This window comes from Sporofaciens sp. St.21A7, assembly GCF_059728535.1.
The window spans coordinates 2815191-2930533 of the sequence record NZ_BAAGFN010000001.1 but is presented as its reverse complement, the minus strand read 5'-3'; the positions used below and the strand labels follow the sequence as shown (position 1 = coordinate 2930533).

Sequence of the window (115343 nt, the reverse complement as noted above, 5' to 3'; positions counted from 1 at the left end):
AATCAATGTGGTCAATGCCCTTGGGGTGACGGATGAAGTTATTGTTCCTGTGAAGATTGATGAAAATGCGTTAGAAGGGCTGGATATTGTGGCCGGACAGATTGAGGACGCAAAGGCTCTGAATCCGTCTTTGACATTAAAAGGAGTGCTGGTTACGATTTACCAGAACACGGACGGGGAATCGGCAGGGTTAGAATGGCTCAGGCGGGAATGGGACAATGCAGAAAGCAAGCATTACAGGCAGTATAAGGTTCTTGGCAGGATTCGGTATTCTGCAAAGGTGGCAGAAAATTCTTTTGTGAAGAAACCAATCTACGAGTACAGCCCATGCTGCGGTGCGGCGCAGGATTATAAGCATTTCGTAACCAGTTATACGGGGATAGGGAGATGATGGGGCATGGCGAAATTTGGAATTAACGATTTGATAGACATTAAGAAAAAGGAGTCCGGGTCAGAGATAGTGAATGCGTACAAGGAGATATGGCTGAACCCCAGGGACGTGAAGCCTTCGGAGAGTAATTTCTACTCTCAAGAGAACATAGAATGTCAGCCAGCAAATTAAATTTATCTATTACCGCAGGTTTGCTGCAAATTAAAATCTTCATTCTAAAAAACATTACTATGTAAATGTGCCGTTTTTTCCGGCACATTGTTTTCGGTATTGAATCCCCACATCCATTGGTATATATTGGTGTATGGAACAAAAAAAGAAAGAACCAAACTCCCCAGCCGGTTCTTTCTTCCTGTAATGGCATCCAGTACTAAGGTGGATGCACTAAAAACACTACAATACTATGATAAGAAAAAACTCACTGATTTGCAAGATAATTCGTATAAAAAAAACATCCATACAGCTTTTCAATGAATATATGCTGTCTTATTCATGGGAGGATGAGACATGTCCATGGTGCGGCTCCAAAGGGAACTGCGTCTCCCATGGCTCTTACATGCGCTCCATGGCTGATTTCACGTATGGAAAGACAGTCTATGGGGAAATCTGTGTCCTGCGGCTGTGCTGTACAAGCTGCGGGCATACCCATGCCATCCTCCCTGATGTCATCATCCCTTACTCTGAATATGGCCTTTTCTTCATCCTTCGGGTGCTGGCAGAATACTTCCTTCCTCTGCATACGGTAGGAAAACTCTGCTCCCGCTTCGGCATCTCCGTGTCCATGCTTTACCGCTGGAGGGACCTCTTCCTGTCCCACAAGCAGGAGTGGCTCGGCATGCTTGTTTCCGCAGAGACCGCCCCGTCCGCATTCATAAAGGGCCTCTGTTTTCTGGAGCAGTATTCCATTTCTTTTGCCTGCCAGTTCGTCCTCCTGTCCGCGCGCTCATTCCTGCAGTCACACAGGAACCCCGCAGATTACCGTCAGGAGTTTTTCTGACACATCCAGTTCTGTGGGGCTTCACACGCCATGGGAATTCCCCTCCCGGCATCCAGGGGATATGATGGAAAAAAACAAAGGAGGATCCATGTCTATGGAACATCACGCAAAAAAACTTTCGGGAGCCGCTGCCATAGCGCAGTTCAAGCTCGCAGTCATAGCCCCTGCCATCCACGGGCTTTATCCGGATGCCTCAAGGAACGCTTATTATAAGCGCGTCACACAGCAGCCGCTCACACTCCCGGACGGCAGTACGGCGCACTATAAGCCAGGGACACTCTCCAAGTGGGAATCCCTTTACCGGAAAGGGGGGATTGACGCGCTCATGCCGAAAGAACGCTCTGACAGCGGCGGGACACGCGTGCTCCCGGATGCCGCCGTGGATGAGATCTACCGCCTGAAAGCGGAATTCCCAAGGCTGAACGCAACACAGATCCACCGCCAGCTTGTGGCAGGCTCGTTCATCCCGGCAACCGTCAGCGTGTGCGCTGTCCAGCGGTTTGTCAAGCACCATGACCTGAAATCAGCTTTGACGCTTAAATTTATGTTTACTTTCTTAGAGCACATTGGATTCCATTTTCTCACATCCATTTATCGTAACATCCGATTTGAGCCATAAAATCCCTACGCCCTGTTTCCGTACGTTTTTTCTTTATCGTCTATCCTTCCATCACCACCTCTCCCTAATGCTTTCTATATAAACCGTATCTGTATCTTCTGATTTATCTCTTCCTTATATTTCTCTAGCAGCAGTTCCTTCATGGATTCCATCATCCGCTTATGCTTTTGCTCCAAACTTTGCTTTACTTTCTTCCATATCCGCTCCCATGCCTCCAGGAACTGTCCGATCATATGTCCAATCTGAATCAGGTAATAATGGTTTTTCAACGCCTGGTAATTCCTGCTGTACAGATGCTCCAGATAGTATCCATGCTTCTTCTGTGCATTGAATCCCTCATTTTCAATCCTCCAGCGCATCCTTCCCCTCTCCGTCAGATCAGCCACATTTTTTCGGGTGACAGGCAGATCCGTCAGAAACCAGAATTCTTTTTGAATGATTTCTGCTCTTCCTTTTTTCTTCCCCTTTTTACTGAGTTGTTCTTGATATTCCCCGTATTCTGCCAGATTCACCTTATACCCTTTATAATCTATCTCTGTTACGTAATCATGCCATTCCTTCCCCGTCTCTCTTTTGCGTTCCTGATAATTCTTTTCTATTCCCTTCAATTTCCGGTATTCCGTTCCGATTGTTGGGATACTCCCTTCCTTATAACGCAGAATATATTTCCAATTTTTTCTCTTGCATCTCTTAAAAAAACCTTCACAGGCATACAGGCTGTCACCGCACAGGCAGATTGGCAACCTTGGAAATGCCTTTTTCAGCTTCTCCATCAAACGCCAGCACGCTTTCCTTTCACAATCCTGCTTCTCTATCTCCTTCCCATCTTCATTGTCTACGAATTCTGTTTGGATACTGATGAGGATTTTCGGGTGTAATACCAGTTTCGCCTCCAACACATAATAATAATTCTCCTGGTACTCCTTTCCCGTCCCTTTGTTATGAATCCGGTGCAGACTCTTCCCGTCCAATTCCCCACGGCTACTGCAAAGCTGCGTCCCGTCTATGATTACCTGCCAGTATTTTCCCCTGATACGCATATCTTCAAATACCCGGCTGCGCAACCATCTGCGGCATAGACAATTGATCACATCCTGCAGATTTTTCGGCTCCAGTTTTTCCAGATACCGGTTGATGGTTTCCCAATAAGGCAATTCATCCACTACAGCTTCTTCTTTGCACAAGCTCCAGACATTTTTTATCATGATCTCCGAATTGAATTCTTCACTTGTTTTCCGCATACTACTGATGTAAAATAGAGAAGAAAGAATACGGGTCATAAGAAGTATCACACCCGGATAGGTAATATAACTCTGATTCCGGGGATCTGGTAATTGTTTTAACAATGACAAAAGATCTGGAAAATGGTGTCGGATCAGCTTGGCTAATTCGCAGGCAAGATGAAACTGTTCCAGGTGTTCCCTAGCTTCTTTTCTTGTGATTTTTATTCTCGCTTCATGGTAAAACCTCCTCTCTTTTATGGGTACTGCGAAAAAATAGTTTGTCGTTAATTCTATTATCTCGTATTTCCCCGTAAAATGGGAGGTTTTTTTACGAAAATTTTTTAAGCGTCAAAGCTGACCTGAAATCCGCAAAAAACCCGTCCATACGTGACCGCAGGGCATTTGAGGAAGACGCGTTCGGGAAGCTGTGGCAGGCAGATACCTGCTACCTCCCTTACATTACAGAAAACGGGGTACGCAGGCGTGTCTACTGTATCATGATCATTGATGACCATTCCAGGCTCCTGGTTGGCGGAGAGCTTTTTTACAGTGATAATGCCTATCACTTCCAGAAAGTACTCAAGGCCGCTGTTTCCGCCTATGGGATCCCGACGAAACTATACGTTGACAATGGGTGCAGCTATGCAAATGAGCAGCTTTCCCTGATCTGCGGCTCCATCGGGACGGTGCTCCTCCATACAAAAGTAAGGGATGGGGCAAGCAAGGGGAAAGTCGAACGGCATTTCCGTACGCTCAAGGAACGATGGCTGTACGCACTTGACATCGAATCCATCCATTCCCTCGCGCAGTTCAACGGCCTGCTTGCGGATTATATCCGGGAATACAATACCACATACCATACCGGTATTGATGGCGTCCCTTTTGAACGCTACCGCGGCACATGCGGCTGTACGCGCCTTCCAAAATCCAGGGAATGGCTGGATGAGTGCTTCCTGAACCGTGTCTGGCGCAGGGTAAACAGGGATTCCACGGTTTCCATTGACAAGGTATCCTATGATGTGCCCATGCAGTTCATCTCCTCAAAAGTGGAGATCCGTTATCTTCCGGAGGACATGGGTTCCGCGTTCATCCTTTCTGACGGCGGGCATTACCCGATCCGCAGGACGGACCGCAACGAAAACTGCCGCGCGAAGCGGGAAAACCAGCCAGCCATTGACTATTCGAGGATCGGGGGTGCAGGGTCATGACACCTCTGGCTTATTACGGCCTGTCATTCAACCCGTTTGACAAGCAGGCTGTCCGGGAGAAAGACCGTTTCCTTTCCGCGGACCTTAAGGAAATGACGTCCAGGCTTGATTACTTAAAGGATTCCCGTGGCATTGGCGTGTTCACCGCCAGCCCCGGCATGGGCAAGTCCTTCGCCCTGCGCTGCTTTGCCGCCGGGCTGAACCCGGGCCTTTACCATATGGAATACATCTGCCTTTCCACCGTCAGCGTGATGGAGTTTTACCGCCAGTTCTGCTCTGTGCTCGGCCTGGAGGACCGGGGCGGCAAGCCCGGCATGTTCAAAGCGATACAGGAGCAGGTATACAGCCTTTACAAGGAAAAGCGCAAGCCGCTGCTTCTTGCGGTCGATGAAGCGCAGTACCTGTCCACAGGCATCCTCAATGACATAAAAATGCTGATGAACCACGGGTATGACTCGCTGAACTGCTTCACGCTCGTACTCTGCGGGGAACCGCACCTCAACAGCATCCTGCGCCGCCCGGTGCATGAGGCCCTCCGCCAGCGCATCACGGTGCATTATAATTTCATGGGGCTTGGCGATTCCGAGGTCGCAGAGTATATCGCGCATAAGATCACATGTGCCGGTGGATCCCGGGCCATTCTGGACAATGCCGCGCTCTCTGCCGTGCACAGCCATTCAAACGGGAACCCGCGCCTGATCGACAACCTGATGACGGATGCGTTCACACTTGGCTCACAGATGGATAAGAAGACCATCGACGCAGAGGTCATCCTGGCGGCTGTTGCCGGCCAGAACCTGATGTAAGGGAGGTGCGGGCATGGGTTACTATTATAAATGCGCCATGGAGGAAGAGGGACGTATGGTATCATGGACAGCCAGCATCGACACGCTCAGGATGACAGCATCCGGCCAGTATGAAGCTGAAATAAATGGACGGGGCACCTATTTCCATGTCATTGCGGGACGGCATAAATACGGCAGCTTCCTGTGCATACCAAACCACGATATCGGCTGCGAGCTTGCGGATTTTTCTGATATACGCTGGACGGTCGGACGGCTTTCTATGCATCCGATAGGGAAAGTAGATGCCGTAACAGTAGCTGCCGGTATTAGCCATCTTGAAAAGGCTGGCGCAGTATCCGGGTAAAAAACGTGAAAGGCCATGGATTCTTAAAGACCATGGCCTTCTGTATGTTTGAAACTGCCGATAGAAGTGTGTTGTTTGTTTACTGGCAGCGTGCGGTTAAATACGGGACTGCGCAGTCAAATATTCAGAACATGTTAAAATAATTCGCTGTTAGTTCCGATTACAATTCGCCGTTCAACAATAGAAGAACTTGCAGACAGCTTTCTTGCGGTGGGACAGCAGCAGCCGACGGTCTTGGCGAGAGTGAATGGGGAGTTCCGTATCGTGAGCGGGCACAGGAGGAACCTTGCGAATATCAGAAACCTTGAAAGGGGGTATCAGGAGTATGGGAAGGTGAGATATCTGTATAGGGATATGACTCCTGCAATGCTGGAACTGTCCCTTCTAATGGGAAATGCTTTGAATCGGGAACTGACACCATGGGAAAAGACCCAACAGGCGCAGAGATTGAAAGAGGCGTTGATAAAGGCGAGGGATGAGGACGGATTGGAGATACGGGGAAAGCTGCGGGATATCGTGGCAGACCTTATGAATGAAAGCAGTTCCGGCATTGCAAGGATGGACAGTATCCACAATCATGCGGTGCCAGAGGTTCAGGAAGAATTCCGGAAAGGAACCCTGAATATCAGTGCGGCGTATGAGGCGTCGAAATTATCAGAAGAAGAACAGAAAGCCATTGCAGAGAAAGCAGCGGAAGAAGGCGGCATGAAAGCCTGACAGTCATTACAGAAGCGGTTATGGAGGCAATGCAGAAAGTGTCCAATTTGGACACCCCGGAAGAATGGTCAGACGTTGAGTGGGCGGTATTCCTCACAAGGGCGATTATGAATCGGGCGGATTGTGTAAGCGAGGAAGATTTATATATGCTTCATGACATTATGATTCGGTGTCAAGAAAAATTGTGAAATGTCGATGGAGACATAAGGTGTCCAAATTGGACACCACATATAATTAGGAAGAAACAGATAATGAGTTTAAGAAATGGTAGAGCCGGGGCAGAAATGTCCCGGTTTTTTGCTGCTTGGGAAGGGAGAAGAAATACAGATGAAAAATATGCGTATATTGACAGGGGAACAGAAGAGATTTGCAGAACAGCACCATGTACTGGTGGAACGTTTTCTCTGGAAGAACCATTTGGAACGGGCTGAGTTTTACGATGTGGTAATCTTTGGCTATCTGGAGGCGGTTCAGGAGTATTTGGAAAAGCCGGAGTTATCAAAGTATCCGTTTTCTTCTATTGCGTGGAGAAAAATGCGGTTCTGCATGATAAACGAATATATTTATCAAAATTGCCCGAAACGAAATGCCCCTATGGGAACCTGTCATGAAGATTATGACCATGTGATTTCAAGAGAGCAGGTTTCAGAGCAGATGAATTGCGTTGCGAGGGAATTGGAACATCGGGCGCTGTTACAGCAGTTGATGTCCCATATGACGGCAAAGGAGAAGGAGGTTGTCTGCATGAGGGCGGCAGGATATACTTATCGGGAGATTGCAGAGCGTTGCAACATTACCATGCGGGGAGTTTCTGCAAGGCTGATAAGGATGAGGAAAAGGTTTCGGGCGTTGGAGTTGATTTAGATGGAATTGTGTGAGATAGGAGGAAACAAAAATGAGATATCGAGCAGATGAACTTCGTTATGAACAGGTCACAGTATTGGGGAGGGAGGCTATTTTCACAGACCTGAGAGTTTCAAGGGATTCCGTACCGAAAGAGTTTTCCTGTTATGAGGTCAGGCATGACGACGAGTGCCAGGGAAATCCGGTAGAGATTGCTAAGGGAATCTTGGTTAATTTTTATGGAACCTTACTGGTTCAGGGGAGCCTGGAACGGGTGGAGAAGGAGGGGTACTGTTTTCTTGAAGAAGATGACTGGAACGATAGCGGGGAAAGGAGTTTTACGTTAGAAGAATATAGGAAGGACAGGGGGATTGGAGAGTGGGAAAAGCAGGCGTGAAAAATTATGTGCCGTTTGTTCGGGTAAGGATGGTTCGGGAAAGAGAGATTCCGTATGCGATGGAGGAAATTGAAGGGCCGGAGAAAGTTGCGGTATTTACACGAAAGTTTCTGGCAGGGGCAGACAGGGAGCATTTGCTGGTGCTGTCTATGGATAATATAGGAAAGCTGGCGGCAATCGAGGTGGTGTCCATTGGGACGGTGAATGCGGCACTGGCAGAGCCGAGGGAAATCTTCAAACATGCGATTTTGGCAAATGCGGCGGGGATTGTGATGGTGCATAACCATACGTCGGGAAGATGTGTGCCAAGTAGTGAAGATATGGAGATAACGAAAAGGATAGAAAAGGCGGGAAAAATCCTTGGGATACCGTTGATGGACCATATCATTGTTGGGGACGGGTATTTCAGTTTTCGGACAGAGGGCTTGCTGGCGGATGGAAAAGAGGTATGAGTCATATTGATGCCGGATTATGTCACATTATGTCAAAGTATGTCGAATAATTATCATTTTTGTCGTTTTACGTCGGATGTGCAGTAAATACATTATAATGTGTTTAGCAGAACATAAAAGAGCTTTTGGTACGAGGAGGAGATAGGCGTGAAGGAACAGGAAGAATGGATAGGAAATTTAGAACATGATATGTATCAAGAAATCGTGAGAGTGACGCAATCCTTTCCGGTAAAAGAACAGCGGGCAATTCAAAAGGCATTGGCGGATATGATAGCCAAGGCGCAGGATAAGGCGTTTATGAGGGGATATGAGTATGCCATAGAAGTGTTGGAAAATGGGCGCATGAAAAAATAACCGCTTATATCCCCTTGATATCATCAATAATCTGGCGGACATGGGCCAACTGCACATCGGTAAGGCCGGTCACTTCAATGTAACTCCGGCCGTCCAGTTCCAGCAGGTAGTCGGTGCTTACGGAAAAGAACTGGGAAATCTTGACCAGCATTTCTATGGAAGGAAGAATGTTATTATTCTCCCAGTTGGAAACCGTCTGTTTCGAGACGTTGAGCGAATCCGCAAGCTGTACTTGGTTGAGGCTTCGGGACTGCCGTAAATTTTTAATCATATCACCAAACATAAGAAAACTCCTTTTTCATAGGCTACTCTAAAGAAAGTATATTTACAAAATACTAAAGTATTGATATAATGGACAATGTAAGATGTCAAAATATGTAAAAATTGGCAGCCAAGTGGAAGGGGAGGCGTAATTCATTTATTATAAAAGATGAGAGAGATGTATTCAGAAATAAGGAAAGAGAGGAAAAATGATATGTTTTGTACAACGTGTGGAAAGGAATTGAAGGAGGAATGGTCGATTTGTCCATATTGTGGGAATGAAACAAATGATGAAAATGAAAAAAAGGAAAAGAAAGAGATTATAAAAACTGAAAACACATATAATGCGGAAGATGAAGATGTTGATTTAAAGTCTGAAATAAAATTAATTAAAGGATTGATGTATCAACATCCTGTAAGAATAGTATTATGTATTCCAATTATCATTTATATGATTTATTTGTTGTATTTGCTTTTTACATATAATTTTAATAATTTGCTTCATGGGCAAAATTTTTGGGCAACCTTACCTATGGTCATAAGGGATTTAATACCTATATTTACTGGTTTGATTTTGAGTGATATTGGATTATGGTTGTTTTACGGGCCAAAAAATTATAAGCAAGTTAAAGAAAATGTTACAAAGAAATCTCAAAAGGGATATGGGATTGCTTCACATATCCTAGCTTTAATAGTAGCGCTTGTACTAATGTCGTGTGCTAGTGATGGAAATGAAGATGTTAATTATGTGGAAAGAGAATTATCAAGTGAAATAGCAAATGATGAACCATCCAATAATATGACGATGGAAGATTATATCAACTTGTGTCAAGAAGTAACGGGAGAGGACATAGCGAGAAACCCAGAAGCTTTTGTAGGTAAAGATATTATATTGGAGGGAGAATTTGATATTCTTGCAGGTGAAATAGTAATGAATTGGTTTACGGATAGCGGCATTATTGGGATAAAATATAATGGAAAAGCTGTAGATATGCAGGGAAATGTTATAGGAAATGTAATGACTGGGGATTATGGATATGTAGCTGGGAGATATGAAGGGGAGGATGATTGGGGACATAAATATATTAATGCACAAATTATTATCTTGGATAGGGCAGAATAGAATGTGTAAAAAGAATATTTAGACAAAAACAGAAGAAGGAGAACTAAAAGATGTTTGATTCGTGTCGTATGCCAGAACACTTTAAATCTTGCGTTGGCAAATGCAAAGCGTTCTTGGTCTATGATTCACACCGGGGATATCAAGGAGAAAATGCAGGAGGCAAAGGATACCCTGTTCCTGGCAGAAAATTACATGGACGAGCTTGGCAAAGAGTTTGAAGCACTCCGCATGAAGAAGCTGACGGATAAACAGGTCATGGAATATATCGAGATTTTACTTCCGATTGAGGACGGTTCCACGCCTCAGCAGGAGAAGAACATGAAGCGGTTACGGGAAGATATGAAAATCCGTTACTTTGACGCACCGGATTTACAGGGCGTGGGGAAAAATGCCTACCGTTTTGTCAATGCGGTATCTGATTTTGCGACCCATGCAGAACCTCTCCGTAAGACGGCGAACTATAAAGAGAATTTGTTCTCCCGCACCGTGGATGGGAATCCGATGATTGACAAGGCATATCAGATGGTAAGTGCAGCATAACAGGGTTGGGAAAAGCAGAAAAATTCAGTTTTCAAAAGAGACTATCTGATATATAATAGAAGTAACGAAAGAAGGTGGCATTTTGAGTACAGCGGCGCAGATACATCAACAGGATTTAGAGCGTCTGAAATCACTTCGGTATATGGATGATGATTTTATGACCGTCTGTTTGGCAGATAATTTTGAGGGCGTGGAACTGATACTTCGGATTGTCTTAGGACGGGCAGATATCACGGTCAAATCGGTTCGGACACAGGAACTAATGAAGAACCTGCAAGGACGTTCTGCTGTTTTAGACGTCCATGCGGTTGACAGTGCCAATCAAGAATTTGATGTAGAAATACAAAGGTCAGACGCAGGGGCAGGCGCAAAAAGGGCAAGGCATAACAGCAGCCTGTTAGATACGCATATATTAAAGCCTGGAGATGATACAGAGGATATTCCCGACAGTTATGTGATTTTTATTACAGAAAATGATGTCATGAAAGGAAACCAGCCCCTATATCCGGTAGAGAGATATGTTGTGATTGGGGAAGAAAAAGTATTATTTGGAGACGGTTCGCATATTTTATACGTGAATGGGAAATACAGGGGCAATGATGAAATCGGAAAGTTAATGCATGATTTTAGAAGTACCAATCCCGAAAACATGAATTATGAGGCGCTTGCCAAAAGAGCCAGGTATTTCAAACAGGACGAGAAAGGAGTTGCTGTCATGTGCAAAATTTTGGAAGATATGAGAAATGAAGCGGCATTAAACAATGCAAGAGAAACCGCCGAACGACTGATAAGAAAAGGGAAAATGACGCTTGAGGAGATTGCAGAGTGCATTCCAATGTTATCACTGGATGAACTAAAAGAGATTGAAACGAGAGTCATGCAGTTTGTATAATCAATCCTGTCAATGAAAATAAAATATAGTAACAGCGTCAGGGCATATAGAAACCGGAAATCTATATGCTCTGTTTTTTGCTATAAAGAGAGATGCATGAGCGATAACATTTAGGCTTATACCGCAGGGCAGATACCATTTTGTTCACATCACATGCTCAATGCGGCGTCACAGGATTGGGAAAGGCAGAGAAAGCAGGTATATGTATAGGAAACAGTTGGAACAAGCCTTCTGCCGGAAGATTAGCGGGGAATTGACAATCTTCCGGTATGAGGTTCTGCAGGGGGAAAAGGAAGCTATCTATGAGGCGGCTTACCAGATAGACAGTATCATCAGCATTTATGAACTTCTAGTAGAAATGAGCAGCAGGTTATCAACCGAAACTTTGGCGGCGGCGGTGATGTTTCCGAATATTCTGACCTTCCTTTATCGGGAATGGCTGGGATATGAGGATTCCTATACCGCAGATATTCAGTATTGTTTAGATAAGGAACTGGCAAAACTCAGGAGGGATTACAGGGGTATGAAGGAGGAGAACATCATATGAAGAAATTAGTATCCACATTGAATATGGAGAAAGCAGAATGGTTACAGTACCGGAAACAGGGCATTGGAGGCTCTGACGCAGGGGCGGTATGCGGGTTCAACTGTCGGACGGCAAATTGATGGAAACGCAAACAGCGAATTATTTTTCCGACATTTATCCTATTGACTGCGCAGTGCTGTCTGCAAATGCACAATCCTGTCAAAAATGCTGCACGTTGTTGTCGGTATTGTTTTGCGCCTGAAATGCAAAAGGCCATGGATCCCTCATGAGACACATGGCCCATATGAAAAATTTAGTTTTTCCCCTGCCTGTCGGCCAGAACAGGAAGATGAACCAGGCCGGTGGCGACAGTCACCGCATCCACCTTCCGCATCAGGGAGCCGATCCTTTCTTCATTCCAAAAGATATCGGAGAAATCGGAGAGCTCGCACCCTACATCATGGTTAGGGATGCACAGGTAGTTCCCATATTTATGCCGTCCGGCGAGGATGTGGAAGTAAGTCCCCCGCCCATTGATCTCAGCTTCATACCATCCGTTCCCCGTGCTCAGCAGGATGATCTGCCCCGTCCAGGTCTCCTTGCGGGAACCGCTTTTCAGGATACAGGTATAATTCATGTTCCATTCCTCCTATCCGAGATTCTGGCTGCTGACAGAAGCCAGGATGACATCCGTATCGATCACTTTCTTGTCCATCTGTGCCCCCAGAGTCAGCGCGTCGGTCATCAGGTTGTCCACCAGGCGGGGGCTCCCCTGGGAGTGACTGTGGACGGCAGAAAGCGCTGCCTGGTCGATGATGGAGGCTGCGCCTCCGGCACAGGCGATCTTGTGGAGGATATACTGCGCCACTTCCGAGTCTGAGAGACCGGAAAAGTTGTAGTGTACGGTGATGCGCTGGCGCAGGGCCTCATGGACGGGCTTTTTCAGGGTGCTGTTCAGGTGGGGCTCCCCACAGAGGATGAGCGTGAAGCAGTTCAGGGAGTCATACCCGTAGTTCATGAGCATCTTGATATCCTCCAGGATGCCGGTGGAGAGGTATTGTGCCTCATCGACTGCCAGGAGGAGGGGCTGCTTCTTGTCCTTGTAGAGGTAGAGTATCTGCTCCTGTACGGCGCGGAACATCCCAGGCTTGCCGCCCCTTGGCTCTAGCCCCAGAACAGAGCAGAGCTGGCGGTAGAACTCCATGACGCTGACCGTGGAGAGGCAGATGTACTCCATATGGTAGAGGTTGGGGTTGAGGCACTTTGCGAAGCAGCGCAGGGCGAAGGATTTGCCCATGCCGGGGCGTGCGGTGAACAGCCCGATTCCCCTTGTGTCCTTGAGGTAGTCCAGCCGGGACGTCATTTCCGAGATGTCCTTTGAGAGGAACCGGTCCTTTTCTCTTGCGTTCTGTTTGTCAAAGGGATTGAAGGAAAGCCCATAGTAGGAACGGAACATCAGCTCTCACCCCCAATCCTTGAATAATCGATGGACGGCGTGTTATTGCGTTTCGTCCTGCAGTTCTCGTTTTTATCCGTAGGCCGTATGGGATAATGTTCCCCCTCATAAAGGATGAAGGCACTGGACATGTCGTCTGGCAGGAAGCGGATCTCCACTTTTGAAGAAATGAACTGCATGGGAACGTCATAGGACACCTTGTCGATGGAGACGGTAGAGTCCTTGTTCACCTTCCTGGTGATGCGGTTCAGGAAACATTCCTCCAGCCACTCCCTGGACTTAGGGCTCCGGATGGAGGAGCGTGACTGCTGGTAGCGGTCCATGGGCGTTGTGCCGATGCCGGAATGGACAGATGTATTGTAGGTGCGCATATAGTCTTTAAGCAGCCGGTTGAACTGTGCCAGCGTGGTGATGGAATCCAGATCCAGCGTATAGAGCCAAGTCTCCTTGAGCGTTCTGAACTGGCGTTCTATTTTGGCTTTGGAAGCACCATCACGAATTTTTGTGTGTAAAAGTACGGTGCCGATGGAGCCGCAGATGAGGGAAAGCTGCTCATTCGAGTAACTGCAGCCATTATCGACATAGAGCTTCGCCGGGATTCCATGGGCTGCCACAGCGTCCTTGAACACCTTCTGGAAGTTATAGGCATTATCGTTATAGAAGAGGCCGCCGCCCACCAGAAACCGGGAATGGTCATCAATAATCATGATGCAGTAGACTCTCCTGCGCTGGCCGTGCTCCGTGATATAAGGCAGGTAACAGGTATCTGCCTGCCACATCTTCCCAAAGGCGTCTTCTTCAAACGCCTTCCTGTCCCGCATGCCTGGGTTGCGTGCTGATTTCAGGTCATGTTTCTTCACGAAGCGCTGGACGGCGCAGACGCTGACTGTGGCAGGGATGAAGGCTTCTTCAACGAGGTGCCGGTGGATCTGGGTGGAGTTCAGCCGTGGGAAGGCTTCCTTGAGGCGGTAGATCTCCTCGATGGCCGTGTCCGGGAGCACCCGGGTGGAGCCCTTATCGGAACGCTCCTGCGGCATGAGGGCGTCGATGCCACCGTTCTGGTAGAGGGACACCCATTTGCTGAGGGTCTTTGGGCTGTACTGGAATACCGAGCCGTCAGGCAGGGTGAGCGGTTTTTCGGTGATACGCAGGTAGTAAGCGTTCCTGGACGCATCCGGATAAAGGCCATGGATGACCGGCGCTATGAGAGCGAGGCGGAACTGTGCCATGGCGGCTGCGTCCGAAAGTTTTTTTGGATTGTTGTCCATAAAAATGTCCTCCTTAGGTGGTTTTCCACCATTATGCAGGAGAGAAGGGAGGGAAGCCATACCCGTGGCGTGTGGCCGACGGAAAAAGGGTCAGGGGCCGAACACCTGCTGGCAGTAAAGTGTCGGGTTTTTATGGGACTGGAGGAAAGACTTTGTAAAACGGCGGACAAAGGCGGAGGCGAAATCCGAATAAGCCGGCTGCGTGAGCAGGGACTTCAGGAAGGAAAGGCCGGAAACCTCCATGGAGGAAAGCACGCCGAGCCAAACTTCCTTCTGCACCCGAAAGAGCTGCAGCCACCGGCGCAGCTGGGAAAGGGTGATGCCGAAGCGTTCGCATAGCCTTTCCACAGTGGAAAGGCGCAGGAAATACTCTGCCAGGACACGTAGAAGGAAGAACAGGCCGTAGCCGGAGTAGGGAATGATGAAGTCCGGGAGGATGGCATGGGTATGGCCACAGGTACAGATAAGGCGCATGATGCAGAGGCTGTGGCGGACCTGGGTGCCGCCTATAAAGTCCACCAGGGAGCGGTCATAGTAGGCATGGATGCGGCAGGATCCCTTTACCCCACAGCAGGGACAGGTCTGCAGTTCCGAACGGAATCCGGCCATAAAGGAATCGAACAGGATCTTTGATGAACTTTTTATACGAACCAGCTTGCAAAACAGGGAATTTTCTCTTATCATAATATATGTCGGTGGTGCTGGAGCCTCATGAGCGGGACATGATCCCGTATATGGCAGGCACACTGGTATGTGAGAGAAAGAACGAACTGTGGAAGGTGCTGTTCTTTCTCTTTTTTTTGTTCCATAAAAACTATATCGGAATGACATGGGATGGTCAAGAGGAAAACGTGCCGCCTCCTGTAGCACACTTTTATAGACAGTGTTTAAAAACTGAGATTATAATTTGACGTTTTTGTGCGGGAGATAGGAACTTTAATTTGCTGGGCTACATTCAACCCCTACCGCACAGCCCTGCAGGTGTACCAGGACAAGACCACGGACGAAACCGAAGAAATCGACAATGAGGCAATGCGCCAGGGGCGGGAGTTTGAAGATTATGTGGCAAGGAGATTCACGGAGGCGACAGGGAAAAAGGTACGCAGAGCCAACGCCATGTTTTATGATGAAGCCAATCCCTTTATGCTGGCAGATGTAGACCGGATGGTAGTGGGGGAGAATGCAGGGTTGGAATGTAAGACTGCAAGCCCTTACATGGCGGATAAATGGAAGGATGGCAGGATTCCCTTATCTTACCAGATTCAGTGCTACCACTATATGTCTGTCTGCAATGTAGAGGCTTGGTACATCGCTGTCTTGATATATGGGAGAGACTTCAAGTTTTACCGCTTGGAGAGGGATGAAAAAATGCTTGCCGATTTGGTAAGGATTGAGAAGGATTTCTGGGAGAACCATGTGTTGAAGCGTGTGTTGCCCAATCCCGACGGTTCCAAGCTGGCAGACAGCGTGATTGCGGAGGATTTCAAGAAATCCTCGGCCAAGACCATCCCCTTAAACGGTTTCAATGAGAAATTAGAACGCCGGCAGGAATTAGCGGACATCATGGCAGAGATGGAGACGGAGAAGAAGCAGATAGAGCAGGAGTTAAAGATGTATCTTGGGGAAGCGGAGTTAGCGGAAAATGAGAAGTACCGTGTATCATGGAAAGCGGTAGACAGCCAGAGGATAGACGAGAAACGCCTGAAAGCAGAGAAGCCGGAGGTATATGCAGAGTACCAGAAAATTGTCCGCAGCCGGAGGCTTACGGTAAAAGCCGCTTAATAGGCCAGACAAAAAGTTTCGCTTGTGCCATGAATGGGAAAAGCTGTCAATATATGGGGGATGAATATAAAGAAAGGCAATATACAAGGAATAAAAAATAGGTTATAATCGAATAAAGAACAGCGATAAACGGAATCTAAAAAGCAGAGGTGAAAATCATGTTGGCAGTAAAAGGAACGATACAAGGCAATACGGTAGTTATCAAAGATGAAGATATAAAAAAATATGACGGAAAAGATGTGATTGTAACGATTCTTGATTTCCAGTATGAACGGCAGAAAAAACAGGTGGACTTAAAGAAATACATGGACAGGGGAGAAAAACTTTTCCAGTCAGACGCACAGGAAGCTATAAGGGAGTTACGGGATTATGACAGGTTATAGAAAAGTATTTTTGGATATTGCACCAAGGATGGATTTCCTTGATAATGATGTAAATTTTGGAGAAGTTGAATTTCCAGACCAGAAAAAAGCGGTTGGGCAAATAGGTTTATCTGCAGAACGGAAATTGTTTGAAGAATTTTCCGGAAGTGTTGACAGAATCATAGATGGAAAGACAGAGAAGATGGAGGCACTGGATGAAAAATATTTATAATACCGGAAAGAATGAGTTTTTGTAAATATTACAAAGCGATAATAGATTCATGAAGTGTTAAGGAGAGGATGAAAGATGCCTCTCCTTTTTGAATGCCAGAATATGATACCCAAGGGTACACCGTAATACATGCCCTGCGGGCGGGTGGACTCTGTCCAACAAGGCATAGGGAAGGAATTGCAGATAGAAGTTTCTGCAGTAGTGGAGGTAAGAAATGTCAGATATTAAGGAAGAATTAGCAAAGAGAGCGTCAAGTCTCAGAAAGAAGGAGTCTGGAAACGAGCCGCAACGGGAAGAAGCAGTTGACGGGGCAGGCGGTGAGAAAGCGTTTGTCCGGTTATTGAGGGCGGACGAGATTGAATGCCGGGTATCGACCATCAATGAAAGGGGATTGAGCCTTCTCTTATTCAAGGACGCCCGTGTAGACCAGAAGATTCTGGATGAGACGTTTACGCCCTTTGGCTGGAAGCGGACACATCAAATCATAGACGGGAATCTGTATTGCACTGTGGAAATCTGGGACGGTGAGAAATGCCAGTGGATTGCCAAGCAGGACGTAGGGACGACCAGCTATTCGGAGAAGGAGAAAGGGCAGGCTTCGGATTCCTTTAAACGGGCTTGCTTTAACTGGGGCGTGGGAAGGGAACTATATACGGCGCCGTTTATTTGGATTGGGGCGGGAAATGCCACGATTCAGAAGAAGGACAACAAGTTTACAACCAGCGACCGGTTTTCGGTGAAGTCCATTTCTTACAATGAACAGCGGGAGATAAATGCCCTTGTGATTGTGAATGGAAAAGGCGTCAAGGTGTTTGAATTAAAGCCGAAACAGAAGGTAAGGCAGGATACGGGAAATCAGCAGAATGCCGGAGGTAAGCCAGATGAAGGACAAAAAGCAGAATGTAAGGAGAATCCCAGCCAGGAGAAGGGAAGCAGGGAGAAAGCCGGACAGGAATTGGGGAAGCGGCAGAATCCCAGCCAGAAGCCAGAGGGAAGCCGGATTACGGACATGCAGAAAACCGTTTTAGAGCAGGAATTAAGGCGCACGGGGGTTCCCATCGAAAATGTGCTGTCCAGATATAGAATCCATAAGCTGGAACAGATGACGCCGGAGATTTATACGAAGGCATTAAGCGGGTTAAAAATTGGAAGAGGCTATGCTGGTGAGGGACATTTGCTGGGAGGATATTATGCTGATTAGGGATATCTACAATCGGATTTTTGCAGAAACAAAAGAGATGGAAAAGAACGACCATGCGATAAGCGACGATTTGTCTGCTTTGCTCAAGGACGTGGATTTACAAAAGATTACAGATGAAGAATTTACGAACCTAATGTGCCAGGCATGTGCCATCGGGGAACGGCAGGGATTCGTGTCAGGATTCCGTGTCTTTGCGAAAATGATGTGTGGGGCGTTATCTTAGGGATTACAGAAAGGATTATGAATGGCAAGGTGAAGAAGAATGGAGAATGGAATGATGATGGATTATACGCAGTTCAAAGAGGCGTTGAAGGATGTCCTGCAGGAGCATTTCTTTGGAAGGGGGCAGGTGTTTTATGACAATGTAGTAAAGACGAATGACACGAGCAAAGAGGCGGTCGTTGTGTGTCAGTTCGGGACAGCCGTGCGTGCAACGCTTTATCCGGAGGATATCTATGAGGGATATCAGCATACGGGAGATTTTGGGAAATGTGCAGAAGAGGTAATCCGGGCGTGTGATATGCCCCTGTGTATCAATGAGGGCCATATCCCCAAGACTTGGGAAACTGCAAAACGCAGGCTGTGTATGCGGGTAATTAGTAGGAACTGGAACCGGGAAGCCTTGAAACGGCTGCCCCATAGGGACTATCTGGATTTGGCGGTTGTGTTTTATGTTTTTATTAAGGAAGAAGGGGGAATGGCGGCAACGCTGCCGGTCAGCAGGGAATGTATGGAGTTCTGGGGCGTGGACGTAAAGGACCTGTGGGAAGCGGCCCGGAATAATCTAAGGGAAGAAGAGTTTCGGATAGAGATGATGGAAACGGTCTTGGAAGATGTGCTGATGGAAAATGGAGACGCCGAGACTGCCCGTCAATTTAGGGAAGAGATGGAAGAGGCAGAAGAGAAAGTGGGGATGTATGTCATCTTTAACCGGAACCGGAGTTATGGGGCCCGGGCAATCCTGCGCAAAGACTTGCTGCGGGAATTTGCAAGAGAACGGGGAGGCAGTTTTTATATCCTGCCCTGTTCGGTGCATGAAATCATTTTATTGAAGGAAAGCAAGATGTTCACAGTAGAAAATCTAAAGGATATGGTTTACCAAATCAACCACTGTACGGGTGCGGTAGGGCCGGAAGAATGCCTGTCGGATTCCATCTATTACTATAATGAAGACACGGATAGGGTCGTTCTTGTAGCGTAGCAGGATGAGGGCAAGGGATGGCAGGATATTGGTGGGCCGGGAATAAGGCGTGCTGGGAACCAAAAGGATTTTTGGAGAGGCTGGCCTGGGATAAGGCGAGCCTTCCTGTACGGGAAATCGTTTTGGAGGGATGATACGTGGAAAAAATTATATTAAAGAAAACAAAGACCAAACGGCCTAAAAGGTGCATAATGCACCGCAGGTTTCAGATTTTTGCAAAGAAAAGATTTTAGCAAAGGTGAGGGCGTCCAACTTCATAGAACAAGAGAAAATAGCCGCCACTGCCAATAGTGACGGCTTCTAAAATACCCCGGTAGTTTACAAAAATAATTGGAGGATTGAGGTAAAAATGTGATATACTGAACAATAAAATGATTTGTTACCTTTCTTTTTTCAGAAGGAGACGGACTATGAAAATATTCATATATAGCAGGAAATCAAAATGGACAGGCAGAGGCGAGAGCGTAGAGAACCAGCTTACCATGTGCAGGGAATACATACAATATAACATTGAAGGGGCAGATAAAGCGGAGATTGTGGAATATGAAGATGAAGGGTACTCCGGAAAAAATACAAACCGCCCCCAGTTCCAGAAGATGATGAGCGACATCAAACAAGGCCAGTGCAGTTATCTGGTCTGCTACAAATTAGACCGGTTAGGGAGAAATATTGCGGATTTGGCGAATCTGATTGAGACGCTGAATAAGCTGAACGTCTCTTTTGTAAGCATTAAGGAAAGATTCGACACGTCAACGCCCATCGGAAAAGCCATGATTTATTTTGCAGGGGTATTGGCTCAGATGGAACGGGAACAGATTGCAGAGCGTGTCAGGGACAACATGATAATGCTTGCGAGAAAAGGAAGATGGCTTGGCGGCAATACGCCCTTAGGATTTCGGGCTGAGGCAGAAGAAAAGATTTCAATCAACGGTAAAAATAAAAAATCCTTCCGTCTGGTGATGGATGATGAAGAAATAAAGGTAGTGCAGTTTATCTTTCAGGAGTATTTAAAAAAGCAGTCTTTGGTAGGGCTTGTCAAATATTTCCTGAGCCATGATATCATGACCAAGAGGGGCAATGAATATACCACAACGGCGGTCAAGGATATTCTGACCAATCCGGTATACTGTACCGCCGATAAAGAAGCCTACGATTATTTCTGGAATCTGGGCTGTCAGGTCTGTCTGGACGAGGAGGAGGCAGACGGAAAATACGGCTTGATTAGTTACGCAAAAACATCTTCTTCTCAATATAAAAACAAAGAGAATGCGCCGGAAAAATGGGTGATTGCACTGGGCAGGCATAAGGGAATTGTATCTGGAAAGGATTTTGTGAAAATCCAGAATGTGCTAAAGCAGAACAGCTCTAAGGGAGATAGCTGGCATAAGCCTCAGAATCAGGTTGCTTTATTATCAGGACTGTTATATTGTTCCTGCGGCCACTATATGCGCCCGAAGAATTATTCTTCCAAACAACTGACAGAAGATGGCGAACGGAAGTTTTCCTATCTGTGTACCTATAAGGACAAGACCAATGGGAAAAAGTGTTCGACAGCAAACGTACAGGGCAATACCCTGGACAGATTAGTCTGTGAGGAGATTCTGCGGTATGCAGACGTTAGCTCCAGCGTTTACCGGATGTTGGAGGAGATGAAAGAGAAGATTGTAAATACAAAGGAAGATAAGGTAAATGCAGCGGATATTCTGGAACAGGAGATACAGAAACGAAAAAAAGAGGTAAAGAACTTAATTACCGCCCTTGCGAAATCGGACGGCAACGAGGCGTTTATCAGCCAGATTGAACAAGAGATTACGAAGCTTAACGATGAATGTGCGGCGTTAGAAAAAGAAAAGGGCGAGGCCGGCGAGGAGGGTTGTCTGATACAGGGGAACAGACAGCAGCTCGAAGTTCTGAAAGAGCAGCTTCAATCATTCCAAAAGCTGTTTGACTCTTTAACGGTAGTCGAAAAGAGGGAATACCTGCGTATGATATTAGACAAGGTTGTCTGGGACGGGGAACAAGCCCATATTTTTATCTGTGGCAGCCATTGACGGGAAACGGGCGGAAAAATATCGGTGGCTGCCGGCTGGTTTGTTTCCGCTTCTGAACCATCGCATTGCCGCAGCCCGAAGGTCCTACGATAGAAACGAATTCGCCCTTGTTCAGCGCAAAGGATATGTCCGTAAGGGCAGGCGTTTCCCCTTCCAGGGTGTGATAGGCATAGTGGATATGTTTGAGTTCTAATACTTGTTCCATAGGAACCTCCAGTATTTATTATGATACAGTTATCGTTACACTATTTTATGTAAATATCATAAATTAGTGACGGATTGACCTTGCCAGAAGCGCTGAAAGCGGTTATAATTCAAAAGTATACCCAAGGGCACACCGTAAAACATACCCTTAGGGTATACCTATTTGGATGTACCCTAAGGAGGAGAAGCGTTCAGATGAATTATCAGAAAGAACTGGAAAAAATAATTGAAGGATTGGAAAAGGAAGAGAAGACGCCAAGCCTTCTGCTGCATAGTTGCTGCGCGCCTTGCAGCAGTTATGTAATGGAATATCTGAGCAACTATTTCAGGATTACAATATTTTACTATAATCCGAATATTTATCCCGAAAGCGAATATACGAAACGGATTCTGGAGCAGCAGACCTTGATTGCGAAGATGAAAACCCGGCATCCCATATCATTTATGGCAGGAAATTATGATAAAGACCGTTTTTACGAGATGGCGAGGGGGATGGAGCATCTCAAGGAGGGAGGAGAACGTTGTTTCCGATGTTATGAACTTAGGCTTCGGGAATCGGGAGAGGTGGCAAAAAAGTGTGGATTTGATTATTTTGCAACGACCCTTAGCATCAGCCCCCTGAAAAATGCCGCCCGGTTAAATGAAATTGGGATGCGGCTATCCAAGGAGTTAGGTGTTTCGTACCTGCCGTCTGATTTTAAGAAGAAGAACGGTTATAAACGCTCGATTGAATTATCGAAGAAGTACGGTCTGTACCGGCAGGATTACTGCGGATGTGAGTTTTCCGTAGCCGTGCCGCGCAGGGCGTAGAATATGGTGGGGCTGTCGGAAAATGATATTTTCAGACAATATATAGTTTAAAGCTCAACGATTCATATCTATATATTGTAGAATTTTTCCATTTCCCGACAATCCCTTGGGATTGCGTAAATAGCTTCTCAAGATAATGGAATACAAGGGAGATGAAAAGATATGGCACAATTATGGGGCGGACGTTTTACAAAGGAAACGGATCAGCTGGTATATCAATTCAACGCATCCATCTCATTTGACAAGAGATTTTATGCCCAGGATATCCGGGGCAGCATTGCCCATGTGATGATGCTGGCAAGGCAGGGAATCTTGACGGATGCGGAGAAGGAGAAGATTGTAGAAGGACTTGAGGGAATCTTGGGCGATGTGGAGAACGGAAGGCTTGAGATTACAGATCAGTATGAGGATATCCACAGTTTTGTGGAGGCAACATTAATAGACAGGATCGGGGAGCCGGGAAAGAAGCTTCATACGGGGCGCAGTCGTAATGACCAGGTGGCGCTAGATATGAAACTTTATGCAAGAGACGAAGTACACATGCTGAACCAGCTGGTGAAGGAGCTTTTGCAGGCGGTATTGGCAGTCATGGAGGAGCATGTGGATACATATATGCCGGGATTTACCCATTTGCAGAAGGCGCAGCCGGTAACACTTGCCCATCACATGGGGGCATACTTTGAAATGTTCCGCAGAGATCATGAGCGGTTTCAGGATATTTACCGGCGGATGGATACCTGCCCGCTGGGGTCCGGCGCTTTGGCGGGAACCACTTATCCGCTGGATCGGGATTATACGGCGAGTTTGCTTGGGTTTGGCGGACCCACAAGAAACAGCATGGATGGAGTGTCCGACAGGGATTATCTTCTGGAACTTCTGTCGGCCCTGTCGATTATGATGATGCATCTGAGCCGGTTTTCCGAGGAGGTCATTATCTGGAATTCCAATGAGTACCGGTTTGTGGAGATAGACGACGCTTACAGTACGGGCAGCAGTATCATGCCGCAGAAGAAGAACCCGGACATCGCAGAGCTGGTCCGCGGCAAGACCGGGCGGGTCTACGGGGCGCTTCAGGCGCTTTTGGTGGCGATGAAGGGAATCCCTCTTGCATATAATAAGGATATGCAGGAAGATAAGGAGTGGGCGTTCGATGCCATTGATACAGCAAAGGGATGCCTCTCGCTGTTTACCGGGATGCTGCGCACCATGCATTTTCAGAAGGAGCGGATGGAGGACAGCGCAAAGCATGGGTTCACCAATGCGACGGATGCAGCAGATTATCTGGTGAACCATGGAGTGGCATTCCGGGATGCCCACGGAATCGTCGGCAGATTGGTGCTCCTGTGCATTGAGAAGGGGATTGCGTTGGATGAACTGCCCCTAGAGGAGTATCAGAAGATTTCCCCTGTATTTGAGGAGGATATCTATGAGGCAATCAGTATGGAGACTTGTGTCAACAAGCGTGTCACGGCTGGGGCGCCGGGAAGAGCCGCAATGGAGGCTGAGATTGCCGCTTGCAGGAAGTATCTTGGAGAATATTAAGTATTGCAAGGGATTGCAGGATGTATCGTTTCATACAGGCATCGGGAAAGTGTGATAGAATTAAGGATTAAGAGGAGTGGAGAATCATGGAACAGAAATTAAGGGTAGGTATCTTGGGCGCAACAGGTATGGTGGGGCAGCGGTTTATCTCACTGCTTGAAGGCCATCCGTGGTTTGAAGTCGTGACAGTGGCGGCAAGCCAGAGGTCTGCCGGGAAGAGCTACGAGGAAGCGGTAGGAGATCGATGGAAGATGGCAGGGCCAATGCCGGAGTCTGTCAAAGGACTTACCGTATTGAATGTCAATGAGGTAGAAAAGGTCGCGGCGACCGTTGATTTTGTGTTCAGCGCCGTGGACATGACGAAGGAGGAAATCCGGGCAATCGAAGAAGAATATGCCAAGACGGAGACGCCGGTAGTGTCCAACAACAGCGCCCACCGCTGGACGCCGGATGTACCGATGGTGGTGCCGGAGATCAATTCCGGGCATTTTGAGGTCATCGAAGCCCAGAGAAAGCGGCTTAAAACGGCGCAGGGATTCATTGCGGTAAAACCAAACTGTTCCATCCAAAGTTATGCGCCCTGCCTTGCGGCTTGGAAGGAATTTGGCCCTAAGGAAGTGGTGGCGACGACCTATCAGGCAATCTCAGGGGCTGGTAAGACATTCAAGGATTGGCCGGAAATGGAAGGTAACGTGATTCCCTATATCGGCGGTGAGGAAGAAAAGAGCGAGCAGGAGCCTCTCCGTGTGCTGGGGCATGTGGAGAACGGGCAGATTGTGAAAGCGGCTCTTCCTAAGATTACCTGTCAGTGTGTCCGTGTTCCTGTTCTTAATGGGCATACGGCGGCAGTATTCATTAATTTTGACAAAAAGCCGACGAAAGAGCAGTTGATTGAGAAACTGGTGAACTATAAGGGGTATCCGCAGGAGGCGCATCTTCCTAGTGCGCCGAAGCAGTTTATCCAATATCTGGAAGAGGAGAACCGCCCGCAGGTAAAGCTGGATGTGGATTTCGAGAATGGAATGGGCGTTTCCATAGGAAGGCTTAGGGAAGATTCTATTTTTGACTACAAATTTATCGGGCTGTCCCACAATACGGTCCGAGGCGCGGCAGGAGGCGCAGTACTCTGTGCGGAAGCGCTGGCTGCGAAGGGGTATATTAAGGCGAAGTAAATCAGGTTAGGAGAGACGCTGCCAAGGGATTTAGAATGCTTCCTGACAGCTCTTTCGTTTGAAAGTAAAGAACGTGAGGTGGCAGATATGGATAAAGAGATACTGAACTATACTCAGAACCGGGAGTTATCATGGCTGAAATTCAACAAAAGGGTGCTTGAGGAAGCCCAAGATCCCAGCGTCCCCCTTTTAGAGCGCATGAAGTTCGTTGCAATCTTCAGCAGTAATCTGGATGAATTCTTTATGATTCGTGTCGGAAGCCTGTTTGATATGGCCCACACGGATGCCAATAGACGGGACAGCCGTTCAGGCTTTACCCCTAAGGAGCAGTTAGATAAGATTTTTGAGGCTGTAGCGCCCCTTTATAAAGAGCGGGATAAGGCGTATGCGGAGATTAAGAAGCAGCTTAATCCATACGGTATCTGCGGGCTGAATTTCAAGGAATTGGAGCAGAACGAGAAGAAGTATGTGAAGAAATACTTCAAAGACCAGATTCTTCCCGTGCTTTCTCCCCAGATTGTGGACGCCAACCATCCCTTCCCTCATTTGCTCAATAAAGAGGTCTATGTGACAGCGAACTTAAAGTTCAAGGAAAAAGCAAATTCCAAATCAATGATGGGCCTGGTGCCGATTCCTCAGTTCGTGTCGGATGTTTTATACCTTCCCGGGCATGATATCCGCTACATCCGCATGGAGAAGGTCATTTTAGAGCATTTAGACCTTGTGTTTTCCAAATACGAGGTTTCGGACGCCAATTATATTTGCGTGACAAGGAATGCGGATATTGCGCCGGACGACGAGGCGCTGGACGTCAGCGATGATTTCCGTTACCTGATGAAAGAGACGTTACACAAGAGGCGCCGGATGGCTGTAGTCCGTCTGGAAGTCGCGGAGAAGATGAAGCCAGATATGGAAAGCTACTTCTGTGAGAAGTTTAACATCGAGCCGCACCAGATTTTCCGTACGAAGATTCCGATGAAGCTTGCGTTTATCTTTGCAATCAGCGATAAGCTGCCGGAATCTATGAAGCGTTCTCTGATTTATCAGCCGTTCACGCCCCAGAATTCAGCCCATGTGTTGGAAGGCAATGTGATGCGGCAGGTCAAGAAGCGGGATGTCCTGCTGTACTATCCTTATGAGAGCATGAACCCGTTTCTCAAGATGATTAAGGAGGCTTCGGTGGACCCGAATGTGATGACCATCAAGATTACCATCTATCGTCTTGCAAAAAAAGCGCGGCTGGTAGAGTATCTGTGCGCGGCGGCGGAGAACGGGAAGGATGTGACGGTGCTGATTGAGCTTCGGGCAAGGTTCGACGAGCAGAATAATATCGACTGGTCCGAGCGTATGGAAGAAGCAGGATGCCGTGTAATCTATGGGTTTGAGTCTTACAAGGTTCATTCTAAGATTTGTCTGATTACATACCGTAACCGGAACGAAATCCAGTATATTACCCAGATAGGGACCGGCAATTACAATGAGAAGACAGCGGCGATGTATACAGATTTGTCGCTTATGACTGCAAATCCGGTGATTGGGAAGGATGCGGCGGAGTTCTTTAAGAATATGTCCATTGGGAATCTGGACGGAACCTATGAGCATCTGATTGTGGCGCCTACCAGCCTGAAACAGAAGGTGCTGTACCTGATGGACGAAGAGATTAAGAAGGGAAGCAGTGGCCGTGTGATCATGAAAATGAATTCGCTGACGGATGTGGACTATATCAGTAAGGTCTGCGAGGCATCCAAGGCAGGCGTGCGTGTGGATTTGATTGTGCGGGGAATCTGCTGTATCCTTCCAGGAGTGCCGGGGTATACAGAGAATGTCCGGGTGATGAGTATCGTGGGAAGATATCTGGAGCATGCCCGTATTTTCAGCTTTGGCGCGGGTGCAGAGCAGAAAGTCTATATTGGTTCGGCGGATATGATGACCAGGAATACAGAGAAGCGCGTGGAGGTCGCATGCCCGATTTTGGACGACGGCATCCGCCGCCAAGTCAACCATTATCTGAAAGTCATGCTCAGCGACAACGTGAAGGCGCGGGTACTGCTTAGTGACGGTTCCTATGTAAAGAAGAAGGCTTCCGAGCCGCCAGTTGACTCTCAGGCGGCATTTATGGAAGAGGCAATCCATGCGAAGCGGGAGGCTCCTAAGGAGGAGAGGAGTATCCGCGAGTGGATTAAGGAATTGGTTGGAAATATAAGAAAGTAAGGGTATATCATTCATATGGGGAAATCACTTTATATTGCAGAGAAGCCAAGCGTGGCGCAGGAATTTGCCAAGGCGCTGAAGATGAATGCAAGGAGAGGGGACGGATATCTGGAGTCTGAGGAGGCGGTCGTGACCTGGTGTGTGGGGCATCTGGTGACGATGAGTTATCCGGAGGTGTATGACCCTAGCCTTAAAAGGTGGAGCTTGGAGACGCTGCCTTTTATACCGCAGGAGTTCAAGTATGAAGTGATTCCGGCTGTCGCCAAGCAGTTCGGGATTGTTTCGGGGCTTCTGAACCGGAAGGACGTGGAGCGGATTTATGTTTGTACGGACTCTGGGCGGGAGGGAGAATATATCTATCGGCTGGTTGAGCAGCAGGCGAATGTGAAGGGAAAGGAACGCCGCAGGGTGTGGATTGATTCCCAGACGGAGGATGAGATTCTGCGGGGAATCCGGGAGGCGAAGGATTTGAAGGAATACGATAATCTCTCGGCATCGGCGTATCTTCGGGCAAAGGAAGATTATCTGATGGGAATCAATTTCTCCCGGCTTTTGACGTTAAAATATGGGAACAGTATTGCAAATTATCTGAAAACAGACCGTTCTGTGGTTTCGGTGGGCAGGGTGATGACCTGTGTACTCGGCATGGTGGTCCGGCGGGAGCGGGAAATCCGGGAATTCGTGGAGACGCCCTTTTACCGGGTGGTCAGTGTAAACGGGGAACCGGGGGAGACGTTCGAGGGAGAGTGGCGTGCAGTCAAAGGCTCCCGGTGGTTTGAATCCTTTGATCTCTATAAGGAAAATGGGTTCAAGGAGCGCAAGAAGGCGGAGGAATTGGTCGCATATCTGAGCGAGGATGAGCCGCTTAGCTGCCAGATCGTCTCGATTGAGAAGAAGAAGGAGAAGAAGAACCCGCCCTTGCTGTTCAATCTTGCAGAATTGCAGAATGAATGCTCGAAGCGGTTTAAGATTAGTCCGGACGAGACGCTGCGCATCGTGCAGGAGATGTATGAGAAGAAGCTGGTGACGTATCCGAGGACGGATGCCAGGGTGTTGTCTACGGCTGTGGCGAAGGAGATCAATAAGAACCTGAACGGGCTGATGAAATATGAACCGGCTGTGCCGTTCCTCAAGGATATCGTTGGTTTTGGGAGCCATAAGGGGCTTGAGAAGACCCGATACGTCAATGATAAGCAGATTACGGATCACTATGCGATTATTCCTACAGGGCAGGGATTGAATGTGTTAAATTCCTTGCCATATCTGTCTGGGAAGGTGTATGATGTGATTGTCAGGCGGTTTTTGAGCATTTTTTATCCTCCGGCAGTGTACCAGAAGATTCAGATTGTCACGAAGATGAAAGAGGAGTCTTTCTTTGCAAGTTTTAAGGTGCTTGCAGAAGAGGGATATCTCAAGGTGGCAGGTATTCCCGGACAGAAGAAGGAGACGGCAGGGGATACAGGAAACAAGGAAAATCAGGAAGGAAGTTCAAAGAAGGAGGAAAAAGGCCAGGAAAACGGGACGGAGGAGAGTACCGACGCCGCGTTTTTCAAAAAGATACAGGCGCTTAAAAAGGGTATGGTTCTTCCGGTGCAGTCTCTTGAAATCAAAGAGGGCAAGACTTCCCCGCCTAAGCGGTATAATTCTGGTTCTATGATTCTTGCAATGGAGAATGCAGGGCAGTTGATTGAGGATGAGGAGCTGCGGGCACAGATTAAGGGCAGCGGAATCGGAACCAGCGCTACCAGAGGTGAGATTTTGAAGAAGCTGTTTCATATCGAGTATCTGGCGCTGAATAAGAAGACCCAGATTGTCACGCCGACCCTGCTTGGTGAAATGATTTTTGACGTGGTGGAACATTCCATTAAGTCGCTTTTAAACCCAGAGCTGACGGCAAGCTGGGAGAAGGGACTTACCTATGTTGCGGATGGAGAGATTACGCCGGACGAATATATGCAGAAGCTCAGCCATTTTATCATAAGCAGGACGGAAGGAGTGAAGGGACTTAGAAACCAGAACCAGCTTCGGGCGTGTTATGACAAGGCGGCAGAGTCGTACCGGTAACCGGGGAAGGAGAAGAAATAGTAGAAAAAGAAAGGGAGACAGGCAGAATGAAGGAATTAACAGTTAAGGAATTGTACACATTGGATGAGACGATTGCGAAGGATATCTTCGAGGGTGTGACTTATCCTTGGGAAGTTCTTCCTAAAATCAGCGAATTCATCCTCCGGCTTGGGGAGACGCTTCCTGAGGAGGAGTATGAAAAGGTCGGTGAGGATGTGTGGATTGCAAAGTCAGCGAAGGTGTTTGAGTCCGCATATATCCATGGGCCTGCCATTATCGGAAAGAACGCGGAAGTCAGGCATTGTGCGTTCATTCGGGGAAATGCGATCGTCGGCGAGGGCGCCGTGGTGGGCAATTCTACGGAGCTTAAAAATGTAATTCTGTTCAACAAGGTTCAGGTGCCTCACTATAATTATGTGGGTGATTCGGTTCTTGGGTATAAGGCGCATATGGGCGCCGGTTCCATTACGTCGAATGTGAAGTCAGATAAGAAGCTGGTGGTAGTGAAGACGCCAAAGGGCAATATTGAGACGGGTATGAAGAAATTTGGCGCTATGCTTGGAGATGAGGTGGAAGTCGGTTGTGGAACGGTACTGAATCCCGGAAGTGTCGTTGGAAGCCATACGAACATTTATCCCCTTTCCAGCGTGAGAGGATATGTCCCGGCGGGGAGTATCTATAAGAAACAGGGCGAGGTTGTGGAGAAGGTCAGTACACTAGAATAACAGGAGGAAGAAGATGCACAAAATTGGTTTTATAGGTGTAGGAATCATGGGGAAGTCTATGGTACGCAATCTGATGAAGGCTGGATTCGAGCTTCATATTTTTGCCAGGACGAAGGCGAAGGTGGAAGATGTAATCGGAGAGGGAGCCATTTTCCATGAGTCGATTAAGGAATGTGTTGACGGATGTGAAGCCGTGATTACCATCGTTGGTTTCCCTCAGGATGTGGAAGAGGTCTATTTCGATACGGGAAATATTCTGGACAGTGCGAAGGAGGGGGCTTATCTGATTGATATGACAACCACCAGCCCTATGCTTGCGAAGAAGATCTGGGAAGCGGGAAGCAAGCAGGGATTCCGTGTTCTGGACGCGCCTGTGACAGGCGGAGATATGGGAGCGAAAGCAGGTACTTTGTCGATTCTTGTTGGTGGCAAGAAAGAGGACTACGAGGCGTGTATGCCCTTATTTACGGCAATGGGAACGAACATCAACTATCAGGGAGAGGCAGGTTGCGGGCAGCATGCCAAGCTGGCGAACCAGATTATGATTGCGGGGGCGCTGTCTGGGGTCTGCGAGGCTTTGACATATGCGAAGGCGAAGGGGCTTGATTTGCAGGTGCTTCTGGATTCTGTTTCCACCGGGGCTGCAGGAAGCAGGCAGTTGGATACTTTCGGCCCTAAGATATTGGCAGGGGATTATGCCCCGGGATTCTTTATGAAGCATTTTATCAAGGATATGAAGCTGGCGCTTACGGAGGCGAATATGAGCGGCCTTTGTCTGGATGTGCTGAGCCAGGCGTTGGCGAATTATGAGGAATTGGCGGCAGAGGGGCATGGCGATCTGGGGACTCAGGCGTTGATGAAGTATTATGAGGAGACGACTGCCGGAGAATAGGCGAGGGATCATTGGAAATTTCCAACGAAAGGAGAAAGAAATGGCAAGTGAAAATTTTGTAACATTCGAGATTGGAAAGACGAAGCACATTGCGTTGGTGGCGCATGACGGCAAGAAGAAGGAACTGGTGGAGTGGTGCGACAGGAATAAAGAGATCTTAAAGGGTCATTTCCTGTGCGGGACAGGCACGACGGCAAGGCTGATTGCAGAGAAGACCGGGCTTCCTGTGAAAGGGTATAACAGCGGTCCGTTAGGCGGGGATCAGCAGATCGGGGCGAAGATTGTGGAGGGGCAGATTGATTTCATGATTTTCCTGTGGGATCCGTTAGAGGCACAGCCCCATGACCCGGATGTAAAGGCGCTTTTGCGGATTGCGGTGGTGTATGATATCCCGATTGCTAATAATCTGGCGACGGCGGATTTTATGCTGAATTCTAAGTATATGGACGGGACTTATGACCGGAAGGTACAGAATTTTAATAGGACGGTTCAAGAACGGGTGGAGAAAATGAAATAAAGATAAAGAGGCTGCGGGGATCTACCGGCAGCCTTTTTTCCGTGATTGCTCGCCTAAGACGAACGTTTCCAAATATATACAATTGTTAATCAACTTTAAAACTTGTGGTCAATTCCGCTTTGCTTCATAATAGCATTCGCAGTATGCCTTGATTTTATACGGGTATCGACTGTCACATGACGATTGGTAATTGGGCTGTACCAGATATCATGATCGCCTTTCCCGTGACGTCGAAAAGAACAGCCGTTTTGGGAAAGGATATTGCGTACTTTTTTCTCATATTCAGCCATTATAAGCTCATCCTTTCCTGGCGTTTTGACATAAATGTCAAGAAGAATGGCTGAGTTTTTGGGGCATTTAATGCAAGAAGTTCCGGTACGGCAAAACGAGTACGTTCTAACAGTGCATCAAAGGAACCAGATTCCAATACTAGACCGGGGATATCATCGCTTGTTGCAATCCATACATTAGCTTCATTATCCCACGTAAAATTTACGATATATTCCATAACACATTACCTCCTAAAATATTTGTATTATTGAAAATATTAACTTTTATTTTATCTGACATCTATAAAGGACTTTTTCTTTCAACACAGATTAGGGTAAGATAGTTTTATTATATCAAGATTGACGAATGCGTCAATATAAAATTATCATAAATATTTCGGTTTATAAGTCCAATTTCTGACTTGATGGAATATATTTGTTACTTTTTATATCTACGCCAATCACACTGCTGATCTGGCGTTGGTGTGAATTGTAACATATATTTCGTTACAACTCTTAACAATTCCTTAATATATTGAAAAAATTACCAGTTAGTGTTAAAATTAAAATGTACCAGCAGACACATTTCAATTAATAAGGGGCAAAGGAGGAGTAGAATTGCAAAGAATAAGAAGATTCCTGGTACTTACACTTCTTGTATGTCTTGGCGCGACGCTGCCAGGCATCGTGAGTAATGCAGAGGATATGTCAGGGGAGCAGACATCTGCAGGAGCGGGATTAGAGGATGAGAACCCTCAGCGTCTGGACGCAGTTACCGCTATGGATGAAGACGGTAACATTTTTGAAGTGGACGAAGAGGGCGGAGAGCTGGAAGATCCAGGGATTGCGGCATTTTCGCGGGATATGTCGGTGAAAGTGGTCAATTTCCGGACGAAGGGCAATGCAGTTACGAACTACAAGGAATATAGTACCGGTACGGCAGGATACACCAACGGGGCATACGGTGCGGACGCTGCCTTTCTTGGGATATACGGCAGTAAAGTCCGTTTCATGCTTTCAGGCGTCGTGGGAGAAGTATCGGCAGAAGAGGTTCAAGTGGTTGATTTTGCATCCGCAGAGTCTGTCAGTTACTATGCAGTGGAAGGCGGAAGGCTGCGCCATTATATTACCCATGATATGACGAAGGCAGAACATGCGACGTCTCTGGATAACGGCAGTGCGCCGTCATACTTACAGGCGGGAGTAGAGTACTACAGTTATGACGGACATTATTTTTATACTGATTATAATACGATGATTCAAGATTATCAGAATGAGACACGTTCCGCTTCTGTGAATGCAGGGAACCCGTATTATAATTATTACCAATATTTGCCGTTTCGCAGCAGGACATCTTATGCCGGGGCGGAGTTGAATAACTTGATCGGAGGTAAGACAAGCGGTTCCTCCAAATTGAGAAACACAGGAGATTATTTTGCAAACAGTCAGGATACCTATGGAGTGAATGCGCTGATTATGGTTGGAATTGCGGCAAATGAGAGTGGATGGGGGACAAGTAATATTTGCCAGAATAAGAATAACCTTTTCGGACTGAATGCTGTAGATGAATCTCCCGGAACCAGCGCCAACACTTATGGGAGTGTTGAGGAGTGTATCCGTCAATTTGCGGATGGATGGATGTCCAGAAAATATCTGAACCCGAAAGGATGGACATATAACGGTGGTTTCCTTGGGAATAAAGCGAGTGGAGTTAATGTTAAATACGCTTCGGACCCTTATTGGGGTGAGAAAGCGGCGAATATAATCTGGAGTTTGGATCAGGACGGGGGCTGCCGGGATGCGTATGCCTATACCATAGGTATCAAGGATACGCTTGCGACAAGCCATACCAGCGTGAATGTACGTAATGGAAGCAGCCAGTCTTCATCAAGTTTGTATATGACCGGACAAGCTTCCAACTATGCAGTTTTGATTCAAGATGTGACTTCGGAAAATGGTTATTACAGGATACAGAGTGACGCTGTGTTAAACGCTGACAAATCTGGGCTGAATGCTGGAATAGGAGAGTATCTGTTTGAGCAGATGTATGCATACATGCATTCAGATTATGCTGTAATCGTCAATCAAGGCGGGACAGTGACGGCGAAGAAGGAGCTACAGTCTGTCGTCATCAGTCAGGTGCCAGCAAAGACAGCATATCTGGTGGGAGAAGTGTTTGATCCGACGGGGATGGTTGTACTTGCAAATTGGAGCGATGGAACGCAAGCGGATGTGACAGCGTCTGTTGTTTACAGCCAGGAGCCGCTGCAGGCTGGGACGGGAAGTATTACAGTTGATTATACATATGAAGAAGCGACAATGTCGGCGGAGCAGGCGATAACAGTGACGACTCCTGAGACATCGCCGGATACAGAGCCGAAGCCAGGAGTAACGGAGCCGGATCCGGAAACCCCGCCAACATCAGAGGCGACACCAGAGAACCCGTCAACACCAGGAACGACACCAGAGAATCCGTCAACACCGGGGGCAACGCCAGAGAACCCATCAACACCAGGAACGACACCAGAGAATCCGTCAACACCAGGGGAAACGCCGGAAACCCCACCAACATCGGAAGCGACGCCGGAAACTCCGTCAGTACCGGAAGCGACGCCGGATGCAGCTCCGGATTCTGGAACGATATCAGACTCCGTACCGAGTCCGGATTCAAGTTTTAGTTCTGTATCGGACGAAGTTACTGCACCAGATACATTGCCGGAGCCTGGCGATACGTCAGATTTGTTACAGGATGGTAAACCGGGAGAAGTAACGGAAGCAGATTCGCCGGTGGTTGCTAAGAATGAAAGTACTGGCATCTGGATTCGCGGCACAATCAGTGAAGGGACAGAATGCGTGGTTGAAGCTGTTCCGAAAGATTCAGAACAGTATATCTCTTACATAGAGCCGGTAAAAGACAGGGTTATTCTTGGCGTATATGATATCAAACTGACATCAGATCTGGCGGAAGGTGAAAATGTGGAAGTTGGTTTCCCTGTAGGGGAACAGTATAATGGAAAGAATGCAATCGTTCTTCATTATGACAGCGTTAAGGGAATGGAAAAAATTACATCTGTTGTAGAGAATGGTCAGATCGTTGTACGTGTTTCTGGATTTTCGCCGTATGTAGTTGCACTGGATGAAGCGACGCCTGTTTCGTCGCCTAAGGCAATACAGAAGTCAACGAATGATGGGAATGTCAGAAGAGCCCCTGTAACAGGAGATGAAAGCCAGATTGTGTTATGGGGAGTCATCTTTATATTATCAATGTTTGAGCTGGTTTATTTATCCTTATATTTGTATAGGAAGAAAAACCGAGTGAGAAATTAGGCACGAATATAAATATTGTTGGGAGAAGAGGCTGTTGTATGACGGATGGTTATTCATTTGTGATACTACGGCTTCTTTTTTATTATTGGCTGATTTTTCTTTGCATAAAAAGTTGAAAAATAAGCTAAAAAGTAAGTGTTTGAAAAATTTTGGAAAATTATTAAAATATATATTGACAAATAGTGAGAAACCATAGTATAATAACGAAGTCGGTTTGAGGGAAACAAACTTAGACAGTTAAGGGATCTTAGCTCAGCTGGGAGAGCATCTGCCTTACAAGCAGAGGGTCATAGGTTCGAGCCCTATAGGTCCCATTACAACAGACATTGTTGTAGATGTTCTAGTTTATACTGGAACATATTTGGCGGGATAGCTCAGTTGGCTAGAGCACACGGTTCATACCCGTGGTGTCGCTGGTTCAAATCCAGTTCCCGCTACTTGTTTAAAGCCTGCATATGCAGGCTTTTTTATTTGCCAGAAAAGTCTCTTGAATGTTTGGAGGACAGGCTATATAATAGTAACGGTGTAAAAGAAGTAGGAAAGAGGCTTTATGTGCAATGCGAAGCAAGAATGAGTTGTTGAATAAGATAGAAGACGGATATTCCAAGTTCAGTAAAGGCCAAAGAAAGCTTGCAGATTTCATCCGCAAGGATTATGATAAAGCAGCATTTTTGACGGCGGCTAAAATGGGGGAAGAGGTGGGCGTCAGTGAATCTACCGTGGTGCGTTTTGCCATGGCCCTTGGTTATGACGGATATCCAGGATTCCAGAGGGCTCTTGGCGAGATGGTACGGACGAAGCTGAATTCGATTCAGCGCATGGAAGTGACATATGGCAGAATCAGCCAGGGAGAGATTCTTGCGACCGTACTCCATTCAGATATTGAGAAAATCAAGCTGACGATGGAGGCAATCGACCACGAGACGTTTGAAATGGCTGTGGATACGATTCTGAATGCGAGGAATATCTATGTGGTGGGGATTCGGAGCTGCGCACCTCTAGCAAGTTTTTTGAGTTTTTATCTGAATCTGGTATGCGACGGGGTGGTGGCGGTGAATACCAACAGCCCCAGCGAAATTTTTGAGCAGATGCTCAGAATCAATGAGGAGGACGCCATCATCGGAATCAGTTTTCCAAGATATTCCATGCGTACGCTGAAAGCGTTGGAATATGCCAGCAACCGGAAGGCGAAGGTGATAACCCTGACTGACAGCGTCCATTCTCCCATGACCCTGTATTCCTCCTGTAACCTGATTGCGCGCAGCGACATGGCTTCTATCGTAGATTCTCTGGTGGCGCCTCTGAGCGTGGTAAATGCGCTGGTGGTGGCATTGTGCATGAAGAAGCAGAAGGAAGTCATTACGACGCTTGAGACATTAGAAGAGATTTGGGATGAGTATCAGGTGTACAATAAGGATGAGCTGAATATGGTAGGCGAGAAAGTGGAAATGTCCGGCGTTCAGGAAGAAATGAATGGTTCGCAGGAAGGATTCTCAGGAATGCAGGGAGAATGAACGGGGGATGAAATGAGCGAAGTTTTAGTGGTAGGCGGCGGCGCTGCGGGAATGTTCGCCGCAATTACGGCGGCGCGGAATGGGCATAACGTTTGTCTGCTTGAAAAGAATGAAAAATTAGGGAAGAAATTGTTTATCACGGGAAAAGGAAGGTGCAACATCACCAATGCCTGCGGCATGGAGACGTTGTTCGCATCCGTGGTGAGCAATCCAAGGTTTTTGTACAGCAGCTTCTACGGATATACGAACCAGGATGTGATCCAATTCTTTGAGGAGCTGGGAGTGAAGACGAAGGTAGAGCGGGGAGAACGTGTATTTCCGGCGTCAGACCATTCCTCTGACGTAATCAAGGCTATGGAGCAGGAGTTGAAGCGGCTGAATGTCAAGGTCAGGCTCCATACAGAGGTCATCCGGGTATGTGCCGAGAATGGAAAGTTTCTGCATGCAGAACTTGCCGGTGGAGAAACTGTTGGCGGGGATGATTGTATTGTGGCAACGGGCGGATTATCTTACCCGTCTACCGGTTCTACAGGAGACGGTCATCGTTTTGCCCGTGAATGCGGGCATTCCATTATCCCCTGTATGCCGTCGCTTTCACCAATGGAGGTAAAGGAAGGCTTTGTGGGGAGCCTTATGGGGCTTTCCCTTAGGAACGTATCTGTGTCCATTTATCAGGGGAAAAAACGGTTGTATCAGGAATTCGGGGAAATGTTATTTACCCATTACGGAGTCAGCGGTCCGCTGATTATCAGTGCAAGCAGTTATGTGGGGCAGAAATTGAAGAATCAGGAGTTAAGGCTTGAGATTGATTTAAAGCCTGCGCTTGGCGAGGAGCAGCTAGACCAGAGAGTGCGAAGAGATTTTGAGGAAAACCGCAACCGGCAGTTCAAGAATGCACTTGGAAAATTGTTCCCTTCCAAATTGCTTCCGGTTATGATAGAATTAAGCAGAATCGATCCTGAGAAAAAGGTCAATGTCATATCAAGAGAAGAGCGGCAAAGGTTCGTATATCTGATAAAACATTTTTCTATGACACTGACAGGGCTTAGGGATTACAATGAGGCAATCATTACCCGGGGAGGCATCAATACAAAAGAAGTGAATCCGGGTACGATGGAGTCGAAGTATGTCAAAGGTCTATATTTCGCAGGGGAAGTGCTGGATTTGGATGCGCTGACTGGAGGGTTCAATCTACAGATTGCCTGGTCTACCGGATATGCGGCCGGAAACAGTATACCATGAGTGTTTGATGGGAAATAACGGTCAAATGATGGTGGCGGCTGGATGAGAAAAAATCGAGAAAAAGAATAAAACGAACAGGAGAATAGGAAAATGGGATATAATGTAGCAATAGACGGTCCGGCTGGCGCGGGAAAGAGTACGATTGCAAAGCTGGTTGCAGAAAAAAAAGGGTATATTTACGTAGACACAGGGGCTATGTACCGGGGACTTGCCATCCATTTCCTGGATAAGGGGATTCAGGCAGAGGAGACGGAAAAGGTAATCGAGGCATGTAAGGATGCGGATGTTAAGATTCAATATGAAAATGGGACGCAGCAGGTATACTTAAATGGAACGAACATTACGGGAAGGCTTCGCGATGAGGCTGTGGGGAAGATGACTTCCAAGTGCTCCGTGATTCCCAAGGTACGTGAAAAGCTTCTGGATCTCCAGAGGGACTTGGCAAGGACCCAGGATGTAATCATGGATGGAAGAGACATCGGAACCTGTGTGCTCCCCGGCGCAGATGTAAAAGTTTACTTGACTGCAAGCGTAGAGACTCGTGCGAAACGCCGTTATGACGAATTGATGGCGAAGGGGGAGAGGTGTGACCTCGAGGAGATTGCCAGGGATATCAAGGAACGGGACTTTCGTGACATGAACCGAGAGACGGCGCCATTAAAAAAAGCGGAGGACGCTGTACTGATAGACAGCTCAGATATGACGATTGAAGAAGTAGTAGAGGCCATTGCAGGGCTGTGCAGATAAAATCAGACGGTACGGCATGTCCCACCAATTCCGTAGCTGCTGTGACAGTACAGGAGGAATTCCAAAATACAGGAAGGAGACAGTCATGCAGATTGAATTAGCGAAAACCGCCGGTTTTTGTTTCGGCGTCAAACGTGCGGTGGAGAAAGTCTACGAACAGGTAAGGGAACACCAAGACAGAAAAATCTATACATACGGTCCCATCATCCACAATGAGGAAGTTATTAAGGATCTGCGGAAACAAGGGGTCGAAGTCATACACTCCGAAGAGGAGCTTGAAAAGATCGAAAACGGGGTGGTGGTCATCCGTTCCCATGGAGTACCTCGGCGCATTTATGAATTAATGGAGAAAAAGAATATCACTTGTGTTGATGCAACCTGCCCCTTTGTGAAGAAGATTCATAGAATTGTTGCCGAAGAAAGTGAAAAAGGCTCCCATATTGTCATTATTGGAAACAGCGTTCACCCGGAGGTGGAAGGCATCCGGGGATGGGCCGGAGAACGGGTGAGCGTGCTAAATTCAGCGGAGGAAGCAGAGCATTTCTGGATGGAGGAAAAGGACCGGAAAGTATGCATTGTCGCCCAGACGACATTTAATTACAATAAATTCAAAGAATTAGTTGAAATTCTTGATAAAAAGGGTTATGATATAATTGTTTTAAATACGATTTGCAATGCGACGAAGGAACGTCAGGAAGAAGCGCGCCGGATTGCAGAGAGAGTAGACGCTATGGTGGTAATAGGGGACAGCCGCAGCTCGAATACTCAGAAGCTATTTGAAATATGTAAGAACGAATGTTTGAATACGTACTATATACAGACGCTTGACGATTTGGATGTGAATCAATTAAGGTCCGTGGAAACAGTAGGTATTACAGCAGGGGCATCCACGCCCAATATTATAATTGAGGAGGTTCAAAATTATGTCAGAATTAACTTTTGAACAAATGTTGGAAGAGTCTTTCAAGACAATAAGAAATGGAGAGGTTGTAGATGGTACTGTCATCGATGTGAAGCCCGATGAAATCATCTTGAATATAGGTTACAAGGCAGACGGTATCATCACAAGAAACGAGTATACGAACGAGACGAATGCAGATCTGACTACGATGGTGTCAGTGGGGGATGCCATGACTGCAAAGGTCTTGAAGGTTAATGATGGCGAAGGTCAGGTGTTATTGACGTACAAGAGGCTTGCTGCCGAGAAGGGCAACGAGAGATTGAGAGAAGCATATGAGAATCATGAAGTGCTGAAAGCTCCTGTTGCACAGATTCTCGGAGGCGGATTAAGTGTCGTAGTCGAAGAGGCAAGGGTATTCATCCCTGCAAGCCTGGTTTCCGATACGTATGAGAAGGATCTGAGTAAGTATCAGGGACAGGAGATTGAGTTTGTGATCAGTGAGTTCAATCCGAGAAGGAACCGCGTGATTGGCGATAGGAGACAGTTGCTTGTTGCGGAGCGCGCAGAGAAGCAGAGAGAGCTTTTCGCAAGAATCCAGGCGGGCGACAGGATGGAAGGAACTGTTAAGAATGTAACAGATTTCGGTGCTTTCGTAGATCTTGGAGGGGTAGACGGGCTGCTCCACATCTCAGAGATGTCCTGGGGACGTGTCGAGAATCCTAAGAAGGTATTTAAGGTCGGCGAGAAGCTGGAAGTCATGATTAAGGAGATTCACGATACGAAGGTCGCTCTCAGCCTGAAGTTCCCGGAGAGCAACCCATGGGCGAATGCTGCGGACAATTTTGCAGTAGGTACGGTAATCAATGGAAGAGTGGCAAGAATGACAGACTTCGGCGCATTTATCGAACTGGCGCCGGGAGTGGACGCATTGCTTCATGTTTCACAGATTGCAAGGGCGCATGTGGATAAGCCGTCAGACGTCTTGTCCGTAGGTCAGGAGATTACAGCGAGGATCGTAGATCTAAACGTTGCGGAAAAGAAGATCAGCCTTAGTATGAAGGTTCTGGAGAATTCTTCCGAAGCCCAGGCGGACGATGCTGAGTAATTCATAGCCTGATTCCAGAAAATTAGGAAGTGTAAGGATGGATATCCTGTGGGATTTCCATCCTTTTTTGTGCGCAGACCCGTGCAGAGAAAATATGCCGCTGAGGTGGCTGATCCGTTAAAATTTCGACAAGATGTTCGGGGAAATATACAAGGAAATACTGGAATCTACTAGATAATTAGGGGATTTTGTTGTATAGTATAAAAAGAGAAAATAGGAAGGAAGGATAAAGGGATGGCATTGTTAACGTTTAAGGGTGGAATCCACCCGGATGACGGCAAGAGCCTGGCAAAGGATAAGGCGATTGTCGAAGTAAAACCCAAAGGGGATCTGGTCTATCCGGTTTCCCAGCACATAGGCGCTCCTGCCAGTCCGGTAGTAGCAGTTGGCGACCGTGTTTTAAAAGGCCAGATGATCGCAGAAGCCGGGGGGTTTGTGTCGGCTCCGATTTATGCGTCGGTTTCAGGAAAAGTGAAAGCGATTGCGCCCCATCTGAACCCAACGGGGGGAACTGTGAACAGTATTGTAATCGAAAATGACGGCGAGTATGAAGAGGTGGAGTATCCGGCTGTCAAACCATTGGATGAGATGACGAAAGAGGAGATACTGAATACCATCGGCAATGCCGGGGTAGTCGGTATGGGAGGCGCAGGTTTCCCGACCAAGGTGAAACTCTCACCCAAAGAACCAGATAAGATTGACTATATTATAGCCAACTGTGCGGAATGTGAACCGTACATTACGGCAGACTACAGATGTATGCTGGAGATACCGGAGAAGCTGGTAGGCGGCATGAAGATTATCCTGAAGCTCTTTGACAATGCAAAGGGGATCTTTGGAGTGGAGGATAACAAACCGGATTGTATTGAGAAATTAAAAGAGCTGATCAAGGATGAGCCTCGGATGGAAGTGCTTGCGCTAAAGACGAAGTACCCTCAAGGAGGCGAGCGTCAACTGATTTATGCGACGACAGGGAGAGCAATTAACTCTGCAATGCTTCCTGCTGATGCCGGATGCGTGGTGGACAATGTGGCGACAATCATTAGCATATATGAGGCAGTGGCGGAAGGAAAACCGTCCATGGAGCGTGTGACCACTGTCAGCGGAGACGCTGTGAATGAGCCAGGAAACTTCCGGGTACCCTTCGGGCTGAACCAGGAGGAATTGATTGAGGCGGCAGGAGGCTATAAGAGCGAACCGGAGAAGGTGATTTCCGGAGGCCCGATGATGGGATTCTCTATGTTTTCTCTGGACGTGCCGATTACGAAGACGTCTTCCTCCATCCTGTGCCTTACGAAGGATGAGGTCGCAAAGTTTGAGCCAACGGCGTGTATCAACTGCGGGCGCTGCGTGGATGCATGCCCGAGTCGTCTGATTCCCTCAAGGCTTGCGGACTATGCGGAACACCATGACGAGGCGGCGTTTACGAAGCATGAAGGCTTGGAATGTATGGAATGTGGTTCCTGTAGTTTTGTGTGTCCGGCAAAGCGGCCGCTGAAACAGGCGATTGGTTCTATGAGAAAGATTGCGCTGGCGAACCGTAAGAAGAAGTAAGGGTATTTAAGAGATAATAAAGAGAGGAAGAGGTGAACAAACGTGAGTGAGAACAAGTTAAAAATGTCATCTTCACCACACATTCGTTCCAAAGTGACTTCAAGCAACATCATGCTCTATGTGACGATTGCGTTGCTGCCGGCTTCTGCTTTCGGTGTATGGAACTTTGGAGTGTCAGCCCTCGTGATGCTGGTCTGTACGACGGCGTCTGCGGTACTGACAGAATACATATATGAGAAATTAATGCATAAGAAGATTACGGTTAATGACTTTAGTGCGGTCGTTACCGGATTACTTCTAGGGCTTAATATGCCTCCCACCGCTCCCTGGTGGATGGGCGTACTGGGCGGTATCTTCGCAATCCTGATTGTGAAGCAGCTCTTTGGAGGATTGGGGCAGAACATCATGAACCCGGCTCTCGGCGCAAGGTGTTTCCTGCTGATTTCATTTACCAGCCAGATGACCACTTTCGTCTATGACGGAGTGACCGGACCGACTCCGCTGGCTCAGTTAAAGAGCGGCGAGATGGTAGACAGCATGAGCATGCTGATTGGGCGGATTCCGGGAACCATCGGTGAGACGTCTGTGATTGCCGTGGTCATCGGGGCAATTTTCCTGATTCTGATGGGAATCATTGACCTTAGGATTCCGGGGACTTATATTGCAACATTTGTAGTATTTATCGGTATTTTCGGGCAGTTTGCCAATCCGGAAGTGGGATTTTTTGACCCGCAGTATATTACCGCACATCTTTGCGGAGGCGGTTTGATGCTCGGCGCATGGTTCATGGCGACCGATTATGTGACGTCGCCGATTACGAAGAGGGGGCAGATCGTCTATGGTATGCTTCTTGGTATCCTGACAGGCTTGTTCCGTCTTTTCGGCGGTTCTGCGGAAGGTGTATCTTATGCGATCATCATCAGTAACCTTTTAGTTCCGTTGATCGAAAGGGTTACTCTTCCAAAACCATTCGGTAAAGGAGGAGAAAAATAATGAATAAAATTGTGAAAAATACTTTGATTCTGACGGTCATCACACTGGTCGCAGGGCTTGGGCTTGGGCTGGTGTATGAGGTCACGAAAGCGCCTATTGCCCAGGCGAAGGAGACTGCGAAGAAAGAGGCATGGCAGAAGGTGTTCCCGGATGCAGACATCAATGATTTTGAGCAGGTAGACCTTGATGAGGCGGCGGCAGAGCAGGCGCTGAAAGACATGGGGGTAAACGGGACCATCGACGAGGCGTGTACCGTAGGCGACGCAGGTTACGTTGTCACTGCGACGGATAAGGATGGCTTCGGGGGAAGCATTCAGGTCACTGTGGGCATCCAAAGCGACGGTACAGTGAACGGAATTTCCATCCTGTCTATCAACGAGACGGCAGGTCTTGGAATGAAAGCTACGGAGCCTGCGTTCTATGGGCAGTATGAAGGAAAACAGACAGAGAAGTTTGTGGTATCCAAGGATGGCGGAGACGGAGAACCGATTGATGCATTGAGCGGCGCGACCATCACGTCAAGATCCGTGACCGGGGCTGTCAATGCCGCCCTTGGATATTATCAGGCTGCATTTCAATAGGAGGTAGAAAGATGAATAATTGTACCGAAAGAATTTATAACGGTCTGGTCAAAGAAAACCCTACCTTCGTGCTGATGTTGGGTATGTGTCCGACCCTGGCGGTAACGACGTCCGCCATCAACGGCGTAGGTATGGGGCTGTCTACGACGGTCGTGCTTGTGCTGTCGAATATGCTGATTTCCATGCTGCGTAAGATCATCCCGGATTCCGTCCGGATGCCTGCGTTCATCGTAGTCGTGGCTTCATTCGTAACGATTGTACAGTTCCTTTTGGAAGGGTTCGTACCTAGTTTGTATGCTTCTCTTGGGCTTTATATCCCGCTTATCGTGGTAAACTGTATTATCCTTGGCCGTGCCGAGAGTTATGCGTCTAAGAACCCTGTTCTGCCGTCCATTTTCGACGGTATCGGTATGGGGCTTGGATTTACTGTGGGACTGACTGCAATCGGTATTGTCCGTGAAGTGATTGGTACAGGGGCAATCTTCGGACAGCAGATTCTTCCCCTTGCGGACGCCGCAGCGGGAAAGGGCGGTTATGTGCCTGTTACCATCTTCATCCTTCCGCCGGGAGCATTCCTGGTGTTGGCATTCCTGGTGGCTTTGCAGAACAAGGTGAAGATCAATGCGGCTAAGAAAGGCAAGCAGGTCGTAGAGTCAGCCGGATGCGGGGAAGGGTGTGCTTCTTGCGGCAATGGCGCGTGCAGCGGTAAGGTTTTCCCGACGGGAAATGAAAAGTAGTAGGAGGGGTGCATAGATGAAAGAATTATTGATTATTGCGATTGGATCGGCCCTTGTGAATAACGTTGTACTCAGCCAGTTCTTGGGAATCTGCCCGTTCCTTGGCGTATCTAAGAAGGTAGATACGGCAGCCGGCATGGGCGGGGCGGTTGTGTTCGTTATCACCATCGCTTCATTTGTTACAGGTCTGATTTATAAGTTTATATTGTCGCCGCTGAATTTTGAATATTTGCAGACAATCGTATTCATTCTGATTATTGCGGCGCTGGTTCAGTTCGTGGAGATGTTTCTGAAAAAGGCGATGCCGCCGCTGTATAATGCGCTTGGCGTGTACCTTCCGCTGATTACGACAAACTGTGCCGTACTTGGCGTTGCATTGACCAACGTGCAGAAAGAGTATAGTATCCTTCAGGGCGTAATCTATGGTATCGGAACCTCGATTGGATTCCTGATTGCGATCGTAATCATGGCGGGAATCCGTGAGAAGATTGAGTATAATGACATTCCCGAATCCTTTCAGGGAACGCCGATCGTGCTGGTGACAGCAACTCTTATGGCGATTGCGTTCTGTGGATTCTCGGGACTGATATAGGAGGGACGAAACGATGAGTGTTACAGGTATTATAATTGCTGCGGTAATCGTGGGCGGAACCGGTTTGTTCATCGGTGTGTTCCTGGGAGTCGCAGGCAAGAAATTTGCGGTTGAAGTCGATGAGAGAGAGGAAGCTATTACGGGCGTGCTTCCGGGGAATAACTGCGGCGGCTGCGGTTATGCAGGATGTTCCGGCCTTGCGGCGGCAATCGTCAAGGGCGAGGCGGAGATTAGCGGATGTCCAGTGGGCGGCGCGCCGGTGGCAGAGAAGATTGGGGCAATCATGGGCGTGGAAGCCGGTTCTAAGGCTCGTCAGGTCGCATTCGTGAAGTGTGCGGGAACCTGTGATAAGGCTGGTAAGGACTATGAGTATCATGGCCTGAATGACTGTATCATGGTCAATATGATGCAGGCAGGGGGACCTAAGTCCTGTAATTATGGGTGCCTTGGCGAAGGAAGCTGTGTGAAGGCCTGTCCCTTCGATGCAATCCATATCGTGGACGGAGTTGCCCTTGTGGATAAGGATGCATGTAAGGCCTGCGGAAAGTGTATTGCGGTATGTCCGAAGAAGTTAATTGAGCTGGTGCCCTATGACCAGAACCATCTGGTGCAGTGCAGTTCCAGGGATAAGGGCAAGGATGTTATGAAGGCTTGCTCCGTGGGATGTATCGGGTGTAAGATGTGCGAGAAGGTCTGTGAGTCTGATGCGATTAAGGTGGAAGGCAATGTTGCGCATATCGACCCTGAGAAGTGTACGGACTGCGGCAAGTGTGCGGAGAAGTGCCCGAAGAAATGTATTAAGTAGGAGATATCATGCTGTTATGGAGAGATATCAAAGATATGAAATGGGCGATTATATTAATAATCGCCTATTTTGCATTGGGAAAATATTTTTTATACAGCTTGTGTCCGATGGTAGTTATCACAGGTTTCCCTTGCCCGGGATGCGGGCTTACCAGGGCGGGATTCCGACTGCTCCGGCTGGATTTTGCCGGGGCGTTCCGGATACATCCGTTTATTTTTCCCATTGCCGCTTATATAGGGATTTTTAGCTGGAACCGATATATTCGGAAGCGCCGGATGGGGACAGGCTTGAAGATCCTTCTTATTCTGATTTTGGTACTCCTGATTCTGTTTTATATATGGAGGATGCTGCATGATTTTCCGGGAGAGCCGCCTATGAGTTATTATAGCAGGAATTTGCTGTTTTATGTGATATTTAAATAATTCTATTAGTTCTCGAAAGGTGGTATCTCTTATGGCATTTAAAACGAATGATTGTCAACAGTTGTAGTCAAAGAACAAGATAATTTCAAACCATTAACACTGCGCTCAGACACACATTTGTAACGAGATGCATTGAGTGTGGCATTAACGAAACAAATGTAATAGGGTTCAATGAATGAGACACTACACCAGTTCTGGGGATATAACTACAGCTTTTATCTGTGCTGCTTTCTCCGTTTACCGATTGAAATTCTGTCCTTTCCGTGGTAGAATGGTTAATAAAGTAATCAGAGCAGTACGAGGAGGATGTACAATGGACAATAATTATGATAATACACCAAAGGAGAATGACGGCTTAAACCAACCTGTTGATGGCACAAATACATCGGGACAGGCGAATTCGGACGCAGCAGGCCAGTATACCGACCCGAATGCGGGCGAGCAGCCAAGTTCTTCCCAGCAATATCCATATACCAGCCAGAATGCATACGGCAGCGGCCAGACAAACGGCGGCTATCAGTATGGCCAGCAAGGGTCCAACGGCAGTTATAGTTACAACCAGAATTATAATCAAAACTATAATCAGAACTATAACCAGAATCAGAACTATGGCCAGAACAACAGTTACAACTATCAGGACAATTATAGTTACAATACCGGCAATCAATACAACCAAATGTATGAGCCTGGGCAGGATTCATCTCCAATGTCTATGGGAGACTGGATTATTACTTTGCTGGTGGCGATGATTCCATGTATTGGTATCATAATGTATTTTGTATGGGCATTCAGCAAGACAACGAATGTGAATCGCAGGAATTTTTGCCGTGCGCAGTTGGTTATCATGGGTGTTGTGCTTGTAATCTATATCATTTTCATTGCATTGTTTGGTTCTATGCTTTTTAGAGCCGGAAGTTTCTATTATTAAATCTTTGTATGAAAAACCTTCGCATAGCGGAAGCTGCGAAGGTTTTTCATTGGGATTATTTGAGTTTTTGCTGGAAATTCTTGGAATACAGAATCTTGTTGTCACTTGTAATGAAGACGGCATCCACGTTGTCCAGTTGTTCTATCAGCCGCATACTCTTATTATAGCCAAGCAGGAAGCAGGTTGTGCTTAATGCGTCTGCCGTGAGGGAAGAGTTTGTGATGATGGTAACACTGTTCAGATTATTCTCACAGGGATAGCCGGTGTGCGGATCTAATATATGGTGGTAAATCCTGCCGTCTGCCTTAAAATAACGTTGATACGTGCCGGAAGTAACCACAGATTTGTCGGAGATCCGTACAGATGTGATTGGTTCACCTGTCATATCAAAGGGTTTCTGGATACCGATGTTGTAATCGGAACCGTCCAGTCGGCTTCCTATAGTAAGTACATTTCCCCCAAGATTGATGATAGCATGTTTCACATCTTGTTCTTTTAAATACTTTTTTAGAATATCTGCAATATAGCCCTTGGCGATACCTCCCACATCGATAGCAGCGTAGGGGTCGAGTAGGCGGACGGTGTTATCCTTAATGAGAATTTTCTTGTAATCCACATGGCTGGCAGCCTCGTTGACAGCCTCGGGGGTCGGTGGAGCTGGCGTTTCCGCATGGAAATCCCACAGGTTTGACACAGGCGCGATGGTAACGTCAAAGGCTCCGTTGGACATATCGCCGTAGTAGATAGCTTTCTTGAGCAGGGTAATTGTCTCGTCAGAAACTTCCACGGGATTGCCTCCGGCATGGTTGATTCGGGAAATCTCGCTGTCTTCGATTTTATTCGAGAACATGGCGTGATACTTTTTACAGATATTTTCGCAGCCTTTCAGCACGTCCTCGTCAGCATTGTCAAGGATCTCGATGCGGACAACCGTATCGAAAAGAGTGTCGGTATAGACCTGTTTTTGCTCCGTCTGCATTCCTGAACAGCCAGATAGCAGAAGGGATGCGGATAAAATCAGAGCGGTTAATCTTCTATATTTCATAAATATACACCTCGTTCATTCTATGGTGGGTTCCTAATCATTATAGCGTAGCTGCCCTCTGCAATCAAACTCTTTTTTATGAAATCCATTTGTTTGTAAATCGAACATGTGGTTGCAGAACGGAAATTCTTGTGTTAGAATATTGCATAGAGAAAATAAAGAGGTTGATGGATATGAAGAATGTCTTGAAGAAAAAGGATTGGATTTTGATTGCGGTTATCCTGTGCGTGGCAGGACTTACTGTGCTTGTTCATACACTTATCGGAGGAGCGGGGGCGAACAGGGTCACGATTAAGATAGAGGGCGCTATTGAAGGAATATACAGTTTGTCGGAGGACCGGGAGATAGAGATTAACGGGGGAACGAATCTGCTTAGGATTAAGAATGGCGAGGCGACTATGATTCAGGCAGATTGCCCGGATCAGCTTTGTGTCCATCAGAAACCGGTGTCTATGAACCATGAGAGTATCATCTGCCTTCCCAACAAAGTTGTTGTGGAGGTAGAATCGAGTGCGAACAGGGAGTTCGACGCCGTGACGAATTAAGCGGGGAGGAGCTTTTTTGAAGAGCAGAGTTGCATATTTTGGCGTATTTACGGCGCTGGCATTGATTTTTAGTTATGTTGAGACAATGATTCCGATTCATTTCGGCGTTCCGGGGATGAAGCTTGGACTTGCGAATCTGATTATTGTAGTTGCATTGTATAAGATACGGATACAGGAGGTATACTTGTTGTCTGTAGTGCGGGTTTTGCTGTCAGGATTCCTCTTCGGGAATTATTTCAGTATTATCTACAGTTTGGCAGGCGCTCTGCTGAGTCTTTCGGTGATGGCATGTATAAAGCGGATAGATGGTTTCAGTGTAATGGGAGTGAGTATTGCAGGAGGTGTATTCCACAATATAGGACAGATGATTGTTGCTATGGTGGTTGTAGAAACGTTCAGCGTGGTCTATTATGTACCGGTACTTCTGGTTGCAGGTCTTGTGACCGGACTTTTCATCGGGATTGCAGCGAATGAGATGTTAAAGCGAATTCAGAATATAAAGCTCTGAGGGAGGAATGTTATGATATCATATCTAAGAGGGACGCTTGCGGCGTTCGAGGAGGATAAAGTAATCGTTGACGTAGGGGGCGTTGGGTATGGAGTTTTTATGTCCGGCCAGGCGATGGGACGACTTCCTGCTGTGGGAAGTGAAGTGAAGCTCCATACATACCTGAATGTGAAGGAAGAGGCCATGCAGTTGTATGGTTTTTTGACGCGGGATGATTTGTCTGTGTTCAGGCAGTTAATCGGGGTGAATGGAATCGGCCCTAAGGGCGGGCTGGGAATTTTGTCGGCTTTGAGCCCGGACGACCTGAGGTTTGCTGTTTTGGCAAATGACGTGAAGGCAATCTGCGCTGCTCCGGGGATTGGGAAGAAGACTGCAGAGAAGCTGATTCTTGAGCTGAGGGATAAGCTGAAATTGGAAGACGCATTGGATCACATTGCCTCTGATTCGGAGGCGTCTGTGGGGATGGAATCCTACAGCCAGATTAGGAGCGAGGCTGTCCAGGCGCTTGTGGCATTGGGCTATGGCAGTACAGAGGCATTGAGGGCGGTCAAAAAGGTGGAAGTGGAAGAAGCGATGGAAGTAGAGGATGTGCTGAAATTGGCGTTGAAGTATATGGCTCTTTAGGTATACCCGCAGGGCACACCGTAATGCAAGCCCTGTGGGAAGTAGAATTAATGAGGGTGAATAGTGCAATGGGCAGACGAATTATAACGACGGAGAATCTGGAAGAGGATGTTAAGATAGAGAATCATCTGCGTCCGCAGATGCTTGTGGATTATATCGGGCAGGAGAAGGCGAAAGAGACGCTAAAAATTTATATCGAGGCTGCAAAGGCAAGGGAAGAACCTTTGGACCATGTACTTTTCTATGGCCCTCCGGGACTTGGAAAGACGACGCTTGCAGGGATTATAGCCAACGAGATGGACGTCAATTTAAAGATTACCTCAGGACCGGCAATCGAGAAACCGGGGGAGATGGCGGCGATTCTAAATAACCTGCAGGAGGGTGACGTGCTGTTTGTGGATGAGATTCATCGCTTGAACCGACAGGTAGAAGAGGTGCTATATCCGGCGATGGAGGATTACGCCATCGACATTATGATTGGAAAGGGAGCGAGCGCAAGGTCTATCCGCCTGGATCTTCCTAAGTTTACTCTGGTGGGTGCGACCACCAGGGCGGGGATGCTGACAGCGCCGTTGCGTGACCGTTTTGGCGTGGTAAACCGGATGGAGTTCTATACGGTGGAAGAGCTAAAGACGATCCTGCTGCGTTCGGCAAAGGTGCTGGAAGTAGGAATCGACTCGAAAGGTGCAGATGCTTTGGCGAGGCGTTCCAGAGGGACGCCAAGGCTTGCCAACCGGCTGTTGAAGCGGGTGCGGGATTTTGCGCAGGTCAAATACGACGGCTATATCACGGAGGAAGTGGCGAATTATGCGTTGGATCTTCTGGATGTGGATAAGGAGGGGTTAGACCAGACTGACCGCAGGCTTTTGGTGGTGATGATTGAGAAGTTCCTTGGGGGACCCGTTGGACTTGATACCCTTGCTGCTGCAATCGGGGAGGATGCGGGAACCATCGAAGACGTCTATGAACCGTACCTGCTGATGAACGGATTTATCCAGCGGACGCCGAGAGGGCGGATGGTGACAGACCATGCGTACCGTCATCTTGGAATTTCCCGGGAAATTATTGAAAAATAGTTGGTTTTTGGAGAAGTATCGTTTATAATAGAGTGAGAGAGTCGGAAAACTGTGGTTGGCAGCTTTTCTGCATACTAAGGCATAAGAATTGTGAGGAGGCTTCTAATGGCATCATCAAAAAACTTTACGGAAGTATTAATAGGGGGCAAGGTATTCACCCTGAGCGGTTTTGAGAGTGAAGAATATCTGCAGAAAGTATCGACCTATCTGAATCACAAGATTGAGGAGTGCAGCAACAGCGACGGATACCGGAAGCAGAGTGCCGAGACCAGAAGCATTTTGCTGGCGCTGAATATCGCGGACGATTATTTTAAGGCAAAGAAGCAGGGGGGCACGCTGGAAAGTGATATAGAGGCAAAGGATAAAGAGATGTATGATCTGAAGCACGAACTGATATCGGTTCAGATCAAGCTCGAGAATGCGGAAAAATCTATGGACAAGCTCAAGGAAGAGAATAAGGAATTTCAGATGAAGATTGTCCAGCTTGAAACGGAGATAAAGAATAATCGTAAGAAGTAGGCTGTCTGTTGACAGCCTTTTTTAAGGAAATATGCATTGGAGGCAGCGGAGTCATTTGGAGACAGGAGGGAAAGGTATGGATGGCAGGAAAGTAGAGATACTTGCGCCTGCGGGTTCGGCAGAGAGTTTGAAGGCGGCGGTCTGTGCGGGGGCAGATGCGGTCTATATCGGGGGGACGAAGTTCGGGGCGAGGGCGTATGCAAAGAACCTGACGGAAGACGAACTGCTTGATGCGATCGATTATGTGCATATTCACGGGAGGCGCATTTATCTCACTGTGAATACCCTGCTCAAGGATTCGGAGATTGAGGGACTGTACGAATATCTTCTGCCCTATTATCTGCGGGGGCTTGACGGGGTAATCGTCCAGGATGTGGGGGTGCTTCAGTTTTTGCGTATGCATTTGCCGGGACTTCCCGTCCATGCAAGCACCCAGATGACGGTCACGGGGGCGGACGGCGCTGCATTTTTACAGGAGCGGGGAGTCGTGCGGGTTGTGCCTGCAAGGGAGCTGTCCCTTAGGGAGATTCGGCGGATGAAGGAGCAGACCGGGATGGAGATTGAATGTTTCGTCCATGGAGCGCTGTGTTATTGCTATTCTGGGCAATGTCTGTTAAGCAGCATGATTGGGGGCAGGAGCGGCAACCGGGGGCAGTGCGCCCAGCCTTGCAGGCTTCCTTGGCAGACGGAAGGCCGAAAGACAGGGGATTTGATGAGCCTGAAAGATTTGTGTACCATTGACTTGCTTCCGGATTTTATAGATGCGGGGATTGATTCTTTCAAAATTGAAGGCAGGATGAAGCAGCCGGATTATGTTTACACAGTAACCGAGATTTACCGGAAGTACGTGGATGTGTATCTTGAGAAGGGGCCAGAATATTACAAGGTGGAGAAAGACGACCGGGACAGGCTCTATGCCGCCTACCAGCGAAGGGGATATACGGACGGGTATTACAGGCGGCATAATGGGAAGGATATGATTTCATTCCAGCGTATGCAAGGTGAGAAGGAAGATACAGGGGGAAAGGAATTTAAAATACAAGAAAAAATTAATGGTAATTTAATACTTTCTGTGGGAGAGCGTGCTAAACTGGTATTGGTACATGGCAATCGCCGGGTGGAATGTGAGGGTGAGACCGTACAGCCAGCCCTGCGGCAGCCGTTGGACGCCGAGAGGGCCGGAAAGCAGATGCAGAAGACTGGCAATACGCAATTTAATTTCGAGCAGTTTCAAGTAGAGATGGAGGGGGATGTGTTCCTTCCGCTACAGGCGTTAAATGAACTGCGCAGAGAAGGAATTAACAGGCTTACGGAAGCGATTCTTAACGGATACCGGAGGGAAGAGCCGGAAGGGCATGGGAAGGAAAGCGGCGGGAGTAACGCTGGGAATCCCAAGCTTTGCCTGTCCTGTGTTGTCCAATCCTTTGACCAACTGAAAGCGGTGGTTGGAAGTGAAGAGGTTGAAAGGATTTATATAGATGATGAACTTGGATTACAGGATAAAACTAGGCAATATCTGGCGAAGTGCCGAAAGGGGCGTCAGCTTTTCTTAGTAATGCCGTATATTTTCCGCATGGCGGATATGGCGGGTTATGAGGCGTTTTATTCTGAGATGGAGTCGTTCTATGACGGTGTACTGATTCGTAACTGGGAAAGCTATGGTTGGCTTTTGCGTCATGGATATGGGAAAGAGATTTGTACGGATGGGAATCTGTATGTATTTAACAGATATGGCAAGACTTTTATGCAGAGGCAGGGAATCCGGAAGTATACGGCTGCGGCGGAGTTAAATAGCAGAGAACTGAAAGAGCTTGATATCCGGGATGCGGCGTTGTCGGTTTATGGATACCAGCCGGTCATGGTGACTGCAAACTGTATCCAAAAAACGGCGGGCAAGTGCCGGAAGGAAGGGGGATATCTCAGCCTTTGCGACCGTTTTCAGAAACAGTTCTCGGTACGGCAATGCTGCCGTTACTGCTATAATGTGATGTACAACAGTGCGCCTCTGTTCCTTGCGGATAAGGCTAAGGAAGTCCTGGAGCTTATGCCGGGAGAGCTGCGGCTTGATTTTACCGTCGAGACGGGAGGACAGGCACGGGAGATCTTGCAGGTTTATAAAGATGCGTTCCTTCGGGGACAGAAAATAGAGCCTCCCCGGACGGAGTATACAAGAGGGCATTTTAAACGGGGAGTAAAGTAGGTGAAGATTTGGTAAATATTATTGTTGAGTTGTCAAAATATCTGATGATTGTGCTGATCACTATGTATACATACCTTTGCTTCAGCATTTTCGGGTACAGTGATCCGGACAGGCAGAGGAGCATGTTAAGAAGGCAGAATGTTTTGATGTTTATGATTCATATCATTGCGTTCATGGTGATGTATCTGGAGAAGGAGGACATTAAGATCCTTGCTTTTTATGTAATACAGGTGATATTATTTATCACGACAATTACGTTATATACGAATATTTATCCCAAATCGTCCAGGCTGGTGGTCAATAATATGTGTATGCTGCTTTGTATCGGCATGATCATACTTGCCAGGCTGAATTATGAGAAGGCTGTGAAGCAGTATGTTATCGCGGCTGGGGCGATTGGGGTCAGCATGGCGGTTCCAGTCATTATCCGGAAGTTCAAGAAGCTGTCGGAGTGGAGGAACCTGTATGCCATTGCCGGGATTGCGTCCCTTGCGGTGGTGGTTGTGGTAGGGCGGGTGTCCTACGGGGCGAAGCTTGGGTTCACGGTTGCAGGTATCAGCATTCAGCCGTCGGAGCTGGTGAAGATTATTTTCGTATTTTTTGTGGCGTCCAGTTTCAAGATGTCGCTGGAATTCCGGGATATCGTCATTACGACGGCGCTGGCAGCGTTCCATGTGTTGATTCTGGTGGTATCGAAGGACTTGGGGGCTGCGCTGATTATTTTTGTGGTGTACCTTGCAATGCTCTACGTGGCGACCCATCAGTTCCTTTACGTCGCCGCCGGGCTTGGTGCGGGCAGCGTGGCTTCTGTGGGCGCGTATTATCTGTTCAACCATGTGCGTACCAGGGTAGAGGCCTGGCGAGATCCATTTGCAGTCTATGACAATGGGGGATATCAGGTCGCCCAGTCCCTTTTTGCCATCGGTACAGGCGGCTGGTTCGGGATGGGGCTGTTTCAAGGGATGCCAGAGAAGATTCCGGTGGCGGACGAGGATTTTATCTTTTCCGCTATCTCAGAGGAGATGGGGCTCATATTTGCCCTGTGCATCATCCTGATTTGTGTCAGCTGTTATGTAATGTTTTTAAATATTGCGATGCAGCTCCACAATATGTTCTACAAGATGGTGGCTCTTGGGCTTGGAACCTGTTATATTTTCCAGGTGTTCCTGAATATCGGGGGAGTGACCAAGTTCATTCCTTCTACGGGCGTGACGCTGCCGCTGGTGAGCTACGGCGGAAGTTCTCTGCTCAGTACGTTAATTATGTTTGCGATTATTCAGGGATTGTATATTGTAAGGGAAGACGAGGAAGACGATATTGAGAGAAGAAAAAAGGAAAGGCTACGAGCAAAGAGAAGCCGAGAAGCGGATGAGGGCAGACCGGGAAAGAGCAGAGATGTCCCGGAAAGAGCGCAAAGAAGCCGACCGCCAAGACCGGCAAAAGACCAGGGCAAAACGCGTAAGGAACAAAGAGTTCGCTAGGGTTACGTATATTTTTGTCGCATTATTCATTGGGATGATGGGATATATCAGCTATTTTCAGGTGACGAGGAGCAAGGAATACATCCAAAGCCCTTACAATGCAAGGAAGGATTCTCTGGCGGACCGGGTGGTGCGGGGCGATATCTTAGACCGGAACGGGAAGACGCTGGCAAGGACCGTCGTGTCTGAGGACGGTTCTGAGACACGGGAATACCCTTACGGCAATATGTTCGCCCATACGGTAGGCTACAGCGACCACGGGAAATCGGGTCTGGAATCTGTGGAGAATTTCGAGCTGCTGACCTCCAATGCATTTTTTCTGGAGAAATTAAAAAATGAGTTTCAGGATAAGAAGAACCGGGGGGACAGTGTAGTCACGACGCTGGACGTGGATTTGCAGCAGACAGCGTATCAGGCGATGGGAGACGCCAAAGGAGCAGTCGTGGTGATGGAGCCGAGTACCGGGAAGATTCTGGTGATGCTGTCGAAACCGGATTTTGACCCGAATAGGCTGTCTGAGGATTGGGAATACTTGAATACGGATGTGAACAGCGCGCTTTTGAACAGGGCTACTCAGGGGCAGTATGCGCCGGGGTCTACGTTCAAGATCATCACGGCGCTGGAATATCTGCGGGAGAATCTTGGAGCGGAGGCTTACAGCTATGACTGCGCCGGGGCGATTGAGAAGGAGGGGACGACCATCCACTGTTTCGGCGGGCATGTCCACGGGCAGGTGTCCTTTGCGGACAGTATTGCTTATTCCTGCAACACCTCTTTCTGTAATATCGGGCTTATGCTGGATGTAGGAAAGTTCAAGAAGACGTCCAAAGATTTATTGTTCGACTCTAAGCTTCCTTCTGTACTGCCTTACAGCAAGAGCAAATTTATGCTTGATACGGGGGCGAGCAGTGCGGATAAGATGATGACAGCAATGGGGCAGGGCAAGACGCAGGTGAGTCCGTATCATATGGCTCTGGTCACTTGTGCGGTTGCCAACGGCGGGATTCTGATGAAGCCTTATCTGGTAGATTCGATTACCAATTATACCGGTCAGGAGGTGGATAAAAACCTTCCTTCGGAATATAAGACCCTTATGACGGCTGCCGAGGCTTTGCAGTTAAAGCAGTATATGACGGGCGTGGTAGACTATGGGACGGCAACCGTCCTCAGCGGGCAGAGTTATACGGCTGCCGGAAAGACAGGGACGGCGGAGTACAGCTCTGACAAGGAGAAGGACCATTCCTGGTTCATCGGCATGACCAATGTGGATAACCCGGAACTGGTAATCAGTGTCATCATCGAATCTTCAGATGGGGAAGGGAAAGCGGTCAACGTTGCGAAGCAGGTATTTGACGCTTACTATTAGGCAGAAAATGGAAATTTTATGATATTTATGTGTACAAGAGGGGCGGAATATGAGATACTATAAACATCTATATCTGGCTGAGGGGATAAAAAAGAAAGAGAAAATTATCCGGAAGCTGGAGGAAAAGAAGCTGCAGATGAATATCCATGTCATAACGCTTGCGCGTAATGAAAAGAATCAGTTGGAGATTTATAATTCCATGGTCTTTTTACAGCCGGATTTTCCCTACGATGATTTTTTGGTGGTCGGGCTTGCAAAAGGTTATGAAGATGCGGTAGAAATGGTGGAAGAAATCGTTTGGGAAGTGTATAATAAGACCAAAGGGGCAGACATTCGTTCCTATATTTTAGAGAGAGAACAGGAAGAGTAAGATGCTACATATTCTATTGCTTATCTTGAAGATCATAGGGATTATAATTGCGGTGATACTGGGGATACTTGTATTACTGGTTTGTGTCGTTCTTTTTGTGCCGGTAAGGTACGACTTAGAGGCTGCCTCGGACGGTACGTTTGCAAGAACCCGCATGGAGGCGAAGGTGACTTGGCTTTTGCATCTGGTCAGGCTGGATTTGCGTTATGAGGACAAGAAGTTTGCCTGGCAGGTCCGGGTTGCGTGGAAGAAGATACAAAGCGGCCAGGAAGGAAAAAAGACTATAGAAGCAGAGGTGGAGACGGATGAGGAAGAGTTGGAAGACGATGAGGAAGGTTTTGAAGAAGAAACCAGTGAAGAAGGTGTTGGGCCTGGGAAAGAGCAGGGGCATTCTGGGAATGTTCCGGAAGAAACCTGTGTGGGGACTAGGGATATTCCAGAAGAAGAAGGCGCACGGGATTGCCCTGTGGAAAAGGAAGAAGGGCCTGACAAGAATGTGGAAGCAGCGTCCAAGGAGCCGGAGAGGCTGGTTGATGAGTTGGAACGGGAGATGGAAAAAATCCTGGATGCCGGAAGTCATCCGGAAGAAGCAAAAACCGCTGAGGAAAAACGGGAAGATTCTTGCGAAACTGGCGGAGAAGAAGGGGAAGCGGTTTGCAGGGAAGGCAGGAAAGAACGGCAAGTGGATTGCGAAGGCGACAGGGAAGAATGCAAGATGGATTGTGAAGACAGCGGGGAAGAACGGGAAGCGGTTTGTGAAAGCAGTGAAGAAGAACGGGCCGGAATATGGCAGAAGATTGCAGGCGTCTGCCAAAGCATTTACCAGAAGATAGCCGGCCTGTACCGTAAGATTGCGGGAATTCCGGCGAAGGTTTCTGGCGCTGTGGAAGGGATTGGCAATAAGATTCAGGGATTACTTGAGAAGAAGGATAAGATTCTTGGATTTCTTTCGGATGAGATTCATCAGACGGCTTTCCGGAAGGCAATGGATGAATTGTTATTCCTGCTTCGCAGGCTAAAGCCAAGGACAATAAGGGCGGATATCTTATATGGGTTTGAGGACCCGTCCCTTACCGGGAAGGTTCTTGCAGGCGCGAGTATGTGTTATCCATTTCTGGGCGGCAGTGTGGATATCCGGCCGGATTTTGAAAAGAAGATATTTGACGGGCAGTTAAAGATTGCGGGACGGCTTAGGGCGAGCTATTTCCTGAAGCTTTTGTGGAAACTCGTTTGGAGTAAGGAAGTGCGTATGACATACCGCCATGTGAGAAGTTTTGAATTATAGAGGGCTTGAGCAGTCAGTTGAATGAGAAATGTAGGAGGAGTCAGAGTATGGCAGAGAATCAATTTAAAGGAACGGTAGAGGCTTTGTTTAACGGAATGGACGGGGTAATCTCGTCTAAAACGGTGGTAGGGGAAGCAATCCATATTGGGGATACGATCATTCTCCCTTTGGTGGATGTTTCTTTTGCCGTGGGCGCAGGGGCATTCAACGGAGATAGTAAGGAAAAAGGCGCAGGCGGACTTGGCGGTAAGATCACTCCGAGCGCCGTGCTTGTAATTCAGAATGGACATACAAAACTTGTGAATGTCAAGAATCAGGATACCATGACGAAGATTCTGGATATGGTGCCGGATATGATTGACCGTTTCGGCTCTAAGAAGGAAGACAAGATGACGGAAGAGGATGTGGTGGATATTCTGGATTCGGCGGATGATGACAAATAGATCCATTGGAAGGTATTTTTTTAAGCACACACACATATGATATAAAAAATGCGGGCAAGGGTGGCTGTGATGAAGCGAGTAGTGGGATTTGCCCTGTTCTGTGTGGCGCTTGGAATGATCCTGGCACTGATTCTTCCGAATCTATTTGTGGCAGTGCTGTGTATTATATTATGTATATTGGCAGGATATAATTTATTTTGCTGTTGAGGACGTTATCTATGAGGCAGAATGTCGGGAGGGGCTGCATGGGGATGTGAAATTCACATTTTCATGCAGCCCTTCAACATAAAATCTACCTTTTTCTTTTTCCTCCTCATCCGGAAAATATTTTTCGTACCTTACATTGAGAAGTTTTTTTGGTCTATGTATAATCTGAAATTCGCCTCCAAAGCCGTTTCGAGCGCCGGCATCGACGGCATATTCTTTGATGTTTTCAGTAACCTGCTTTTTATATTTGCAAAAGAAAAAGGAATCTCACAATATTTGATGATATCGGACGCACTGTTGATATGGCATTCTCTGAGGATTGGCTCCGGACAGGTGAAATGGTAGGCGAACTCGTCGCATTTGTCCGAATCGGCGCAATCATCGGAGAAGAGGAACACGTTGGGATTCTCCTTTAGCCTGCCGGACTTCACAAGATAGATGAGTCTGGCAATTGTCCAGCGTATGCGGGAACCTGGCAGATTCTCGTCGTACAGGATGATATAATGTCCGGTAGTAGCAGCATACAGGGCCATACCGCTTCCTGCGTTGGAAAAGTAGTTTTCCGTCAGCCCTTCTTTTCTTGCGACAAACTGCATCGGAAAGATAAATATGGAAGAATTCACAATCCGGCAGAACTCATCGGACAGGACAGGGAGGCTGTGTTCGTCAAATTCCAGCAGAGCGTCATAAGCCGCAGACACAATGAGTCTGCGCTCTTCATTTGATATCTTTTCTCTTTTGAAAAAACGCATAATAGCTCCGTCTGTATGAAATGATATATGTTACCTTGCCTTTCTGATATTGAATTTCTGCATGGCACATTCGATTGCGGCGAGATCTTCTGCAGGCAGGGAAGGCATAGGAACTGTCTGCCGCTTCCTTTCCAGGGCAATCTGGTATTCCCGGTTCAGGATATAGCTTACGGCCGCAGCGCCTTCCGGGGAATATTCAGATATAAAACGGTATTTTTCAATCATTGCTTTTTCCGCAGGCGAGTATTCACCGGGGGATGAATCCAAAAGGTAATTGGGCGTGATATCCAGCGCTTTGCAGAGAAATTCAATGGTAGCGGCATCGGGCCTGTTCTTGTTGTTCTCCCAATCGCTGACAGAATTATGTTTTGCGCCGATTTTTTCTGCAAGCTGCTTCTGCGTGAGATTTTTGGATTTCCGGGCGTCTTTGATTTTTTCTCCAAATGTCAGATTCATGGTTTCACCTCCTCTTCTAAATAGTATATCATTTTAAATCGAAAAAGTAAATATAATTATTCGATATAATCGAAAGTATAATAAAAATTTGAAATATTGGGAAGAATCATGTAGACTAGAAGAAAATACATATGGTATATCCGGCATGATTATGATGATATTTAGGAAGGAGAACAGGCAATGAGAGTAGGAATGGGATATGACGTCCACCGTCTGGTGGAGGAGAGGGAATTGATTCTGGGCGGTGTAAAGATACCGTATGAGAAGGGGCTTTTGGGACATTCGGACGCGGACGTGTTGGTCCACGCAATCATGGATGCATTGCTTGGAGCGGCTGCCCTTGGAGATATAGGGAAGCATTTTCCGGATACAGACCCGAAGTATAAGGGGATTTCCAGTATCCGGCTGCTTTCCCATGTGGGAAAACTGATTGAGGAGCAGTTGTATGTAATTGGAAACATTGATGCAACCATCATTGCGCAGAAGCCTAAGATGGCGCCTCATATTGAGCAAATGAGGATTAATGTGGCCAAGACTCTTAATCTGGATATTAGTCAGGTGAATATCAAGGCGACCACGGAGGAAGGTCTGGGATTTACGGGAAACGGCGAGGGAATCTCGGCCCAGGCAGTGGCTTGTCTGGATAGAATCGAGAACTGTAGTTATGCCGTGGGACCTGACGCGGCAAGATGTGAAGGATGCGGCGGATGTCCCCATGCAGGGAAGTAAATTCGTGGCAGAGGAGAGAGAACAAGGAGTTTGGAGGGCAAGAAGGAGGAAACGAATGGATATCAGGAAATTGGACTTGCCGGAGCATGAAGACAGCCGGCGGCTGTATGAGGAAGTATTTTCTGAGGACAGCCAGTCTTTTGTGGATTATTACTATAGGGAGAAGGCTTCGGACAACCAGATCTATGTGGTGGAGGAAGAAGGAGAGATTCGTTCTATGCTCCATTTGAATCCATACCGTTTGTATGTGAACGGAAGCGGGAAGGATGTGAATTATATCGTTGCGGTTGCTACGCAAAAGGAGTACCGTAAGCGGGGGTATATGGCGGCTCTTTTGAAGCGTGCACTCAGGGATATGTATCAGGCGGGGAAGTCCTTTACGTTCCTGATGCCGGCCTCGGAGAGGATCTATTTGCCCTTTGATTTCAGGACTGTGTATGAGCAGTCCGGGAAGTTCTATGGCAAGGAGGATGAGGAGGTTCCCGGTATTGAGATTACGGATGCAAAAGAGCAGGACTGCCTTGCGCTGGCTACGGCTGCCAACCGGCATCTGGCAGAGGAGTATCAGGTATTCGCCGTTCGGGATGAGGCGTATTATCGGAGGCTGATACACGAATATGAAAGCGACGGCGGAAAGCTCAAAGTTTACCGCCAAAACGGGGAAATCATTGACTGTAGGGGATATTTCCCGGAGGAGGACGGAGAGCGCCCTAAGATTATGGTGAGGATTGTGGATGTTCGGCGGATGTTGATGTCCCTTAGGCTCCGGTCGCTGATGGGAGTCTGCTTCTGTGTGACGGACCCGGTGGTGGAGGAGAACAATCGGTGCGTGACGCTTACCGGGACAGAATTTTCCGGTGTGATGCTGATGGACGGGAAGCGGGAGAACGCGGAAGGGACGATTGGTATTGCTCCGCTTGCAAGCCTTATCTTCGGCGCAAAGACAGTGGAGGAGGTCTGTATGGAAGAGGGGGTTGAGATGTCCGGGCGGATGAAGGGAGAACTTGAAAAGTGGATTCCTCTGTCCGGGATTTATTTAAACGAGACTGTATAAATCATTTCTTTTAGATGGGATGCCGGGGAAACAGGTTTTATTTCCTTGGTATCCCTTCATGATTTCTTTAGAATATCTTTCGTTTTTCATACCATCCATCTTAATATTTTTTGGGTATGATGTATAACATCAAGAGGAAACCTGAGAAACAAAGGAGGAGATGACGATGTCAGTTCAGGCGCTTACGCAGTATTTTACAGAGTATGGAGCTATATTCGTGTTCGTGATTGTTTTGTTAGAATATATGAACCTTCCGGGATTTCCGGCCGGGGTCATTATGCCTTTGGCAGGAATATGGGCGTCAAAGGGCGCGATTAGTTTCCCGGTGGTAATGCTTTTGTCGGTGGCGGCGGGAGTGCTTGGAAGCTGGATCTTGTATTTCCTTGGAAGGCTTGGGGGCGATGCGTTCTTCCGGTTTTATGTTAAGAAGTTCCCACGGCAGAAAGGGCTGATTGAGAAGAACTTAGAGGCGCTGCGAAGGAGAGGGGCGGTAGGCGTGTTCATCGGGAAATTGGTGCCGATGATGCGGACGTTGATTTCCATCCCGGCTGGGATGATTTCCATGGGCTTCGGAAGGTATACGGTAAGCTCGGCATTAGGAGTCCTAATCTGGAATACGGTTTTTATCGGGGCCGGGTATTTCATGGGAGACGCGGTCTTTGAGGTATTTGCGTAGAGTGAAACACAGGGAGTACAAGATATTTTGTGGAATTATGGAGGGATGGAGAATGGAAGAAAGGACGAAAGGGACGAATATCTGGAGGCGTCTTTCTTACGGATATTTGAAATTATTAGAAAAAACGGTACGGATTGAGTGGCAGCAGCCGGAATGTTATAGGGGCCACAATGTGATAGGATTCTGGCATGAGGATAGTTTTGCAATGAATCTGGCGCTTAGGGCCATGGAAAGGGATGCTGCGGTTTCCGTCCTGGTCACGCCGGATGAACAGGGACAGTATTTCCAGTATCTTCTGGAACGTCTGGGTAAGGACGCGGTCAGGATCGGGTATGGGTTCTGCAACGCCGGTACGCTAAAGGATATTCTGGAATCTTTGCGGGATAACAAAAGGAGCGTGGCGATTGCGATGGACGGGCCGTTTGGTCCGAGGCATATTCCTAAGAAACTGACGTACTTCCTTTCAGAGAAGAGCCAGACAGAGCTTTTGGGCGTTACGGTGTCCTATTCAAGGGCTGTTTCCCTGTCCGGACAGTGGGACCACTGCCATATACCGCTGCCGTTTTCAAAGATTACGATGCGGCTCGATAATTATGGGGTGGCAGCATGCCAGTACCCGCCGCGGATTCGGTTATACCAAGATGAGAAGAAATGTAGTATAATGTCAACGGACAATCTGTTGACGCAGCGGGGAACCGTTCTGGAAGAAATGTCAACGCAGATTGCAGGGCAGAGGCAGTTGATGTGAGCGATAGCCGCTTTGCCGGAAGATTTTACGACATAGAAAGGGATAAGCAGGGATGGAGAGTAAGCAGATTAATCATGTGTTAATTGTGGAGGACGACAAGGAAATCCGCGAGGGCGTGGAGATATACCTGAGGAGCCAGGGATACGAGGTATTTCAGGCGGCGGACGGGGTGGAGGGACTTGCGGTCATCGAGCGGGAGGAGATTCATCTTGCAATCGTGGATGTGATGATGCCAAGGATGGATGGAATTCAGATGACCATCAAGCTCAGGGAAAAGCATGACTTCCCGGTCATCTTCCTGTCTGCCAAGTCGGAGGAGGTGGATAAGATACTGGGGCTGAATATGGGGGCGGACGACTATGTGACGAAGCCCTTTACCCCGATGGAACTGCTGGCAAGGGTGAACTCCCAGATGCGCAGATACCGGAAATTCCTGGAGAAGCTGGGAGACAAGGATAAGGGAGCCAATGTCCATACCATCGGGGGACTGGAAATCAACGAGGACTCTGTGGAGGCGCTCGTTGACGGGGAGCCGGTGAAGCTGACTCCGATTGAGTACAAGATATTGTTGCTGCTGATGAAGAACCCGGGAAGGGTATTCTCGGCAGAAGAGATTTATGAGCGGGTCTGGAATGAGCGGGCGGTCAATACGGATACCATCATGGTTCATGTGAGAAATATTCGTGAAAAGATTGAGATCAATCCGAAAGACCCAAAATATTTAAAGGTGGTGTGGGGCGTTGGGTACAAGATTGAAAAGCAGCCGTAAAATTACGGTCATATTGGTTCTGGTGTCTATTCTGATACCGGCAGTCTGCATGATGAACCAGTATTGGAACTGGTATGTGAGTTCGGAGTCGGTAGAGGAAGATGTGGCTCATGACATGGCGGTGTCAGAGGAGTTCCTAAGGACATTTCTGGATGCAGGATATATCCTTTACAACTTGGAGAATGGGGCGGATAAGGATTTGGAGAAAGTGAAGGCTGCCCTGCGGCAGAACGGTGGGAAGATGTCTGACTATGAAAGGCTCTACCCGTTCCTTGACTACCGTGTGAAGGACGAGGATAACAAGGATGTGGCCAAGAGTACTGCGGACTCTGAAAAGACCGTGTCGGAGAGCAATCTGTCTTCTTTTGCCCTGGGGATCGTGATTACCTATGATAAATATGGAGACATTGACGTTCAGATCAAGGAAGGGGAGTATAAGGCAGAGCAGAGTGTCGCATTCCGGGAGGTCATCAATGGGTATGACAATACGGACTGGAAGACAGAAGTTTATGTGGAAGTCGAAGATACGTTTTATGGGGGCGAAGAGGCATATGAGGGAGAAGTGGAGACGATTCGGCTGGAGAAGCCTAAGAACCGGACCTACATTTTTGCAATGACTGAGGACAATTTGCGGTCTTATATTAACGGTTATGGTTATACAGGATATTATGCCACAGGCTCGATGAACAATTCTGTGATTATTATGGTCCTGGTGGTGGCGCTTCTTGCGTGGCTGCTCCCTGTGCTTCCGGTATGGCGTCAGGAAGACTTGCGTATCTTACGCGTTCCTTTGGAGGTCGTGGTTATTGTATTTAGCGCTGTGATGGGGATTCTTGATAATAATCTGTGGTGGATGGCCAACAGGGCCATGGGGATTCCGGATTTCATTGATTTTCTCATATGGACGGCTGTATTTTCCGTTACGTTTTGGGCGGCAGCATGCGTAAGGCAGGTGTATACATTGGGAGCATTCACATATTTCAAAGAGAGGACACTCTGTGTCAAATACTGGAAGTATATCTGCCAGGGATGGAGATATACTTCCAGGAAGGTGAAGGAGTGGATTCATCAGTGTTATTGTTTGATAGACCGGATTGATTTGAGTGAGAGGAATAACTGGGCTATTTTTAAGATTGTGGCGGTCAATTTTATTGTCCTGGCTTTTATCTGTACCATGTGGACCGGCAGGATTTTCCTGCTGGCGGTCTATTCCTTCCTTCTGTTCTATCTGCTTAGAAAGTATTTTATTGAGCTTCAGGAGAAGTACAGGGTCTTGCTGAAAGCGACCGGGGAGATTGCAAAAGGGAACTTAGATGTGGAGATTATGGAGGATTTGGGGATATTCAGCCCATTCAAGCGTGAAATCCAGAAGATTCAGACGGGGTTCAAGAAGGCTGTGGACGAGGAGGTCAAGAGCCAGCGTATGAAGACAGAGCTGATTACCAATGTCTCCCATGACTTGAAGACTCCTCTGACGGCAATCATTACGTATGTAAACCTGCTGAAAGATGAGAAGAATGATGAGAAACGCAAGAATTATATAGAAGTGCTTGAACGCAAATCCCTGCGGCTGAAGGTTCTGATTGAGGATTTGTTCGAGGTCAGCAAGGCGAGCAGCCGGAACGTGACGTTGAATATTGTGGACGTAGACGTGGTGAATCTGTTCAAACAGGTGAAGTTGGAGCTGGAGGATAAGATTGCAGGGGCGGATCTGGATTTCCGGTGCAGTTATCCCGAGGAGAAGGTGACGGCGCTTCTTGACAGCCAGAAGACGTACCGGGTATTCGAGAATCTTCTTGTGAATATTATAAAGTATGCCATGCCTCATACCCGGGTCTATATTGAGATTGTGCGGGAAGGGGAAGAGGCCGTTGTCCGGATGAAGAATGTATCGGCGGCGGAGCTTGATTTTAACACAGAGGAGATTACGGAGCGGTTCGTGCGTGGGGATACCTCGAGGAATACGGAAGGCTCCGGGCTTGGGCTTGCCATTGTGAAGAGCTTCGTGGAACTGCAGAAAGGGAAGTTCAAGATCGAGACGGAGGCAGATTTGTTCAAGGTGGAAGTGAGGTTCTAAAAATAAGGGATGCGGCATTTCCAAACCATTAGGCATCGTATCACCTCCTAAGAATCTGTATGTGTAATAGAAAATTTAAGCTGTAAAGAAAGAACTGTCTATAATATACGTTACTTTTCACACCCACGCCAGTAATAGGCTTTTTAGAAAGTGTTGGTAAATGTGCTGAAATTAAAAAAAATTTTATCCACAGTAAATGATACATTTGAGGACAAAATGTTATTAACATTTTGTCCTCAGATATTTCTTGTGGATAACATTTCCTCTTTTCTGTTTTTCGTCTTAAACCCCCCTTCTCACATCTCTTTCTGCGTGGTTTAATATCCATTTGTCTTGAAAAATCAACAATTTATCCCTGGCAAAATGACGAATGCCAGATTTCATTCATTCGCTTTTTTTCCAGGTTTCTGCTATACTTTTTTTATTACAAGTGCGGAGGCAGCAATGAGTAAAGAAACATCACTTATAAAAAAATATGAATTACAGATTTCTAAATTGGAGAATGCTCTTAAAGAAGCAGAAAATGTAATCCGAATCCAGGAAAAATGTATTCGGACTTCGGAAGAGCTTCTTGAACAGAAAGAAGAATATATTTCCATGCTGACATTACAACTGGAAGAGACAATAGAATTAAGCAGAACGATGGCACAGGTATTAGATTCCCGCCCTAATTCATCAAAGGAGATTACAGATGAATCCATTTGAATATACAAGTGCATTACAGTACAAAGTGAAATCACTGGCACAGCAGATCGCCGAATTTAAATCCGGCGAGAGATACCAAAAATTAGAAGAAGAATATAAGAGTATTATTCGGAAACTTGAAAAAAATATCCGGGAATTAAAACAAGAATTAGCACAGGCACGTAAGGAGATCCGGTCTGTCCGTAATCAATGGATGGAAGCAAATGATGATCTTTACCACGAATGCCAAAAAGAACTTGACAGGAAAGACCGTCTCATTGCAAAGCTCAAAAAAGAGAATCTGGAAGTTGTTCGCCAGAGAGATGAAGCATTAGATAAATGCCGTGATATAAGACAGGAATTCTACAGGGTAGGGGCTGAACTGGAGGAAGAAAAAGGCCTGAACCAAAAACTGACTGCGCAGGTCAATATGGATTTTGAGAATTCATCCATCCCCTCTTCCCAGCAGAAACCCGGCAGGAAAAAAATCCCGAACAGCCGGGTAAAAACTGACCGGAAACCGGGCGGACAGCCAGGCCATGCCGGACACCGCAGGAAGCTCCATGCCGTAACAGAGACACATGAAATCCCTGCACCTGCAAAATACCTGGATAAAGAGAATTATTATGAGACGGGAAAAATCATTCGGAAACAGAAAGTGGTCATCCAGATGTCTGTAGCGGTCATGGAATATACGACAAAGGAATACCGTGACAAAAGAACCGGAGCCCGTGTACATGCTCCATTTCCAGAAGGATATATCAATGAAGTGAACTATGACGGGACGGTGAAGGCACTTGCCTTTCTCCTGAGCAATGAATGCAACGTATCCCATGGAAAAATAAGAAAGCTAATCTCAGAATTGACAAAAGGCGAGATCGAACTGTCCGACGGCATGATCAATGGTCTTACCAGGGAATTTTCAGCGAAAACAGCGGAAGAGAAAAAAGAGATTATAAAGAAACTAATGCAGTCTCCGGTCATGAATGCAGATTTTACAAACGCATCTGTAAATGGGCACAGTGCGCAGGTCCTTATACTTGCATCCCCGATTGCAGATGTGGCACTTTATATAGGCAGGGAGAAAAAAGGGCATAAAGGAATAGAAGGAACGCCGCTGGAGAATTATGTTGGGATTGTCTTGCATGACCATGACAAGACATTTTACCATTATGGAACAAAACATCAGGAGTGTACCCAGCATGACTGCCGCTATCTGATCGGCAGCGAGCAGAATGAGCCGCAGCTGGAATGGAACAAGGAGATGCACGGATTGTTCCAGGAGATGCTGCATTACCGAAATGGGTTGGGGGAGAAAGAACTTGATCCGATAATTGTTGAGGGATTCGAGAAAAGGTATGACGAAATCCTGAACAAGGCGGAGAAAGAATATCAGGATGAGCCGCCGACGGAGTATTATAGGGAAGGGTATAATCTATTTCTCCGGTTAAGGGAATATAAAGAAAGCGAATTATTGTTCCTGCATGACAAACGGGTTCCAGCCAATAATTCCCTATGTGAAAGATTGGCAAGAGTCTATAAACGAAAACAGAAGCAGGCAATTACTCTGCGGAGCCAAGAAAGTTTAAACGATATTTGTAATGGCTTAAGCATAGTCTATTTGTTACGCTCACAAAATGTAGATGTATATCAGAAGATATCAGAAATATATGAACGGAAACGCCCGCCCAAAATAAAACAGGAAAAGGTTGTTGCTAAAGCTTAACGCCAAAGCAGCAACCTTTTTTATTATACAGATGGCGTGGGTGTGAAATGTAACTAATATACTTAGAAATATGAAAAATAGCAATAATAAGTCTGTATACAAAAGTAATTTTATGCTACAATCAAAAGAAAGGGAAGGATGTGAGCGTATGGGACTGGCAGAGACGGAGAGAAGGAAAGATGAAAAAATTAACGGGGTGATTTATGACATGTCGCCTGCGCCGGGATATCGGCATGGAATTATCAACAGCAATATTCATACAATAATTAAGCAGGGGTTAAAAGACAGTATCTGTCTTGTGACGATTGAGAATCTGGATTTTAGATACCATCCGGAGATAAATGATGATTATGTATGCCCGGATATCATGTTAATCTGCGACCGGAAGCATCTAAAGGGAGGGACTTACAGCGGAGTGCCGAAGTTTATCGCAGAGACCTTGAGCCACTCAACCGCGAAGAGGGATAAGACGGAGAAGAAGGATATCTATGAGAAAGCCGGCGTGGAAGAATACTGGATTATTTCGCCCCAGGGGAAATCCGTTGACATCTACTATCTGGAAGAAGAAAAATATTGCTTAATGAACAGTTATATGCTGGAGGAGGATAAAGAAGACGAGGATTATAATGCTCAGACGGAGATTAGCCTGAGGGCGTTCCCCCATATTAAAATGACTTTGGCGGAAATCTTTGAAGGTGTTGACCTGTAAGAATCTGATTGACAAATTCTCTGATTTCGCATATGATATAACGTACATGGAATACATGAAAAAGACATAGAACGGAAAGAGTAGCAGATTGTGAATCCAAAAGAGAGAAGCTGCCATCGGCTGAAAGCAGCTTTGGAAAGAGGGTCTGTGAAGTGCATCCGGGAGTCGGTTCGGTGAAAGGAAGCAAAAAGAGTTCGGTAGCCGGGTACGGGATTACACACGTTACGTGTATTTGAGTGGAGGACGTATTCAATAACGGCTCTCTACAAGAGTGGAACCGCGGAGTAATGCTTCGTCTCTTGATGTTGATTGGGAGACGGAGTTTTTTTATGCGCAGACCCGTGCAGAGGAAATGTCTCATGATTTGGTGTATAAATTTAGTATTATGGAAGGAGTGGCAGGACTATATGGGAATACTGTCATATATCAGGCAGGAAATTCAGGTAGTACGGGAACGGGACCCGGCAATCAAGTCGAATCTGGAAGTTTTCCTGTATCCGAGTTTCAAGGCAATCCTGCATTACCGTCTGGCACACAAATTATATTTGAAAAAGCACTATTTCCTTGCCCGTTGGATTTCCCAGCGGACGGTCAGGAAGACGGGAATCGAAATCCATCCCGGAGCAACCATCGGGAAGGGGCTGTTCATCGACCATGGAAGCGGCGTGATTATCGGGGAGACGGCGGAGCTTGGCGACAATGTCACCCTGTATCAAGGCGTGACTCTTGGCGGTACGGGGAAAGAGAAGGGCAAACGCCATCCGACCCTTGGTGATAATGTCATGGTAAGCGCCGGGGCAAAGGTCTTAGGCTCTTTCAAAATCGGAGAGAACTCCAAGATTGGCGCAGGGAGCGTCGTGTTAAAAGAGGTGCCGCCCAACTGTACCGTAGTGGGCGTGCCGGGGCGTATCGTGAAGATGGGCGACCAGAAGATCCCCCGCATGGATATGGATCAGGTGCATCTGCCCGACCCCATCAGCAACGATATCCGGGAACTGCAGGCAGACAATATAAGGCTGCATAAGCGGCTCGTCCAGATGGAAAAACGTATGCGGTGCATGAAGACGCAGGAGATTGACGTGCTGGATGAAAAAAAGAGCCGGCCAGAATGAGGCAGGTAAGGAGCATAAGAGATATGAGCGAGAAAGAAAAGGAGAAGGCGTAGATTATGAAATTGTACAACACATTATCTAAGAAGAAAGAAGAGTTTGTCCCGTTAGAGGAAGGAAAGGTTAGGATGTACGTCTGCGGGCCCACTGTTTATAATTTCATCCATATCGGAAATGCACGGCCTATGATTATCTTTGACACGGTAAGAAGGTATTTCGAGTATAAGGGTTATGACGTGAATTATGTATCCAATTTCACGGACGTGGATGATAAGATTATCAAAAAAGCCATCGAAGAGGGCGTGACGGCGGATGAGATTTCCAAGCGGTACATTGCGGAATGCAAGAAGGACATGGAAGGGATGAATGTGAAACCAGCGACCACCCACCCCCTTGCCACACAGGAGATTGGCGGGATGATTGAGATGATCCGCACATTGATGGAAAAGGGATATGCCTATGAGAAGAACGGTACGGTTTATTTCCGTACCCGCCAGTTTAAAGATTACGGCAAATTATCCCACAAGAATTTAGACGACCTGCGTTCCGGCGAGCGTTCCCTTTTGGTGACGGGGGAGGATGAGAAGGAAGACCCGTTAGACTTCGTGCTGTGGAAGCCAAAGAAAGAGGGCGAGCCGTCCTGGGAGTCGCCCTGGAGCGACGGACGTCCGGGCTGGCATATCGAGTGTTCCGAGATGTCGAAGAAGTATCTGGGCGAGCAGATTGACATCCATGCCGGAGGCGAGGATTTGGTATTTCCCCACCATGAAAATGAAATTGCCCAGAGCGAGGCGGCAAACGGCAAGGAGTTTGCGAAATACTGGATGCACAATGCATTTTTGAATATCGATAATCGTAAGATGAGTAAGTCTCTGGGGAATTTCCGGACGGTCCGTGAGATTAGTGAACAGTATGACCTGCAAATTCTGAGGTTTTTTATGCTGAGCGCACATTACAGAAGTCCGCTGAATTTCAGCGCGGAACTGATGGAGGCGTCTAAGAGCGGGTTAGAGCGTATCGTCAATGCGGCGGACAGCTTAAAGTTTTTAATGGAAAATGCAAAGACGGAAGAAATGACGGAAGCAGAAAATCAGGCTTTTGGAAAGACAGAAGCGTTTGTGAAAGCCTTTGAGAGCGCAATGGAGGATGATTTTAATACGGCGGATGCGGTAGCTTCTGTTTTTGAGTTGGTGAAGTACAGCAACACGACAGCGGACGGGGACAGTTCAAAGGAGTATCTGCAAAAACTTTTGGAACGTCTGGTAAGCCTTACGGATGTTCTGGGACTGATTGTTGACCGGAAGGAGGAGATGCTGGATGAGGAGATAGAGGAGCTGATTCAGGAGAGGCAGGCGGCGCGTAAGGCGAAGGATTTCGCCAGGGCGGATGCAATCCGTGACGAGCTGCTTTTAAAGGGAATCATTCTAAAGGACACGAGGGAAGGTGTGCAATGGAAACGGGCATAGAGTATATGCAGGAATTATTCCAGATGAAAGAGGTAGATATCAAGGAGTATTCGCCCCTTGCCCTTGCGTATATCGGGGACGCAGTCTATGAGCTTGTGATCCGTTCGCTGGTGTTAAGCGAGGGAAACCGGCAGGTGCAGAAGATGCACAAGAGAACCAGTTCCATGGTGCAGGCTTCGGCGCAGGCACGTATGATGACTGTCCTGAACGACCGGTTGTCGGAGGAGGAACACGCGGTATATAAGCGGGGGAGGAATGCGAAGAGCCTGTCTCCTGCAAAGAACCAGTCCGTGTCTGACTATCACAAGGCAACCGGGTTTGAGGCTTTAGTCGGATATCTGTATCTGAAAAAGGAATGGAAGAGGATGCTGGAGCTGATAAAGGCAGGGCTTTGTGCTCTGGAAGAAGAGGAAGGAAAAGCAGTTTAGCAAATTGACAGAGAGGTTTATCGAAGAGGATATGAGAAAAGAAAATGAGAAGAATCCTGGGACAGACAGAGAAAACGAGAACCTGATTGAAGGGCGCAACGCTGTTTTGGAGGCATTCCGGTCAGGAAAGACCATTGATAAGCTTCTGGTGTTGGATGGATGCCAGGATGGTCCTGTGAAGTCGATTTTAAGAGAGGCGAAAAAGCAGGATACGCTGATTCAATTCGTGTCGAAGGAAAGGCTGACCCAGATTTCCGGGACGGGTAAGCACCAGGGCGTGATTGCTTATATGGCGGCTTATGCTTACGCAGAGGTGGAGGACATGCTGGCTCTTGCAAAGGAGAAGGGGGAAGATCCCTTCCTGATTTTGCTGGACAACATCGAGGACCCCCACAATCTGGGTGCGATTATCCGGACTGCGAACCTTGCGGGTGCCCATGGCGTGATCATTCCCAAGAGACGGGCAGCAGGTTTAACGGCGACGGTGGCGAAGACCTCGGCAGGGGCGCTTTACTATACCCCTGTGGCGAAGGTCACGAATCTGGTCAGGACGATGGAAGAATTGAAAAAGCAAGGCCTGTGGTTCGTCTGTGCGGATATGGGCGGTGAGCAGATGTACCGTCTGAACCTGACAGGTCCTATCGGTCTGGTGATCGGAAGCGAGGGGGAAGGCGTGGGCAGGCTTGTGAAGGAGAGCTGCGACCTGACAGCCGGGATTCCGATGAAGGGTGATATTGATTCCCTGAATGCATCCGTGGCGGCGGGCGTACTGGCGTATGAGGTGGTGCGCCAAAGACTGGAGAGCTGTGTATGGCAAACTACGAGCAGATGACGGACGAGCAGCTGATAGAAAAGCTGCGCAAGGGCGACAGGGACATCATGGACTACATCATGGAGAAATATAAGAACTTGGTGCGCAAGGAAGCGAATGCCATGTACCTGCTGGGCGGGGAGAATGACGACCTGATTCAGGAAGGAATGATTGGACTGTTTAAGGCGGTGCAGGATTATAATGTACATCAGGAGACTTCTTTCTATAGTTTCGCAAAGCTGTGTATCACCAGGCAGATGTATTCGGCAATCGAGGCGTCAAAACGGAAGAAGCACAGCCCCTTAAATTCCTACATATCCTTTTATGAGACGAGTGAAGAGCAAGGTTCCCTGATTGAGACCATGGCGGCAGGGCAGGAGAGCAATCCGGAAGAACTGTTGGTCAGCCGGGAGTATGCGCAGCTTTTGGAGATGAAGCTGGAGGAGAGTTTAAGCGCCCTTGAGAATCGGGTGCTCTATCTGCATCTCCTGGGGACAGATTATAAGACCATTGCCCGCCTGTTGGACAAAAGCCCTAAGACGATTGATAATGCGCTGCAGCGGATTAAAGGGAAGACAGAAAAAATACTGAAAGCAGAAAAGTAAGGAGGAAGAAAAATGATGGAACAGAAAACATTTACATTTCCGGAGATGGAATATGTAAGGCCAGACTTTGAGGAGATTGGAGAGAAGGCAAAAGAGCTGACGGCGAGGGTGGACCTTGCTAAGTCCTATGAGGAAGTGAAGTCATGCCTGCTTGAGATGGAAGAATTCTCGAAGCATATGAGGACGGCGGTAACGATTGTGTCAATCCGGCACACCCTGGATACCCGGGATGAATTCTATGAAAAAGAAGACGCATACCTGAAAGGAAAGATGCCGGAGGTGATGCCGGCGCTTCTTGCACTGAAAGAAGCATTCATGAATTCACCATTCAGGGCAGATATTGAGAAGGAGTACGGAAGCCAGATGTTCGTGTCCATAGAGCTTGACAAGAAGAGTTTCTGTGAGGAGAATATTCCGTTGATGCAGAAGGAAGCTTTGCTTACAAGCGAGTATGAGAAGATTATGGCGTCGGCGGAGATTCCGTTCATGGGAGAGAAGCGGAACCTGTACGGGCTCCAGAAGTTCTTCGAGCATGAGGACAGGCAGGTGCGGGCTTCGGCTTATAAGGAATACTCGGCTTTCTACCATGGCCATGAGGAGCGGTTGGAAGAGATTTGGGAAGAACTGATTACCATCCGCACACAGATGGCAAAGAACCTTGGATATGAGAATTTTATCCCGGTTGGCTATATGCAGCAGGGGCGTACAGATTATGGGCAGAAGGAAGTAGAGAATTTCCGCAGGCAGGTGCGGGAGTATGCCGTGCCGTTGTGTGTGAAACTGTATGAGATGCAGCGGGAACGTCTGGGAGTCGATACCTTGATGGCTTATGATGAGAAGCGTGTATTTCCGGACGGAAATGCGGTTCCGGCAGGGGATGAGGATTTTATGATTTCTCAGGCGCAGAAGATGTACCATGACATCAGTCCGGAAACAGGCGAGTTTGTAGACTTTATGATTGGACATGAGCTGATGGATTTAAAGAATAAGCCGGGAAAGGCGTCTACAGGATATATGACGATCCTGGCGGATTACCAGGCGCCTTTTGTGTTTGCGTGCCTGAACCATACGATATTTGACATGCAGGTCCTGACCCATGAACTGGGGCATGCATTTGCCGGATATATGGCCATGAGGGAGCAGCCGTTATCGAATTACTATTTCTCGTCAATGGACATTGCGGAGATTCACTCGATGGGCATGGAGCAGTTTGCCTATCCGTATGCGGAAATGTTCTTCGGAGATCAGGCGGATAAGTACCGGTTTGCCCATTTGCAGGAGGCGTTGATGCTGGTGCCTTTCGGGACGGCTGTGGATGAATTCCAGCATATCTGCTATGGGAATCCGAACCTTACGCCGAAAGAGCGTACATTGGAGTGGAAGAAGCTGGAGGAGATTTATATGCCATGGCGGAAGTATGATGCGGATGATTTCTTTGACCGCGGCGGGTTCTGGTATCATAAGCTGCATATATTCCTGTACCCATTTTACTATATCAATTATATCCTTACCACCATGGGAGCTATGGAATTGGCGGCGAAGAACCGGGATAACCATGAGAAGACATGGGAGGATTACCTGCGGCTGTGCAAATGCGGGGGCAGCATGAGTTATCTTGAGACGCTCAAAGCCGCGGGACTTTCCGTTCCGTTTGAGGAAGGTAGCGTTAAGCGGGCTGTGGAGTATATAGAAGGAGTCTTGCTGGGTAAGAAAGAAGAATAGGTTTTTAGAATGGGACAGCCGGAATGTTGGAGTTATTCCGGCTTCCTGGTAAAAAAGTAGAAAAAAATAGAAAAAATGCAGAAAGGATATTGACAAGAAGGGACAGGATATTGTATAGTATCAATGTTGCATATCACATGTTTGCTGCCTTGGCTCAGTCGGTAGAGCGTCGCCTTGGTAAGGCGGAGGTCGGCGGTTCGATTCCGCTAGGCAGCTCTTAAATAGTAAAAATAAGGACTTTTCGAGGTACAATTAATGCTTCGGAAAGTCTTTATTTCATTATAGGACAAACGGCTAAAGTTTCAAGTCGAACACATTATAAAGGAATTCTGAGAATAAGGAGGATATGAAACATGCCATCATTTTTAGAAGACTTGTCCCGTTTTCGGGGAACCGGGGAACGGAATGCGCAGGGAGAGTCGCTGGAAGAGTTTTTGGAAGGGTATGAACCGGGGAAATATGAGTCCCCAAGCTGTACGACGGATGCCGTTATATTTTCCCATCCGGGGAAACTGAATTCATCTTTGGAGGGACTTAGCATTCTTATGGTGAAAAGGGGCAACCACCCATGCATCGGGGCATGGGCGCTGCCGGGAGGCTTCATTAACATGCGGGAGAACCTTGGGGACACTGCGAGAAGAGAGCTGGAAGAAGAAACCGGGGTCAAAGGACTTGTGATGGAACAGATTGCCACCTATGGGGATTATGACAGGGACCCTCGTTCCAGAGTCATCACGACGGCATATATGGCTCTTGTGGATGAAAATGACGTCAAGGTCAAAGCAGGGGATGACGCCGCAGACGCCGTATGGTGCAAGGTACGGTTAAAGCTTCTTGACAGCAGCCAGGAAGGCGGCCAGGTGAAGAATAGATATGCTTTATATTTGACGAATCAGAGCAGAGGGCTTCATACGTCAGCCGTGGTCGAGGAGCAGATACGGACGGACGGCTTGATTCGGGAACAGAAATTTACCGTGGCAGAACAAGGGATGACGGCGGCAGACCATGGGGCGATCATTGTGCAGGCACTGCTGATTTTAAGGAAACGGACAGACGACCTTGTTTCGCCAAATTTTTTATGATAAGATAAGGGACATAATGTTATGTAAGTATCTACAAGGAGGAGCAATCATGGGAGAAGAGGCAGTTTCCAAAAATTTTATTGAGCAGGAGATAGATAAGGATCTCGCGCAGGGAGTCTATTCGGAGGTCTGTACCAGATTTCCGCCGGAACCCAACGGATACCTTCATATTGGGCATGCTAAGTCCATACTGTTGAATTCAGGGCTTGCGAAGAAGTATCACGGGACGTTCCATCTGCGGTTTGACGATACAAACCCTACAAAGGAAGATATGGAGTTCGTAGAATCTATTAAGGAAGATGTAGAATGGCTGGGCGCTGATTTTAAAGACCATCTGTATTTTGCATCGGATTATTTTGAAGTGATGTATGAATGCGCGGTGAAATTAATCAAGAAAGGAAAAGCGTTTGTTTGTGATTTAAGCGCCGAGGAGATTCGGGAATACCGCGGCACATTAACGGAGCCTGGGAAGAACAGCCCCTATCGTGACCGGAGTGTGGAAGAGAACCTGCGTCTTTTTGAAGAGATGAAAGAGGGCAAGGTGAAAGACGGGGAGAAGGTGCTGCGCGCCAAGATTGACATGGCGTCCCCAAACATCAACATGCGCGACCCGGTCATTTACCGGGTTGCCCATATGCCGCACCACAATACAGGGGATAGATGGTGCATTTACCCGATGTATGATTTTGCCCACCCCATTGAGGATGCGGTGGAGAAGATTACCCACTCCATCTGTACGCTGGAGTTTGAGGACCACAGGCCGCTCTATGACTGGGTGGTGAAGGAATGTGAGTTCGATCCTGCGCCGCGGCAGATTGAGTTTGCCAAGCTGTATCTGACCAATGTGGTGACGGGGAAGCGTTACATTAAGAAGCTGGTGACGGACGGAATTGTGGACGGATGGGACGATCCAAGGCTTGTGTCCATTGCGGCGCTCAGAAGAAGAGGGTTTACGCCGGAATCGCTTGAGATGTTTATTGAGATGTGCGGCGTGTCCAAGAGCCAGAGTTCTGTGGATTATGCTATGCTGGAATACTGTATCCGGGAAGATTTAAAATTGAAGCGTCCCCGCATGATGGCTGTGTTAGATCCGATTAAGCTGGTGATTGACAATTATCCGGAAGGAGAGACGGAGTATCTGGAAGTGGAGAATAATCTGGAGAACCCGGAACTGGGGATGCGTAAGCTGCCGTTTTGCCGGGAGTTGTATATTGAGCGGGAGGATTTCATGGTTGAGCCGCCTAAGAAGTATTTCCGGCTGTTCCCAGGAAATGAAGTGCGCCTGATGCATGCTTATTTTGTGAAATGTGTAAGCTACGAGACGGACGCTTGCGGGAATGTTACCGTAGTTCACTGTACCTACGACCCGGAGACGAAGTGCGGGACAGGATTCACGGGGCGGAAGGTGAAAGGAACGATTCACTGGGTGGCAGCGCCTTTTGCAAAACAGGCAGAGGTGCGTCTGTATGAGAATCTGGTGGATGAGGAGAAGGGTGTTTATAATAAAGAGGACGGTTCTTTGAACCTGAATCCCAATTCCCTGACTGTCCGTAAGGAGTGTTATGTGGAGGATAGTTTTGCAAAGGCGAAGGGGTGCGACAGTTTCCAGTTTGTAAGAAACGGATACTTCTGTATTGATTCTAAGGATTCATCGCCGGAGGCGTTGGTATTTAACCGGATTGTATCTTTAAAGAGTTCGTTTAAGCTGCCTAAGTAGGGATTTGTCCATGAACGAATTGACAATGAATCTCAAGAGCCATTCTAAGATTCCGCTTTATGAACAGATTTACAGCTATATTAAGACGGACATCCAGAGCGGGAGACTGAAATATCGGGAAAAGCTGCCCTCAACCCGGTCGCTGTCCAGGCATTTAGAGGTCAGCAGGAGTACGGTGGAGCTGGCCTATGAGCAGCTTTTGTCGGAAGGGTATATTGAAGCCAAGCCATACAAGGGATTTTTTGTGGCGCAGACGGAAGAGCTGTACCATTTCAAAAAAGAGCGGATACAGCCTGCCGCTCCCAAGCAGCAGAAGAAGTACAAGTATGATTTCTCTCCTAATGGGGTGGATTTAAGGAGCTTTCCCTACAATGCATGGCGGAAGCTTACGAAGGATATTCTGATGGATGACCGGACGGAGTTATTCCGTTCCGGTGATTCTAAAGGAGAGTATGGTTTCCGCAATGCGATCAGCAGCTATCTGCATCAGGCAAGAGGGGTAAACTGTTCGCCGGACCAGATTATCGTTGGCGCGGGAAGCGACTATATCCTGATGCTCCTTAGCATGGTCTTGGGGAGAGGGCACAGGATTGCCTTTGAGGATCCGGCGTACAAGCAGGCGTATCACATGGCCAATGCGTTATCTTATGAAACAGTTCCGGTATCTCTGGATAAAAGCGGGATGATGGTTTCCGCGCTGGAGGAGTCTGGCGCGGATATTGCGTATGTGACGCCGTCCCATCAATACCCTATGGGTATCGTGATGCCCATCAACCGGAGGATGGAGCTTCTTAGATGGGCGGCGAAGGGGGAGGAACGGTATATCGTAGAGGACGACTACGACAGTGAGTATCGCTATAAGGGAAAACCGATTCCTGCCCTCCAAGGGTATGACGCCCATGAGAAAGTCATTTATCTGGGGACATTTTCCCGCTCGGTTGCGCCGGCAATCCGGTTAAGCTATATGGTGCTGCCGCAGCCTCTTATGGATGTATATGAGAGAAAAAACAGGTTCGTGCATTCTACCGTTTCCAAGGTGGATCAGTTGATTATGCAGAGATTTCTTGAAGAAGGGTATTATGAACGGCATCTCAACAAGACGAGGGCGCTGTATAAGAGCCGTCATGACGTGCTGTTAGAGGGGCTTAGGCCTATGTCGGATATTCTGGATGTTTCCGGGGAACATGCGGGCGTTCACCTGCTTTTGACCTTCCATAACGGGCTGTCGGAAAAAGAGCTGCTCCAAAGGGCGGCAAAGGAGGATGTGCGTGTGTATGGGCTTTCGGATTACCGGATTAGGCAGGCTTTGGAGGAAAAGCCGACCATTTTGCTTGGCTATGCCAACCTGACGGAAGAGCAGATCCGGGAGGCAGTGGAGATATTGGAGAGATGTTTCCGATGCTCGGGAGATCAGAATGGAACAAAGTGAATGGGGCTGTCGGGAAATAGATAGTCCAATGCTCTGGAGGCGGCGATACATATATATTGCCGCCTCCATAAACTATAAGTCTTTAAACACTTCCATCTGTTTCTTCAAATCCTCTACGATTTCTCTGTTGGTATCCATGCGCCCGGTAATATCCGCCATGTCTTCAACGAGGATTTGGGCGTTTCCGGCAACCCCGGTAATTCCGGAGGCGCTTTCGTCGATTGCTTTCGTGATGCTTCCAATCGAATCGGCGATTTCCGTCATGGAATTCCTAAGCCGCTCGGTTCTGCTGTTGAATGCGTCTATCATTTCTTTTACATAGTCGGCGTCTTCTTTATACTGCCTTCCGGAGCGGACGAATTCCTGAAATTCGGTTAAAATGGTTTCATTCAGGTAATCTGCCATGTCTTTGGAATGGCCGGACAGGTTATATACGGCGTCTGTGACGATTTTATTTACTTCCTGTATGCGCTCGGCAGTCTCGCCGCATGAGGTTGCCAGGCTTTTAATCTCACGGGCGACGACCGCAAACCCTTTCCCGGCTTCGCCTGCCCGCATTGCCTCTACCGAAGCGTTTAAGGCAATCAGGTTTGTCGATGACGAGATTGACATGATATCTTTGGTCAGGCTGTTTACCTGGTCTACGCTCTTGCTGTTTTCGATTGCCTTCCCGAGGACGGCAAGGATGTCGGCGGCCTTTTCCCGTATGGCGTCTGTGTTGGTCTGCGCCGCGGCTTCCATCTCGTTTGCCCGTACCTTCATTGCGGTTGAATATTCTGTGATTGCGCTGCATTCCTTTGACATGTCATGGACGTCGGTTTTGATGTCGGCCGCGCTGTGGTTTATATTTGCCGCGTTATTCGCTACTTTCCGGATTACCGTGGACAGAGAGCCGGAAAGTGCGGACAGCCCTTTCGCGCTTTCGTTGGAGGTGCGGGTATGTTTCAGTACCTCTTTGGTCACATCGTCAAGTGAGGTGGAGCTTTCCTGCAGCGTGTTTACCGTACCCTGGATAGGCGTGATTACATATTTCCGGATAATCCGTACGGCGGCGAGTATCAGCAGCAGGCAGGTGACGACAGAGGCTGCTGCGATGATTAGGGAGACGACGTATACGGCAAAAAGATGCTGACGGGCCTTTGTGGTCTTTGCCTTGACGGCGGCATACAGGTTATTGGCGTTGCCCTCCATCGCGTCGCCGAAACTTGCCACATCGCCGTTTGCATAGGCATATGCGTCTTCTGTCTTACTGTCTGCGCTGGCGCATACGAGAAATACCAGAGCGTGCTTAAAAGAGTCGTAATTTGCCAAAAGCTTGGCGTATTCCTCTTCTTCGTCTTCTGTAATGTATTTTTTATATTTGTCCAGAAATGATTCCAGTTTTTTTTCTTCTTCTTTAATCTGCGCCACGATGGCAATCATGGAGTTATAGTCGGCAGCCACGATGTGGGAAAGGGCGATTTCATGGATTTTCGTGATGGAATAGCGGATATCCTGCAATGTTTCGGAGCCGACCATATAGTTGTCTACAATTTTCGAGGCGTTTGAATTGACCGTGTTGAGGCTGAAAACCGACAGGAGATTTGATACAAATGCCACGATTCCCAGGAGTATGACGGGGATGATTAAACGTTGTTGTATGCGGAGTTTCTTCTTCATATTGTTTCTTGAATCCTTTCGAGAGATTGAATCTATCTGGCAGAGACATTTTCTGCCATTTCATCTAGCTGTTCCTGTATGCTCTGGCCGGAAGGGTTTAAATCCGCCATATTTTCGGCAAATTTTGAGACAGGGTCCCAGAATTTGCCGCCGATTCTCTGCAGCTGTGAAAACTCAGACTGCTCTAACAGGGCGGCGATTGCCGGAGACTGCTTTATAACCGGGGACTCTGCAACTGCGACGTTAGAGGGCCCCTGGCCGCGCAGTTCAAACCGGAGCTGCTGGTTTTTTTCATTTGTAATCCATTCTGCAAGCCGCGCCGCCCATTTGGGCTCTTCGGAGTAGGCGTTTACACCGATGAGCTTGCAGCCGGAAAAGGAAGCCATCTGTATCTGGCTGCCGTTACAGGTGTAGGTGGGAAGTTTGGCGGCCCGGGTGTTTTCGCCCCAGGCTTGCGTGACCGCGACTGCGTTCCATACGCCGCTGATGCCTGCGACAACGGAACCGTTTTGTACCCCGGCAAGGAATCCTTCGTCCGTGCGGTTTACAAATCCCGGGTTTCCTGCGATTCTAAGCATGGCGTTGGCAACGTCGATGCCCTTGATTGCTCCGTCCGTCTGGTTCCAAGTACAGTAATTGGTGATTCCGTCGTCGTTAAGTCCTATTTTCAAGTCCGTATTGCCAAAGAATGAATAGACATACCATGCGGAAGACCAGTCCATGGAAAACAGCTTGCCGTTCGCCGCAGCAGCCTGCAATATCCCGTCCAGTGTCTTTGCCTGTTCATCCGAAATGTACTGATTGTTATAGTATAAGAAATATCCATTATCTGCCGTCAGCGGATAGGCGTAAAGCTGACCGTTTATCGAGGCGGCTTCTACGGCGCTGGGAAGATTTTTTGCCTTGATTTCATCTGCATTTTCGATGGGGTCTAATGCCCCGGCCGCCGCCAGCGCGTGTAGTTGGTCGTCTGCAAACGTGAATACGTCCGCGCCTTCTTCCAGCCCGCCGATTAATGCGTCTTTGCATTGGGATTCTCCCTGCACTTCAAATGTAATCTGCAAATCAGCCTCAGCCTGATAGTTTGCCTGGAAGCTCTGGATGATTTGGTTCATCAGTTCGGCGTCCTCCTCGGCGCCCCAGACTACCAGTTCTGCTTTTTTGGGTTTTGATTGCAATGTTAACAACCTAACTAAAGCAACCACAATATATAGTGTTTGATATTTTAAAATTTATATCATCTTATCATCGGCACAGGATTTTCCTGTGCTTTTTTGTATCGTTTTTCTAAAGAGTGAGCTCAAAATATTGCACAAAAATTTCCTGATATTTTCATTAGATTTACTATTGACAAAATAACCAAAATTTGCGGCGCAGCCCCTGATTATAGTACATTTTTGAAAGGAGCTGCATTTATGAAACTCATTCAGATTCTCGCCGATATTATCTGCAACACTTTGCTTGACCCAAATGCCCTGGACAGGGCGCGCAGGCAAAAAGGCGCTTATACCCGTAACTGCGGAAAACTTCCTTACTGGACTTTGGTTAAACTTTTACTCGGCAATGTTAAAAAGACAATCTCTGCCTCCTTGGATAGTTTTTTTCATGAACTTAAACTGAAATCGGGAGCACCCTCTGTCAGCTGCTCACAGCAGGCTTTCAGCAAAGCGCGTTCTAAAATTAGCCATTCCATTTTCAAAGAAGCTTTTGAGCGCATGCTGGATTTCCTCTGCAGCCAGGATTCCCTTCCTTTCCACGCGCGGTTTCTGGGGGTATGGGGACGGCAGATCATAGCCATTGACGGCTCTAAGATCCCGCTTCCCAACCGGAAAGCTCTCCTTGATCAATATGGCAGCATCGGGAGAGGTGCTAGCTCTCCCACTGCCATTGCCAGTGTTGCTTTTGACGTTCTCAATGACCGCGTCCTTGATGCCCAGTTCGAACCAATCCATGTGGATGAGCGTACACTTGCCATGAGACATATGGACAATATCAAAAACAAAGCACGGGCAAGCTTATTATACACCATGTTTGTCTTCGACAGGGGATATGCTTCCAAAGAATTGATCGCTTATATCGAAGACACGATCCATGCAGGGTATCTTTTCCGGCTCAGGTCTAAATTTAACAATGCGATTGATGCGCTTCCCGCACCGGCAGACCAGTATGGGATCACCGACCACATTCTCGTTTTGGATGACAGGAAAGTCCGCGTCCTAAAGTTCTATCTTCCAGGCGAGACACTGGAAACACTGATCACAAATGATTTTGGCCTGGATCAAGGTCTGTTCCGCCAGTGCTACTTTCTTAGATGGCCAGTGGAAGAAGATTATAAGCTGATTAAGGAAAAAATAGGGCTTACGGACTTTCGCGGTTATTCCGAAAATTCGATCCTTCAGGAATTCTGGATCTCCATTCTGCTTGCGAACCTCACCCTTGCTATTAAGAAGGAAACGGACGGGATCATCGACCGTACCATTAACCAGAAAAACAATAAGCACAGGTACATGACAAATATAAATGAGCTCGTCGGCTGCCTGAGCCGTCGGCTTCCAGAATATATGGATTCTGAGACACCTGCCGAAAAATTTACCATAATCCGGGACATCTTTTGTTTTGCCGTATCACATCGGGTACGGGATAAAAAAGGATGCAAAGAGTCAAATCCACGTGATATTCCCAGAAAGGTAAAGCATCATTACAATAACAAGGCAACACACTAACTATCATTTCTGAAAGGTGGTGATGTCCCGCGGTTCTATGCTCCATGGCGTCAGAGAAATATTTTTAAAATTTGCTTCTAGCACCAAGGGGGAAGTCTGCCCTTTTTTATCTCACCCAATATACTTTTTGTTATATTTCTGTCAATTTAATGCTGTATTCTCGCTCTTGATACCATACCACTACTAAGTTGTTAACATTGATTTGTAAAAAGGTGTCGAGAAAGGTAAAACGGTTCTGCAAATAAAATCAGACAAATTCTTGCGTCTTCCGTCAGAAAGTGATATTATATTTCCAGAGTTACATGAGAGAATTTTCGGAGAAGAAAAATGGGAATGTTTCTGTCCGGGTTTCCTGTCCGGTCATTCCGTTTTCTACATACCCCCATGGCGGGCGGCACATCTTGGAGAGCAGGCGAAAGCGCCTGCCCTTTTTCATTTAAAAAAATAAAAATAGATGCACCCATTTGGGCGGCTGGTTCGTCTAATAGATGAAACGTAACAGCAGGAAGGAGGACAGAAGATGGATGTTTTGCTTGTAAAGCGGGCGCAGCGGCGGGATATGGAAGCGTTCGTGGAGTTGATGGAGAAGCATAAGACAGGGCTATATAAGGTGGCTAAGAGTTATTTACGCAGTGAGGAGGATGTGGCAGATGTGATGCAGGAAACGGTATTGTCCGCGTATGAACATATACAGGAGTTGAAGACAGTTTCGTATTTCAAGACATGGATTACCAGAATCCTGATTAACCACTGCAAGGATCTTCTCAAACAGCAGAGACGCTGCATGGTTTCAGACCAACTGCCTGACAGGCCCGAGGAAGTTCCTAAGGATGACCGGGAGTTCTATCGGCTTGTGGGCGAGCTGCCGGAAGATTACCGGGCGATATTCTTACTGTTTTACGGAGAAGGCTTCCATACCCGGGAGATTGCCCAGATTCTGGATATCAATGAGAATACTGTGAAGAGTAAGCTGAGAAGAGGCAGGGAAAGATTAAAACAGGTGTTGTGTTATTGAGTGATTTTTATGAAGGAGGTCGTGAAGATGAGAGACACTAAGAAGCAGATGCGGGATATATTAAGGCAGGACGTTCAGGTATCGGATGTGGTGAACCAGCGGCTTTGCGATACGTATAAGATTTTGGAGAGAAAGCAGGAATCTTCGGGAAAAAGAAAATATTATGGGAAAAATCTGCGTGTCGCGGCGGCAGTGGCAGCAATCGTCTGCCTTACGGTGCCAAGCGCTGTGTATGCGTCGGTGAAAGCGGGATTTTTCGAGGGAATGTTTGGAAATACGACGAAGAAATCCTGGGACGTCGTCCATAAGGAGGTTGATAACGGAAAAGGCGGTACGACTGCGGTAGACATTCCGTCCAAGGAATTTGTGGCCGTGGATGAAGAAAAAGCCAATGAACAGATTGGAAAGTGGGTAATGGACGAACCGCTGGTAAAGCAGCTTGGGGAACACACGCTGACGATTGAGAGCTTTGTCTATGACAGCAGCGGGGCCGTGATGTATTATACGCTGGGCCGTAAAGGGGGCGTGACTGCATTAAGAGGCGATGAGGATACCAATATGGCAAAAGGAGCCGTGTTCACGGATGAAGCGGATTTCCGGTTCGATGTCCAGTGCGGGATGCCGGAAGATGAAAATTTCATTTTCACAGGGGAGAACACTTATGTTGATATGGAGAAGAGTACGAATGAGCTGTTATACTGTACCTCCTACATGCTTTGGTCGGATAATCTGAAAGCGGGAGATATTCCTAAGCTGGTAATTACGAAATATCCGGATAAATTAAAGGAAATCGAAAAGCTTCTGCCGGATGTGAACGGTTTGTCAGAGGAAGAAATGAAGGATGAATCGCTGTGGAAGGAATATAACGAGGCGATGGCTAAGGCCGAGACGGAAATCATAGACTTATCAGGGAAAGGACAGGTTCCTGACAAGACGATTGATATGGGAGCGAATGGCTGTCTGGTATACTCTCCCATATCCATCCGCGTAGATATGTCCAAGGGAATGGGGCTTTCCGAAGATGAGGCGCAAGACCCTTATTACATGAAGCATATGGAGATTAAGTATAAGGACGGGAGCAGTTATGTTGTTTCGGACTCGGAAGAGTTGATTGAAAATAGCGGATATGTGTTAGGGCTGACCGGAGGAGTCGGCGCATGGTATAAGACAGTATTTAACCGTTTGGTGGATACGGACGAGATTGCGGAAATTATTGTCAATGATGTAAGTTTTCAAGTAGAATAGAGATTGGACTGCAGGAAGGGGGCGCCGGCTCCCTTTTTGCTTTGCATTTGTATGGGCTAAGTGCATCACGTTGACCTTTATATTATGGGGATGATGATAAAATAAAAGGCAGGCACTTGATATTTGCGTGAAGATGGATTATGATAGTCATATAATATTTTTAGGAGGAACGTAGGATGTACAAGATATTAAAAGCCGAAAAACTGGCTGATAAGATTTATCTTATGGATGTAGAAGCGCCGCGTGTAGCCAAGCATTGTGAGCCGGGACAGTTTGTAATCGTTAAGATGGATGAAAAAGGCGAGAGAATCCCCCTTACCATCTGTGACTACGACAGGGAAGCCGGAACGATTACGATTGTGTTCCAGGAGATTGGGGCTTCTACCATGAAGATGGCAGAAATGAAGGCAGGAGATTCCTTCCGCGACTTTATCGGGCCTCTGGGATGTCCGTCTGAATTTGTAGAAGAAGATCTGGAAACCTTGAAGAATAAGAAGATGCTCTTTGTAGCCGGCGGCGTGGGGGCGGCTCCGGTTTATCCTCAGGTAAAATGGCTGAAGGAGCATGGGGTTGACGTTGATGTTATCGTTGGTTCCAAGACCAAGGACATGCTGATTCTGGAAAAAGAGATGGAAGCAGTAGCCGGGAACTACTACCCATGTACGGATGATGGTACATATGGACATGCGGGTATGGTTACGACGAAGATTGAGAAGCTGGTGGAAGAGGGGAATAAATATGACGTCTGTGTTGCCATCGGGCCGATGATTATGATGAAGTTTACCTGTCTTCTGACCAGGAAGCTTGAGATTCCTACGATTGTCAGCATGAACCCAATCATGGTGGATGGTACGGGTATGTGCGGAGCCTGCCGTGTAATTGTGGGCGGAGAAGTGAAGTTTGCATGTGTAGACGGACCGGAGTTCGACGGGCATCTGGTTGATTTTGACAATGCGATGAAGAGACAGCAGATGTACAGGACCGAGGAAGGCCGTGCGATTCTGAAACTACAAGAGGGTGACACCCACCATGGTGGATGCGGTAATTGCGGAGGTGACAACTAATGGCTGATGTATTAAAGAGAATTCCTGTAAGAGAGCAGGATGCGAAGGTAAGAGCGACGAACTTCGAGGAAGTTTGCTATGGATATAACAAAGAAGAGGCGATGGAAGAGGCTACCCGCTGCCTGAACTGCAAGAATGCGAAGTGTATTGAAGGATGTCCTGTATCCATCAATATTCCGGGATTCATTTCCCAGGTAAAAGAGGGGAATATTGAGGAGGCTTACAAGGTAATCGGAGAGTCTTCCGCACTTCCGGCAATCTGCGGCCGTGTATGCCCGCAGGAGTCCCAGTGTGAGTGCAAGTGTATCCGCGGAATCAAGGGCGATCCGGTTTCTATCGGTAAGCTGGAGCGGTTCGTTGCGGATTATGCGCTGGAGCATGACATTAAGCCGGTGAAGGCAGAGAAGACCAACGGGCATAAGGTTGCGGTTATCGGTTCTGGTCCGTCCGGCCTTACCTGTGCGGGCGACCTTGCGAAGCTGGGGTATGAAGTGACGGTATTTGAGGCGCTTCATGAGCTTGGCGGGGTGTTGGTATATGGAATTCCCGAGTTCCGTCTTCCGAAACATAAGGTTGTTAAGAAGGAGATTGAGAAGGTAAAAGAGTTAGGCGTTAAGTTTGAGACGAATGTTGTCATCGGTAAGTCCACCACCATCGACCAGTTGATGGAAGAGGAGGATTTCGAGGCAGTGTTCATCGGTTCCGGCGCAGGGCTTCCGATGTTCATGGGTATTCCTGGGGAGACGGCCAACGGTGTGTTCTCTGCCAATGAGTATCTGACCAGAAGTAACCTGATGAAGGCGTTTGACGACTCTTACGATACGCCGATTGTGGCTGGCAAGAAGGTTGCCGTTGTGGGCGGCGGTAATGTGGCGATGGATGCCGCAAGAACGGCTCTTCGCCTTGGCGCGGAGGTACATATCGTATACCGCAGAAGCGAGGCAGAGCTTCCGGCGAGAGTAGAGGAAGTGCATCATGCGAAGGAAGAGGGCGTTATCTTTGACCTGCTGACCAACCCCAAGGAGATCCTTGTGGATGAGAACGGATGGGTGAAGGGCATGAGGGTTATCAAGATGGAGCTTGGAGAGCCGGATGCATCCGGCAGAAGACGCCCGGTAGAGATTGAAGGGTCTGAGTATGAGATTGAGCTTGATACGGTAATCATGTCCCTGGGAACTTCCCCGAACCCGCTGATTGCATCTACGACTAAGGGATTGGAGACAAACCGGAGAAAATGTATCGTTGCGGAGGAAGAGAACGGGCAGACTTCCAAGGCGGCTGTATTCGCAGGCGGAGACGCCGTGACGGGCGCGGCTACGGTTATCCTTGCCATGGGCGCTGGGAAAGCCGGCGCGAAGGGGATTCATGAGTTGTTGAGTAAATAAGACGATATGATAGGGGGCACGGCAGATTTTGCTGTGTCCCTTTCCTTCCATCTATAGGTCAATGCTGATTCTCCCCAAAAGCCTGAAAATTGTCCCGTATTGTTTTGTGAAGTAAAGAAAAATTATATAATAAACAAGATTACGCTAAACGAAGGAGGAGGTGTTGCATGTTCCACATTGCAATTTGTGATGATGTACAAAAGGACAGAGAGGAATTATGTCTTGTCTTAAAAAAGGAACTGGGAGCTTTTGATGCAGATGCCAGGTTTCTAAAATTCGGAAGCGGGAATGCTTTATTGAATGCTTGGGAAAAAAAGAAAATAGATTTTCATCTGGTCTTCCTGGATATCTATATGAAAGGGAAAGATGGTATCGAGACGGCGCGCCATCTGCGAGCTTTGGGATACAGAGCGGCGATTATTTTTCTAACGACAACACAGGATTTCGCAATAGAGGGGTATGAGGTGGATGCGGCAGGCTATCTGCTAAAGCCGTTGGAGAGGATGAAACTGCGGCAGTTATTACAACGTCTGTTTACGCGGGAGGAACCGATTATGCTCACCCTGCGTCAGGGGAGTAAAGTATATACGATCGCCCCATCTGAAATCGTGTACATTGAAAGCAACCGAAATCGTCTGACGATTCATACGGTAAAGGAAAACATTCTATACTATGGGCGGCTGGATGAGATGGAAAGCCGACTTCCGGAGAAATCATTTCTGCGCTGTCACCAGAGCTTTCTTGTGAATATGGATCGGGTCTATGCGGCGGAAGATGTGTTCCGGATGGAAACGGGAGATATCGTTCCCATTCGCGTCAGGGAACGCCGGGCTATGCGGGAGGCGTATTTTCGGTATATGACGGAGAAAAATATATGAAACGAATGTTATTGCTTTTGCGTGCAATGACATTTTTGGCGGCATTCGGGGGGGGGGGCATGGTCTTAGGATAGCCAGTATGGAAGCGGCTGTCCAAAGGAGAAACGGATACTTGAAAGTCAGCGCCAAAGACGGAGTATTTGTTTTGGACGCCGTACTTTGTGATGTGTTTCCAGATAAGTAAAGAATGGGCAGTACAGGTATGGAAAAGGATGAATGGGTTGATTTTATGTGAGAAGACAGGTATACTGTACCTAACAAGGAACGGATAATCGTAATAGGAAAAGGAAGGAGGGGAGAGCCATTTTAACCATAAAGGGTATTGTCGTAAAGAATATGAAGAAGATCACGTTGCTTATGGTGGGGATCATACTTTTTATTTCTACGGTCATACAGATATTCAGCATGCATCAGGTCGGCAGACAGAATGCACAGCAGATTTTTGAGCAGGTCGGACAGATTTTAGAGGAGAATTCGAGAGAACTTGACCTGGTTAAGGAAGAATACAATGCTATGTGTCTGAATGATGCGAGGATGGTAGCATATATTCTTGAGCATAATCCAGAGGCGAGGGATGATGTGGAAGAGCTCAGGAAGATTGCTGCAGATGTGGAGGTAGATGAGATCCACATTTTTGATACGGATGGCGTAATTATTGGGGGTACGCATCCAGAATATTTGGGTTATTCTTTTGATTCCGGGGAACAGATTGGTTTTTTCAAACCGTTACTGACGGATAAGTCTTTGGAGCTGGTGCAGGAGACGACGCCGAACACGGCAGAGGGCAAGCTGGTCCAGTATTCGGCGCTATGGAATGAAGACGGCAGTTTTATCGTTCAGGTTGGGATGAAACCGTCCAATGTGCTCCGTGCAACGAAGAAAAATGAATTATCTTATATCTTTTCGCTGCTCAGGACTGGGGTTGGATACCAATTGTACGCCATTGACCCGGATACGGAGAAAGTGGTGGGGGCAACCGTGGTTTCAGATGTGGGGAAGGATGTTGCAGAGATTGGCATCAAGCCGGAAGAGATGGAGTCAGAGCGAGGCTTCCATGCGAAAACTTCGCAATCGCTCCAATACTGCCTGTCGAAAAAGATTGGCGAGAATTATATCGTGTGGGCGTCTCCCGTATCTGGTTTTTTCCAGTCAATCCTGGTCAATGAGCTGCTTCTCCTTGCGGGATTAGTGCTGATTTCCCTGATTCTGGTCTATGCCGTGACGGATACCATGGACCGGACGGTGATTGGCCAGATTAAGAGGATCAATGAAAAACTCTGGTCTATACAAGATGGGGAATTAAGGACAAAAGTGGACGTCAGGGACAGCAAAGAATTCCTGGAGCTGAGCACACATATCAACAGTATGGTCGAGAGCCTAATTAGAAGTTCGGAGAAGCTTGAGATGAGCGAGAAGATCCGGACTCAGAAGGAAGAGCTGGAGAGGCAGCATGAACAGCTTGAGATTGCAGTGAAGCGGGCGGAGGCGGCGAATAAGGCCAAGTCTGAATTCTTGTTTAACATGTCCCATGATATCCGTACGCCGATGAATGCGATTATGGGATTTACGAATTTTGCATTGGAAAGCAATGATCCGGATAAGCAAAGGGAGTATCTGGAAAATATTGATGTTTCGTCCAAACAGCTTTTGGATCTGCTTAACAATATCTTAGAACTTGCCAGAATCGAGAACCATAAAATCATCATTGAGGAAGAACTGGTAGATGTGAGGGAAACGTTCCATAAGCTATGCACCATATTCAGCAGTGATTTGAAGAAAAAGAACCTGTCATGCACGGTGGATGTGGATATCAGCCATCCGTATCTGTATATGGATACGGTGCATTACTCACAGGTGTTCTTGAATATCGTGAGCAATGCCGTGAAATATACGCCCGACGGCGGCGCGGTTTCTCTTTCCTTTAAGGAGCTGCCGGGAGATACGGAAGATACCTGCCTTGTGGAAACCGTGATTGAAGATAACGGGATTGGGATGTCTGAAGAGTTTCAGGCCTACGCCTATGAGTCATTTTCCAGAGAACGGACTTCGACGGTCAGCGGTATCCAGGGAACCGGGCTTGGCCTTGCAATCGTGAAAGATTTGGTCAGTCTGATGAATGGCAGGGTTACGCTCAAGAGCCGGCAAGGCATGGGGACGAAGGTGACGGTCTGCCTGCCCCATCGGTTTAAGAAGGCCCCGGCGGATAAGAAGGAGGGGGAGCCGGATAGCTGGGAGAATCTGAGATTTGACGGCGTCCATATCCTGTTGGCAGAAGATATCGATGTCAATGCAATCATTGCAACCAAGCTTTTATCCAGCAAGGGATGTATTGTGGAGCGGGCAAGGGACGGTGTGGAGTGTGTGAATATGTTGCTGAAAGCAAATGAAGGGTATTATGATCTGGTTCTCATGGATATCCAGATGCCGATCATGGACGGATATCAGGCGGCGCGTTCCATCCGGTCTTTTGACAATGTAAAGAAGGCGTCTGTCCCAATTCTTGCAATGACGGCAAATGCCTTCCGGGAGGATTGTGAGAAAGCAGCCGAGGCAGGGATGGACGGGCATATTGCCAAGCCGCTCAATGCGGGGGATATGTTCCGGAAAATCGGGGAAGTGTTGAAAATCAACTATTAACATTTATATCCAGATTGTCGATATTATATTGAAGGATGGAAGAGCCATTCTTATACAACTGGTATTCCAACGATTCTCATATCCGCAAGGGGCAGGATGGCCGGACAGCATTTCAGCCTTTTTGGCAGACGGATGATGAGCGGCAGGATGGCCGGACGGATGTGCGGTCGTGGAATGAAATATATAATGTTAAGAAAGGAGGAAGAAGTATGGCAATCAATGGAATCAGTTCCTATGGGTTGAATAGCATTTACGGCTATCAGTCATCCATTAACAGTCTTCGCTTGTCTCAGGCTCTTTCCAGGAATCCGAAGCTGAACCAGTCTTATTCATCGTCATCGACATCATCGCTTACATCCCGCAAGGCTGCGATGAATGCAGATATCAGCTTTGTCAAGGATTACAGCAGCAAGATGTCTGATTTGATGAATGCAGCGAACGAGCTGAAGAGTTCCAACAAGTATGGGGCTATGAGCGATCTTGCGATCACCAGTACCAATAATGACATCGCGACAGCAAGCGGGAAATTACTGGTCAAGAATGACAAAGAGTATAAGCTCGACGTTACGCAGGTGGCGCAGGCACAGGTCAATGCTAGTGAAGGCGTGAAGGCGTCCGATTATGCGAAGTCAGCGATGAATTTTACCGTAGGAGACGGTAAGAATTCCGTAAATGTTTCGGTAGGCACCGTGAAGGCGAATGGAGGTTCCAAGACCAATGCCCAGATGCTGAAAGAGGCGGCAGACCAGATTAATAAGAGCAAGGTTGGCGTGACAGCCAGCGTTGTAGAGAAGGACGGAGTTGCTTCTCTTCAGTTAGAAGGCAAGGAGACTGGCGAAGGCAAGACTTTCACAGTCAGCGGCGAGCAGCTTGGAGCAGCGGCAGGAGTTGAGAATGTTAAGACAGAGTCAGCGAACGCCAAGTATTCCGTGACCGCAGACGGCAGGACTACAGAGTATGAGACAGATACGAACAAGGTTTCTATCGGCTACTATGGAGTAAGCGTAGAGCTTAAAAAAGCCGGTGAGACTACCTTGAAAGCCGGCGTGGATTCCGGTAATGTGGCTTCAGCGCTTGGCGATCTGGTGGATGCTTACAATTCCGCAGTGAAGTTCCTCAATGATAATTACGACAGAGGAAGCGGCGTGAGCAGACAGCTGCGCAACATGATTTCAGGTATTGGTTCAGAGCAGTCTCTGAAACAGCTTGGAATTACGGTCAATAAGGATGCGACATTAAGCTTCAGCGAGAGCAAGTTCCAGGCGAACATGCAGAAGAACCCGAACCTGTCCAAAGAGTTGATCTCTGGCATGGGCGGGATTGCAGACCGTATGTTCAATAAGGCGAACAGCGCGATGAATGTCAGCTCCAGTTCACTTTTGAACGGAAGCAGCCAAAAGTCATTTTCCGGAACGTCTGCAAGTTCGTCATCATCTTCTTTAGAAAGCATGGCGACGAATCCGTACAGCGTAATGGGGATGTTCTCCAAGGGCGGAGCTTACAATATGAGTAATTATTATGCAGTGGGCATGATGATGAATTACCTGATTTAGTTACATCTGTTTATATTGAGTAGTGTTAGGACGCTGCACAGGATGAGGTATCTGACTGTGTGGCGTTTTTTGTGTGCCCGGTGGGCACACGTAGAAGCAATCCTGTTAGAAAACGCAGATGTAGTGTTTCAGAAATAAAAATAACAGTCAAAACAATGGATGTAAAAAATGCATATCATACGTGATTCAGCAGAGCATATGAGGGAATATCTGGATAAGCATGGAATAGTGCAGGCAGATTATATTATTTCCGGACTGCCGTTTGCCAGTCTGCCGGCATACGTTATGGTGTGGGAGGTCGGCTACTCAACTAATGGGTAGCCTCCTACCCGATATGTCTTGAACAATAGGGATTTTCTCTGTATAATAAAACCATAGCAGACAGGGCATAGCTGACCTGCCAGACTGATTGGCAAAAGCCGGAACCGAGGTGATATTATGCAGGGCGAAATATTACAGGAAGAACCAAAAGAGAAAACAAAGGAGAAAAAGGATGCGTTTGCAAAATATACGGTGAAAGACAGCGTATTCACGACACTTTTTCAGGATAAGAAATATCTGATGCAGTTATACCGTGCGCTCCACCCGGAGGATACGGAGACGACGGAAGATGCGCTTACAGACATTACAATAAGGAACGTCCTTACAAATGGAATCTTCAATGACCTGGCTTTCAGAGTAGGGAATAAAGTTATGTTTCTGGTTGAGCAGCAATCTTTATGGACGATGAATATCATTGTGCGTGTGCTTATGTATCTGGTGCAGACTTACCATGAGTATTTTGAAGAACAGGATGCAGATTTATACGGGAGTAAGAAAGTCCATGTGCCTGAACCGGAACTGTACATGATATTTACAGGAGTGGTGTTAGAATATAATTAGTACAAGTTAGACATGGAAAATTCCCAACAGGAAAGTATAATAGAACAGATGGAGGAATGAACATGGCTACACAATATACAGAAGAATTTAAGAATGATGCAGTAAGGTATTGGAAGGAACATCCAGAGCTTGGGATTGCTAAGTGTGCAAAGAATCTGGGGATTAGTAAGACAGCTCTTTCTAACTGGAGAAAGATATATGATGCAAATGAGGGGACAGTCCCAACCAGAGGAAGGGGGAATTTTGAGAGTGATGATGCAAAGGAACTTGCACGCCTGCGTAAAGAGCTACGTGATACACAAGATGCTTTAGATATCTTAAAAAAAGCAATCGGCATACTGGGAAAATGACAGAGGCTCTCTTCCTGGAGACTGCCCGGTATGAAGAGCAGCTTCTGGAAGAGGGGAAACGCCGGCCGAATGTCTCTGGTGTGCTGAGGATCTTAGGTGTTTCAAGAAGCGGATACCTTGCATGGAAAAACCGCCTCCCTTCCACCCGGGAGAAGAGAAAGGAGCAGATAAAAGAGAGGATCGTTGAGATTTATCAGGAATCCCATCAGAATTATGGAGCCCCCAAAATAGCAGAATGTCTGCGCAGGGAAGGAGAAAAAATAGCAGACAAAACAGTGGGGAATTATATGAGGGAATTGGGGATCAAAGCACAGTACGTGAAACCTTATACCGTTACAACAATCGAACCGGATCTAAGCAGTAGGCTGAGAAATATTCTGAAAGAAAAATTTAATCCGGAAGAACCGGATGCAGTCTGGTGTTCGGATATCACTTATATCTGGACTTACGAGGGCTTTGTATACTTAACGAGTATTATGGATCTGTACTCGAGAAAGATCATCTCATGGGTATTAAGTAATACATTAGAAGCAAAACATGTCGTAAAAGCGGTAGAAAAGGCAAAAAGAAGGAGGAATGTGGAGAAACCCTTAATTCTGCATACAGACCGGGGGATCCAGTATGTGTGCAGGGAGTATGTAGAGGCAACCATTGGAATGAAGAGAAGTTATTCGAAAAAAGCGTATCCATGGGATAATGCCTGTATTGAATCCTTTCATGCATTGATCAAAAGAGAATGGCTGAATCGATTTAAAATAAAAAATTATGAACATGCCTATAAATTGGTATTTGAATACATAGAGACATTTTATAATACGGTAAGAATCCACAGTCATTGTGGATATCTATCACCAAATGAATACGAGAATGTGTATGAACAGAAATTGAATAAGATGGAAAGATTGGCTGGATAAAAAATGGAAGGTTGTAAGAAAAGTTCACTTTTAACTTGTACTTTTTCTTGACATAGTACCAGAGAGCGTGCCAGCAGGCCGGAAACTATTTCACTTTCCAAAGAATTTTTCGGCGGGAAGGAATGTGCCATTGAAGTAAAGGTGAAAGTGCTTTATGGCGGCAAAGGAAAAGACATCATCAGTCAGTATGTTGCGTTTACAAAAGTATATAATGAACAGGTGAAACAGTATGGGAGAAGCCGGGAGGCGGTTACGGAAACCATCCGTATCTGTAAAGACAGGGACGTGCTTCGGGAGTTTTTGGCAGGCAGGGAAAAGGAGGTTATATCTATTATGATGGCTTTATTTGATGAAGAGAAGATCATGCGTACCCATATCGCAAGTGAAAAGAAAGAAACGGCAAGGAAAGCAGCGGAAAAGATGTTGAAAGCTGGGAAAATAACGGTAGATGAAATCTCAGAATATTTTACCGATCTTTCAGAGAGGGACATTCAGGAAATTGAAAAAGAATTGCTTCAAACAATCTAATATCTGTTGGCAGGCAGACGCAAAAGAAAGAATATATAGAATCCCCGGCTGCAAATGAATTCAGCCGGGGTTATTCGTGTGCCCGGTGGACACACGTTCTAACGTGCAGATTCCGGGTACACTCCAAGAGTGCCCAAAAGATGAAAGGCAGGATAAGGGGATAACCCAGAAAACAAAGGATGGAGTAATGACTACTGAAGACAGAAACTGGCGGAGTATGTCAGGGGATGGATAAATTACTACAAACTTGCAGACATGAAAGGACTGATGGCGGAGACGGATGAATGGATCCGGCGCAGGATACGGGCAATCTATTGGAAACAATGGAAAAAGGTGAAGACGAGATACCGAAACCTAAGAGCACTAAAGCTTGAAGAATGGCAGGTACATCAGATAGCCAACAGCCGGAATGGTTGCTGGAGGACAGCGCAGATATTAAGCGTAGCCCTCACCAATAAAATAATAGCCAAGCTGGGATATATCTCTCCATGCTTGACTATTATCTGAAAGTATCGTGAAAACTATTGAACCGCTGTATACCGAACGGTACGTACAGTGGTGTGGGAGGTCGGCTACTCAACTAATGGGTAGCCTCCTACCCGATATTTCTCAAATTGCAGAATAGACACCCATTTCTGCCGAACGGGCAGCCGATATTGACGGCTGCCTGTTTTTTCTTTATTCTTGAGTCAGTGAATGGAGAGAAATGTGGAAAAATGACAGATAAAGGAAGTGGGAAGTATGGATGAGAAAGAGACAAGAATCAGTCAGTTGACAGAAAAAACAGGATTTATATTGGATGGCGTCAAGGAGCTTCCGGAGATGAAAGCGGTTCTCTACCAGATGCATTTCAGGAAAAACGGCGCAAAGCTCATGTGGCTTTCACGCAGAGAGGAGAATAAAACATTTACCATTACATTTAAGACCCTCCCTCCCGACGATACGGGAGTATTCCATATATTAGAACATTCTCTTCTCTGTGGTTCAGAAAAATACCCGGTCAGCAAGCCCTTCGTGGAGATGCTAAAGAGTTCGCTCCAGACATTTATGAATGCATTTACATTTCCGGACAAGACCATGTATCCGGTATGCAGCAGGAATGAAAAAGACTTCCTGAACCTGATGGATGTATATCTGGACGCTGTGTTCCATCCGCTGTGTGTCACAAGGAAGGAGATTTTTCTTCAGGAGGGATGGCATTATGAGCTGGACGACCCGGAGGGGGAACTGACCTGTAACGGCGTGGTGTATAACGAGATGAAGGGAATGTATGCGTCGCCGGACACGCTGATTGACAGCCTTTTAAACCGTATGCTGTTTCCAGATAACTGCTATCGGTTCCAGTCTGGCGGGGATCCGGAGCATATTACAGAGCTTTCTTATGAAGAATACGTGGCAAATTACCGGAAGTTCTACCATCCCTCCAACGCCTGCGTCATACTGGACGGAGACATGGATATTGCCGCCGTCCTTACGAAGATTGGAAAGGTATTCCATGAATTTGAAGCTCAGGAAATGGATTGTGAAATCAATCTTCAGGAGCCGGTGCATTTGGAGGAATGCCATTGCCCCTATGAGGTCGGGGGAAATGAAGAAATTGACAATAAAGTCATCCTTGCAGGCGGATGGGTATACGGAAAGTATGACGAGCCGGAAAAGAACATGGCGTGCGGCGTGCTGGCTGACCTTTTGTGTTCCTCCAATGAATCTCCTCTTAGGAAAGCGATTCTGGAGAAAGGGCTTGCAGAAAATGTAGAGCTTGCAAAAATGGATGGGATACAGCAGCCATACTTCGTGCTGGTGGTAAGGAATACCAGTGAAGACAAGAGGGTAGAAGTGTGGGAGACGGTCGAATCCGCACTAAAAGAGCTTGCAGAAAAGGGGCTTGACCACAATCGGCTGGAATCCATTTTAAGCCGGTTGGAGTTCAATCTGCGGGAGAAGGAGTCGGGAATGTACCCGGAGGGTATTGTAAATGCCATGAGGATGCTGGACAGCTGCCTTTACGGCGGCGACCCGGCGCAGAACCTGTGTTACGGCGTAATCTTTGATTCTCTCAGGAAGAAGATTGGGGAAGGTTATTTTGAAGGACTTTTGAAGGAAACGCTGATTGAGAATTCCCACTGTGCCAGGCTTGCCCTGTATCCGTCTAAGACCATCGGGGAAGAAAGGCGTCGGAAGGAAAAAGAACATTTTCAGGAAATCAAGGAGCTGTGGCTTCCGATAAAGAGAGAGCAGGCTGTGGAGGAGTTGGCGTGGCTTAGAAAGATACAGGGGACGCCGGATACCGAAGAACAGCTTGCCACGCTTCCGATGCTGACTCTGTCCGATATATCGGAAAAGACGGAGGAAATCCCCCAGACGGTGAGGAAAATGGAAGGGTGCAGGGTCTTGGCACATCCGTTGGAGACGGACGGAATTGTCCATATTTCTTACTATTTCTCTCTGGAAGGATTATCGGAGGAGGAACTATGCGGCACATCATTCCTGCGCACACTTCTGGGGCAGGCGGGGACGGTAAATTATAATCCCTTGGAACTGCAGGCGGAACTGGAAGGGAAATTGGGGCGGTTCCAATCCTATGTGGATGTATTTGCAAGACGAGATCAAACAGAAGAATGTACGCCGTATCTTGTGGTGCAGGTGTCGGCACTTAGAGAGAAAATGGCGGATGCAGCCCGTCTTGCCGGGGAAGTGCTGAATGGATCGAAGTTCGATGACCTGCAATATATCCGGACAAGGATACGCCAGCTTAGGATATCCATGGAGCAGCACATCCTAATGAATGGGAATGTGTATGCGGCAAGGCTGGCTTTGGCGGGATTTTCCGCGAGGGGAGCGGCAGAGGAGACGTTTCAGGGAATCAGGATGCTTCGCTGGGTGCAGAGAATGGATGATGATTTTGAAAAGGAAGGAGCAAGGCTTCTTGTGGAACTGGGTCGGCTCTGTAAGAAAATATTTGTGCGGGAACGTGCGACGCTCAGTGTTACCGGTGAGATAGAGGAATCTTGGATGTCAGAGATGGTCTGTCTGTTGGGACATAGGCAGGAGCAATATGCAAAGGATGTTTTGGAAGAAGGCGATTGTGGGGTAGCCATAAGGATGGGAATCAGGATTCCGGCAGAGATTGGATTTGCCGGAAAAGGCGCAAATATAAATTTGTGTGGGGCAACATACCACGGAGCTATGAAAGTGGCGGCACGGATGCTCAGTTACGGTTACTTGTGGGAGTCAATCCGCATGAAAGGCGGGGCGTACGGCGCAGGACTTACCGTGTCAGGGAACGGGGATGTGGCCTTTACCTCCTTCCGAGATCCCAATGCAGCAAATTCATTGGAAATTTTTGATAAAGCAGGAGCGGCACTTCGTGCCATATGTGAGAGCAATGAGCCTCTTGACAGGTATATTGTCAGTACGATTGCATCCATAGAGCCGCTGTTGAGCGTACGGCAGAAAGGGATTCGGGCCGCACAAGATTACCTCGGCAGCGTGACCTGGGAAAGGATTTGCCGGGAACGGAGCGAAATCCTTTGTACGACCAAAGAAGACTTGATGCGGGTCATCTATGTGCTCAATCAGGTCTGTGAAAAAGGGGGCGTATGCGTCATAGGGGGAAAGTCTTCCTTAGACGCTGTAAGTACAATCCTTGAGCAGCAGGAGTTGTAGGTCGAAGGATGTAGGGGAGAAAAGTTCCGAAAAGGGAGGTGGTTCATGGAAAATGCCGAATAAACGTCGATATCTTCCGAATAGACCAAACACGTTGAGGCTCTGTTATAAATTTGTTACGATAAAGTATCATTTATACCAAGGAGCGTGAAAGCATGGAAAAGAAGAGAAAGATTATTATAGGAGTGATAGCCGCAGTTGTGCTGTGCCTTGGCTTAGGAGGCGGATATCTCTTGTCAAAGGACGGAGGAATCGACGAGCTGATGGAAGAGACGGGCTTGTCCAAGAGTTCCAAGAAAAATAAAGACGCCAAAAAGGGAGACGCAAGCAAAGACGACGGTGTGGATGCGGGGGCGGCCGGAGCCAAAGGAGACGCCAATTCCGGAGATGCCGGGGACGCCGGGAATGCCGGAAACGGCGGAAACCAGAAGACGGATTATGTGGATAATGGCGGCGCCAGTGTAGGCGGTACGAGCGCCAGCAACAGTTATAGTATTAAGATGAGCGACTTGTGTACATTTTCAGATCCTTCGGGAATTAGTTTCGACACAAGGTATGTGCTGTACGGCGGCGCAGACTGCCATCCGGCGAAAAAAGCGTCGGCAGCCGGTTACTCCTGTAAGGGAGCCTATGTGGTGTTATATGCAAAGGGTGGAAAAGCAGCAGGTGAATATCAGTGTTTTGTGATGAACAATGAATCAGATGCACAAGGCCTGGCTGGGAAATATGCTTCTATCTATAATGGCGGAGGCCAGAGCAGCGGACGATGGGGCGATGTGGTATATGTTTACTCGTCTGGAAGCTATGTACAGACGTCGATTGATACATACTATAAGGCAGGAGCGATTCAGTCCGCGACGCCTCAGGCTTATCTCGGAATGCAGTTTTATTTTGGCGGAATGAGCGAGTATAAGCCGTCGTCCGGAAATAATGGCGGAGGAAATACAAACACGCCAAGCAATCCGAGCACGCCAAGCAACCCAAGCAATCCAAGCAATCCAAGTACGCCGAATAACCCAAGTAATCCGGGGACGCCGAGTAATCCAAGCAATCCGAGTAACCCGAGTAATCCAAGCAACCCGAGTAACCCGAGTAATCCAAGCAACCCGAGCAATCCCAATACGCCAAGTACTTCAAATGAAGATACTGTTGCAGTGAAAGCCGAGCAGTTGACCGACGAAATCGAGGAGGCAAAGACACCTAAGGATGAGCTTTTTGAAGTGAAGGTGACGGATAAGTATACGATTGCAGATCCTGCGGATATAGACTTTGACACCCGTTATGTGCTTTATGGGGATGCCGCCTGTGCGGGCGTTACATCTGTACCGGCAAAAGACAGCAACGGCGTTGAGACAAAAGTGGAATGCCTGTATGAGATTCTGTATCTGAAGGACGGTCAGGCAGTGGCAGAATACAAATATTATCTGTCCAGGAGCGAAGAAGGTGCGCAGGCGCTGCAAAATGCCTTTGGGAAGACAGACTGTGTAAAGGGCAGAGTGTTCTGTATGGCGACAACGAAGGCGGAAGAAGTCCAGAGCATGATCAGTATGCTTTATAAGTTCAGCGGGGAACTGGCGGATGAATCGCCTCAGTCTTATCTGAATTATCTGGTCAGCAAGGAGAAATATCGGTTCTTCAAGAATGTAGGGCAGAAAGAGGAGCCGGAACCGGAGAGCATTTTAAAGGGAACTTCTATGGCAGATACCTTTGGAGTTAAGATGAGCGGCAGTTGTACATTCACGGATGCGAAGTATTTTGCGCAGGATTATGATAAGCGGTATGTTTTATACGGAGACAAAGAATGTGCCCCGGCTAAACAGTTAGGTGCGGAAGGTTTCTATGAGATCTTGTATGATAAAGCCGGTAAGGCGGCAGGAGAGTACAAAGCATATGTTATGGGAAGCCCAGAGCAGGCAGAACAGACAAGAAAGCAGATGAGCGAAGCCTTTGGCGAGGATTCTGTCCTTTGTAAAGGGAACGTTGTGCTTCTGTTTTCCACAGGCGATTATGTACAGCAGACGATTGATTTATATGAGCAAAGCGGCATCCTTTCCAAAGGGACGGTAATCGTATATGCAGAGACCTGGTTTGTGAACCAGTGCAAGATGGCCGAAATCTTAGAAGCGCCGGGAAGCAATCTGGAGCCGGAGAAGGAGTCTGCATTCGATATTATGATGACAGAAAGTTTTACCTTCAAAGATTCCGAGAATTTTCCCCAGGAATATCATGGGCGGTATGTATTGTGTGATGATGGGGCAATGGCGAATATGTATGGCGCGAAAAAGCTGTATGAGATTATCTATGAAAAGGAAAATCAGGTGATCGGCGAATATTTGTGCTGTATTATGGAAAATGCTGCGGGGGCGGAAGGCTTTGCAGGCATGGCGCCGTCAATGGGAATCAGCGCTGAGAATGTAAAGGTACGGGACAATGTGGCGCTGTTGTTCACGCCGGCAGGGTCAGTACCGATGTCGGCAGAAGAGTATGTGGCATTCTGGGAACAGAACGGAGCCGTCCAGATCAAATCGGAAGACGAGGTCATAACAGAAGCAGGAAGCAAGGAATCTGCGTTGGATATTACATCGGCAATGCAGATGAAGCAGATAGCCCGTGAAGCTGGAATCGGGCCAAATGCAGCGAGACTTGAAAGTGAAGGCAGCCTGGCAGCCGCTGCAAGAGAGGCCGGAATCGAATCAGGACAGAATTTGCTCAAGGAGGAATCCGGGCAGGAAGAAGGCAGCGATCCGGCAGAGTCAGAAGAAGTGGAAGCTGTGTCGCAGACACCGGGAATCGAAGTGGAAACATTTGACCCGTCGGAAGCGGGAAATGTCTGGATACCGGAGAAAGTACCAGAGGAAACAGAAAGCGATCAGCCGGAGGAGGATATGCCGGCCGAAGCGGGAAATGTTCAGCCGGTTGAGAATGGAACGGAAACATTTGACCCGTCAGAAGCCGGAAATAGCCTGATACCGGAAGCGGCGCCGGAGCTTTCAGAGGAAGAAGAGAACTTCGACCCGTCTTTCGCGGGCAATGTGGAAGCACCGGAAACACCGGCAGAGCCGGAAGAAAATCCGACAGATATCCTCATCACGGCAGACTATACGTTTAAAGACCCGGAAGGATTCGAGTATGACATGCGTTATGTATTCCATGGAGACGGGACGAGCGAGCTTGCAAAAATGCTTGCTGCTAAGAGAAACGGGGCGGTATCTGACGTATATCTCATTTTCTACGAGAAAGCCGGAAAACTAACGGCAGAGTACCGTTGTTTCGTTCTGGACGGCGCAGCAGTCTGCGAAGAGACGAAGCCGGAGGATCTGGCTGACCTGCTTGGCAGCCTGCCTGGCATGGAGAAGGCTTATGAAGCAAGTACTAAGGGATATGTGGAGTTCATCAGAGATGTGTTTAGACTGGAAGAAGTAAAAGAAGGAGACAGGTAACATGAAAAAGAAACTGATTTCGATTTTAATGTGTGCAATGATAGGAACGACGGTGATTGGCTGTGGTTCGTCGGATAAAGACGGCTCCAAAGAAGCAGGAAGCAAGACCGAAAGCGAGGCGGACCGGGAAGGCGAGACGCAGGCTGTTGACAAGGATTTCAGTCTCCAGATGACGGACAGTTATACATTTACAGACCCGCAGGATATTGACTTTGACCAGCGTTTCGTCCTGAAAGGAGACGAAAGCTGCAAACTTCTGTCCGATATGGCGAACATGGGCTATCCGGCAACGGCGATTTATGATATCGTATATGCCAACGACGGGGCGGCGGCCGCCGAGTACCAGTATTTTGTTGCGGCTGATGAGGCGGGAGCGGCGTCTCTTGCGGAGTTCTATACCTCGCAGGGGCAGCAGATTACGCAGGAAGGCAATGTGATTTATGTATATTCGGAGGGAGATACACTCCAGGCTTCTATTGCCACCATGGCGGCTATGGATGCGATAACGGATGAGACGGTAGAAGCATATATTGAAATGATGAAGAGCTTCAACGGTTTGGTCGAATACGAGTAAAATGGTGTTGTAAGCGGCAGGCAGCAGATTTTGTGTCTGCCGCTTATTTCTAAAACATACAAAGGAGTCAGGAAAAGTGAATGAGAACGTGAAAAAGGCGGAATCGGGCAAGGGTAACTGGCGTGATTTCTGGAATCTTTTAATGAAGATACAGCTTCCATGGCATTGGATTATTATTGCATTTCTGTGCAATTTCTTTTATAACAAGGTCATGCTGAAACTGCCGACAATCACGGCGGGACTTATGAGCGGAAATCTGGATAATAAGGTATTGTGGGATGCGATTTTATTCTATGTGCTCTTTACCGCCGTGCTGTGCGGGGATGTGGCTTTACGGTCTCCGGCGCAGCATATTGCGGCGCGGAATGCAAGGCGGGTAATCTGGAAGAAAATGCTCCATATCCGGATGGACTACTATGACAGTAACGATCCGTCGGATATTATGAGTACCATTACCAACGATACCACGATGGCGGCGCAGCTTTTGGTGCAGTTTCTGGTGGGATTTCTTCCGACGCTTTATTATATAGCAGAGGCGCTCAAGACCATATCCTCTTACAATATCTGGCTTATGGTGTCTGCGTTCCTGCTCTTTCCGATTAAAATCCTGTATATGGTATTTATCGGACGGATGCAGTTTAGGACGCAGGCGGGCGTGTATCAGGAAATCGGAGGATTGACGGCGTACCTTGCGGAGCGTGTCCGTAACCTGAGCCTCATCAAGACTTATACCAATGAGGAGAAAGAACTGAAGAACGGCGAGAATGCCGCATACAGCCTGTTCCATGCCAATATGCGGGTAAAAAAGCTGGAATGTACCGTCACGGCATTGACCACGTTGATTGGGATGGCGCAAGTCATGATTGTTATGGTGTTCGGGGTCGTCCTGTTAAAGCGGGGGGATATTGATATTCAGCAGTGGGTGGCATTCTATATGTTTTCCGGCACACTGTCTACGGCATTTTCCAATCTGTTGGACTACTGGGCAAATTTAAAAATGATTCAGGGGACGACGGCAAGGACTGCAAGGCTTCTGACTGCGCCGGAGGAGGAAGAAACGGTGAAGGATACGAAAGAGCCGGAGAGTGCGGAAGTGACATTTTCCCATGTTTCCTTCTCCTATGGAGACAAAAAGGCTCTTGAGGATATTTCTTTTCATGTCCCGTCGGGCAGTTCTACAGCGATCATTGGATTGTGCGGAAGCGGGAAGACCACCTCGGTGAGCCTGCTGGAGCATTTCTATGAGCCTTGTGAGGGAGAGATCACATTCGGGCGAGTCCCGGTATCGGAGATGTCGCTGGACGTGCTTCGCGGGTCTATGGGATACGTGCAGCAGGGCGCGGATATTTTCAGCGGGACGGCGAGAGAGTCGCTTACTTACGGGCTTCACCGTAAGGTGGAGGATGAGGAAATCTGGGAGGCTGCAGAAAAGACGGGATTTGCAGAGGTCTTGAGGAAATGGGAGGATGGGCTTAACGCTCCTGTGGCTCCGGGAGGGACTTCCATGTCGGGCGGGCAGAGGCAGAAGCTGGTGCTTACACGGGAATTTATGCGCAAGTCTGGTATGATTCTGTTGGATGAGCCGACTTCGGCGCTGGATGTCACGGCGTCTAAGATGATACAGGATACGATTTTCGAGATGTTCCCGGGGAGGACAAAGATTATTATCACCCACGACCTGTCTCTTCTTGAGCGGGTAGACCAGATTGTGGTGCTGAATAAGGGCGTGCTGGCAGGATGCGGAAGTTATGGAGAGCTGTATGGAAACTGTCAGGCTTTCATGGAGCTGATTGCCGCCTGTGAGACAGAAAAGGAGGCAGTACAGTGATAAAATTGATAAAAGGGTATACGAAGATATTTAAGGGCATGAAACTGCCGTGGCTGCTTTTGTTCTTTGTGGTGGCGATTTCCATGGTGAAATCCCATGTGGAGGTGGAGGCTGTCACGATTACGGCGTCCATCATTGACGGGACGCAGAATTCTATTAAGACGGATGAGCTGATTCGGTACATTGAATTTCAACTGATTGCGGGAGGGATTACCATTGCGTTTACTTATATCTCCGGGCTGGTTCTTCAGAAGATTAACCTTGCGGTTCGTTTAAAGGTCTGGAATAAGATGATGCATCTTCCTACCAGCTACTATGATTCGGATAATATCAATGAACTGGTGACTCGTGTGACGACGGACGCGGATAATGCGGGGAATTATTTCCAGATTCTGATTAATATTTTTACTGCTTTCTATGCGGGAATCGTGGCGTACCAGAAGTTGTTCTCATTCCAGGGTAAGATGGCGGCGGCAAGCCTGCTGGTGATTCCGGTTCTGGCGGGGATTACGGTGTTGTATAGTATGCTGTCCTTTAAGACGGGCATGACGGCAAGGACCAGGCTTGCGGCTACTATGGGATATCTTGCCGAGCATGTGCGGGGCCTTAGGCTGATTAAGTCTTTCCGGATGGAGGATGAGGAGAAGGAGAAGGCAGATGATTTGTTCCGGAAACAGTGCAAGGCAGATATTTTTTTGAGTTATACTTCCATGATTCAGTTAGGCGGCATGGAGATTATGGGCTGTCTGACGATTGTGATTTCGTTCGTGCTTGGAAGTAAGATGGTCGCGGCCGGGGAGCTTACCATAGGGAAACTGATTGGGTTCTATACCTTGTGCGGGCTTGCAACGGTGCGGCTGGCGGAAATCTGTACCAACTTCGGGGCGTTTTCACAGAATGCGGGAATTGTCCAGAAAATCGGCAGGATTTTGGATTGCCCGGAAGAGTCGGAGGATGGGGATGAGATGGATGTGTCGGACGCGGATATTGTCCTTGACCATGTGGATTTTTCTTACCGGACGGCTTCTGTGCTGCGGGACATTAACTGTGTGATTCCTAAGGGGAAGGTAACGGCGGTGGTGGGAACCAACGGCGCCGGGAAGAGTACGCTGTTTAAGCTGTTGGAGCGGATGTACGATCCGACTGCCGGGAAGATCTGCTTTGGGGATAAAGACGTGAAGCAGTTTAAATTGTCGTCATGGCGGAAGTGTTTTGCGATTGTTTCCCAGGAGAAACCGATTTTATCCGGGACAATCCGGGATAATATTATCTATGGCGTAGAGCGTCCGGTAACGGAGGAGGAACTGGTGCATGTGGCGAAGATGGCGAATATCTATGATTTCGTCATGAATACGCCGGGGCAGTTCGATGCGGAAGCGGGACCGGGAGGGTCGAATTTCTCAGGCGGACAGCAGCAGTGTATTGCGATTGCAAGGGCGATGATGAGAAATCCGGATTATCTGCTTCTTGACGAGGCGACCAGCAATCTGGATGTGAAGAGCGAGCAGCTTGTGACGGAGGCGTTAAGCAACCTGATGAAGGGCAGGACCACGGTCCTGATCGCACATAATTATTCGGCTACTGTGTTCGCCGATCAGGTAATCGTGCTGTGCGACGGGGAAATCAAGGGGTGCGGTACGCCGAAGGAATTGCTTGCGGCGAATGAATATTACCGGACGTTTGCGAATGCGGGAGCGGGAATCGGACATTAAAATAATTTAGAAAGGAAGCTGTAAAGATGAAATCTGGAATGGTAAATTGTTTTGATTATAAGGAGCTGGAAGTCCCTAAGGAGCTGGGGCTTTGGCATATCCCGGACAGTGAGATTGAGGAGGAACTTAGCGCTCTTGCGAAGGATCATTCCGGGGAGGAGGAGACAAAAGGGGAAATCCGGGAGGGGGATTGTGTGTACTGTACCTGTGTGGAGTCTTCTAAGGAGGGCTGGATCGGCCGGTCGGTCTTGCTGTATCCGGGACGGAAGCTTCCGGGAGCGGAAAGTGCGGAACAGGCGGTACTTGGAAAGAAGCAGGGGGATGAGTTTTCCTGTTTGCTGAAGGATATGGAGCTTTGCCTGAAAATCGAGAAGGCTGTGCGTATCCATGTAATGGAGGTGGGGGATGAGCTGGCGCAAAAGCTTGGTATCCCGGACGTACGGACTGTGGAGGATTATTACCGCTGGTATCACGGACAGCATGACGGTGAGAGGAGGGAGCGTGCCTGTATGGGGATTGCACGTTTCTGGCTTGAGGAGATGTCAAAGAGGAGTGAGTTTGAGATTGACCAGGCGGAGAAGCAGAAATGGTGTGACGGCCGGGCAAGAATCATGTATGACGGGCTGCTGGCTGCCGGGGATGATTTGAAGAAGACCCAGGAGGGCGAGGTCATTTCCGAGGAGGAGGCGCTTAGAAGGGCGGCTGAGGAGCAGGAGAAATATTTTATTCCCTATCTTATGTATTGCTATTTTTCGGAAAATGACGGGTTTGTGATGACGGAGGATGATTTTGCCGCGGAAGTGGAGAAGATTGCCGCACAGCGGGGCGAGGATGTAAAGGAGCTTATGAAGCAGGCGGACATTACGATGTTCAGGCAGCAGGCGTATCAGGCGCATACTTACCATCTGCTGATGGCGGACGCAGAAAAATATCTGGAGGTGTAATATTATGGCGATTATAGAGGCTACGGGTGAGAATTTTGACGAGCTGGTCAATTCAGCGGAGTATGTGATGGTGGATTTCTATGGAGATCATTGCGGTGCGTGCGTGGCGACTGCCCCTTATTACCGGGAGGTCGCGGATGATATGGCTTTTATTCGGTTTATTCAGGTAAATACATCTGTGTACCGGGAGCTTGCAAAGCGGTTCAAGATTATGGGGATTCCGGCGTTTCGTTATTTCCATAACGGGGAGCTTGTGCATAAGTCTGTGGGGGGCATGGATACGGAGAGGATTCATGAGCAGCTTGCAGAAATGCTGTACCATGACTGAGATTTGCAGAAATGCAGAGATTGAAATGTAAAATTGGGGATGATATACTGAGTTGGTATATCGGACGTATGGAAAATTGAGAGAGGAGGGAAACGCCATGCTGATTGCCGGTTACGTTTTTTTAGGAGTGGGGGCCGCTGTTTCTTGTTTTACGGCTTTTCGGTGGATTGGGACGGATAAACGGCGCAGTCTGGCGTTTTCTCTGATTGCGGGCGTGGCCTGTGGGCTGTCTTCCTGCCTGAATCTGAGTATAAGGTTTAGTGGGATTGCCTGTTTCCTTTTTCTGGCTGTCTTTATCCCTATTGTCCTTGAACCTAAGGGCGTGTGGGTGGATGCCGCCGCTGTGACGTCCATTGCCTGCGGGCAGTTTGGGATGTTGCAGACGACGGCCGCCGCTGTTTTCAGGCTTACGTTTCTGTCTTTGTTTTTCCGGGTCATGCTGCTTGTGATTGGCTTTCTGGCTGCATATGCTATCTGCGGCAGGCTTGCGGGAGGGTTCCCGGGCGTGGGGTGGCAGGAGTATGTGGAAGGACAGAATGTGGATTCGGATGACGCTGGGCAGTTGATGACGGGATTTGGTGTGTTTTTTGCGGTCTATGGGGGATGCCTGGTGTTTCCGGCTGTTGCAGGGAGTGATTCTCTGCCTGTGATGTGCCTGGAATGGTCTGGGTTTTTCGGAGGCTTGCGTTTGATTGATTTGATAATCGTGAACCGCCGGGAGCGGATGAATGTGCTGACGGAGAAGCAGTACAGGGATGAGATGCAGACGTATATGAGCGTGATTCGTTCCCAGAGGCATGATTATAATTTTCATGTGCAAACCCTCCATGGTCTGCTGGTTCGGAAGGATTATGACGCCTGTGAGAGGTATTTGAACGAATTGCTGGAGGATTCCATTGAGATGAATCAGATCTTGCCTCTTCAGGATGCGGCAATCAGTGCGTTGATTCTTTCTTTTAAGAGTAAAGCGGCGCTCGTTGGGATTCCGATGGATATTTCGATTGAAAATGATCTGTCGCAGATTGCTACCAACGTCTATGAGACGAATAAGGTCATCGGCAATCTTTTGCAGAATGCCATTGATGAGGCGGAACTTACGTCGGACAAGTCTTATGGAATCAAGCTGTCTGTGTTCAAGCGGGGGGAATTCTGTATGATCAGTGTCTCGAACCGGGTGAGCAGGGGAAAACCTATGGGGTCATACCAGATGGGACGTTCTTCTAAGGCAGGGCATGAGGGAATCGGGATTGCTTCGATTCAGGCGCTTGTGTCCAGATATGGAGGAGTCGTGTATTCCAGAATGGAAGAGGATGTGATTTTTTTTATTGCAAAACTGCCTTTGCGGTTGTTTAAGGAGGAGTGATGATGTATGAGGGGCTTGTGCTTTTGGTGGATGACCAGCCAAAGGCTTCGGAGGCTTCGATTGCTGCTTTGGAGCATTATGTGCCAAGGGAACGGGTTCTGTATGCAGAAGATGTGGAAACGGCAAAGAAGATACTGGGGGCGGGGAATGTGTCGCTGGTGTTCCTGGATATTGAAATGCCGGGGATGAGCGGGTTTTCGATGGCCGCGTTTCTTGAGGAGGCGTATCAGGGGATTCCTTATGTGTTCCTGACGGGACATGCGGATTTTGCAGCAGAGAGTTATGATTATGAGCCTGTGGATTTCCTGACGAAGCCTGTGGACGTAACGCGGCTTGGCAGGACTTTTGAGCGGGTGGAGAAGAGAAGCCGTCCGTTTTCCGGGAAGGTGGCTGTGCGGACGGGGCAGGATTATACGCTGGTGGAGCCTGAGGAAATCTGTTATATCTGTAAGGAGAAGCGGAAGGTATTTCTTAGGATGAAGGATGGGCGCGAGTTTCAGGCTGCGCAGCCTTTGGATGAGCTGGAGAGGATCTTCTGTGATTATGGTTTTTTTCGATGTCATCAGTCGTTTTTGATTCCGATCGGGGATATCCGGCAGGTGAGTTCGAGTATGTTCGGGCAGACGTATGAGGCGGTGTTAGGGGAGGATACCGTAGTGCCTGTGAGCAGGGGAAAGTATGGGAGGCTTCGGGAGGAGCTTCAGTCGTTGGGGATTCCGGTTGTGAAAGGAGTCATACCTAAGTAATGGGACTGACGGTTTGTGGATAGATGGGAAGGATGAGGTCTTGTATGAATAGACAGAAGAGATTAATAAGGTGTGTGTGCGCGGCAGGAATTGCGGGAATGTTAGCTGCGGGAGCCATTACCGGCGGGATGAACAAGCCGTATACGGTGAGGATGGATGCGAAGCGGTATGATGGGGCGGCCGAGGAGATAAAAGTGCTTGAAGGCGGGCAGGATGTGTCAGAGACGACGCTGGATTTCGAGGATTCAGCAGATGCAGGACAGATAGAGAATGCAGGGAGTCCGGCGGATCCGGCAGGCCCGACGGAATCGGTCGATCCAACCAATCAGGGGGAAGTGACAAATCCGACAGAATCGATTGATTCGGTGGCACCGGAAGAACCAGCCGTACCGGAAAAGCCAGGGATTTCGGAGATGCCGGAAGAACCAACGATACCGGAAGGATCAGCCGTACCAGAAGAGCCAACTGTATCGGAAAAGCCAGGGATTTCGGAGATACCGGAAGAACCGACGGAGCCGGGTACTCCAGTTAATCCGGGGGAATCGACGAATCCGGAGAAACCGACAGGTACGGAAAATATAGGGAATCCGGGAGAGCCAAGTGATGTGGTCATTCCGTTATTTCCGATGCTGCCGGGGATTGACGAGATGAGCAGAGATGCTGATGAACTGAAGCCGGAGAATATGATGCCGGAAAGAATCAGCAACGCAAGCCTTATCATGAATCAGAAATTAGTGAAACTTCCAAAGATAGTTGAGGATTTCCGTTTCTGGACGGTTGCAAGGAAGTATGCATTTGCCAGAGAGGACATGGTTATCCGGGAGGCGATTTTGGCGGACGAGGGCATGGAAGGAAGTGTTCGGGCGGTAGGGAGACTTTCCGGGAATGGTCTGTTATTTATATTGAAGGAAGAGGATAACGGATGGTTCTATGTGGAGTCCGGAAGGGTCAGAGGATTTGTGCGTTCAGAGGAGGTTATTACAGGGGAAGAGGCTGTTCCGATTCTTGAGGCGTACCAGAATGAAGCGCGTATAGAGGCCGAAAGAGAGCAGGCCGAGTATACCGGGATTGAAGGTGTTGCGCCTGTGGCCGTGGAAACTGTGCCGTGGCGGGAGAATCAGGCATTTGTTTATCTTAGGGCAACGGCGGGCCAGACTGTGGTGGAGAAGGATTATGCCATTGCGAAGGCTGAGACGGCCGTGAGGGAAGAAAAAAATGAAGCGAGCCGGATGGTCGGCGTTCTTCCTGAGGGCGGCCTGTCCTGTATTCTGGAAGATAAAGAGCAGGATTGGGTGTTCATTGAGTCCGGGGATGTCCGGGGATTTGTAAGGAAGGAATGTCTCCGGTATGAGGAATCGGTCACGGAAGAGAATTTTTTGAAGGCAAAGGAGTTGGTCAAGCCGGAGGAAAACGGGGCGTGTTATTATACCCTTACGTCTACGGAGCCGGGAGTCCCGGACGGGGAACTCAGAAGGTCTGTGATTGAATTCGCAGCGCAGTTCGTGGGCAATCCTTATGTGTGGGGCGGCACCAGCCTGACTCAGGGGGCGGACTGTTCAGGATTCGTCCAGAGTATTTACAAGCAATATGGTTATGACATACCCAGAGTGGCGCGTGATCAGGCTCAGTATGGGACGCAGATTCCGGTGGAAGATGCTTTGCCCGGAGACTTGATTTTTTATGCCAGGGACGGGGGCATCCATCATGTGGCCATGTATGCGGGAGACGGCAAGACCATCGAAGCCATGAGCTCGGATACAGGGATCGTTCAGGCGGATGTAAGGAAGGACAGCGCTGTGTGGGCGACGCGGATTTTGAAGGATGATAGTTTCGGGTATGCAGGCGGAGGTATTGGGAATGTAAATGCTGTACCGGATATGTATGGAAAGGATTTAGGGACATTCAAACTGACATACTATTGTGCGTGTGAGCTTTGCTGTGATGTGGAGACAGGGATTACGGCCACGGGCGCGCCGGTAGTGGAGGGCAGGACCATTGCTGTGGATCCCAGTGTGATTCCATATGGAACACAGGTGATTATCGGCGGGCATGTATTTACTGCGGAGGACTGCGGCGGATCGATTAAGGAGAACCATATCGATATCTATGTGAATGACCATGAGACGGCTAAGGCGCTTGGGGTGAATTATGCAGAGGTATATCTGAAAAAGTAGGGGACGATGGGCATATGCGGGTAGAATTGCTTTTTCCTTCTCTGGTGAATGGAAGCGGTTCTAGTTCATTTTCAGGTACGTCCACGGGTTCATCATCCATGAGTGCGGCAACGAATCCGTACAGTGTAATGGGTATGTTCTCCAAGGGCGGGGCTTACAATAATGAGTAATTATTATGCAGTGGGCATGATGATGAATTACCTGATTTAGTTACAGCTGTTTATATTGAGTAGTGTTAGGACGCTGCACAGGAAGAAGTATCTGACTGTGCGGCGTTTTTGTCATATGGGAAATAAAGTACCTTATCATGCTAACAGATAATATTATGGAATTGGATCTTGCGCTAGACGGCTGTCAAAGTATTTGATATAATTTTTAAGTAAGGTGCCGAAATAAGAAAAATATTGATATAGTTGTTAGAATGTTATAAATTGTAAGAGGTGGTATACGATGGCCGGGATAAAAGATGTTGCAAAAGAAGCAGGTGTAGGAGTCGGAACGGTATCAAGATATTTGAATGACAGCGGCTATGTATCAGAAGAAACAAGGGCAAAGATAGAGGCGGCTATGAAAAAACTGGATTATATTCCCAATGAACTCGCAAGAAATCTATATCATAAAAAAACTGGAATTATAGCAGTTCTCGTCCCGAATGTATCGAATCCATTTTTTTCTGAGTTTGTAGATTATGCCGAGGCAGAGCTTTATCACTATGGCTTTAAGATGATGCTCTGTAATACTGAGAAGGAGAGCAATGCCGAGTTAGAATATCTTGATATGCTCAGGCGCCATATTGTGGATGGTGTTATTACAGGCGTACATTCGTTGGATGTGGAGGAGTATAAGAAGATTCATAAGCCCATTGTGGCTCTTGACCGTTATCTGGGAGAAGATATTCCGGTAGTTGCAGTGAATCACAGAGAAGGCGGGCGTTTGGCGGCGGAGACACTGATTGCCAACGGCTGTAAGAAGATTCTGCATTTTCGGGGAGCAACGGAGGTTGGCTCTCCATATCATGAAAGGCATTATGAGTTTGAGCGGGTCATGAGAGAGCATCACATACAGACGATTTGTTATGAACTGCAATGGAACCGGCTTGATTCGGTCTATTACAGGAAGGTTGTGGAAGATGTATTTTCCAAAGAAATAGAATTTGACGGTGTTTTTGCTGTCGACCGTCTGGCAATTGAGTGTATGAATGAAACGATACGGAGACACCGAAAAGTGCCTGGAGATGTTAAATTTGTCGCTTATGACGGAACATTTATAACAGATATGGTAGAGCCAAAGATGACGGCTATTGTACAGCCAATCGAAGGTCTGGCAAAGGAGTCTGTTCGCCTGATACACCGTCTGGTAAACGGCAGGGTATATAAAAATAAGAATGTTATATTGGAAGCAGCATTAAGGAAAGGAAGGACAACGATTGTGTAATGGTGATAATCAACAAAATAAGTATTGAAAATTCTGTAATTATGTACAAATTTAAAAAGAAAATAAAGAAATTAGTTGACAAGTTGTGAAAGCGTAATATAATCCCATCTTTAACACTTGCAAAAGTCTAAAGAGGCGCTATCCCTTGATTTTACTAGGATTGCGCCTCTTTAGCTTTGATTATGGATGTTGTATGGAAAGACTATTTTGAAATTTTTTTGATCTTTTTATTTAGTTCTTTCGGTTGATAGTATTTTTTATCCAGACCAAGCCCCCAAATTGCATTTAGGGCTGTGCATACCTTAGAATTGTCGTAGGTTGACATGTAACACATATCTTCTATATTGGCTACTTCCATGTTCTTTAAGGTTTCAATGATATTTTCAATAGAAAAGTGTGTTCCATATCGGTTTAATTTTGTTTCTAACAGCCGGTATATCAGAAGCGATGTATAACAGATCATAAAATGTGCAACAATCCGCCGGGGCTTCTGATGGTATACAGGGCGCGCAGAAAGATTTGTCTTCGTGATCCGGAAGCAGTCTTCAATCTTATACCTGTTCGAGCTGATCCCAATTACGGTTTTTACATCGTCATCAAGATTTGTCGCTACCGCATAAAAACCATCATATTTTTCTTCTTTGTCTATAACAGCCTGATCTATTTCGTATGAATCTGTAACAGTCTCCCCACTTTTCGTACAAGAAGTTCTTTTGATGAAGCGCGTGACATCATGAGGCCCCTTTTTATAGGTATCGGGCTCCAGATTCTTAAGAAGTTTTTT

At 47.7% G+C, this 115343-nt stretch carries 117 protein-coding genes, 3 tRNA genes, 1 pseudogene and 1 other annotated feature (2 of these 122 cut by a window edge); of the genes and pseudogenes, 106 read left to right on the top strand and 15 right to left on the bottom strand.

Features of this window, described 5'->3' with window-relative positions; translation table 11 throughout:
• The 4 genes from AC6I3O_RS14390 to AC6I3O_RS14375 all read left to right on the top strand — a co-directional run.
• A protein-coding gene (locus AC6I3O_RS14390; RefSeq protein WP_497851486.1) for a ParA family protein crosses the window boundary here: on the top strand, window positions 1-391 show its final stretch. Its footprint begins 425 nt before the window's first position; 391 of the gene's 816 nt are visible here — the last part of the coding sequence; the start codon falls outside the window, past its left edge; it ends in the stop codon at window positions 389-391.
• A 6-nt stretch (window positions 392-397) separates the two neighbouring features.
• Window positions 398-562, top strand: a complete 165-nt coding sequence (locus AC6I3O_RS14385; RefSeq protein ID WP_497851485.1) for a hypothetical protein — start codon at window positions 398-400, stop codon at window positions 560-562.
• A 307-nt stretch (window positions 563-869) separates the two neighbouring features.
• Window positions 870-1388: a DUF6431 domain-containing protein gene (locus tag AC6I3O_RS14380; RefSeq protein WP_497849973.1), complete on the top strand. Its 519-nt coding sequence runs from the start codon at window positions 870-872 to the stop codon at window positions 1386-1388.
• A 94-nt stretch (window positions 1389-1482) separates the two neighbouring features.
• Window positions 1483-2007 (top strand): helix-turn-helix domain-containing protein, encoded by a 525-nt coding sequence (locus tag AC6I3O_RS14375; RefSeq protein ID WP_497851484.1) that lies wholly within the window; start codon window positions 1483-1485, stop codon window positions 2005-2007.
• Window positions 2008-2081: 74 nt separating this feature from the next.
• On the opposite strand, the gene AC6I3O_RS14370 is transcribed toward AC6I3O_RS14375, so the two are convergent.
• Window positions 2082-3212 (bottom strand): transposase, encoded by a 1131-nt coding sequence (locus AC6I3O_RS14370; protein ID WP_497849426.1) that lies wholly within the window; start codon window positions 3210-3212, stop codon window positions 2082-2084.
• Window positions 3213-3589: 377 nt separating this feature from the next.
• Between AC6I3O_RS14370 and AC6I3O_RS14365 the strand changes: the two genes are divergently transcribed.
• From AC6I3O_RS14365 to AC6I3O_RS14325, 9 genes are all read left to right on the top strand, one after another.
• Window positions 3590-4438, top strand: a complete 849-nt coding sequence (locus AC6I3O_RS14365; protein WP_497853485.1) for a DDE-type integrase/transposase/recombinase — start codon at window positions 3590-3592, stop codon at window positions 4436-4438.
• A complete protein-coding gene (locus AC6I3O_RS14360; protein ID WP_497849974.1) occupies window positions 4435-5244 on the top strand; it encodes an ExeA family protein in 810 nt (269 codons plus the stop codon). The genes AC6I3O_RS14365 and AC6I3O_RS14360 overlap by 4 nt, the downstream gene beginning before the upstream one ends.
• A gap of 13 nt (window positions 5245-5257) precedes the next feature.
• Entirely contained in the window at window positions 5258-5587 is a 330-nt protein-coding gene (locus AC6I3O_RS14355; RefSeq protein ID WP_497849975.1) for a DUF6618 family protein, read from the top strand.
• 234 nt (window positions 5588-5821) lie between these two features.
• Entirely contained in the window at window positions 5822-6304 is a 483-nt protein-coding gene (locus AC6I3O_RS14350) for a hypothetical protein (RefSeq protein WP_497851483.1), read from the top strand.
• A gap of 29 nt (window positions 6305-6333) precedes the next feature.
• Window positions 6334-6492, top strand: a complete 159-nt coding sequence (locus tag AC6I3O_RS14345) for a hypothetical protein (RefSeq protein ID WP_497851482.1) — start codon at window positions 6334-6336, stop codon at window positions 6490-6492.
• A 139-nt stretch (window positions 6493-6631) separates the two neighbouring features.
• On the top strand, window positions 6632-7168 hold the full coding sequence (locus AC6I3O_RS14340; RefSeq protein WP_497851481.1) for a sigma-70 family RNA polymerase sigma factor: 537 nt from the start codon (window positions 6632-6634) through the stop codon (window positions 7166-7168).
• 31 nt (window positions 7169-7199) lie between these two features.
• The gene (locus AC6I3O_RS14335; protein ID WP_497851480.1) at window positions 7200-7544 is read left to right on the top strand and encodes an LPD28 domain-containing protein; all 345 of its coding nucleotides are present in this window, start codon (window positions 7200-7202) and stop codon (window positions 7542-7544) included.
• Complete coding sequence (locus AC6I3O_RS14330; protein ID WP_497851479.1) at window positions 7526-7996, top strand: JAB domain-containing protein; 471 nt, start codon at window positions 7526-7528, stop codon at window positions 7994-7996. The genes AC6I3O_RS14335 and AC6I3O_RS14330 overlap by 19 nt, the downstream gene beginning before the upstream one ends.
• Window positions 7997-8143: 147 nt before the next feature.
• On the top strand, window positions 8144-8350 hold the full coding sequence (locus AC6I3O_RS14325; protein ID WP_497851478.1) for a hypothetical protein: 207 nt from the start codon (window positions 8144-8146) through the stop codon (window positions 8348-8350).
• A gap of 4 nt (window positions 8351-8354) precedes the next feature.
• Here AC6I3O_RS14325 and AC6I3O_RS14320 read toward each other — a convergent pair whose 3' ends face one another.
• On the bottom strand, window positions 8355-8633 hold the full coding sequence (locus AC6I3O_RS14320) for a helix-turn-helix domain-containing protein (protein WP_497851477.1): 279 nt from the start codon (window positions 8631-8633) through the stop codon (window positions 8355-8357).
• A 156-nt stretch (window positions 8634-8789) separates the two neighbouring features.
• Here AC6I3O_RS14320 and AC6I3O_RS14315 point away from each other — a divergent pair, with 156 nt between their 5' ends.
• From AC6I3O_RS14315 to AC6I3O_RS14295, 5 genes are all read left to right on the top strand, one after another.
• Complete coding sequence (locus AC6I3O_RS14315) at window positions 8790-9734, top strand: zinc ribbon domain-containing protein (protein ID WP_497851476.1); 945 nt, start codon at window positions 8790-8792, stop codon at window positions 9732-9734.
• 54 nt (window positions 9735-9788) lie between these two features.
• A complete protein-coding gene (locus AC6I3O_RS14310) occupies window positions 9789-10274 on the top strand; it encodes a DUF932 domain-containing protein (RefSeq protein ID WP_497851475.1) in 486 nt (161 codons plus the stop codon).
• Between the two features lie 142 nt (window positions 10275-10416).
• On the top strand, window positions 10417-11166 hold the full coding sequence (locus AC6I3O_RS14305) for a nuclease/transposase family protein (protein WP_497853484.1): 750 nt from the start codon (window positions 10417-10419) through the stop codon (window positions 11164-11166).
• Between the two features lie 202 nt (window positions 11167-11368).
• Entirely contained in the window at window positions 11369-11713 is a 345-nt protein-coding gene (locus AC6I3O_RS14300; RefSeq protein ID WP_497851474.1) for a DUF3848 domain-containing protein, read from the top strand.
• The gene (locus tag AC6I3O_RS14295; protein WP_497851473.1) at window positions 11710-11832 is read left to right on the top strand and encodes a YqaJ viral recombinase family protein; all 123 of its coding nucleotides are present in this window, start codon (window positions 11710-11712) and stop codon (window positions 11830-11832) included. The genes AC6I3O_RS14300 and AC6I3O_RS14295 overlap by 4 nt, the downstream gene beginning before the upstream one ends.
• 173 nt (window positions 11833-12005) lie before the next feature.
• Here the strand turns inward: AC6I3O_RS14295 and AC6I3O_RS14290 are convergent, their stop codons facing one another.
• The 4 genes from AC6I3O_RS14290 to AC6I3O_RS14275 form a co-directional block, all read right to left on the bottom strand.
• The gene (locus AC6I3O_RS14290) at window positions 12006-12329 is read right to left on the bottom strand and encodes a DUF6618 family protein (protein ID WP_302134599.1); all 324 of its coding nucleotides are present in this window, start codon (window positions 12327-12329) and stop codon (window positions 12006-12008) included.
• A gap of 12 nt (window positions 12330-12341) precedes the next feature.
• Window positions 12342-13148: an ExeA family protein gene (locus tag AC6I3O_RS14285; RefSeq protein WP_016222687.1), complete on the bottom strand. Its 807-nt coding sequence runs from the start codon at window positions 13146-13148 to the stop codon at window positions 12342-12344.
• A complete protein-coding gene (locus tag AC6I3O_RS14280; RefSeq protein ID WP_304532923.1) occupies window positions 13148-14416 on the bottom strand; it encodes a DDE-type integrase/transposase/recombinase in 1269 nt (422 codons plus the stop codon). Before AC6I3O_RS14280 ends, AC6I3O_RS14285 begins: the two co-directional genes overlap by 1 nt.
• A 90-nt stretch (window positions 14417-14506) precedes the next feature.
• Window positions 14507-15100 carry a DUF6431 domain-containing protein gene (locus AC6I3O_RS14275; protein ID WP_304532924.1) on the bottom strand — a complete coding sequence of 198 codons (594 nt, stop codon included), beginning with the start codon at window positions 15098-15100 and terminating at the stop codon, window positions 14507-14509.
• Between the two features lie 234 nt (window positions 15101-15334).
• Here AC6I3O_RS14275 and AC6I3O_RS14270 point away from each other — a divergent pair, with 234 nt between their 5' ends.
• The 7 genes from AC6I3O_RS14270 (at window position 15335) to AC6I3O_RS14240 (ending at window position 21245) form a co-directional block, all read left to right on the top strand.
• Window positions 15335-16198, top strand: coding sequence for a YqaJ viral recombinase family nuclease (locus AC6I3O_RS14270; protein WP_497851472.1), 864 nt, complete (start codon window positions 15335-15337; stop codon window positions 16196-16198).
• A gap of 158 nt (window positions 16199-16356) precedes the next feature.
• Window positions 16357-16581, top strand: a complete 225-nt coding sequence (locus AC6I3O_RS14265) for a hypothetical protein (RefSeq protein WP_497851471.1) — start codon at window positions 16357-16359, stop codon at window positions 16579-16581.
• On the top strand, window positions 16568-16792 hold the full coding sequence (locus AC6I3O_RS14260; RefSeq protein ID WP_497851470.1) for a hypothetical protein: 225 nt from the start codon (window positions 16568-16570) through the stop codon (window positions 16790-16792). Before AC6I3O_RS14265 ends, AC6I3O_RS14260 begins: the two co-directional genes overlap by 14 nt.
• Window positions 16793-17006: 214 nt before the next feature.
• Window positions 17007-17993, top strand: coding sequence for a hypothetical protein (locus AC6I3O_RS14255; protein ID WP_497851469.1), 987 nt, complete (start codon window positions 17007-17009; stop codon window positions 17991-17993).
• Window positions 17983-18216 carry a hypothetical protein gene (locus tag AC6I3O_RS14250; protein WP_497851468.1) on the top strand — a complete coding sequence of 78 codons (234 nt, stop codon included), beginning with the start codon at window positions 17983-17985 and terminating at the stop codon, window positions 18214-18216. Before AC6I3O_RS14255 ends, AC6I3O_RS14250 begins: the two co-directional genes overlap by 11 nt.
• 39 nt (window positions 18217-18255) lie before the next feature.
• Window positions 18256-19194, top strand: coding sequence for a DUF5688 family protein (locus AC6I3O_RS14245; RefSeq protein ID WP_497851467.1), 939 nt, complete (start codon window positions 18256-18258; stop codon window positions 19192-19194).
• Window positions 19195-19604: 410 nt separating this feature from the next.
• Window positions 19605-21245 carry a recombinase family protein gene (locus tag AC6I3O_RS14240; protein WP_497851466.1) on the top strand — a complete coding sequence of 547 codons (1641 nt, stop codon included), beginning with the start codon at window positions 19605-19607 and terminating at the stop codon, window positions 21243-21245.
• A 61-nt stretch (window positions 21246-21306) separates the two neighbouring features.
• On the opposite strand, the pseudogene AC6I3O_RS14235 reads toward AC6I3O_RS14240, so the two are convergent.
• Window positions 21307-21450, bottom strand: a pseudogene (locus AC6I3O_RS14235) (spermidine/putrescine ABC transporter ATP-binding protein); the annotation flags it as partial.
• A 194-nt stretch (window positions 21451-21644) separates the two neighbouring features.
• Here AC6I3O_RS14235 and AC6I3O_RS14230 point away from each other — a divergent pair.
• The 8 genes from AC6I3O_RS14230 to AC6I3O_RS14195 all read left to right on the top strand — a co-directional run bounded on the left by AC6I3O_RS14230 (window position 21645) and on the right by AC6I3O_RS14195 (window position 31382).
• Window positions 21645-22259: an epoxyqueuosine reductase QueH gene (locus AC6I3O_RS14230; RefSeq protein ID WP_497851465.1), complete on the top strand. Its 615-nt coding sequence runs from the start codon at window positions 21645-21647 to the stop codon at window positions 22257-22259.
• Window positions 22260-22421: 162 nt separating this feature from the next.
• Window positions 22422-23801 (top strand): argininosuccinate lyase, encoded by a 1380-nt coding sequence (argH, locus tag AC6I3O_RS14225; RefSeq protein ID WP_497851464.1) that lies wholly within the window; start codon window positions 22422-22424, stop codon window positions 23799-23801.
• An 86-nt stretch (window positions 23802-23887) separates the two neighbouring features.
• Window positions 23888-24973 (top strand): aspartate-semialdehyde dehydrogenase, encoded by a 1086-nt coding sequence (gene asd / locus AC6I3O_RS14220; protein WP_497851463.1) that lies wholly within the window; start codon window positions 23888-23890, stop codon window positions 24971-24973.
• Window positions 24974-25060: 87 nt separating this feature from the next.
• Complete coding sequence (gene ppk1, locus AC6I3O_RS14215; protein ID WP_497851462.1) at window positions 25061-27184, top strand: polyphosphate kinase 1; 2124 nt, start codon at window positions 25061-25063, stop codon at window positions 27182-27184.
• Between the two features lie 15 nt (window positions 27185-27199).
• The gene (locus AC6I3O_RS14210) at window positions 27200-29248 is read left to right on the top strand and encodes a DNA topoisomerase (protein WP_497851461.1); all 2049 of its coding nucleotides are present in this window, start codon (window positions 27200-27202) and stop codon (window positions 29246-29248) included.
• A gap of 47 nt (window positions 29249-29295) precedes the next feature.
• Window positions 29296-29973 (top strand): acyltransferase, encoded by a 678-nt coding sequence (locus AC6I3O_RS14205; RefSeq protein WP_497851460.1) that lies wholly within the window; start codon window positions 29296-29298, stop codon window positions 29971-29973.
• Window positions 29974-29986: 13 nt separating this feature from the next.
• Window positions 29987-30865, top strand: coding sequence for an NAD(P)-dependent oxidoreductase (locus AC6I3O_RS14200; RefSeq protein WP_497851459.1), 879 nt, complete (start codon window positions 29987-29989; stop codon window positions 30863-30865).
• A 40-nt stretch (window positions 30866-30905) separates the two neighbouring features.
• On the top strand, window positions 30906-31382 hold the full coding sequence (locus AC6I3O_RS14195) for a methylglyoxal synthase (protein WP_497851458.1): 477 nt from the start codon (window positions 30906-30908) through the stop codon (window positions 31380-31382).
• A gap of 95 nt (window positions 31383-31477) precedes the next feature.
• Here the strand turns inward: AC6I3O_RS14195 and AC6I3O_RS14190 are convergent, their stop codons facing one another.
• Window positions 31478-31672 (bottom strand): type II toxin-antitoxin system HicA family toxin, encoded by a 195-nt coding sequence (locus AC6I3O_RS14190; protein ID WP_497851457.1) that lies wholly within the window; start codon window positions 31670-31672, stop codon window positions 31478-31480.
• Entirely contained in the window at window positions 31672-31890 is a 219-nt protein-coding gene (locus AC6I3O_RS14185) for a DUF1902 domain-containing protein (RefSeq protein WP_497851456.1), read from the bottom strand. Before AC6I3O_RS14185 ends, AC6I3O_RS14190 begins: the two co-directional genes overlap by 1 nt.
• Window positions 31891-32269: 379 nt before the next feature.
• On the opposite strand from AC6I3O_RS14185, the gene AC6I3O_RS14180 reads away from it, so the two are divergent.
• The 16 genes from AC6I3O_RS14180 to AC6I3O_RS14105 all read left to right on the top strand — a co-directional run bounded on the left by AC6I3O_RS14180 (window position 32270) and on the right by AC6I3O_RS14105 (window position 47099).
• Window positions 32270-34978, top strand: a complete 2709-nt coding sequence (locus AC6I3O_RS14180) for an N-acetylglucosaminidase (RefSeq protein ID WP_497851455.1) — start codon at window positions 32270-32272, stop codon at window positions 34976-34978.
• A gap of 241 nt (window positions 34979-35219) precedes the next feature.
• A tRNA-Val gene (locus AC6I3O_RS14175) sits at window positions 35220-35292 on the top strand.
• A 49-nt stretch (window positions 35293-35341) separates the two neighbouring features.
• Window positions 35342-35415, top strand: a tRNA-Met gene (locus tag AC6I3O_RS14170).
• Window positions 35416-35535: 120 nt separating this feature from the next.
• A complete protein-coding gene (locus AC6I3O_RS14165) occupies window positions 35536-36492 on the top strand; it encodes a MurR/RpiR family transcriptional regulator (protein WP_497851454.1) in 957 nt (318 codons plus the stop codon).
• A 12-nt stretch (window positions 36493-36504) separates the two neighbouring features.
• The gene (locus tag AC6I3O_RS14160) at window positions 36505-37734 is read left to right on the top strand and encodes a BaiN/RdsA family NAD(P)/FAD-dependent oxidoreductase (RefSeq protein ID WP_497851453.1); all 1230 of its coding nucleotides are present in this window, start codon (window positions 36505-36507) and stop codon (window positions 37732-37734) included.
• 90 nt (window positions 37735-37824) lie between these two features.
• Window positions 37825-38481 (top strand): (d)CMP kinase, encoded by a 657-nt coding sequence (cmk, locus tag AC6I3O_RS14155; protein ID WP_497851452.1) that lies wholly within the window; start codon window positions 37825-37827, stop codon window positions 38479-38481.
• 85 nt (window positions 38482-38566) lie between these two features.
• A complete protein-coding gene (ispH, locus tag AC6I3O_RS14150; protein ID WP_497851451.1) occupies window positions 38567-39424 on the top strand; it encodes a 4-hydroxy-3-methylbut-2-enyl diphosphate reductase in 858 nt (285 codons plus the stop codon).
• Window positions 39405-40487: a 30S ribosomal protein S1 gene (rpsA, locus tag AC6I3O_RS14145; protein ID WP_497851450.1), complete on the top strand. Its 1083-nt coding sequence runs from the start codon at window positions 39405-39407 to the stop codon at window positions 40485-40487. Before ispH ends, rpsA begins: the two co-directional genes overlap by 20 nt.
• Window positions 40488-40721: 234 nt before the next feature.
• On the top strand, window positions 40722-42041 hold the full coding sequence (gene rsxC / locus AC6I3O_RS14140; protein ID WP_497851449.1) for an electron transport complex subunit RsxC: 1320 nt from the start codon (window positions 40722-40724) through the stop codon (window positions 42039-42041).
• Window positions 42042-42104: 63 nt separating this feature from the next.
• The gene (locus AC6I3O_RS14135; RefSeq protein ID WP_497853483.1) at window positions 42105-43034 is read left to right on the top strand and encodes an RnfABCDGE type electron transport complex subunit D; all 930 of its coding nucleotides are present in this window, start codon (window positions 42105-42107) and stop codon (window positions 43032-43034) included.
• A complete protein-coding gene (locus AC6I3O_RS14130) occupies window positions 43034-43615 on the top strand; it encodes an RnfABCDGE type electron transport complex subunit G (protein ID WP_497851448.1) in 582 nt (193 codons plus the stop codon). The genes AC6I3O_RS14135 and AC6I3O_RS14130 overlap by 1 nt, the downstream gene beginning before the upstream one ends.
• Before the next feature lie 11 nt (window positions 43616-43626).
• A complete protein-coding gene (rsxE, locus tag AC6I3O_RS14125) occupies window positions 43627-44352 on the top strand; it encodes an electron transport complex subunit RsxE (protein WP_497851447.1) in 726 nt (241 codons plus the stop codon).
• 16 nt (window positions 44353-44368) lie between these two features.
• The gene (rsxA, locus tag AC6I3O_RS14120) at window positions 44369-44944 is read left to right on the top strand and encodes an electron transport complex subunit RsxA (RefSeq protein ID WP_497851446.1); all 576 of its coding nucleotides are present in this window, start codon (window positions 44369-44371) and stop codon (window positions 44942-44944) included.
• Between the two features lie 13 nt (window positions 44945-44957).
• Complete coding sequence (locus tag AC6I3O_RS14115; protein WP_497851445.1) at window positions 44958-45749, top strand: RnfABCDGE type electron transport complex subunit B; 792 nt, start codon at window positions 44958-44960, stop codon at window positions 45747-45749.
• 8 nt (window positions 45750-45757) lie between these two features.
• Window positions 45758-46171, top strand: coding sequence for a DUF2752 domain-containing protein (locus AC6I3O_RS14110; RefSeq protein ID WP_497851444.1), 414 nt, complete (start codon window positions 45758-45760; stop codon window positions 46169-46171).
• Between the two features lie 313 nt (window positions 46172-46484).
• Window positions 46485-47099: a hypothetical protein gene (locus AC6I3O_RS14105; protein WP_497851443.1), complete on the top strand. Its 615-nt coding sequence runs from the start codon at window positions 46485-46487 to the stop codon at window positions 47097-47099.
• A gap of 55 nt (window positions 47100-47154) precedes the next feature.
• On the opposite strand, the gene AC6I3O_RS14100 is transcribed toward AC6I3O_RS14105, so the two are convergent.
• Entirely contained in the window at window positions 47155-48144 is a 990-nt protein-coding gene (locus AC6I3O_RS14100) for an FAD:protein FMN transferase (protein ID WP_497851442.1), read from the bottom strand.
• 173 nt (window positions 48145-48317) lie between these two features.
• Between AC6I3O_RS14100 and AC6I3O_RS14095 the strand changes: the two genes are divergently transcribed.
• The 12 genes from AC6I3O_RS14095 to AC6I3O_RS14040 all read left to right on the top strand — a co-directional run bounded on the left by AC6I3O_RS14095 (window position 48318) and on the right by AC6I3O_RS14040 (window position 58768).
• Window positions 48318-48689 (top strand): NusG domain II-containing protein, encoded by a 372-nt coding sequence (locus AC6I3O_RS14095; protein ID WP_497851441.1) that lies wholly within the window; start codon window positions 48318-48320, stop codon window positions 48687-48689.
• A gap of 16 nt (window positions 48690-48705) precedes the next feature.
• Complete coding sequence (locus AC6I3O_RS14090; protein WP_497851440.1) at window positions 48706-49197, top strand: Gx transporter family protein; 492 nt, start codon at window positions 48706-48708, stop codon at window positions 49195-49197.
• A gap of 12 nt (window positions 49198-49209) precedes the next feature.
• Window positions 49210-49821, top strand: a complete 612-nt coding sequence (ruvA, locus tag AC6I3O_RS14085) for a Holliday junction branch migration protein RuvA (RefSeq protein ID WP_497851439.1) — start codon at window positions 49210-49212, stop codon at window positions 49819-49821.
• Between the two features lie 68 nt (window positions 49822-49889).
• On the top strand, window positions 49890-50897 hold the full coding sequence (gene ruvB / locus AC6I3O_RS14080; RefSeq protein ID WP_497853482.1) for a Holliday junction branch migration DNA helicase RuvB: 1008 nt from the start codon (window positions 49890-49892) through the stop codon (window positions 50895-50897).
• A gap of 105 nt (window positions 50898-51002) precedes the next feature.
• Complete coding sequence (locus AC6I3O_RS14075; protein WP_159751023.1) at window positions 51003-51416, top strand: cell division protein ZapA; 414 nt, start codon at window positions 51003-51005, stop codon at window positions 51414-51416.
• 76 nt (window positions 51417-51492) lie between these two features.
• Window positions 51493-53616, top strand: a complete 2124-nt coding sequence (locus AC6I3O_RS14070; protein WP_497851438.1) for a peptidase U32 family protein — start codon at window positions 51493-51495, stop codon at window positions 53614-53616.
• An 8-nt stretch (window positions 53617-53624) separates the two neighbouring features.
• The gene (locus tag AC6I3O_RS14065; protein ID WP_497851437.1) at window positions 53625-55097 is read left to right on the top strand and encodes an FtsW/RodA/SpoVE family cell cycle protein; all 1473 of its coding nucleotides are present in this window, start codon (window positions 53625-53627) and stop codon (window positions 55095-55097) included.
• Window positions 54985-56463, top strand: a complete 1479-nt coding sequence (locus tag AC6I3O_RS14060) for a peptidoglycan D,D-transpeptidase FtsI family protein (RefSeq protein WP_497853481.1) — start codon at window positions 54985-54987, stop codon at window positions 56461-56463. The genes AC6I3O_RS14065 and AC6I3O_RS14060 overlap by 113 nt, the downstream gene beginning before the upstream one ends.
• Before the next feature lie 49 nt (window positions 56464-56512).
• Complete coding sequence (locus AC6I3O_RS14055; protein ID WP_497851436.1) at window positions 56513-56833, top strand: hypothetical protein; 321 nt, start codon at window positions 56513-56515, stop codon at window positions 56831-56833.
• Window position 56834: 1 nt separating this feature from the next.
• Complete coding sequence (locus tag AC6I3O_RS14050) at window positions 56835-58118, top strand: DUF2953 domain-containing protein (protein ID WP_497851435.1); 1284 nt, start codon at window positions 56835-56837, stop codon at window positions 58116-58118.
• Window positions 58119-58165: 47 nt separating this feature from the next.
• Window positions 58166-58561, top strand: a complete 396-nt coding sequence (locus AC6I3O_RS14045; RefSeq protein WP_497851434.1) for a GerW family sporulation protein — start codon at window positions 58166-58168, stop codon at window positions 58559-58561.
• Window positions 58562-58630: 69 nt separating this feature from the next.
• Window positions 58631-58768 (top strand): hypothetical protein, encoded by a 138-nt coding sequence (locus AC6I3O_RS14040; protein ID WP_497851433.1) that lies wholly within the window; start codon window positions 58631-58633, stop codon window positions 58766-58768.
• A 131-nt stretch (window positions 58769-58899) separates the two neighbouring features.
• On the opposite strand, the gene AC6I3O_RS14035 is transcribed toward AC6I3O_RS14040, so the two are convergent.
• Both AC6I3O_RS14035 and AC6I3O_RS14030 read right to left on the bottom strand, forming a co-directional pair.
• The gene (locus AC6I3O_RS14035; RefSeq protein ID WP_497851432.1) at window positions 58900-59520 is read right to left on the bottom strand and encodes a hypothetical protein; all 621 of its coding nucleotides are present in this window, start codon (window positions 59518-59520) and stop codon (window positions 58900-58902) included.
• A gap of 30 nt (window positions 59521-59550) precedes the next feature.
• The gene (locus tag AC6I3O_RS14030; RefSeq protein ID WP_497851431.1) at window positions 59551-59976 is read right to left on the bottom strand and encodes a helix-turn-helix domain-containing protein; all 426 of its coding nucleotides are present in this window, start codon (window positions 59974-59976) and stop codon (window positions 59551-59553) included.
• A 180-nt stretch (window positions 59977-60156) separates the two neighbouring features.
• On the opposite strand from AC6I3O_RS14030, the gene ispF reads away from it, so the two are divergent.
• From ispF to pdxR, 19 genes are all read left to right on the top strand, one after another.
• On the top strand, window positions 60157-60705 hold the full coding sequence (gene ispF, locus AC6I3O_RS14025) for a 2-C-methyl-D-erythritol 2,4-cyclodiphosphate synthase (RefSeq protein ID WP_497851430.1): 549 nt from the start codon (window positions 60157-60159) through the stop codon (window positions 60703-60705).
• Window positions 60706-60760: 55 nt separating this feature from the next.
• Window positions 60761-61759, top strand: a complete 999-nt coding sequence (locus tag AC6I3O_RS14020) for a GNAT family N-acetyltransferase (protein WP_497851429.1) — start codon at window positions 60761-60763, stop codon at window positions 61757-61759.
• 166 nt (window positions 61760-61925) lie between these two features.
• Complete coding sequence (locus AC6I3O_RS14015; RefSeq protein ID WP_497851428.1) at window positions 61926-62435, top strand: DedA family protein; 510 nt, start codon at window positions 61926-61928, stop codon at window positions 62433-62435.
• A 52-nt stretch (window positions 62436-62487) separates the two neighbouring features.
• Window positions 62488-63183, top strand: coding sequence for a DUF374 domain-containing protein (locus AC6I3O_RS14010; RefSeq protein WP_497851427.1), 696 nt, complete (start codon window positions 62488-62490; stop codon window positions 63181-63183).
• Window positions 63184-63235: 52 nt separating this feature from the next.
• The gene (locus AC6I3O_RS14005; protein WP_497851426.1) at window positions 63236-63952 is read left to right on the top strand and encodes a response regulator transcription factor; all 717 of its coding nucleotides are present in this window, start codon (window positions 63236-63238) and stop codon (window positions 63950-63952) included.
• Complete coding sequence (locus AC6I3O_RS14000) at window positions 63924-66029, top strand: sensor histidine kinase (RefSeq protein WP_497851425.1); 2106 nt, start codon at window positions 63924-63926, stop codon at window positions 66027-66029. Before AC6I3O_RS14005 ends, AC6I3O_RS14000 begins: the two co-directional genes overlap by 29 nt.
• Before the next feature lie 444 nt (window positions 66030-66473).
• A complete protein-coding gene (locus AC6I3O_RS13995; RefSeq protein WP_305085201.1) occupies window positions 66474-66734 on the top strand; it encodes a hypothetical protein in 261 nt (86 codons plus the stop codon).
• Window positions 66721-68439 carry an IS66 family transposase gene (locus AC6I3O_RS13990; RefSeq protein WP_304523303.1) on the top strand — a complete coding sequence of 573 codons (1719 nt, stop codon included), beginning with the start codon at window positions 66721-66723 and terminating at the stop codon, window positions 68437-68439. Before AC6I3O_RS13995 ends, AC6I3O_RS13990 begins: the two co-directional genes overlap by 14 nt.
• 148 nt (window positions 68440-68587) lie before the next feature.
• Window positions 68588-69148: a Uma2 family endonuclease gene (locus AC6I3O_RS13985; protein ID WP_497851424.1), complete on the top strand. Its 561-nt coding sequence runs from the start codon at window positions 68588-68590 to the stop codon at window positions 69146-69148.
• 58 nt (window positions 69149-69206) lie between these two features.
• Window positions 69207-69451 (top strand) — a binding site (T-box leader).
• A gap of 104 nt (window positions 69452-69555) precedes the next feature.
• Window positions 69556-70260, top strand: coding sequence for a serine O-acetyltransferase EpsC (gene epsC / locus AC6I3O_RS13980; RefSeq protein WP_497851423.1), 705 nt, complete (start codon window positions 69556-69558; stop codon window positions 70258-70260).
• Window positions 70261-70316: 56 nt separating this feature from the next.
• The gene (gene cysS / locus AC6I3O_RS13975; protein WP_497851422.1) at window positions 70317-71723 is read left to right on the top strand and encodes a cysteine--tRNA ligase; all 1407 of its coding nucleotides are present in this window, start codon (window positions 70317-70319) and stop codon (window positions 71721-71723) included.
• Complete coding sequence (locus AC6I3O_RS13970; RefSeq protein ID WP_497851421.1) at window positions 71708-72151, top strand: Mini-ribonuclease 3; 444 nt, start codon at window positions 71708-71710, stop codon at window positions 72149-72151. The genes cysS and AC6I3O_RS13970 overlap by 16 nt, the downstream gene beginning before the upstream one ends.
• 31 nt (window positions 72152-72182) lie before the next feature.
• Window positions 72183-72983, top strand: coding sequence for a 23S rRNA (guanosine(2251)-2'-O)-methyltransferase RlmB (gene rlmB, locus AC6I3O_RS13965; protein WP_497853480.1), 801 nt, complete (start codon window positions 72183-72185; stop codon window positions 72981-72983).
• Entirely contained in the window at window positions 72962-73567 is a 606-nt protein-coding gene (gene sigH, locus AC6I3O_RS13960) for an RNA polymerase sporulation sigma factor SigH (protein WP_497851420.1), read from the top strand. Before rlmB ends, sigH begins: the two co-directional genes overlap by 22 nt.
• A gap of 12 nt (window positions 73568-73579) precedes the next feature.
• The gene (locus AC6I3O_RS13955) at window positions 73580-75289 is read left to right on the top strand and encodes a M3 family oligoendopeptidase (protein WP_497851419.1); all 1710 of its coding nucleotides are present in this window, start codon (window positions 73580-73582) and stop codon (window positions 75287-75289) included.
• Between the two features lie 143 nt (window positions 75290-75432).
• A tRNA-Thr gene (locus AC6I3O_RS13950) sits at window positions 75433-75505 on the top strand.
• Window positions 75506-75642: 137 nt separating this feature from the next.
• The gene (locus tag AC6I3O_RS13945; protein ID WP_497851418.1) at window positions 75643-76371 is read left to right on the top strand and encodes an NUDIX domain-containing protein; all 729 of its coding nucleotides are present in this window, start codon (window positions 75643-75645) and stop codon (window positions 76369-76371) included.
• Between the two features lie 49 nt (window positions 76372-76420).
• Window positions 76421-78088 (top strand): glutamine--tRNA ligase/YqeY domain fusion protein, encoded by a 1668-nt coding sequence (locus tag AC6I3O_RS13940; protein WP_497851417.1) that lies wholly within the window; start codon window positions 76421-76423, stop codon window positions 78086-78088.
• Between the two features lie 10 nt (window positions 78089-78098).
• On the top strand, window positions 78099-79517 hold the full coding sequence (pdxR, locus tag AC6I3O_RS13935) for a MocR-like pyridoxine biosynthesis transcription factor PdxR (protein ID WP_497851416.1): 1419 nt from the start codon (window positions 78099-78101) through the stop codon (window positions 79515-79517).
• A gap of 72 nt (window positions 79518-79589) precedes the next feature.
• On the opposite strand, the gene AC6I3O_RS13930 is transcribed toward pdxR, so the two are convergent.
• Entirely contained in the window at window positions 79590-81176 is a 1587-nt protein-coding gene (locus tag AC6I3O_RS13930; protein ID WP_497851415.1) for a methyl-accepting chemotaxis protein, read from the bottom strand.
• A gap of 32 nt (window positions 81177-81208) precedes the next feature.
• Window positions 81209-82354, bottom strand: a complete 1146-nt coding sequence (locus AC6I3O_RS13925) for an extracellular solute-binding protein (protein ID WP_497851414.1) — start codon at window positions 82352-82354, stop codon at window positions 81209-81211.
• Window positions 82355-82591: 237 nt separating this feature from the next.
• On the opposite strand from AC6I3O_RS13925, the gene AC6I3O_RS13920 reads away from it, so the two are divergent.
• The 26 genes from AC6I3O_RS13920 (at window position 82592) to AC6I3O_RS13795 (ending at window position 114559) form a co-directional block, all read left to right on the top strand.
• Window positions 82592-83899, top strand: a complete 1308-nt coding sequence (locus AC6I3O_RS13920) for an IS4 family transposase (RefSeq protein WP_497850542.1) — start codon at window positions 82592-82594, stop codon at window positions 83897-83899.
• Between the two features lie 520 nt (window positions 83900-84419).
• Window positions 84420-84914, top strand: a complete 495-nt coding sequence (locus AC6I3O_RS13915) for an RNA polymerase sigma factor (protein WP_497851413.1) — start codon at window positions 84420-84422, stop codon at window positions 84912-84914.
• 27 nt (window positions 84915-84941) lie between these two features.
• A complete protein-coding gene (locus AC6I3O_RS13910) occupies window positions 84942-86159 on the top strand; it encodes a hypothetical protein (RefSeq protein ID WP_497851412.1) in 1218 nt (405 codons plus the stop codon).
• 176 nt (window positions 86160-86335) lie between these two features.
• Entirely contained in the window at window positions 86336-87223 is an 888-nt protein-coding gene (locus AC6I3O_RS13905) for a sulfide/dihydroorotate dehydrogenase-like FAD/NAD-binding protein (RefSeq protein WP_497851411.1), read from the top strand.
• The gene (gene gltA, locus AC6I3O_RS13900; RefSeq protein WP_497851410.1) at window positions 87223-88608 is read left to right on the top strand and encodes an NADPH-dependent glutamate synthase; all 1386 of its coding nucleotides are present in this window, start codon (window positions 87223-87225) and stop codon (window positions 88606-88608) included. The genes AC6I3O_RS13905 and gltA overlap by 1 nt, the downstream gene beginning before the upstream one ends.
• Before the next feature lie 167 nt (window positions 88609-88775).
• Window positions 88776-89486, top strand: coding sequence for a LytR/AlgR family response regulator transcription factor (locus AC6I3O_RS13895; RefSeq protein WP_497851409.1), 711 nt, complete (start codon window positions 88776-88778; stop codon window positions 89484-89486).
• A 336-nt stretch (window positions 89487-89822) separates the two neighbouring features.
• The gene (locus AC6I3O_RS13890) at window positions 89823-92123 is read left to right on the top strand and encodes an ATP-binding response regulator (RefSeq protein WP_497851408.1); all 2301 of its coding nucleotides are present in this window, start codon (window positions 89823-89825) and stop codon (window positions 92121-92123) included.
• 209 nt (window positions 92124-92332) lie between these two features.
• Window positions 92333-93676: a flagellar filament capping protein FliD gene (gene fliD, locus AC6I3O_RS13885; protein ID WP_497851407.1), complete on the top strand. Its 1344-nt coding sequence runs from the start codon at window positions 92333-92335 to the stop codon at window positions 93674-93676.
• Between the two features lie 168 nt (window positions 93677-93844).
• A complete protein-coding gene (locus AC6I3O_RS13880) occupies window positions 93845-93997 on the top strand; it encodes a hypothetical protein (RefSeq protein WP_497851406.1) in 153 nt (50 codons plus the stop codon).
• 117 nt (window positions 93998-94114) lie between these two features.
• Window positions 94115-94558 carry a hypothetical protein gene (locus tag AC6I3O_RS13875; RefSeq protein ID WP_497851405.1) on the top strand — a complete coding sequence of 148 codons (444 nt, stop codon included), beginning with the start codon at window positions 94115-94117 and terminating at the stop codon, window positions 94556-94558.
• Between the two features lie 62 nt (window positions 94559-94620).
• Window positions 94621-94908: a transposase gene (locus AC6I3O_RS13870; RefSeq protein ID WP_016220920.1), complete on the top strand. Its 288-nt coding sequence runs from the start codon at window positions 94621-94623 to the stop codon at window positions 94906-94908.
• Window positions 94905-95822: an IS3 family transposase gene (locus AC6I3O_RS13865; protein ID WP_016220921.1), complete on the top strand. Its 918-nt coding sequence runs from the start codon at window positions 94905-94907 to the stop codon at window positions 95820-95822. Before AC6I3O_RS13870 ends, AC6I3O_RS13865 begins: the two co-directional genes overlap by 4 nt.
• Before the next feature lie 141 nt (window positions 95823-95963).
• Window positions 95964-96350 carry a hypothetical protein gene (locus tag AC6I3O_RS13860; RefSeq protein WP_497851404.1) on the top strand — a complete coding sequence of 129 codons (387 nt, stop codon included), beginning with the start codon at window positions 95964-95966 and terminating at the stop codon, window positions 96348-96350.
• A 255-nt stretch (window positions 96351-96605) separates the two neighbouring features.
• The gene (locus AC6I3O_RS13855; protein ID WP_497851403.1) at window positions 96606-96857 is read left to right on the top strand and encodes a group II intron maturase-specific domain-containing protein; all 252 of its coding nucleotides are present in this window, start codon (window positions 96606-96608) and stop codon (window positions 96855-96857) included.
• 234 nt (window positions 96858-97091) lie between these two features.
• Entirely contained in the window at window positions 97092-100016 is a 2925-nt protein-coding gene (locus AC6I3O_RS13850) for an insulinase family protein (RefSeq protein WP_497851402.1), read from the top strand.
• Between the two features lie 155 nt (window positions 100017-100171).
• Window positions 100172-103456 carry an ICP22 family protein gene (locus AC6I3O_RS13845; protein ID WP_497851401.1) on the top strand — a complete coding sequence of 1095 codons (3285 nt, stop codon included), beginning with the start codon at window positions 100172-100174 and terminating at the stop codon, window positions 103454-103456.
• A gap of 1 nt (window position 103457) precedes the next feature.
• The gene (locus tag AC6I3O_RS13840; RefSeq protein WP_497851400.1) at window positions 103458-104030 is read left to right on the top strand and encodes a hypothetical protein; all 573 of its coding nucleotides are present in this window, start codon (window positions 103458-103460) and stop codon (window positions 104028-104030) included.
• A gap of 76 nt (window positions 104031-104106) precedes the next feature.
• The gene (locus tag AC6I3O_RS13835; RefSeq protein ID WP_497851399.1) at window positions 104107-105858 is read left to right on the top strand and encodes an ABC transporter ATP-binding protein; all 1752 of its coding nucleotides are present in this window, start codon (window positions 104107-104109) and stop codon (window positions 105856-105858) included.
• Window positions 105855-107570 carry an ABC transporter ATP-binding protein gene (locus AC6I3O_RS13830; protein WP_497851398.1) on the top strand — a complete coding sequence of 572 codons (1716 nt, stop codon included), beginning with the start codon at window positions 105855-105857 and terminating at the stop codon, window positions 107568-107570. Before AC6I3O_RS13835 ends, AC6I3O_RS13830 begins: the two co-directional genes overlap by 4 nt.
• A 26-nt stretch (window positions 107571-107596) precedes the next feature.
• Entirely contained in the window at window positions 107597-108514 is a 918-nt protein-coding gene (locus tag AC6I3O_RS13825; RefSeq protein WP_497851397.1) for a trigger factor, read from the top strand.
• Between the two features lie 4 nt (window positions 108515-108518).
• Window positions 108519-108842: a thioredoxin family protein gene (locus AC6I3O_RS13820; protein WP_497851396.1), complete on the top strand. Its 324-nt coding sequence runs from the start codon at window positions 108519-108521 to the stop codon at window positions 108840-108842.
• A gap of 97 nt (window positions 108843-108939) precedes the next feature.
• Window positions 108940-110205 (top strand): sensor histidine kinase, encoded by a 1266-nt coding sequence (locus AC6I3O_RS13815; RefSeq protein WP_497851395.1) that lies wholly within the window; start codon window positions 108940-108942, stop codon window positions 110203-110205.
• Window positions 110205-110951 (top strand): LytR/AlgR family response regulator transcription factor, encoded by a 747-nt coding sequence (locus AC6I3O_RS13810; protein WP_497853479.1) that lies wholly within the window; start codon window positions 110205-110207, stop codon window positions 110949-110951. Before AC6I3O_RS13815 ends, AC6I3O_RS13810 begins: the two co-directional genes overlap by 1 nt.
• Window positions 110952-110995: 44 nt before the next feature.
• A complete protein-coding gene (locus tag AC6I3O_RS13805; protein WP_497851394.1) occupies window positions 110996-113125 on the top strand; it encodes a C40 family peptidase in 2130 nt (709 codons plus the stop codon).
• 14 nt (window positions 113126-113139) lie between these two features.
• The gene (locus AC6I3O_RS13800) at window positions 113140-113295 is read left to right on the top strand and encodes a hypothetical protein (RefSeq protein WP_497851393.1); all 156 of its coding nucleotides are present in this window, start codon (window positions 113140-113142) and stop codon (window positions 113293-113295) included.
• 280 nt (window positions 113296-113575) lie between these two features.
• The gene (locus tag AC6I3O_RS13795) at window positions 113576-114559 is read left to right on the top strand and encodes a LacI family DNA-binding transcriptional regulator (RefSeq protein ID WP_497851392.1); all 984 of its coding nucleotides are present in this window, start codon (window positions 113576-113578) and stop codon (window positions 114557-114559) included.
• 202 nt (window positions 114560-114761) lie between these two features.
• Here the strand turns inward: AC6I3O_RS13795 and AC6I3O_RS13790 are convergent, their stop codons facing one another.
• A protein-coding gene (locus AC6I3O_RS13790) for an IS1634 family transposase (protein ID WP_290451298.1) crosses the window boundary here: on the bottom strand, window positions 114762-115343 show its final stretch. Its footprint extends 1281 nt past the window's final position; the window shows 582 of its 1863 coding nt (coding positions 1282-1863); its start codon lies off the right edge, out of view; its stop codon occupies window positions 114762-114764.

Bases quoted from the DNA above. Each gene is read 5' to 3' on its own strand.
- AC6I3O_RS14275 (WP_304532924.1), bottom strand. From the start codon at position 15,100: ATGATAAGAGAAAATTCCCTGTTTTGCAAGCTGGTTCGTATAAAAAGT.
- AC6I3O_RS14100 (WP_497851442.1), bottom strand. From the start codon at position 48,144: ATGAAATATAGAAGATTAACCGCTCTGATTTTATCCGCATCCCTTCTG.
- AC6I3O_RS14130 (WP_497851448.1), top strand. From the start codon at position 43,034: ATGAATAAAATTGTGAAAAATACTTTGATTCTGACGGTCATCACACTG.
- AC6I3O_RS13915 (WP_497851413.1), top strand. From the start codon at position 84,420: ATGGATGTTTTGCTTGTAAAGCGGGCGCAGCGGCGGGATATGGAAGCG.
- AC6I3O_RS14380 (WP_497849973.1), top strand. From the start codon at position 870: ATGCTGTCTTATTCATGGGAGGATGAGACATGTCCATGGTGCGGCTCC.
- AC6I3O_RS14185 (WP_497851456.1), bottom strand. From the start codon at position 31,890: ATGGAATATATCGTAAATTTTACGTGGGATAATGAAGCTAATGTATGG.
- epsC (WP_497851423.1), top strand. From the start codon at position 69,556: ATGGGAATACTGTCATATATCAGGCAGGAAATTCAGGTAGTACGGGAA.
- ispH (WP_497851451.1), top strand. From the start codon at position 38,567: ATGCAGATTGAATTAGCGAAAACCGCCGGTTTTTGTTTCGGCGTCAAA.
- AC6I3O_RS13940 (WP_497851417.1), top strand. From the start codon at position 76,421: ATGGGAGAAGAGGCAGTTTCCAAAAATTTTATTGAGCAGGAGATAGAT.
- AC6I3O_RS14230 (WP_497851465.1), top strand. From the start codon at position 21,645: ATGAATTATCAGAAAGAACTGGAAAAAATAATTGAAGGATTGGAAAAG.
- AC6I3O_RS13890 (WP_497851408.1), top strand. From the start codon at position 89,823: ATGAAGAAGATCACGTTGCTTATGGTGGGGATCATACTTTTTATTTCT.
- AC6I3O_RS14295 (WP_497851473.1), top strand. From the start codon at position 11,710: ATGAAGAAATTAGTATCCACATTGAATATGGAGAAAGCAGAATGGTTA.
- AC6I3O_RS14195 (WP_497851458.1), top strand. From the start codon at position 30,906: ATGGCAAGTGAAAATTTTGTAACATTCGAGATTGGAAAGACGAAGCAC.
- AC6I3O_RS14060 (WP_497853481.1), top strand. From the start codon at position 54,985: ATGAGGGCAGACCGGGAAAGAGCAGAGATGTCCCGGAAAGAGCGCAAA.
- AC6I3O_RS13920 (WP_497850542.1), top strand. From the start codon at position 82,592: ATGAAACTCATTCAGATTCTCGCCGATATTATCTGCAACACTTTGCTT.
- AC6I3O_RS14070 (WP_497851438.1), top strand. From the start codon at position 51,493: ATGGATGGCAGGAAAGTAGAGATACTTGCGCCTGCGGGTTCGGCAGAG.
- asd (WP_497851463.1), top strand. From the start codon at position 23,888: ATGGAACAGAAATTAAGGGTAGGTATCTTGGGCGCAACAGGTATGGTG.
- AC6I3O_RS14110 (WP_497851444.1), top strand. From the start codon at position 45,758: ATGCTGTTATGGAGAGATATCAAAGATATGAAATGGGCGATTATATTA.
- AC6I3O_RS14095 (WP_497851441.1), top strand. From the start codon at position 48,318: ATGAAGAATGTCTTGAAGAAAAAGGATTGGATTTTGATTGCGGTTATC.
- AC6I3O_RS13845 (WP_497851401.1), top strand. From the start codon at position 100,172: ATGGAAAAGAAGAGAAAGATTATTATAGGAGTGATAGCCGCAGTTGTG.
- AC6I3O_RS14300 (WP_497851474.1), top strand. From the start codon at position 11,369: ATGTATAGGAAACAGTTGGAACAAGCCTTCTGCCGGAAGATTAGCGGG.
- AC6I3O_RS14255 (WP_497851469.1), top strand. From the start codon at position 17,007: ATGTCAGATATTAAGGAAGAATTAGCAAAGAGAGCGTCAAGTCTCAGA.
- ispF (WP_497851430.1), top strand. From the start codon at position 60,157: ATGAGAGTAGGAATGGGATATGACGTCCACCGTCTGGTGGAGGAGAGG.
- pdxR (WP_497851416.1), top strand. From the start codon at position 78,099: ATGAACGAATTGACAATGAATCTCAAGAGCCATTCTAAGATTCCGCTT.
- AC6I3O_RS13945 (WP_497851418.1), top strand. From the start codon at position 75,643: ATGCCATCATTTTTAGAAGACTTGTCCCGTTTTCGGGGAACCGGGGAA.
- AC6I3O_RS14355 (WP_497849975.1), top strand. From the start codon at position 5,258: ATGGGTTACTATTATAAATGCGCCATGGAGGAAGAGGGACGTATGGTA.
- AC6I3O_RS14015 (WP_497851428.1), top strand. From the start codon at position 61,926: ATGTCAGTTCAGGCGCTTACGCAGTATTTTACAGAGTATGGAGCTATA.
- AC6I3O_RS14165 (WP_497851454.1), top strand. From the start codon at position 35,536: ATGCGAAGCAAGAATGAGTTGTTGAATAAGATAGAAGACGGATATTCC.
- AC6I3O_RS14200 (WP_497851459.1), top strand. From the start codon at position 29,987: ATGCACAAAATTGGTTTTATAGGTGTAGGAATCATGGGGAAGTCTATG.
- cysS (WP_497851422.1), top strand. From the start codon at position 70,317: ATGAAATTGTACAACACATTATCTAAGAAGAAAGAAGAGTTTGTCCCG.
- rlmB (WP_497853480.1), top strand. From the start codon at position 72,183: ATGAGAAAAGAAAATGAGAAGAATCCTGGGACAGACAGAGAAAACGAG.
- AC6I3O_RS14010 (WP_497851427.1), top strand. From the start codon at position 62,488: ATGGAAGAAAGGACGAAAGGGACGAATATCTGGAGGCGTCTTTCTTAC.
- AC6I3O_RS14280 (WP_304532923.1), bottom strand. From the start codon at position 14,416: ATGGACAACAATCCAAAAAAACTTTCGGACGCAGCCGCCATGGCACAG.
- AC6I3O_RS13955 (WP_497851419.1), top strand. From the start codon at position 73,580: ATGATGGAACAGAAAACATTTACATTTCCGGAGATGGAATATGTAAGG.
- cmk (WP_497851452.1), top strand. From the start codon at position 37,825: ATGGGATATAATGTAGCAATAGACGGTCCGGCTGGCGCGGGAAAGAGT.
- AC6I3O_RS13855 (WP_497851403.1), top strand. From the start codon at position 96,606: ATGAAAGGACTGATGGCGGAGACGGATGAATGGATCCGGCGCAGGATA.
- AC6I3O_RS13910 (WP_497851412.1), top strand. From the start codon at position 84,942: ATGAGAGACACTAAGAAGCAGATGCGGGATATATTAAGGCAGGACGTT.
- AC6I3O_RS14345 (WP_497851482.1), top strand. From the start codon at position 6,334: ATGCAGAAAGTGTCCAATTTGGACACCCCGGAAGAATGGTCAGACGTT.
- AC6I3O_RS14055 (WP_497851436.1), top strand. From the start codon at position 56,513: ATGAGATACTATAAACATCTATATCTGGCTGAGGGGATAAAAAAGAAA.
- AC6I3O_RS14320 (WP_497851477.1), bottom strand. From the start codon at position 8,633: ATGTTTGGTGATATGATTAAAAATTTACGGCAGTCCCGAAGCCTCAAC.
- AC6I3O_RS14290 (WP_302134599.1), bottom strand. From the start codon at position 12,329: ATGAATTATACCTGTATCCTGAAAAGCGGTTCCCGCAAGGAGACCTGG.
- AC6I3O_RS14335 (WP_497851480.1), top strand. From the start codon at position 7,200: ATGAGATATCGAGCAGATGAACTTCGTTATGAACAGGTCACAGTATTG.
- AC6I3O_RS13970 (WP_497851421.1), top strand. From the start codon at position 71,708: ATGGAAACGGGCATAGAGTATATGCAGGAATTATTCCAGATGAAAGAG.
- AC6I3O_RS14315 (WP_497851476.1), top strand. From the start codon at position 8,790: ATGTATTCAGAAATAAGGAAAGAGAGGAAAAATGATATGTTTTGTACA.
- AC6I3O_RS13990 (WP_304523303.1), top strand. From the start codon at position 66,721: ATGAATCCATTTGAATATACAAGTGCATTACAGTACAAAGTGAAATCA.
- AC6I3O_RS14105 (WP_497851443.1), top strand. From the start codon at position 46,485: ATGGACAATAATTATGATAATACACCAAAGGAGAATGACGGCTTAAAC.
- AC6I3O_RS14265 (WP_497851471.1), top strand. From the start codon at position 16,357: ATGTTGGCAGTAAAAGGAACGATACAAGGCAATACGGTAGTTATCAAA.
- AC6I3O_RS14135 (WP_497853483.1), top strand. From the start codon at position 42,105: ATGTCATCTTCACCACACATTCGTTCCAAAGTGACTTCAAGCAACATC.
- AC6I3O_RS13815 (WP_497851395.1), top strand. From the start codon at position 108,940: ATGCTGATTGCCGGTTACGTTTTTTTAGGAGTGGGGGCCGCTGTTTCT.
- AC6I3O_RS14385 (WP_497851485.1), top strand. From the start codon at position 398: ATGGCGAAATTTGGAATTAACGATTTGATAGACATTAAGAAAAAGGAG.
- AC6I3O_RS14245 (WP_497851467.1), top strand. From the start codon at position 18,256: ATGGAGAATGGAATGATGATGGATTATACGCAGTTCAAAGAGGCGTTG.
- AC6I3O_RS14190 (WP_497851457.1), bottom strand. From the start codon at position 31,672: ATGGCTGAATATGAGAAAAAAGTACGCAATATCCTTTCCCAAAACGGC.
- AC6I3O_RS13840 (WP_497851400.1), top strand. From the start codon at position 103,458: ATGAAAAAGAAACTGATTTCGATTTTAATGTGTGCAATGATAGGAACG.
- AC6I3O_RS13985 (WP_497851424.1), top strand. From the start codon at position 68,588: ATGGGACTGGCAGAGACGGAGAGAAGGAAAGATGAAAAAATTAACGGG.
- sigH (WP_497851420.1), top strand. From the start codon at position 72,962: ATGGCAAACTACGAGCAGATGACGGACGAGCAGCTGATAGAAAAGCTG.
- AC6I3O_RS14375 (WP_497851484.1), top strand. From the start codon at position 1,483: ATGGAACATCACGCAAAAAAACTTTCGGGAGCCGCTGCCATAGCGCAG.
- AC6I3O_RS14030 (WP_497851431.1), bottom strand. From the start codon at position 59,976: ATGAATCTGACATTTGGAGAAAAAATCAAAGACGCCCGGAAATCCAAA.
- AC6I3O_RS13875 (WP_497851405.1), top strand. From the start codon at position 94,115: ATGCAGGGCGAAATATTACAGGAAGAACCAAAAGAGAAAACAAAGGAG.
- AC6I3O_RS14040 (WP_497851433.1), top strand. From the start codon at position 58,631: ATGAAGCGAGTAGTGGGATTTGCCCTGTTCTGTGTGGCGCTTGGAATG.
- AC6I3O_RS14035 (WP_497851432.1), bottom strand. From the start codon at position 59,520: ATGCGTTTTTTCAAAAGAGAAAAGATATCAAATGAAGAGCGCAGACTC.
- AC6I3O_RS13865 (WP_016220921.1), top strand. From the start codon at position 94,905: ATGACAGAGGCTCTCTTCCTGGAGACTGCCCGGTATGAAGAGCAGCTT.
- AC6I3O_RS14210 (WP_497851461.1), top strand. From the start codon at position 27,200: ATGGGGAAATCACTTTATATTGCAGAGAAGCCAAGCGTGGCGCAGGAA.
- AC6I3O_RS13805 (WP_497851394.1), top strand. From the start codon at position 110,996: ATGAATAGACAGAAGAGATTAATAAGGTGTGTGTGCGCGGCAGGAATT.
- gltA (WP_497851410.1), top strand. From the start codon at position 87,223: ATGGCTGATGTATTAAAGAGAATTCCTGTAAGAGAGCAGGATGCGAAG.
- AC6I3O_RS14360 (WP_497849974.1), top strand. From the start codon at position 4,435: ATGACACCTCTGGCTTATTACGGCCTGTCATTCAACCCGTTTGACAAG.
- AC6I3O_RS14305 (WP_497853484.1), top strand. From the start codon at position 10,417: ATGGATGATGATTTTATGACCGTCTGTTTGGCAGATAATTTTGAGGGC.
- ruvA (WP_497851439.1), top strand. From the start codon at position 49,210: ATGATATCATATCTAAGAGGGACGCTTGCGGCGTTCGAGGAGGATAAA.
- AC6I3O_RS14020 (WP_497851429.1), top strand. From the start codon at position 60,761: ATGGATATCAGGAAATTGGACTTGCCGGAGCATGAAGACAGCCGGCGG.
- AC6I3O_RS13870 (WP_016220920.1), top strand. From the start codon at position 94,621: ATGGCTACACAATATACAGAAGAATTTAAGAATGATGCAGTAAGGTAT.
- AC6I3O_RS14160 (WP_497851453.1), top strand. From the start codon at position 36,505: ATGAGCGAAGTTTTAGTGGTAGGCGGCGGCGCTGCGGGAATGTTCGCC.
- AC6I3O_RS14370 (WP_497849426.1), bottom strand. From the start codon at position 3,212: ATGATAAAAAATGTCTGGAGCTTGTGCAAAGAAGAAGCTGTAGTGGAT.
- AC6I3O_RS13880 (WP_497851406.1), top strand. From the start codon at position 93,845: ATGCATATCATACGTGATTCAGCAGAGCATATGAGGGAATATCTGGAT.
- AC6I3O_RS14240 (WP_497851466.1), top strand. From the start codon at position 19,605: ATGAAAATATTCATATATAGCAGGAAATCAAAATGGACAGGCAGAGGC.
- AC6I3O_RS13810 (WP_497853479.1), top strand. From the start codon at position 110,205: ATGATGTATGAGGGGCTTGTGCTTTTGGTGGATGACCAGCCAAAGGCT.
- ppk1 (WP_497851462.1), top strand. From the start codon at position 25,061: ATGGATAAAGAGATACTGAACTATACTCAGAACCGGGAGTTATCATGG.
- rsxC (WP_497851449.1), top strand. From the start codon at position 40,722: ATGGCATTGTTAACGTTTAAGGGTGGAATCCACCCGGATGACGGCAAG.
- AC6I3O_RS14340 (WP_497851481.1), top strand. From the start codon at position 6,632: ATGAAAAATATGCGTATATTGACAGGGGAACAGAAGAGATTTGCAGAA.
- AC6I3O_RS13905 (WP_497851411.1), top strand. From the start codon at position 86,336: ATGTACAAGATATTAAAAGCCGAAAAACTGGCTGATAAGATTTATCTT.
- AC6I3O_RS13795 (WP_497851392.1), top strand. From the start codon at position 113,576: ATGGCCGGGATAAAAGATGTTGCAAAAGAAGCAGGTGTAGGAGTCGGA.
- AC6I3O_RS13820 (WP_497851396.1), top strand. From the start codon at position 108,519: ATGGCGATTATAGAGGCTACGGGTGAGAATTTTGACGAGCTGGTCAAT.
- AC6I3O_RS13995 (WP_305085201.1), top strand. From the start codon at position 66,474: ATGAGTAAAGAAACATCACTTATAAAAAAATATGAATTACAGATTTCT.
- rpsA (WP_497851450.1), top strand. From the start codon at position 39,405: ATGTCAGAATTAACTTTTGAACAAATGTTGGAAGAGTCTTTCAAGACA.
- rsxE (WP_497851447.1), top strand. From the start codon at position 43,627: ATGAATAATTGTACCGAAAGAATTTATAACGGTCTGGTCAAAGAAAAC.
- AC6I3O_RS13850 (WP_497851402.1), top strand. From the start codon at position 97,092: ATGGATGAGAAAGAGACAAGAATCAGTCAGTTGACAGAAAAAACAGGA.
- AC6I3O_RS14050 (WP_497851435.1), top strand. From the start codon at position 56,835: ATGCTACATATTCTATTGCTTATCTTGAAGATCATAGGGATTATAATT.
- fliD (WP_497851407.1), top strand. From the start codon at position 92,333: ATGGCAATCAATGGAATCAGTTCCTATGGGTTGAATAGCATTTACGGC.
- AC6I3O_RS13825 (WP_497851397.1), top strand. From the start codon at position 107,597: ATGAAATCTGGAATGGTAAATTGTTTTGATTATAAGGAGCTGGAAGTC.
- AC6I3O_RS14075 (WP_159751023.1), top strand. From the start codon at position 51,003: ATGGCATCATCAAAAAACTTTACGGAAGTATTAATAGGGGGCAAGGTA.
- AC6I3O_RS14005 (WP_497851426.1), top strand. From the start codon at position 63,236: ATGGAGAGTAAGCAGATTAATCATGTGTTAATTGTGGAGGACGACAAG.
- AC6I3O_RS13800 (WP_497851393.1), top strand. From the start codon at position 113,140: ATGCGGGTAGAATTGCTTTTTCCTTCTCTGGTGAATGGAAGCGGTTCT.
- AC6I3O_RS13895 (WP_497851409.1), top strand. From the start codon at position 88,776: ATGTTCCACATTGCAATTTGTGATGATGTACAAAAGGACAGAGAGGAA.
- AC6I3O_RS14260 (WP_497851470.1), top strand. From the start codon at position 16,568: ATGACAGGTTATAGAAAAGTATTTTTGGATATTGCACCAAGGATGGAT.
- AC6I3O_RS14205 (WP_497851460.1), top strand. From the start codon at position 29,296: ATGAAGGAATTAACAGTTAAGGAATTGTACACATTGGATGAGACGATT.
- AC6I3O_RS14285 (WP_016222687.1), bottom strand. From the start codon at position 13,148: ATGTTCCGTTCCTACTATGGGCTTTCCTTCAATCCCTTTGACAAACAG.
- argH (WP_497851464.1), top strand. From the start codon at position 22,422: ATGGCACAATTATGGGGCGGACGTTTTACAAAGGAAACGGATCAGCTG.
- AC6I3O_RS13930 (WP_497851415.1), bottom strand. From the start codon at position 81,176: ATGAAGAAGAAACTCCGCATACAACAACGTTTAATCATCCCCGTCATA.
- rsxA (WP_497851446.1), top strand. From the start codon at position 44,369: ATGAAAGAATTATTGATTATTGCGATTGGATCGGCCCTTGTGAATAAC.
- AC6I3O_RS14250 (WP_497851468.1), top strand. From the start codon at position 17,983: ATGCTGATTAGGGATATCTACAATCGGATTTTTGCAGAAACAAAAGAG.
- AC6I3O_RS14115 (WP_497851445.1), top strand. From the start codon at position 44,958: ATGAGTGTTACAGGTATTATAATTGCTGCGGTAATCGTGGGCGGAACC.
- AC6I3O_RS14045 (WP_497851434.1), top strand. From the start codon at position 58,166: ATGGCAGAGAATCAATTTAAAGGAACGGTAGAGGCTTTGTTTAACGGA.
- ruvB (WP_497853482.1), top strand. From the start codon at position 49,890: ATGGGCAGACGAATTATAACGACGGAGAATCTGGAAGAGGATGTTAAG.